Genomic DNA, 115,343 nt, shown 5'->3' with positions numbered 1-115,343 from the left:
TTCTAAAATAGATATCGAATTACATTTTCCTGAAGAATATTCGGAAGAAATAAAGACAAAATTAGAGCGTGTTGCTAAAACTTGTCCGGTACTTTACAGTTTGCATCCAGATATTGAGAAGAATATTCAGTTTTTTTATAACAAGTAGGATAGTAGGTAACTAAAATTAGAGTATTCAGGTTTGGGTGATTTAATAATTTTTTAAGTTGTTATTCAGTATTTTTAAAAATAATTTTATTTTTAAAAAATTAACAAACCAACTTAAAATTATGGAAGTTCAAAACACATTTAATCCAGGAACTAATCAAATATCACCAAAAAAATGGTGCCTTTATATTTTTGTATCTGGCTTACCAATAATTGGTCTAATTCTTTTATTAGTATGGGCATTTAGTGATGATAATAATCCAAATAGAAAGAACTGGGCACAAGGCATGCTATTAGTTTATTTAATAGGAATTGTGTTAAGTTTCTTTTTCTTTATTTTATTTGGAGCTGCAATTTTTTCAAGTTTAAATATGAGTTATTAGTTAATAATATAAATGGCTAATAATTTATATTCAATTAACAATCAAGATTATAGGTCTCTAGCCTATAATCTTGATTGTTTTATCTAATAAATCTTGCGAATTCTGTTTTATAAGAATATGTATTGGAAGTAATTGTAATCTTAAAATTTAAGAGCAGCAACTTCAGAAGAAGTGTCATTAAATTCTTCAATTATTTCATTTATAATTTCAGCTGCAGGCTTAATTTCTGAAATTAATGCTGAAATTTGTCCAATTTCAAGTTTGCCTTCTTTTAAATCACCTTCAAAAATACCTTTCCGAAGTCTTCCTTTTCCAAGGAAATTTTCTACTTCTGCTAACGATGCTTTTTCGGAATATAGTTTTTGAATTTGATGATAAAAGTCGTTTTTTAAAAGGCGAACACAACCTAATTCTTTTAATGTAAGCATTGTATCTCCTTCTTCAGAAGAAACTACCATTTCTTTAAAATTATGATGCGAAGAGGCTTCATTTGAAGTAACAAATCGACTACCAATTTGTACCCCATCGGCACCTAATGTCATTGCGGCTAACATTCCTCTTCCTGTAGCTATGCCTCCGGCAGCAATTAGTGGAACTGAAATTTTTTGTTTTACTACAGGAATTAAAGTAAGTGTAGTACTTTCAGTACTTCCATTATGGCCACCAGCTTCAAAACCTTCTGTAACAATAGCATCTACACCTGCTTTTTCTGCTTTTAATGCGAATTTTACACTACTTACCACATGAGCTACTTTTATGCCATGCTGCTGTAATGATGATGTCCAAACTTTAGGATTTCCTGCCGAAGAAAAAACAATAGGTACTTTTTCTTCGATTATTACTTCCATTATAGCTTCAGAATGCGGATATAGTAATGGAACATTTACCCCAAATGATTTTTTAGATGTTTTTCTGAACTTTTGAATATGTTCTCGTAAAAGTTCAGGGTACATAGAACCGGCACCAATTACCCCCAGACCACCAGCATTACTAACAGCAGCAGCCAATCTCCATCCACTTGTCCAGACCATTCCGCCTTGAACTATTGGGTAATTAATATTGAATAATTCTGTAATTTTATTAGCAGCCATTATTTTTTCTAATCTTAATTAAGAAATTACACCAGAGCCAACCAACTCATCTTCTAAATACCAAGCTACAAATTGGCCTTCGGTTATAGAAGCTTGTGGTTTTTCGAATACCACATACATTCCATTTTCGGTTTGATGTAATGTAGCATCCTGTAAAGGTTGCCGATATCGAATACGAGCTTTTACTGATAAAGTTTTATTATTTGAAATGGATAAATCTTTACGAACCCAGTGTATTTCATCTGGATTAATAAAAAGGGCTTTTCGATAAATTCCGGGGTGATTTTTACCTTGTCCGGTGTAAATAACATTTTCTTTTACATCGGTATCTATTACAAATAGCGGTTCCGGAGTACCACCAACGGCTAAACCTTTACGTTGGCCTTTTGTAAAGAAATGTGCACCTTGATGTTTGCCAACAACTTTGCCTTGATTGCTGGTATAGCTGTATTTTTTAGCTAAGTATTGAAGTTTGTTTTCTTTATTCTCAAATTCCGGAACAGTTTCTTCAAACATGCTATGATTTGCATCTATCTCTATAATTTTTCCTTCTTTAGGTTTTAGTTTTTGTTGAAGGAATTCTGGTAAACGTACTTTACCGATAAAACATAGGCCCTGCGAATCTTTTTTGTCGGCGGTGACTAACTCTTGTTCAGTTGCTATTTTTCGAACTTCAGGCTTTTGTAATTCGCCAATAGGGAAAAGTGTTTTTGATAGTTGTTCTTGCGTTAATTGACACAGAAAATATGATTGATCTTTATTAGTATCTTTACCTGATAGAAGTTTGTAAATAGTTTCTCCATCTTTTTCTAGTGTTGCTTTTCTGCAATAGTGTCCTGTTGCAACATAATCTGCCCCTAAAGAGAGCGCAATTTTCATAAAAACATCGAACTTTATTTCCCGATTGCAAAGTACATCTGGATTTGGGGTACGTCCCCGCTCATATTCGTTAAACATATAGTCTACAATACGAGTTTTATATTCTTTACTTAAATCTACTGTTTGAAATGGAATGCCTAATTTTTCTGCAACTAACATGGCATCATTACTATCTTCTAACCAAGGGCATTCATCCGAAATAGTTACTGAGTCGTCATGCCAGTTCTTCATAAATAAGCCAATAACCTCATAACCTTGTTGTTGCAATAAATATGCAGAAACACTACTATCTACGCCTCCCGATAATCCAACTACTACTTTTTTCATAAAAATTTAATTACTAACCCCTTTATGAATAGAGGGGATTTTACAGTCGTAAAAAGAAGTCCAAAATTACAAAATATTGCTGGTGTAACAAGTTTAGATTGTTCAACCAAATACCAATTAGTTATTTTTAGGCTGATTTTTTGAATCTCTATCTTTAATGCGTTCTCCATTTGCATAATCACCTTCAGCGACAAAATCTCCATCTGCATTATAGAAGGTAACATGGCCATGTATTTGCCCATCTTTATAATTCAATTTTTGTAGTAATTGGCCTTCAGTAGAAAATATTTGGCTTTTGCCATTTTTTAATCCATTTCTATATTCGGTAACTTCTGCTTTTTTGCCATCTCTATAATATGTAGTTTGTGTGCCTTCTAACTTGTCATTTTTATAGAATTCTTTTTGCATAACTTGATCAGTACCGTTGTGATAAGTAATCCATTTGCCAGCTCTTTTTTTATTGAGCATCATACCCTCACTAATAATTTCTGATTTTTGACTATAGTAAGTAATTTTAACAGAGTCGCTTCCTGTTTCAAAATTCATTATAGCACTTGGATTTTCAGTAATTCCTTTTTTATAGAATTTGAATTTGCCTACTTCTTTACCGTGTTTAAAGGTTCCTTCGAATTTAATTTGATTTGTGTTGGGGTAGTTCACAATCCATAAACCATCTCTTTTACCTTCATTATCTTTTTGATTGATGTTTTGTGCACATACTTTTGTGAAGCTTATACATATAAAAAGTAATATGATGAGTTTTTTCATAATTGTTAATTTTTGGATGAAATTTTAAATAATAATTGTAACAATTTCATTTTTTCTGCGTCTATATAGTAAGAAGATTATTATTAGATTTTTAAAAAAAGATGTCTTTTTTTAGAATTTAAAATTTATTTGAGTGTAAATATAATAATTGAAAGATTATAAAGTTTATAGGTATAGCAAATGAATTTAAGAAAATACTATTCTATAAAATAATCATTCGTATTTGTTTGAATTAGCCTTTAAACAATGAAAAATGTAATTACAGAATAGCAAAAGCCTCTTTGAAATTTTTCAAAGAGGCTTTCTTTTTCATGTATTAGTAGGATAAGCGTCACTTAGTAAAGTGATCTTACTTTTTTAAGCTTTTCTTGCCACACTTTTAATTGTGCTTTGTGGTCGTTTATATTTTTATGAACTTCTTGTACAAGTGGGTTATCATCTTCTACATTAGAGAAAAACTGAAGGTTATTTTCAAGTTGTCTAATTTCAGCTTTAGTTTCTTCAACTTTTTTAGTTAGGAAGAAGTGTTCATTTCTAATTTTCCGATCGTCATCAGAATCGTTTAAAGATTGTATTTTATTCTCATACTTAAGCATTTCAGCTTTTGTACGATTTACGTCTAATTTATTGAATAATTGATCTAAAGCTTTATTAAATTTCCCTTCAATAAATCGTTTATTATACGGAACACGACCGATGTTTTTCCATTCAGAAATAAAGCCTTTAATAGTTTTTAAATCTTCCTCTTTTTCTCCGGTAAGTTTATAAGAACGCACTTTATCTAGTAAATCTTTTTTAGCACCGTAAGCATCTAGCTCTACTTTTTCAGATTCGCTACGTTCTTGATTTAATTTGTTAAAATAGAAATTACAAGCTTCTTTAAACTGTTTCCAAATTTTATCACTGTCTTTTCTTGGTACGTGACCGATACTTTTCCAGTCAGCTTGTATTTTTTTCATTAAAGGAGTAACGGTTTTAAAGTCGTCACTTTCTTTATTATCTTCTGCAATTTGAATTAATTCTTTTTTCTTTTCCAGATTTTTATACTGGTCTTTTTTCAAATTCTTATAGAAGGTGTTTTTATTTCGGTTGAATTGTCTTACAACTGCTTTAAAATCACTCCAAGTATCTTCATTTTTAGTTCTAGGAACTTTACCGGCTTTAAAGAATGCTTCACGTAAGCTTTCAACTTCCTTAATTTTTTGTTGCCATTTGTTGTGACTGGTGAAAGTTTGATCGGCAATTTCTCGAATTTTTTCGATGATTTGCTGTTTCTTTTCCCAGTTTTTTTCAAATTCTTGTTCAAGGTTATTAAAATAATCTTGACGACGATCGTGAATTAATTTAGTGGCTTTACTGAAGCGATCCCAAATTTCATCTCGATATTCTTTAGCTACCGGACCTAATTCTTCTTTCCAGATTTTATGAAGCATTTGCAATTCTCGGAAAGACCTATTTACATCGGTTTCTTGAGTAAGCTCTTCAGCACGATTAATCAGTTTTATTTTCTGGTCTAGATTATGTTTGAAATCCATATCTCTAAACTCACGGTTTAAATGTAGAAAATCATAAAAATTCTCTACATGGTGATGATAGGTGTTCCAAACAGTGCTGTATTTATCTCTAGGGATTGGCCCTGCCGTACGCCATTGATCTTGAATTTCTTTGAAGTGATTGTAAGTAGTATTAATATTCTCTTCTACATTAATCAGTCCTTTTAACTCTTCAATAAGTTCAAAACGTCGATTTAAATTGGCGTTTAAATCTTTATTTAATTGTTGGTAATAATTGTTTCGCTTTTCGCGATAATCAAAATACAACGAATTAAATTGCTTTTTTAAAGGAGTGGTATACTGAAAATCGATAATATTTCCGCCTTCGGCTAAAAATTCTTCTTTTTTTTCTTCGACTTCCTCATCAAATTTAGCATTGAATTCTGTTCGAATTTCAATAACATGTTCTTTAATGGCTTGTACTTTCTCGTTTTTAAGCAATTTTTCCAGTTCTGCTACCAAATCTTCCTTACTCATGGAATGGTAGTCTTTTTTTGGAATATTATATCGCTCGCTAGTAGTTTCGTCTTCGCTGTCTTCAGCTAGAGAATCATCTACTCCTTTTTTATGTTCATCTATAACCTCGTCATCCTCATCTTCAGTTTCTTCTGAATCTTGAGAAGCATCAGTATTAGCTGGTTCTTCGTTTTCGTGTACAAAAGTAGATTCGGCAACAGTTTCTTCTTTCAGCTCAGTCTCTTCGTTCTGATTTGCCGTGGGATTCTCAACAGATTCCGAAAATGATTCTTCTGCTGCATTTTCTTCTTTTTGGCTTTCTACTTTAGCATTTTCTTGCTCTCCAGCATTTTTTTCTGGAGTAGTATTGTTAGAAAGCATTTCTTTTTGGTTTTCATTTTCTGGTTGAGACATATTTTTCAATGTTAAAGTTCTATTCTAGAATTATTAAAGCTGAAAGATAACAACTCCACTAAAATTGGGCAAACATTCCTATTTGTTTATGAGTTAGAAAAGCATAAAAAAACAATATTTATGAATTCCAAATACGCCAAGCTGCTTCTGCCTGTAATTCTAACATATTTTGACCATTTACAGCAGTAGCTCCATTATCTTTCGATTTTTGCATAAAGCTTGTTACCGAAGGATTATAAATAAGATCGTACACCAAATGATTGTTTGTGATAAATTGATAGGGAATATCCGGACAATTTTTTATATCAGGATATGTTCCTAATGGTGTGGTGTTTATTAGTAAAGAATATTTTAGTAAAATTTCCTTAGTAAGTTCTGTATAACTAAATTGATTTTTTTTCGGGGTTCTAGATACAAATTTATAACTAATACCTAATGTTTTTAAGGCATACGCTATTGCTTTAGAAGCACCGCCTGTGCCCAATATTAGTGCATGTGTGTGTTGTGGCTGTAAATAAGGCCGAATTGAATCACGAAAACCTATAAAATCGGTATTATAGCCAATTAATTTACCTCCTAACTCAAACTTAATAACATTTACGGCTTGAATTGCTTTTGCCTCTTCCGCTAGATCATCTAAAAAGTCTATTATTGCAACCTTATAAGGTATAGTAACGTTTAGACCGGCAAAATTAGTACTTTTTTCAAGTAATAACGGAAATTCTGAAATATCAGCTATATCGAAATTCGAATAATCAGCATTTATATTTTCTTTCTGAAATTTTTCTGAAAAGTAACCTCGTGAAAAGGAATAATCGATGTTTTTACCAAGTAATCCGAAATGTTTCATTTTATATTTTTATTTTTTTCGTAGAAGGCGAGGCCTAAAACTATAAAAATTCCAACTAAAATAAAGAAAATTGCCATATAGGTTTGTACTATTGATAAATCTGGGAAATATCGGTTATAGTTATCTATAATTTTGTTTCCATGGCTATCTAATAAAAAATTAGATTGTAAATCTAACTTGTATATTTTTGTTTTCCATGGCCAAACTACACCTAGCGATCCTGTTATAAAGCCTATAATAACCGCAAAAGTATCTTTTTTATAGTGTTTTAATACATATCCTAATATATGAGATAAAGAGATTAAACCTGCCAGTGATCCTAACGCAAAAACTAACATTACTTTTAAAAGATGAATGCGTAATGTATTTTCTAAAAAACTAAAGTCGAAACTAATAATATCGGCCATAGTATCATAAAGAGCGTTAACAGAGTCTACAAGTAATAATACATAATTACCTAAAAGAATAAGAATGAAAGAGCCAGAAAGCCCCGGTAACGTCATTCCGGAAACACCAATAATTCCGCAGAAAAAAACAAACCATAAATTATCATTTTCTTTTGCGGGTTCTAGCATGCTGATAAAAACTCCTGCCAAAATCCCTAATATAGCAAACGTAATACTTCTGCGGTCCCAATTACTAAAATCTTTACTGATATAATAAATAGAACCAATTATTAATCCAAAGAAACCAGACCAAACATAAAGCTCATAATTTACCATGAGGTAATCTAGTATTTTAGATACACTAAAATAGCTGATTAACATGCCTAGTATAAGTAATATTAAAAATTTACCGTTTATATAATGATAAAAGCTTCTAAATCTACCGTTAATAATTAATTTTAAGGCTTTTAAGTTTAGTTTTTGTAATGAGTATATAAACTCCTCGTAAAAACCAGCTACAAAAGCTACAACACCACCAGAAACACCAGGTACTTTATTGGCAGCACCCATTGCTAAACCTTTCAGAATAAGAAAAATTTTATCGGTAAATGTTCTAGTTTGTTGCATTGCTTTTTTCAGGTTTAGTATCGGCTAAACTTTCCAGAAGAAAAATAAGTCCAAAACCAGCAACCATTAGTATAATGGAAAATAATAATTGCGAATCTCCTTCAAAGTTCCATGGAAGAACAGAGGTTTCTTTCAAAACAACTTCTTTATCTCCATATTGTGCTGTTTCTAATATTTTTTTCCATGGCCAAATTTTGTTTAAAGAACCCGCAATAAAACCAGTAAGAACCGCTAAAGTAAGATTTGTATAATGAGCAAATAACCATTTTAAAACTTTAGAGAAGCTAAGTAAGCCTATTACTGCACCTACAGCAACAATACCTATTGTTTTAAAATCGAAATTATGTGCCGCTTGAGTAACGGTTTTATAAGCACCTAATAAAACCAATATAAATGCGCCTGAGATTCCAGGTAAAATCATAGCACAAACAGCTAAAGCACCTGCCAAAAGCATATATAATAAACTATCAGTACTACCCATAGGAGGTAAAGATGTTACGTATAATGCTGCACCTGCACCTGCAATTAGTGCAATGACTATTTTAAAATTCCACTTTGGTATTTGTTTCCCAACATACCATATACTTGCTAATACTAACCCGAAAAAGAAAGACCAAATTAAGACTGGATAAGTTTCTAGTAAATAGTTGGTAAGGCGCATTAACGTAAATACACTAATTAAAATTCCGGTAAAAAGAGCTACAATAAAATTACCATTTAATTGTGTCCAAAAGGCACTTAATCCTTTGTTTTTCCAAGTTTTAATAAGTGATAAATCTACACCGCTTATAGTGTCAATTAATTCTTCATAAATACCGGAAATAAATGCGATGGTTCCACCGGAAACACCCGGGACAACATCTGCTGCTCCCATCGCCATTCCTTTTAAAGTAATGGTAAGATAATCTAAAAAGCTTCTTTGCATGGCTAAAAATTAGTTCCGTCAAATTTAGGAAAAATTAATCTGAAGCTTTCTGATAAGATTTTATTAATTTTTGAACACTTTTTCTAGAAAAAATTTCAGGGAATAATTCTTCAATAATGATAATAAACTCTGAATCTAACTCTAAACCATTGATCAAATGTTCGTAAGCTTCTTCAGATTTATTGATTTTAAAATATAATCCGCTTAATCGATATTCTATTTCTGGAGAATCCGGATAAAATTCTACAGCTTGTTTTAAATTTTTAATTGCAGTATCGAACTCTTCCAATATAATTAGTGTATCGCATCGTTTAAGCCAAGTATCTAATTCATAATTACCAAGATCAAGTGTTTTTTTAAAGCCTTGTTCTGCCTCAAGATAAAACTCTAATCTAGTGTTTATTTTTGCGTATCGCTTCCAGTACAATACGTTTTCTTCATCAATATTTATGGCTTTATTGATGTAATACAATGCCTTTTTATAATTTTTATTCTTAAAATAATAATCAGTAATTGCAATCCAACCTTTATCTAATAATGGATCTTCGTGAACTGTTTTTCTGTAATATTTTAATGCCGATTTTTGGATGCCTAATTTGTCGTAGCATTTACCAATCCGTAAATATGCAAAAGAAGTAGGATCGTCTAGTTGAAGGGTGATTTCATAATTTTCAATTGCTTCAGCATAACGCTCCATTTTTTCTAATACTTTCCCTTTTTCCATATAAGCACCGATGAAAAGTTCATCGCTGATAATTGCAAAATCGAAAGCAGTATAGGCTTTTTTGTATTCTTTTAAATCGAAATATTGTTTACCTAGTTGATGCCAAGCAACTTCACAATATGGATTTTTATTAAGATAGCTATTCAAATATTCGATTGCTTTTTCTTTTTCATCTAAAAAATCGAAACAATACATTACATTATATAATGCAGAATAATCTTCTTCGTCTGTTTCCAGACATTTCATGAAATTTAATTTGGCATTTTTGAAATCTTCCATAAAAAGATACTCCATGCCAATCATCGAATAAATTTCAGCTTCCTCTTCAGTTACTTCTAGAGCCATTTTTAATACTTGAATGGCTTTTTCATGCTGATCTCTTTTGGATAAAATTTGTGCTTTTTGAATATATACCTCTTCATTAGAAGCTTCTAAAACCTGAACTTCATTCAATAACGAATCAGCTAATTCTAATTTATCTTCGAAGACTAGAATTTCTACTTTTAAAAGTTTCAAGTTTGTAGAGGTAGGGTGCTGAGAAAGCCCCAATTTAACGGCTTTTTTAGCCAAATTTATTTTTCCTATTTCTAGGTAGTGATGAATAATATTTTCAAATTCGTTAGAATCAAAAAACAACACATCGTTTGTTTTTAACATCGACTCAAACCGAGTTAATGAAAAATTATTCTCTTCGTTATGGCTTAATTGCATAAGCTAGGGGTTGCAAGATTTCTATGATTAAAGGTATAAATGTTTTTTAACTTCGATGGGACGTTCGCTAAAATTGTTATTAACAAAATAATAAACAACTTATACCTTAGTTTTTATTTCATCTAAAACATCAATAATAATGCCACATCCTTTTCTTATTTCTTCTTTAGAAATTGTGAGTGGTGGAGTAATACGTATTGCTTTTTTCTCGTATAATAGCCAAAATAAAATAAGGCCTTTTTCTTTACATTTTAAAATAACTTGATTAGTAATTTCTTCCGAATTGGTTATTGCCGCAAGCATGAGTCCTTTTCCTCGAATTTCGGTAATTAAAGGATGGGTCAATAATTCTCGAAATAATTTTTCTTTTTCTAAACTTTCCGAAATTAAGTTTCCTTCTGTGATTGTTTCTAATGTGGCTAAGCAGGAAGCAGCAATAAGCGGATTCCCCCCAAAGGTGGTAATATGGCCCATAGCGGGTTTATCGGCTAATAAATTCATTAATTCTTCTGAAGCTATAAAGGCACCAACCGGAACTCCGCCTCCCATTCCTTTGCCTACCGCTAGAATATCTGGAACCACATCATAATTTTGGAATCCAAATAATTGTCCGGTTCTTCCAAAACCAGGTTGTATTTCATCTAAAATTAATAAAGCGCCAACTTCTTGACATCTCGTTTTTACTTTTTTTAGATATTCGGTGTTGGGAAGAATGAATCCAGCTCCACCTTGTATGGTTTCTAAAATTACTGCTGCTGTTTTAGTTGTAATTTTAGATAAATCTGATTCATTATTAAATTCAATTCGATTAATATCGCCTATTAATGGTCGGAATGGTTTTTGCCGTTCCTCGTAATCCATTAAACTTAGAGAGCCCATTGTATTACCATGATAGGCTTTTTTAGCACAAATAATTTCAGTTCTAGCTGTGGCTCTTCTAGCTAATTTTAAGGAACCTTCTATTGCTTCTGTACCAGAATTTACTAAATAAACTTTATTTAAAGGGGCTGGTAGGGCGCTTGCTAATTTTTTAGATAATGAAACAGCAGGTGCTTGTGCATATTCTCCATACACCATTACATGCAAATATTTTTCGGCTTGCTCTTTTATTGCTTTTACTACTGCTGGATGGCAATGGCCAATGCTATTGGCCGAAACTCCGGCTACAAAATCAAGATGTTTTTGGCCATCTGTTGTATAGATATAGGATCCCAGTGCTCTAGAAACTTCTAATCCTAATGGATGTAATGTTGTTTGTGCCTGATATTTTAAAAAATCTGTATTCAATTTTTAGGGTTAGATTTTATTGTTTTAGAATTTTGGTCGGATATTGTATCCATAACTTTCTTAGTATCTTCTTGGACCTTTAGTGTATCTGTATCTTTTCTTGAAGCATCTTTTAAATCTTCTGCTTGAAGTCTAGAATTGGGATTTAATAGTTGCTTACTATTTTCAGGATCTCCGAAAAATTTATCTTGTTCTTCAGGAAGTTTAATTCCTTCAATTTTTTTAAGTTTTGGTTTTTCTTTACCTAAAAATAAATCTTGTTTTTTGGTAAGTTGTTCTTCGCCACGCCAATTAAAACCACTTAATTCTCTCTCTGGTTTAGGAAATTGATCTTTTGGCTTTAAATTACCATCTACATTCTGATAATAATACACATCTTCTATATCTCTATCTTTAAAGAAAATTTCAATTCTACTTGATAACGTTTTACTAATTCCTATTAATTCGCCATCTTCACTTCGGCTATAATAAAGTGTTTCCGTATTTTTATCGATATCGGTTCGATAAATTTCATTGTCTTTAAAATGCCCTATTAATTCTTGACCTTTAATCTGGTTATATCCTTCAATAGTGTCTTTATTAATTAAAAATGCATTTTTATAAACTAGTAAACTATCAATTTGTTCGGTTTCTGTATTACTGATAATTTTTATAGTATCCCCCGTCATTTGATTTAATCCTGACCAAATAACTGGTTTTCTTCCAGGTTTAGAAATCGAAGTTGGCTTTACAGGAGTATTATTAATATTGATAAGTTTAGTAATTCCCTCTTTTTGATCTACATAAATAGAATCACTTTTTCCACTCATGTCAGCCTTAAAAAGACGGACATCATAAAAACCTCGTATAACTCGGTTTTCAGGTTTGCCGGTAATTAATAACGTGTCACTACTTATAAATAAGGAATCGTTTTGTTGCAAGCTAGAGGCTAAAGGCCATTTTGTAATTATTACAGAATCTTTCTCTCGGTAAACTTCGGCATAATGCCCGCTTACCACACTTTGGTTGGCAGTATCTATTACTCGAATGTTATTAGTAGCAGAAGCAAAATTTTTAGATCGGTCGAAATATAAACTATCGCCTTTTACGGTACGATTATTATAATCTATTTTCGAATTTTTTACAAAATACCCAGTATCACCACGAGTATCGTAAAAACCTCTTTCGCAATAAATAGTAGTTGTTTCACTTTCTATGGTAGATGGCCCATACATATATGCATTTCCAGTTTCCGAATAAAAATCCATTTGATTGGAATGTACTATATATTTTGGATTGGTAATAGTTACATCGGTGTTAAAAGAATATTTATCGTCTTTTAAATAATACCGACCAATCTGGCTAGTTAATACACTTGCTGTATCAATTATTTTACCACCGCTTCGGTAATAAGCTTCATCTTTTAATCTATCGAAAAATAGGGTGTCGGTTTCTAAAGTAGTATTTGGACGTTGCATTTTTACTTGTCCACTGGCAAAGGCAAATTGTGTATCACCATTATATTCGGCGTAATTACTCTTCATACTTACCGTGTCTCCTTGTTTCATGCGGACATTCCCATAAGCCTTAAAAAAATTTTCATTCTCATAAAATACGGCATTATCGCACCATACATCAATTCCCTGATGTATAAAATGAACTTGTTTACTAACCTTACTCATTATAAGTGCACCTGGATAATCGGGATCTTTACTTGAGCGGTCTTCTTCGTGTTTAATGGTCGTATTTTCTTGAGCTTGGAGACTTGAAAATCCCAAGAAAAAGAGTACAAGAAAGAAAGTACATTTCTTCATTTAAAAAATTTGTTCAAAAATAATCAAATTGAAAACAATAGCAGTAGCTGTTTTCTGAAATTATATTCTACTCAATTTTTAACGTTTTTTAGTGATGATAAATCAATATTTATTTGTTTATTATGCGATATTTGTAATTTTAATGTTTTTTTATTTAGGGTTTTTTAACAATTTTGTTAAAACCTAAGTTTAATAACTCTCGTAAATATAAGTAGAACCCAATAAAAATCTATTATGAAAAAAAACAAAGTTAAAGTTGAATTTGGCGAAGAAAACAAAGCTAAATCGAGAAGGAGATTCATTAAGTTAAGCGGTTTAACGCTGGCAGGAAGTGCTGTTTTGTATGCATGTAGTGAAGATGACGATTTTATTAAAGGAGAAGACCCAGACCCAGATCCAAATCCAGAAGTTTTTGATCTTGGGAGTGGTGATGTAGGTATTTTAAATTATGCCTATGCGTTGGAACAACTTGAAGCAGCTTTTTATATAGAAGTTCTTAATGGTTCCTATTTTTCAGGTGCTGTTGATGCTGAAAAAGAAATTTTAACTGATTTAAGAAATCATGAGGTAATTCATAGAGAATTTTTCAAAACAGCAATAACAGCTGCTGCCGGTGAAGAAAAAACATTACCAGAATTGGAATTTGATTTTTCCGATGCTGTAGACTTCTCTGATAGACAGTCTGTTTTGGATACCGCATTATTACTAGAAGATACCGGAGTTTCAGCATACAATGGTGCTGGTAATTTAATACAGAATCCCACCTACTTGTTATTAGCTGGTAAAATTGTATCGGTAGAGGCTAGGCATGCCTCTGCGATTGCAGATTTATTAAATCCAGGATCCGCAGATTTTGCAAGGGATGGAATATTAGTAGATGTAGGAGGTTCTGGTGTAGCATATGATAAAGCCACACCACCATCAGAAGTGCTTTCTGCAGTAGTTGGTTTAAATGTTGTAAAAACACCATTTACGGCTAACAATTTACCAACCGAATAATCAAATCACCTTTAAATTTAAAATTATGAGTTTACTAAAATTTCTTGATAAATTATCAAATGAAGATATATTACACGCAAAACGATCTAGAAGAGATTCTTTTAATCAATTTAAAAATTTAGGAAAAACTGCAGCATTAATTTCTATACCTTTTGGTCTAGCAGCTTCAAGTAGCAAGACCAGAGCAGCTACAATGAATATGGGAGCAGCAATGTTTCAATCCTCACCTACTGATGTTTTAAATTTTGCATTAACTTTAGAATATTTAGAGCGTAATTTTTATAGAATGGGATTAGATTCAGATGGTTTAATACCTGATGAAGATAAAACTGTATTTGCACAAATCTCTAAGCATGAAGATTCGCATGTTGATTTTCTTGTAGCCGCTTTAGGTGATGCTGCCATTACTGAACCAAATTTTGATTTTACAGGAGGCGATCTCAATTTAGATCCTTTTGGTGATTATTCTACTTTTATGGCTTTAGCACAAGGTTTTGAAGATACCGGAGTGCGAGCCTATAAAGGACAGGCTGGCGCTTTAATCGACGATAACGATTTATTAAAATACGCATTACAAATTCATTCGATTGAAGCGCGACATGCTTCTCAGGTACGAAGAATGCGAGGCGAAAAAGGATGGATAACAAATGCTGAAAATACTTTACCCGCACCATTTGCTGGAATTTATGAAGGTGTTAACACAGAAGAAGATGATACACCAACTTCTGAAGCTAATTTAGTACAAGGTGGTGTAAATTTATCAGGTAAATTTGAAAATTTTGGTGGTAATAGTGCTATCTCAGAAGCTTTTGATGAACCTTTAACAATGGCAGAAGTAAATGCAATTGCTTCAACTTTTATAGTACCTCAAGCTAGCTAGTGTAAATAATAAACAAACAAAAAAGGCTGCTCTTTAAGCAGCCTTTTTTGTTTGTTCAATATATTATATTTGATCTCTATTTTCTAGTAATTGTTTGAGTTCTATCTGGCCCAACAGATACTACAGAAATAGGAACGTTTAGTTCTTTTTCTAAGAATTCAACATACTCATTAAATTCTTTTGGTAATTGTGAAGCTTCCGTCATTTTTGTTAAATCTGCAGCCCATCCTTTTACTTCTGTATAAATAGGGGTTACATTTTCTTCTTCTATATTATAAGGGAGGTGTTTAATCTCTGTTCCTCTATAATTATAAGCAGTACACACTTTTAAAGTATCAAAACCACTTAAAACATCACCTTTCATCATAATCAGTTGGGTAATACCATTAACTTGAACAGCATATCTAAGTGCAACAAGATCTAGCCAGCCACATCTTCTTGGTCTACCGGTAGTAGCACCAAACTCATTACCAACACGACCCATTGTTTCTCCGTCTTTATCAAAAAGTTCAGTAGGGAAGGGTCCGCTACCAACACGAGTAGTATAGGCTTTAAAAATACCAAAAGCTTCTCCGATTTGTCTTGGTGAAACTCCTAAACCTGTACAAGCTCCTGCTGCAGTTGTATTAGAAGAAGTTACATAAGGATATGTTCCAAAGTCGATATCTAAAAGCGACCCTTGTGCCCCTTCAGCTAAAATTGTTTTACCTGAATTTTGAGCTTGTTGTAAGTACTCTTCGCTATCAATAAATTCTAAACCTTTTAAAGTTTGAATAGCTTCGAAGAATTCTTTTTCTAATTCTTCTAAATCATATTGAACATCAGCATCGTAAAAATCGATCATTCTCACGTGCTTATCAACAAGTGCTTGATAACGATCTTTAAAATCATCTAATTCTAAATCACCAACACGGATTCCATTACGACCTGTTTTGTCCATATAAGTAGGACCTATTCCTTTTAAGGTAGAGCCAATTTTTGCTTTTCCTTTAGAGGCTTCAGATGCAGCATCTAGAAGTCGGTGGGTTGGTAAAATAAGGTGTGCCTTTCTTGAGATAAGCAATCTAGACTTATAATCGATGTCGTGTTTTTCTAGATTATCTAATTCTCTTTTGAAAATTACAGGGTCAATTACAACTCCATTACCAACTAAATTCACTACATTGTTATGAAAAATTCCAGAAGGTATTGTGTGTAATACATGTTTTTGACCATCAAATTCTAATGTATGTCCTGCATTTGGGCCTCCTTGAAATCGTGCTACGATATCGTACTTAGAGGTGAAAACGTCTACAACTTTTCCTTTGCCTTCGTCTCCCCATTGGAGCCCTAGTAGTAAATCTACTGCCATGAAAATATTACGTTAATTATTTTTGTTTTTTTGACCATAAAAATATAAAGAATGTTTATTGATTTTGATATCAAAAACTTCTTCTATGGTTTGTTTTATAGATTGAATTCTAGGATCACAAAACTCTATTACCTCTCCAGTGTCGGTAAGAATAATATGGTCATGCTGCCTATCGAAATAAGATTTTTCGTATTGAGCTTGATTTTGCCCAAATTGATGTTTACGTACTAGTCCACATTCTAACAACAATTCTATGGTGTTATAAAGGGTAGCGCGGCTTACTCGATATTTTTTATTTTTCATTTTGATATACAACGATTCTATATCAAAATGTTCATCGTTGTTATATATCTCTTGTAAAATAGCAAAACGCTCGGGAGTTTTTCGATGTCCCTTTTCTTCCAGATATTTGGTAAAAACGTTTTTTACTATTGCCTGATCGTTCTTATTTACTATTTTTTTACTCATAAGTATATTCTTCAGCAAAGGTATGCCATTATTCACGTGTAACCTTATCGATCCCGTTAATTTTTTTAAGGCGATTAATAACTTTAGTCAAAATGGAATTATTTTTAACGATTAAGGTAATTTTACCATTAAAAATACCATCGTCACTTTCGAAATTGATGTTCTTCATATTTACATGCATATTTCGAGAAATTTCACGAGTAATTTCGCTTACTAAACCAATATTGTCTATTCCCTTTAATTTAATAACTACTTTAAATTCTTGTTGAGTAGAATCTATCCATTTAGCGGGAAGAATTCTGTATGCATAATTACTTTGTAATTGTAATGCATTTGGACAATTAAGTTTGTGAACTTTTATTCCTTCATTTACCGTAACAAAACCAAATACATCGTCTCCAGGTATAGGGTTACAGCAATTCGCTAGTTTATATTCAAGTTCATCTTCATCTTTTCCAAATACTAATTGATCGTATTTGGATGTGATTTCATCTTTGTTGATATCTTCATTAAGCTCTGGCTTTTTGCTTATTTTTCGTTTAATATAATTTACTAAGCCATTGCCTCTAGAAGCTACAAATTCTTTTAATGCATGGTTATCTATTTTACCAATTCCTACTCGATAAAATAAATCTAGACTTGTTTTTAAGTGGAAATGAAGAACTAAATCATTAACTGTTTTTTCATTAAACGGTATTTTTTGTGTACGTAATTTACGCAACAAAATAGCTTTTCCGTCTTCTGCAATTTGTTTTTTCTCTTCTTTTAGAGAAGTCTTTATTTTAGCCCGAGCTCTACCTGTACTTGCATAATTAAGCCAGTTTATATTTGGTTTTGCATTTTCAGAAGTAATAATCTCTACTTGGTCACCACTTTTTAAAACATGGCTTAACGGAACTAATTTGTTGTTTACTTTTGCACCTCTGGTGTGTGTGCCAACCTCGGTATGTATACTAAAAGCAAAATCTAATGGTGTAGCTCCTTTAGGTAAGGATTTTAAGTCTCCGTTTGGAGTAAAAACAAATATTTCTTTTGAATATAAATTTAGCTTAAATTCTTCTACAAAATCTACAGCATTTACATCAGGATTTTCTAAAACTTCTTGAAGCCGATTAAGCCATTCTTCAATTCCTCGATCTTCTTTATCTTCTGAATTTTTATACTTGTAGTGAGCCGCATAGCCTTTTTCTGCAATTTCATGCATGCGCTCACTCCGAATTTGCACTTCTACCCAGCGACCTTTTGGGCCCATAACTGTAATGTGAAGTGCTTCGTATCCGGTAGATTTTGGAGATGAAATCCAATCTCGTAATCGAGTTGGGTTAGGCCGAAAATGATCGGTTACAACTGAATAAATTTTCCAAGCTAAAAATTTCTCGTTTGCTGTATCTCCTTTATAAATAATTCGGATGGCAAATTTGTCATAAACTTCATCGAAGCTTATGTTTTGCTTTTTCATTTTGCGCCAAATCGAATATATCGATTTTGGACGTCCTTTTATTTCGTAATTAAGATGTTCGTTATCTAATGAATCCTCTATAACTTTAGAGAACTGTTTAATATATTCGTCTTGATCTTCTTTACTTTCCTTTATTTTTATAAAAATATCGGTGTAAACTTTAGGTTCTGTATATTTTAAACCTAAATCTTCTAGCTCGGTTTTAATATTATATAAACCTATCCTATGAGCCAAAGGAGCGTATATATAAAGTGTTTCAGAAGCAATTTTAACTTGTTTATCTCTGCGCATAGCATCCATGGTTTGCATGTTGTGCAAACGGTCGGCTATTTTGATGATGATAACTCGGATATCATCATTCAGCGTAAGTAACATTTTTCGAAAATTCTCAGCTTGTAACGAAACATCTTTATCTTTTTTAAGATGTGATATTTTAGTTAATCCATCTACAATTTTTGCTACTGTACTACCAAATAATTGTTCTAAATCGTCTAATGTAAATTCGGTATCTTCTACAACGTCGTGTAATAAAGCTGCGGCAATAGAAGTCGCATCTAGTCCAATTTCAGAGGCAACAATTTTAGCCACAGCAATAGGGTGGAAAATATAGGCTTCTCCAGATTTTCTACGTTGATCTTTATGTGCATCAACAGCTGTATCAAAAGCTGTTCGGATTAGTTTTTTGTCTTCATCTGTCAGCGTTTGATAGCTAATTCTAAGCAATTCTTTATACTGCCTAGCAATCTCTTTATTTTCTTTTTCTGTAGCTGCTTCTGTCATATTTTAAAAATACATAAAGAATAGTCAATAATCAATAACCAAATAGCAATTATAAACATTCATTTTTTAATTGTATTAATCGCGCGTTAAATTATGGTATCGTTGTAATAAGCTGGGATGTGAGTAATGCCAAAAAACGTAGATTTTATGCGGTGTTAAATTGCTTAAACTATTTTTACTGAGTTTTTTTAAACTACTAATTAAGTATTTAGCATTATAAGTTTGTTTTGCATAATTATCGGCTTGATATTCGAATTTCCGGGAAAATAGATTCATAATAAGTGCGGTTATTTCGGAAATAGGGCTATACAATATTCCAAATGCAATTAAACCAATATGGAAACTTGGTGTTGCCACTCCTAGAGCTTCCGATAAAAGTGGATTACCAATAAATAAGCTTAATAACCAGAGTGTGAAACCAGTGGTTGCAATTGAAGCTATTAGATTAAAAATAATATGCTTTTTTTTGTAGTGCCCAACTTCGTGAGCTAAAACAGCTACAATTTCTTCTTCTTCTAAATCGTTAACCAGAGTATCGAAAAGTGTAATTCTTTTTTCGCTACCAAAACCTGAAAAATAGGCATTAGCTTTAGTACTTCGTTTAGAGCCATCGATAATGAAAATGTTGTCTAGTTTAAAACCGACGCTTTTCGCATAACTTTCAATTTTAATTCTTAATGAACCATCTTCTAATGGAGTTTGCTTGTTAAATAATGGAACGATAAGTTTTGCATAAAACATATTCACAAATAGTGAGAAAATAGCTACTAAAATCCAGGCATACCACCAAAAATTAGCACCAGCAAATTGGTAAAACCAAACAATTAGAGCTAAAATACCACCTCCTATTATAGCCATTAATAACCAGCCTTTAATTTTATCTATAAAAAATGTGGATTTTGAAGTTTTGTTGAATCCGTATTTTTCTTCAATAACAAATGTAGAGTAGTAGGAAAATGGTGTGGTAATAATATCGCTTCCAATCATTATAATTCCGAAGAAAATAAGCGCAATTATAATCTGATTATCAGAAAATCCTCTAGCAATAGTATCTGCCCATTCAAATCCATCGAGAAATAAAAAGCCTAGCGTTAAAATTAGCGAAAATCCAGAAGTTAATATTCCAAATTTGTAACGTTCCTTTTTATAGCGTTGGGATTTTTCGTATTCTTCTTTATTGTAAACATCATTTAATTCTGAAGGAATAGGATCGTCGAAATGTCGAGCATTTAAAGTATCTAATATTTTATCAAAAATAAAGTCTGCCAAAATAAGTGCGACAATACAATAAAACAAAGTTTCTGAATTCAAAGCGAAAAAAATTATAATAGTATTTATAAATAAAGTCCCGAATCTACAAAAATGATCGCTGTCTTTTAGCTTCAAAAATAAGAATTCCTGCAGCTACCGAAACATTCATACTATCTATAGCTCCATCCATTGGGATAATGATATTACTTTTAGCTGCATCTCGCCATTCTTGGTTTAAACCAGTAGCTTCAGTACCTACAACAATGGCAGAAGCTTCGGTGAAATCTACGTTAGTATAAATTTCTGAAGCTTGTAAAGCGGCAGCGTAAATAGCGATGTTTCTTTGTTGAAGAAATCCGATAATTTCAGTTGTTGTTCCGGTAGCAATTTGATTGGTAAATACGCAACCTACGCTAGATCGAATAATATTTGGATTGTATAAATCGGTTTTTGGATTAGCAATTAAAACAGCATCTACATTTGCCGCATCTGCAGTTCGTAAAATAGCACCGATATTTCCCGGTTTTTCAGGTGCTTCGGCCACTAAAATTAGTGGATTATTGTTTTTGAAAGTAAGAGTTTCAAGATTGTTTTCTTTGGAAGCGAATATAGAAATAACACCTTCTGTGCTGGAGCGATAGGCTAGTTTTTGATATACTTCTGAAGAAATTTCAATAATTTCAGCATCAGAATTTTCAAAATCGGGAAGGGTTTTAAATTCATTTTCCGATAAAAATTCCGAGCAAAAATAAACCTCTAATAATTTAAAATTACCGGTAAGAGCAAGTCCGGTTTCACGCAATCCTTCTACTACAAATCGATTTTCTTTTCTTCGATTTCTAGATTTTTCCTGTAGTTGTAACAGGTTTTTAATGCGTTTGTTATGCGGACTTGTAATGCTTGTATTCATAATAGCGAAAATAGTAAAAACTAGCTTGGTTTTTATTTTTGATGTTGAATAGAAATAAGATTTTTAAAATCTGAAATCTATTTTATGGAATTTCGATTATTAAATCTATTTAAAAAGCATTTTCGGTATCCTCGTAATAATTTACCAATAGAGCAACCACATAACTATAACTTTTTAATCCTTTTTTTTGATTATTTACGATTAAAAATTGATTGTAAAATGATTGAAAAATAGGTTCAAATGGATTTTGATGGTGTAACCAAAAATCTTCAACTTCTTTATAATTTTTTAAAATTCCCGGATGTATTGTTTGTATTAATTTTTCAGCTTTTTTTTGATCTCTACGTAAAAGTTCGCCTAAGCAATATCGTAAAGCAAATGTAAAGCCACAGTATCTAAAATACTTGTCGGGATGGTTTATTGTGACCAAACAGGCTATAAAATTGGCTTCGTTTTCTTTAGCAAAACCTAATTGATGGCCAATTTCATGGCTGGCTGTAGTTGGTATTTTAAACGGGACAATAGTAGTGTTAACTTGAGCTTCTCCAGTAAAGGGATTTAGATATCCGTTAAATCCCATATACGTTAACGGCCAACTAAATAGAGATCGTTTTAAACTATGCCCAGTATAAGTGAGTTCAGGAAAGTCATTTTTTATTGCTGCGTAGCCTTCTAAAGTATGCTCGAAAATTTGAGATTTTGAATATGGAATTTCAACTTTAGCAGAATCGTCTTTTGTGATTTCAAACTGTATTTTATTGGATTGCTTAATTAGCGTTTTGGTAAGTAGTACTAATTCTTCAGTAGTGTAGGTGTTATCTATCTTTAAGGATTGGTGTAGTGGAAGCCTATAATAATTGAAGCCCCAAAAAAAGTGAAAGCAAAAATAAATAACCGATAATGTAGCAAATAATTCTACAATCCAATTTTTTGGATTTTTAAATCGAGTTTTAAAACGTTTAATAACCCATCGGATAATAAAAATTCCGAAAATTATATATAAAACATCTCCAAAGGAAAAGGGTATAATCCCCAGAGACCAACGCATTATCTGCGATATATGGGGATAAATGCCGTGACTGTACCAAGTTTCTATCAACAACTCATTACCGGCTAACAAACTAATTACTAGAATTTGAACCGGTAACAATAAAGCAAGGATTAATTGGCTTTTTTTCATCTTTTTTTCAAAAATACTATAATTATAGACAGAAAAAATAAAAACTAGTATAGTAGCTAAGGATTTCAGGTAATTTAAGCATAAGCAAGGAATATATAGTATAATCTGTTTTTGTATTAAATAATTAATATTGATTGTTATTATTTAATATTTATATATGAAAAAAGTTAATACTTTAATTTATTTATCTTTTTTGTGCTTATTTGTTGTGGGGTGTTCTTCGGGAAATAATGATTTTGAAGAAGAAACTGATGCAATTAGTACAGGTGAAGATACAACGCCAGAAAACAGCTCCGAAACAAATTTAGAAATTTATAAACCTAATGAATTCTCTTCGATGGATTTTAATGATAACTCAAGTACCTGGAGTTATCAACGAAGTCAAGAATCCGAACATTTTATTGTTTTTTGGGATGCCCAATATGCTGATGAAAATCCGGGATCTGAAAATATTCCAGAAGCCTATCGTGTTGATATCGAAGATCTTCTTGAGAAGGCAGAACAATTTTATCATTTAAATATAAATGAATTAGGCTTTGCAAAGCTAGAAAGTGGAACTTCTTACTTAAATCAATATAAGTTGATGATATTTTTATATTATCAGGATGAATGGTTAGCTACTGGTTCTGGTTACGATGATGTAATAGGCGCTTTATGGGTGAGTCCAAACACAGCACAACCTGTTGGACACACAATAGCTCATGAAATTGGACATAGTTTTCAATATCAAGTTTTTGCTGATTTAAAAAACGGTCACGGATTTCGATATGGTTTTGGAGGTAATGGAGGAAATTCTTTTTGGGAGCAAACGGCTCAATGGCAGGGATTTCAATCTTATCCAGAACAGATTTTTACTACTGAAGATTTTAATGTGTATGTTCAGAATTATAATAAGCATATTCATCATGAAGATTATCGGTATGCCAGTTATTTTATAAATTATTATTGGATAGCTCTCCATGGAGAAGAATTTATAGGAAAATTATGGCGGGAAGCTAAGGAACCAGAAGACCCTGTGCAAGCCTATATGCGATTAACCAGAAGTAGCATAAGCGATTTTAATGATGAAATTTATGAAGCAGCTACAAGATTTGTTACTTGGGATTTTGATGAATTACGAGATTTAGGAAAAGATTATATAGGTCAGCAAAAATATGAGTATACTACGTTAAACGATGGTAGCCATAAAGTAACACCCAAATTTGCTCCGCAAACTACCGGTTATAACGTTATCCCTTTAAATGTTCCTCAAGAGAATACAACCATAAGTGTTGGTTTTACAGGTTTACCAAATGAAGCAGGTTTTAATACAGTAGATGTTTCAATAGCTGGCTGGCGTTATGGGTTTGTAGCCTTACAAAAAGATGGAAGTCGTGTTTATGGGGAAATGAATCAAGGTTTATCAAATATGGTAGACTTTGTTATTCCTGCTAATTGCGAGAAATTATGGTTAGTGGTTACCGGTGCACCAACAGAGTACTCTCCTCATGCTTGGGATGATGATAACTCTAACGATGAAGAATGGCCGTATAAAGTTAATTTTTCAGGAACAGATATTTTAGGGATTGTTACAATACCTGAGGATGGTGAGCATACTAGCGTAAATTTAGAATATGAGGTTTCTTTTCCCGCAGATAGCCAAGAATACTCTGGAATTACTAAAACAATAGCTGTAAATGCTATCGCAGAAGCATTTCTACTTCAACCTATAGAGATTACTCAAAAAGTAGGAAATGAAATTGCATTTTATGCAGTAGAAAATTCTAATGAATTAATTTCAGAAACTACCGCAAATGGATATGGACATTGGTTTACTGCAAATGGTCAAGTTATTAATTGGGGGGAAGGTGCTGTGCTGTTTTCTGAATTTGACCCTACAGATTTCAGTTTTAAAATAGGTCAGTATCCCGGTAAAGTTAAAGCAGGAGAATCATATAGCTTTACACAGGCTTTAGTGTATGATTATCAGTTAAATAAAAGTGTGCAGGCGACTATAACTTTTCACGTTACCATCGAATAAGCACTGATTTTTTAACTAAAAAGGTATTTTCACTAAAGCGGCAACCTTTTTTATAATGAAGATTAAGATAGAATTATCATTCTATTCTTTAATTCTCACTTGAATACCTTTAATTTTGCTGATACATCAAAAATAACAGAAATGAACGAAGCAATAAAGGAGTTGCAACCCAAAGAAGTCTGGAATAATTTTGCAAATTTAAATGAAGTGCCTCGAGGTTCTAAAAAAGAAGAACAGGTAATTTCATTTATCAAGGACTTTGGTGATAAATTAGGTCTGGAAACTACTGTAGATAAAACAGGAAATGTAATTATCAAGAAAGAAGCTACCAAAGGGTTAACAGATCGAAAAACAGTAGTATTACAATCGCACCTTGATATGGTTCATCAAAAAAATAATAGCACAAATTTTGATTTTGATACAGAAGGAATCAAAATGTATGTAGATGGTGACTGGGTAAAAGCTGATGGTACTACATTAGGAGCTGATAATGGTTTAGGTGTAGCTACTATTATGGCTATTTTAGAAAGCAAAGATATAGCGCATCCACCAATTGAGGCTTTATTTACTATAGATGAAGAAACCGGTATGACCGGGGCAAAAGGATTAGATCCTAATATTTTAAAAGGAGATATACTTTTAAACCTAGACACCGAAGAAGATAATGAAATAGGTATAGGTTGTGCAGGAGGAGTAGATATTACTGCATTACGTGAATACGAAGAAGAAGAAAATCCAGAGAATACAGTAGGCTATAAGATAGAAATTATAGGTCTGCAAGGGGGACATTCCGGAATGGATATTATAAAAGGTCTAGCCAATGCAAATAAATTATTGGCAAGACTTTTATATACAGCGTATAGAGATTTTGGATTACGAATTTCTACCATGCGAGGTGGTGGTCTTCGAAATGCAATACCTAGAGAAAGTGAAGCATTAGTTGTTATTGATCGTGAAGATACAAATGTATTTTTACAACAAATGTTGGTATGGATTGATGAGATTAAAAAAGAATATGCCAGTTTAGAGCCGAATATGGATATTAGCATCCAAGAAGCAGAGGTTGAAGGCAAGGTAATGAAAGTAGAAGATCAGATGGAAATTTTAAAAGCTATCGCTTCTGCACATAATGGCGTTTACCGAATGAGTCCGGATATTGAAGGTTTAGTGGAAGCGTCTAATAATATTGCTAATATTGAGGTTGCCGATGGAAAAGCAAAAATTAAATGTTTAACCCGATCTTCTGTAAATTCTACAAAAAGTGATTTAGCTCATAGTTTACAAGCAAGTTTTGAATTGGCTAAATTTAAAGTAAAACAATCGGGAGATTATCCAGGATGGGCACCAAATCCACAATCTGAAATTTTAAAAATATTAGATGAAATTTATCAAAAGCAAACTGGAGAACAAGCTGATATAGCAGCTTGCCATGCTGGGTTAGAATGTGGTATAATCGGGAATCACTACCCTGAAATGGATATGGTTTCTTTTGGGCCAACCATTCGTGGAGCTCACTCTCCAGATGAGAGAGCAAGTATATCTTCAACCCAAAAATTTTGGAAATTTCTTTTACAAATATTACAAGAAATACCTTCAAAATAAAAATTAGTATTTTTATAAACCGCCTAACTAATTTTAGGCGGTTTTTTTATGTTTAGATTGATTTAAATTGTAAGGTTTAGTTTTTTTGAATAAATGAATGTATTTTTAAGGATATAATGTACTTTTAACGAGATTTAAAAAAGATGTAAAATTGGCTAATATTGATACTTATACTGATGAATTAGTAGCCAGCGCTCAGCAATTTGTATTCGATTTTTTCAAGAATAATTATACTGCTGATATTTTTTTTCATAATTATTCATATACCGTTGAAATAATTTCTGAAGCTAAAAAAATAGTAAAAGCAGAAGGTATGTCATCTGCCGATTCTCAGCAGATATTTTTAGCATGTTGGTTTCTAAATACCGGTTATATTAAAAAAGGAGAAAATCCGCTTCAAGATTCGGTAACTATCGCCACCGAATTTTTAGAACAGCATAATATTCCCAATTCCCAAATAAATACAGTTACTCATGCCATTTTGGTTTCAGAGACTATTGAGAAATTACAATCAATAATCGATAAAGCGGTTTATGATTTAGCGAATGTATATATTACCTTTTCTGATTATCGAGATCGGTTAGCATTATTAGAAGAAGAAAATAAACGTATTTTTGAAATTCCTGAAGAAACAGATAATACTGAAAATACAATAAATTTTCTTGAAAACAAGCATCGTTTTCAAACAGAATATGCAGTTACTAATTGGGAAATCCAGAAACAAAAAAACTTACTGAAATTATTAAAAAAAAGGAATAAAAAATCGGATAATAAACTAGAGGCTAAATTAAAAAAACAACTTGCCAAAGAAACCGATAAAGGGGTCAATAATTTATACCGAATTACATTGCGTAATCACATATCGTTAAGTGAAAATGCAGATCGTAAAGCACATATTTTACTTTCAGTAAATTCTATTATTGTGTCTCTAGTGCTTTCTCGTTTATTTCCAAAGCTCGACAGTCCATCCAATCAATACTTGTATATTCCAACTGTTATATTTCTAACTTTTGCAGTAATAGGAATTATTCTTTCTATTGTGGCAACACGGCCGCGAGTTACAGCAGGTAAATTCAGTAAAGAAGATGTGTCAGAACGGAAAACGAATATTTTGTTCTTCGGAAATTTTCATGAAATGAAGTTTGAAGATTTTGAATGGGGAATGAATGAAGTGATGAAAGATAAAAATATGATTTATCATTCCTTAACTAAGGATTTATATTATTTAGGAAAAGTAGTAGCTAAGAAATATCAGGTATTACGAGTTTCATACACTGTTTTTGTTATTGGGATTGTTATATCAGTAATAGCTTTTGCTATTGCTTATAATATGAACTATTAAAAAAGCCGAAACATACAGGATGATCGGCTTTCTTTATTATTTAAAACCTTCTGATTTATTCTTGAATCTCGGTTATTTCAACGATAAATACAAGATCGGTGTTTGGTTTAATTGGACCACGACCTCTTTCTCCATATGCTAAATGGCTTGGTATAAAAAGTATCGCTTTATCACCTACTTTCATTTCTTGTAAGCCTTCAGTAAATCCGGCAATCATAGGAGCTTCCGGGCCATATTCAATAGAAAGTGGTGCATAGCCAGCTTGTTGATCTCTATGTTCATTATAGATATTAAATTCTTTGGATAAACTTTTTACGTTAGTATCGAAAATACTACCATCGGTAAAATACCCTTCGTAATTAACACCAATTTTTTGCCCTACTTTAGGTTTTGGGCCATCACCTTGTTTTATTAAGTAGATGGCTAGTCCACTTTCTAAAGTATCAGCTTTTGCACCTAATTCTTTAAACTGATTTCTTTTTTCTTCTTTAAGAGATTCAAGTTTTTTTTCTGCTTCTTCTTTAGCTTTTTTTATTTTTTGTAGTTCGTCTTCGAATACTTTTGGAGCGTCAAATTTTCTAGCAGCTTTTCCTTTACGGATAATTTCAACATGGTTAATAACCACATCTTTTTTAGGGCGATCCATCCCAACGGTTTCAACTTTACCAATTGCATCAACAACATCTTGCCCTTTTACAACTTTACCAAAAACAGTATGGCGTCCATCAAGATTAGGAGTAGGAGCAAGAGTTATAAAAAATTGACTACCATTGGTTCCTGGGCCGGCGTTCGCCATAGATAATACTCCTTTAGAATCGTGATGTAGACTATCTACAAATTCGTCTGGAAATTTATAACCCGGGCCACCACGGCCTGTACCTTCAGGGTCTCCTCCCTGAATTACAAATCCGTCAATAACACGGTGAAAAATAAGCCCGTCGTAAAATTCTTTTCCTTTATAAGTACTATCTACCATATTGTTTTCCCCTTCTGCAAGAGAAACAAAACTAGCTACAGTAATGGGAGTTTGTTCAAAATAAAGTTCAGCTATAATTGGCCCCATTGATGTATCGAATTTGGCATACATGCCATCTTCTAAATCTGGATACTCGTCTTTACAGCTAATGGCAAGTGTGCTGATTATTGCCAAAAGCAAAATACTTAGTTTTTTCATTTATTACTATTTATTGATTTTAAAAAGGGAATTAATTTTTATTTGAATTAGATTTTGTTTCTATTGGTGTTATTTTACGTAAAGATACTTTTGTTTTTATAGGAGTATTACTTCGTATCTTTTTGTGATCTCCGTAATAGCCATAGGCTTTGTAAGATGGGAATAGGAATGTAACGGTTTCTCCTTCTTTCATTAATTTTAATCCTTCTCGTAATCCACTAAAAAGTTTCTCTTTATCTATCGCATATTGCTTAGTAGAAAGTTCTTTTTCGCTGTAAATACTTTTGTCATCTAAAGTTTTAATACTATAATTAAAAGTGACAATATCTCCAAAAACAGGTGTTTTAGTAGTTATTGAATCGGCTATTTTATTGTTATAATAATACCAGAAACCAGTATTGCTGGTAAGATATTTTTGGGTGGAATCTTTTGCTATAAGTTCTTTTATTATTTTTTCTTCTTTAGCAACTAATTTTTTGTTTCTAGCAACCGATTCGTTATAAGAACTACCTGTTTTTTGTAACACAGGGTATCGAGCTTGCTGATGTTTGCAACTACTAAAAACGATAATGAGAAGTAAGCAACTTACAAATCTATTCATGTTTTTGTAATTCATCTTTATAATCTAATAAAATTTGATTAAATAAAACAACAGTATCATTCATAGAAAGGTCACTTCTTCCGCCTGCAGCATTGTTGTGACCACCACCATTAAAATGTGCTCTAGCAAATTTATTTACAGAAAAATCGCCTTTAGAACGGAAAGAAATTTTTATGATATTCTCTTGTTTATTTTCTATAAAAATTGCTGCAAAAATAATTCCTTGGATTGAGAGGCCGTAATTAACAAAACCTTCGGTATCTCCTTTTTTAAAATGGTGCGTATTTAATTCTTCTTGAGTTAAAGTAATGTAAGCAGTTTGAAACTCTTTATTTACTTTCAAGTTTTGTAATGCAACACCTAATAATTGCAAGCCATTTTCAGAATTAGTATCTAATACATTTTGATGAATTAAGCTGTTGTTAGCGCCTTTTTCAATTAAATCGGCAGCAACTAAATGAGTTGAAGGTTTGGTGCTGCTAAATCGGAAAGAACCGGTATCCGTCATAATACCTGTATATAAACAAGTAGCAATTTCAGGAGTTATTTTAGATTTTGCTCTAAGTTTCTCGATAAAATGATACACCATTTCACAGGTAGAACTCATTTCGGGATCGCTATACATATAATCAGCATAATCATTAGGTTGCTGATGATGATCGATCATTATAAAAACAGCTTTGGCTGTTTCTAGTTTTTCTTGAATATTTCCGCAGCGAGAGAGATCATTAAAATCTAAAGTGAATATTATTTCAGCATTATCGATTAAATTATCTGCCTCCGATTTTTTTTCCTCATAATTTATTACCTCGTCATTACCTGGTAACCATTTTAAAAAATGTGGATAATCGTTAGGAACAATTACAGTAGCATGGTGTCCCTTATTTTTTAAAAAGTGCATAAGCCCTAAAGTACTACCCATTGCATCTCCATCTGGGCCTTTGTGAGGTATCAATACTATATTGGTAGCCTTTGCTAATTCTGCTGTTATTTCTAAAATATATTGTTCAATCATAATAATCGTAAATATACAATTTAAAAATTCTTAGGAAATAGCTCTTTATTTAAATTGCAATTATTCCCTTTTATTTTGTGCCATAAATAGGATTGTAACCAAATTTATTTAAATTTATTGTAGGTTTTGTAAACCTTTTAGGATTGCAGATTCTTAACCTTGCTTTTGGGTGAGAATTGGTTATTTTTGCTGAAAATTAAAAAATTATATAATGGCAGGAAACAGAACTTTCACCATGATTAAGCCTGATGCTGTAGAGAATGGGCATATTGGGGCAATTTTAGAACAAATTTCCGCTTCAGGCTTTAGAATCGTAGCTATGAAGTTGACGCAAATGACGAAGCCTGACGCTGAAACTTTTTATGCGGTTCACAAAGAACGTCCGTTCTTTGGAGAATTGGTAGAATTTATGACTAGAGGGCCAATTGTTGCAGCTATCTTAGAAAAAGAAAATGCAGTTCAAGATTTTAGAACATTAATTGGAGCGACAAATCCTGAGGATGCAGCTGAAGGAACTATCCGTAAAAAATATGCAGCTTCTGTTGGAGAAAATGCAGTTCACGGTAGTGATAGTGATGAGAATGCCGCTATAGAAGGTGCTTTTCACTTCTCTGGTCGCGAAATGTTTTAAGAAAAAACATACGTAAGAAATTAAAAAAAGCTATCCAATTTGGATAGTTTTTTCTTTTTGAAGCAATATACTATTTTAGCAAAGAACAAGTTTCTTTATAAGGTCTTCTCCTAATTCTTTATTAAGCATATTTATTATTTTTTCTTTACCATAACTTAGTTCTTGCCGTAATACAGAAGAACTTAATTGTACATAGAGAGTGGTGTTTTTTAATTGAATATTGGTTGTGTATTTTTTTATGGCAGGTCCCATTTGGTTCCCCCAAGCATCCCGAACATGAACTTTATTTAGTCCTTTTTCTAATTTGTTTTCATGAACAAACTCTTTTAGTACATCACTTAAACTTAAATTCTCGTTATTCCGCTTCATTTTTTTCAATAATCAAAGGTTTAAATTTCTTGTAATAATAGATATTGCCGTTTTTAGCTCGTATACTAAACGATTCTTTAGACGCATTTAGTACCGTTTCTTTCCAGCTATCGTAAGGTGTTTTATAATATAGGCGTAGGCTATCGTTTTCTATTTTTAATGTTAATTTTTCAGAAACTTTACTGCTTTTAAAACCACCATCTAATTGAGGTCTTACTTTAGTTCGAGTCCCTTTATCTCCTTTTAATTCAATATAATCAATATTCTGATTCACTTTATAAGTTATAGTTGAATCTGGACTAACTGTTACTTTTTCTATTTCCCAGTAGCCATTTAAATATTTTTTTTGTTCTTCTGGGTTTTGATGAGAACAACTTACTAGAAATATATTGAGAATAAGAAATAAAGCACCTAATTTTTTCACAATTCGAATATTTTATAAGATTGATTACTTTTTTTTACTACTTCTTCAGTACGTTTTGGGTGGGTGTCACTAATAAAAATTTGTCCCAAGTTTTTAGTAGCAACTAATTTTACAATATGGGCAACTCGCTCTTCATCTAACTTGTCAAAAACATCATCTAACAATAAAATGGGATGAACACCACTTATTTCTTTTATAAAATCAAATTGTGCTAATTTCAGCGCTACCAAAAATGATTTTTGCTGTCCTTGAGAACCAAATTTTTTAATGGGGTGATCTTCTATTTCAAAGCTTAAATCATCTTTATGGGTACCCACACTTGTATATTGTAACATCATGTCTTTCTGTAAAAAATCTTCTAAAAGAACATTTAGTGGATTTTCGGATAGCTGACTTTTATACTTAATGCTAACGTTCTCTTTATTATTAGTGATTTCAGTGTACCTAGAATTAAAAATAGGGATGAATTCTTCTAAAAATTCTATTCTTTTTTTGTGCAATTTGTGTCCTAAATCAGTTAATTGCGCATTATAAACTTCTAGTGTATCTCTTTCGAAAGTGTGGTTAGCAGCAAAATATTTTAATAACGAATTACGTTGAGAGACAACTTTATTATACTTAATTAAAGAGTTTAAGTAAGCTTGGTCACTTTGTGAAATTACACCATCTATAAATTTACGTCTAGTATCGCTGCCTTCTATAATTAGATCCCTATCTGCCGGAGATATAATTACAGCTGGTATAAAACCAATATGGTCGCTTACTTTTTCGTATTGTTTTTGGTTACGCTTTATTACTTTTTTCTGGCCGCGTTTAGCACTTACAAGTATTTGTTCTTGTTTACTGTTCTTTTCGAATTGGCCGTCAATTACAAAAAAATCAGAATCGTGATTTATGTTTTGGCTAGTTACAGGATTAAAATAGCTTTTCCCAAATGCTAGATGATAAATACTATCTAATATATTTGTTTTTCCCACACCATTAGATCCTACAATACAATTGATTTTAGGGTCAAAATTAAAAGAAGCTGATTCCAAATTTTTATAATGAAGTAAGGAAAGATGTTCTAAATACATAAATTTTTGAAGTTGTTTTTTAAAGCTTCTTGACAGAAATGCTATTAAAAGGCGAAGCACACCAAAATATTAAAAAAATACAAATATTTTCTCTTTTAATTTTCACAAAATATTATATTTTTGCGACGCAATAAAAATAGCTTATGGCAACTTATAAGAAAAAAGGATATAAAGCACCAAAATCTCATAAACCAGAACAAGAGGAAGAAACTTCTCATGCTGGAGATCATTCAACAACTGCTGAAGTTTTTGAAACTTTAGATCATGGTGCAAGTAAAACAGAAACTTGGGTAGCCGAAAACCAAAAACCAATATATATTGTTATTGGTATTTTGGTAGTAGCTGTATTAGGATACTTAGGATATCAGCAATTTATACAAGAGCCCAATGAGGCTGAAGCTGCTAACGAGATGGCTCAAGCTCAAAATTATATGCAAGCTGCAATGAGTGCAAGCGGTGCTCAGAGTGATTCATTGTATAACCTTGCTTTACAAGGAGGTGAAGGTAAGTATGGATTTTTAGATATTATAGATAACTATGGGAGTACAAAAAGTGCTAACTTAGCTGCGTATAATGCTGGTTTTGCTTATTTAAATACAGGTAAATACCAAAAAGCTATTGAATATTTAGAAGATTTTAATAGTGATGATGAAATTTTAGGACCATTAGCGGTTGGTGGTATAGGAGATGCTTTTATGCAATTAGAGCAACCAGAAGAAGCTTTAGATTATTACAAAAAAGCTGCTAATATGCAATCTAACTCTTTTACTACTCCTAAATTTTTATTGAAAGCAGCAATTACAGCTTTAAAAGTTGGTAATGGTAAAGATGCTTTAGAATACTTAAACAGTTTAGAAAATGAATATCCAGAGTCTCCAGAAGCTGAAAAAGCTCCTGTATTTAAAGGACAGGCTCAGGCTATGAAATAGAAGAGAAAAACAATATATGGCAACTGAAGGAAATAATCTATCAGAATACGATAAAACAACAATCCCAAACGCAGAAGAATTTCGGTTTGGGATTGTTGTTTCTGAATGGAACGATCAAATCACAGAAGGATTGTATGAAGGAGCTCATAAAGCACTTGTAGAAAATGGCGTATTAGACCGTAAAATTGTTCGATGGAATGTACCAGGTAGTTTCGAGCTTACGTATGGCTGCAAAAAAATGCAAGAAACTTACGATATGTTAGATGCCATTATTGCTATAGGAAGTGTAATTAAAGGAGAAACAAAACATTTTGATTTTGTTTGTCATGGCGTTTCTAACGGAATTACTCAGCTTAATGTAACTAGTGACGTTCCTGTTATTTTTTGTGTACTAACAGATGATAACATTCAACAATCTATAGACCGATCTGGTGGTAAGCACGGTAACAAAGGTACCGAAGCTGCTATCGCAGCAATTAAAATGGCTCAATTACGAAAAGACGCTAGATTTTAATTAGTAACCAAAAGATAGGCTGTCAAAAAAGCCGTTTATTAGAAAGCGGCATTATTATTGATTTCTAAATTTAGCATAAAGCCCTTATAATTTTTAAGGCTTTTAATTAACTTTGTTAGACCATCTAAAGCAATAATTTTGAAAGTCAATATCTTAAAATCAAAAAAGAACGCCCGGTATAATTATACCCCTAGGTATTATAAAGGAAAAGATACGGGCAATATCTACAGTTTTGATTCTAAATTCAATAAATATAGAGAGACTCCAAATGCAATAGATTTTGGAGCACATTGGGCGAACGATCGTAAAGCTAGTCGAAATCGTGGAAACCGTGAGATTAACAGAAGGGTAATTTATGTTGCCATAATATTGATCTTTATATTTTTATGGATTATAGATTTTGATTTGTCTATCTTTACGAATCCTCGTTAAATGAGTGATAAAATTTTACTTTTACCAGATCATGTTGCCAATCAAATAGCAGCCGGGGAGGTAGTGCAACGTCCGGCTTCTGTAATTAAAGAATTGTTAGAGAATGCCATAGATGCACAAGCACAAAACATTCAAGTTGTAATTAAAGATGCCGGGAAAACACTAATTCAAGTTGTTGATGATGGTGTAGGAATGAGTGTTACTGATGCCCGAATGTGTTTTGAAAGGCATGCTACTTCAAAAATAAAATCAGCAGAAGATTTATTTCAATTAAATACTAAAGGCTTTCGTGGAGAAGCTCTAGCATCTATAGCCGCTATTGCTCATGTAGAGCTAAAAACCAAACAAGAATCGGATGACGTTGGTACTTGTTTAAAAATTGAAGGGAGTAAAGTAATTGCTCAAGATCCCTGTGTTACTCAAAAAGGAAGTTCCCTTTGTGTTAAAAATTTGTTTTATAATATACCGGCAAGGAGAAACTTTTTGAAGTCAGATTCGGTTGAATTACGGCATATTATCGATGAATTTCAGCGTGTGGCGATGGCACATCCATCAATTTCATTTCTATTGATGAATAACGGTAACGAATTATTCCAGCTACCCTCTGCAAATTACAGGCAACGTATTGCTAATATTTTTGGAAACCGAATTAATGAAAAATTAGTTCCTGTAAATGAAGATACTGAGATTCTAAAAATTTCCGGATTTGTCGGTAAACCTGAATTTGCCAAGCGAAGTAGAGGAGAGCAATTTTTCTTTGTTAATAACCGATTTATAAAAAGTCCTTATTTAAACCATGCTGTGAATGCAGCTTACGAAGGTTTATTAAAAGATAAAACATACCCAAGTTATTTTTTGTATTTAGAAGTAAACCCGAAAAGTATAGATATAAACATTCATCCTACAAAAACTGAAATAAAGTTTGATGATGAGCATGCGCTTTATATGATGCTTCGTAGTGCCATAAAACATAGTTTAGGCCAATTTAATGTAGCACCAGTATTAGATTTTGAACGTGATGCAAGTTTAGATACACCATACAATTTTAAAGATAAAGAAGTAAAGGTTCCGAAAATTGAAGTAGATAATAACTTTAATCCTTTTGAAAACGAATGGAACACCGCTTCAATAAGAAGTGGTAACAAAACTAATTTTAAGAAAGAAAATCGCGGATCCTGGGAAAGTTTATATTCCGGTTTACAATCTGATTCTGAAAATGTATCTAGAAATCAGAATAATCATATAGAATATGAGAGTGAAGAAGTAACCGGTAAATTATTCGATACCGAATCTACTAAACAAGAAACAGGCACTTTTCAACTTCAAAAGAAATACATCGTTTCTACATTAAAAAGCGGAATTTTAGTAATCGATCAAAATAAAGCACATACTCGTATTTTATACGAAGAATTATTAAAGAATATAACGATCTCTGCCGCAGTAAGTCAACAACTTTTATTTCCGCTTCAATTGCAATTCAATTCTCATGAAATTGCATTGCTTGAAGAAATTAAGGAATCTTTAGAACAAACTGGTTTTATTTTTTCTAATATTGAAGTCGATAATATTGAGATTACTGGTATTCCTACTTTAATTGTAGAAAGTGAAGTAGGAATGTTATTAGAACAATTATTATCAGATCTAGAAAATGAAGTACCTGATAATGGTTTTTCACAAACCGATTTATTAGCTAAATCTATGGCTAAAAGTATGGCAGTGAAATCTGGAACCTTATTAAGTATTACTGAACAGCAACATATCGTTAATAGGTTGTTTGCTTGTAAACAGCCAGATGTAAGTCCTTTTAATAAATCGGTATTTATTACGTTAACGGTAGAAGAGCTAGATAAAAAATTTACATAAATGGGAAGAATTTCAGAATCTGTAAAAGTAATATTAATAGTAAACGTCTTATTTTTTATAGGAAGCCAGCTCATCGGTAATCAAGCTTATGAGCTTTTTGCTTTATGGTTTCCTAAGAATGAGCATTTTCAGTTATGGCAAATTCTTACTCACATGTTTATGCATGGTGGTTTTTCTCATATTCTGTTTAATATGTTTGCCTTGTTTATATTTGGAAGTTTATTAGAACAGACTATAGGGCAAAATCGTTTTTTGTTTTTATATTTTTCAGCAGGATTAGGAGCTGCAGGATTGCAAATTTTATTCAGCTATTGGAGTTATAATAGTGCCTATACAGCATTTTTAGATGCTAATTATAACCCTGCGCAAATACAACAATTTTTAGATAGTGTAATAAGGACCGGGCAAGCAAGTTATAATTCTCAATTAATTCCGCAGGAAACCGCTCAGCAATTGATCGATGCATATGTAACACCAATGGTAGGAGCTTCCGGTGCCATATTCGGAGTAATGGCAGCAGTTGCTTTAATTTATCCTAATTTGCCGTTATATATTATGTTTATTCCTATTCCTATAAAGGCAAAATACCTAATTGGTGGATATTTTCTTTTGAATTTATACTCAGCAATTACTGGAGCAACTATATTAGGTCCTTCAAATACAGCTTATTGGGCACATATAGGTGGAGCTGTAATTGGATTTATAACAATGTGGTATTGGAAAAAAAATCAGTTTAATCAAAATAGGTGGAATTGATGAATACTTCAGATAGGCTTCGATATAAATTGAATACAGCAAGCGTAACTGAAAAGTTAATTGCTGTAAATGTAGCAGTATTTTTGTTATTTTATATTTTCAGAACAGTTGCTTATTTATTCAATTTGGCACCTGATTTCTTAATGGAGTGGTTTGTTTTTCCTTCTAATCCTTCAGAATTTATAATCAAACCTTGGAGTATTGTAACCTATTCATTTCTACATGGAGGGATTTGGCATATCCTTTCAAATATGTTGATTCTTTATTTTTCAGGAATTTATTTTTTAAATTATTTTTCTCCGCGACGTTTATTAAATTATTACTTTTTAGGAGTAATATGCGGAGCATTGATTTATATGTTAAGCTATAATCTTTTTCCTGCTTTTTCTCAAATAGGTAAATCGTATCTTATAGGTGCATCAGCAGGTGTCATGGCCGTTTTAATAGGAATAGCAACGCAAATACCTAATATGCGAGTTCGTTTATTTCTTTTCGGGAGTGTTAAGTTTTGGATTATAGCAGTTATTCTAGTAGCAATAGATGTTATACAAATTCCTTCAGGAAACGCAGGAGGACACTTAGCACACTTAGGAGGGGCAGCTTTAGGGTATGTTTATACGAAACAGCTACAAAAGGGAAATGATATTGGTGCTTGGTGGGAGCAATTAATGGATACTATTTCTGATTTATTTAAAAAGAAAAAGAATAAATCCAACATGAAAACTGTTTACAAAAATCAGAAAAAATCTAACAATACTAAAAGCAATAAACGATCCAGTGGAAAGAGTAAATCTGAAGAACAGCAAAAAGTAGATGTAATTTTAGATAAAATTAGTAAGAGTGGTTACGATAGTTTAACAAAGGCTGAAAAAGATTTTTTATTTCGAGCTGGAAAAGATAATTAGATGAAAAAACTTTCATGGTTTGATAAATTAGTATTTATAGTAAACACTTTAGCAGCAGTTGGGCTTATTATAGTTTATTTTTTACCGTACATACCTCCAAAAAAGTTTGCACTTATATCGGTATTAACTTTAGGAGTTCCTCTTTTAATTTTAACCAATTTGGCCTTTGCCGCATATTGGATTATACGTTTAAAAAAGCAATTTTTACTCTCATTTATATTACTCTTGTTAGGATATAATACAATCGGTAAATTTTATCAATTACCTTTTAAAGACGAGAATAAAAAAGGAGAATATTCACTTATGAATTATAACGTGAGAATGTTTAATCATAGTAAGTGGACAGAAGAAGATAGTATTCCTGAAAAAATTAATGCGGTTGTTCGTGAGGTAAATCCTGATATTCTTACTGTAGAGGAGTATTATGAAAATAAAGAATTAGTTGCTTATTATCCATATCATTATATAAACTATAGACAAGAAAAATCAGGTTTTGGTCAAGCGATATTTTCTAAATATGAGATTTTAAAAAAAGAGTCTATAGATTTTAAAGGAATTAAAAATGCAACTGAAAATAATAATTCAATTTTTGTAGATATCTTAATTGATAAAGATACCGTAAGGGTCTATAATATACATTTTCAATCACTAAATGTTACTGAAGATATTCAGGAAGTTGATAATTTTAAAAATAAATCCGAATCTAAGAAGATAGTAAAAAACATTTCTAAAGGATTTGTTCGCCAAAATTATCAATCTGAGAAATTTTTAAAATCTCTACAAGCGTGTAAATATCCAGTGATTATTAGCGGAGATTTCAATAATACAGCTTTTTCGTATACTTACCAACAAGTAAGAGACGATCGATTTACCGATGCTTATGTAGAAAAAGGAATGGGTTTTGGAAGTACCTATAATTTAAATTACTTCCCTCTTCGTATTGATTTTCATTTATTAGATACTATTTATAAAGTTGATTCTTATGATCGAATAAAAGTAAATTATTCAGATCATTATCCTATTTATACTACGTTTTCTAAGAAAAAAAGCACCAATTAATTTAAGAGATTAACTTTATACAAGCCTATCTCATTTATACTTAAATAGAGTAAAGAGTCTATGCTTAGTATTTTGATAGTTAGATTCGTATTATACTAGAATTTTATAGCTAAAAATTAATAGATATTAAATTTTAGATAATTGGATAAACTTAACATTGGACTTAATTTTTTGTTAAGTTAAAGTTATATTTTTGCTTTAACTATAAGTTTATAATGGAAGTATTAGCGAACGTTTCTAAAAATTTTTACATAGAAAAAAGGCGTACATTAGGTCTATATCATATTGTTCATAAGTCGAGTTGTGATTTGGTTCCTTATTCAGCTAAACATATTAAAATAAATGAAATTACCGATACTAAGGATATTGTAACTAAAATATCTGATAAATTTGGTAGAGTTGAAAAATGTCAAGTTTGTTTTAAGAACTAAGTGATTTTTTAATTATCTATCTAAAAAATAAATGTCTTCTAATAAAAAGAAAGATCCTTACGCAGCACTTCGTTATAAAGAATTCAATATATTTTTAGTAATGCGTTTTGCATTTGTATTTGCCAGGACTATGCAATTTATTGTTATAGAATGGGAAGTATATAAAATCACTAAAGATCCACTTTCTTTAGGAATTATCGGATTAATGGAGGTTATTCCTGCGGTAACATTAGCTCTTTATGCAGGGCATGTTGTAGATCAAAAGGAAAAGCAAGGTCTTTTGATGAAGTGTATTTTAGGTTTCTCCATAATTAGTGTGGGGCTATTTTTATTTACGTGGCCAAAAGTAGTTGTAGACATACCAGAGAATTGGGTGTTATACGGAATTTATTCATTGGTGTTTTTAGGTGGTATTGTACGAGCTTTTTTAGGACCCTCTTTATTTTCTATGTTTTCATTAATCGTTCCAAAGAAAATTTATCCAAATGCTGCTACTTGGAATAGTTCTGTGTTTCAGTTAGCTGCAGTTCTAGGTCCTGCTTTAGCAGGATTTAGTATTCATTGGATAGGTGTGCATTGGTCCATGTTATTAATTTTCGGCTTCTCTTTAATTGCCATTATAGCATTAATGCAAATTCCAAAAAAGCCTATTTTGAACCCAAAAATAGGAGAACCAGTATTAAAAAGTTTAAAAGAAGGAATTAAGTTCGTTATAAATACAAAAATTATTTTAGGAGCAATAACCTTAGATATGATTGCGGTTTTATTTGGAGGTGCCGTAGCATTATTACCAGTATTTGCTCAAGATATTTTAAAAGTCGGACCCGAAGGTTTTGGCTTTTTACGAGCTGCGCCGGCTATAGGTTCGGTTTTAATTATGTTTACATCTGCTTATTTTCCGTTAAATAAAAAAGCAGGAATTAAATTATTGGTTGCTATTTTTGGGTTTGGAGTATCAATTATACTTTTCGGAATATCTACATACTTTTGGCTATCTGTTTTTGCATTATTTTTAAGTGGAATGACAGATGGAATTTCGATGATTATTCGTCAGACAATATTACAGCTCCGAACACCAGACCATATGAGAGGAAGAGTATCCTCAGTTAATTCTATGTTTATAAGCTCTTCTAATGAACTTGGCGCCTTCGAGAGTGGATTAACCGCAAAACTTATGGGAACAGTAACCGCTGTTGTCTTTGGTGGAAGTATGACGGTGCTTACGGTTTTATTTACAGGATTTATATCCCCTACATTTAGAAAATTAGATTTACGAAAAGATATTGAAGATCATGAATCTGAGAATTAGTTAATTTAGAGATTTCATCTAAGTTTCTTTATTTATTATTACTTTTACTTATAATGTTCGATTTCAAATTACAGGTTTTTCAAAGTGTAGCTTCACGGCTTAGTTTTTCGAAAGCTGCTGAAGATTTGCATATCACCCAACCGGCTATTACTAAACATATTCGGCAAATAGAAGCACATTTTAATCAGAAATTATTTATTCGAAAAGGAAACAGTATTGCCTTAACCGATGCCGGAAAATTATTACTTTCCCATACCAAAATTTTGTTCCAGCAATACGAGCAATTAGAATTCGATATGAACTCTTTAATCGACAATAATGAAGGAATATTAAGAATTGCTGCCAGTACAACTATAGCTCAATACGTTTTGCCGGAAGTATTAGCTAAATTTCATCAAAAATTCCCAAAAATCAGAATTCATTTACTGAATTTGAATACCGAAAAGGTAGAAAAGTCAGTTATGGATAATAGTGTGGAGCTTGGTTTTATTGAAGGACAATCAAAAAATCGAGAACTTTCTTACGAAGCTTTTTTAAAAGATGAAATTGTATTAGTAGTTGATAAATCACATCCGTTGGCAAAGAGAAATCAAATTTCAATTTCGGAATTAAAAGATATTCCTTTAGTTTTAAGAGAAAAAGGGTCAGGAACCCGTGAAGTTATTTTAAAGGTATTTCAAAAGAATAACCTAAAAATCGAGGATTTAAATATCGAATTAGAATTAGGAAGCTCCGAAAGTATAAAATCGTATTTATCTAATGGACATAGTGGGAGTTTATTAAGTGTTAATACGGTTTTAAAAGAATTAAAGCATGGTGAATTCTATATTTTAGATATTGAAAATTTAGAATTTAAGCGTAATTTTTTCTTTATTCAGCAGCAAGGGCATCATTCTAAACTGAATACTGTATTTCTGAAATTTTTAGAACATCATTATAACTTATAGTTATAGAGTATAACTATTGGGTATTTGATTTCTGTTTAGGCTGATAGTACTTTTGAGTTACAAAATCATAATTAATGAAAACTCAAATTACTACGATACTTTTTTTAGCATTATGTTTAGCGTGCTTTTTTCCATTTATAAATCCGCCAATTGCTTTGGCAGTCGGGATAGTTTTTGCTCAAATTTTTAAAAATCCATTTCAGCATAAAACACAACTTACCATTAATTGGTTATTAAAAATATCGGTAGTTGGTTTAGGTTTTGGAATGAATATTCATAAAGCTTTAGCAGCTGGTAAAGATGGATTTGCTTTTACTATTGTTTCTATTTCGTTAACTATAGGATTAGGGCTTTTTCTTGGGAAACTCTTTAAAGTAGATCAAAAAATAGCAAAACTCATTAGCTCGGGTACTGCAATTTGTGGTGGTAGTGCAATTGCAGCAGTATCTCCTATAATTAAAGCCGATGCCAAACAAATATCAATTGCTATTGGTAGTGTTTTTTTACTAAATAGTATTGCATTGTTTCTTTTTCCGGTGCTTGGTCATTATTTTCATATGAGTCAGCATCAATTTGGTATTTGGAGTGCTATTGCTATTCACGACACTAGTTCTGTTGTTGGTGCAGCTCAAGTTTATGGTAACGAGGCGCTAGAAATTGCCACTACCGTAAAATTAGCAAGAGCATTATGGGTGTTGCCAGTTTCTGTTTTATTTGCGGTTACCAACCATACCTCTCTAAAAAATATCAAGATTCCTTATTTTATAGGTCTTTTTATAGTAGCCATCTTGGCTAATACTTATATTCCTAATATATCATTAGTAGCACCTTCAATTGTATCGTTATCTAAAACTGGTTTAACATTAGTATTATTTTTAATTGGTAGTGGGTTAAATTATCAGAGTTTTAAAGCGGTAGGAATAAAACCAATATTTTTAGCTATAATTATTTGGGTGTTTATTAGTATTATTTCCTTTTTCGGTGTAACGCAACTAATTAATTAATGCTGTAAAACTTAAAATTGAAATTTTAAGTGGTATAATTTTCTAAAATGCTGGTATAACTTCACCATTTTAAATGTTTTAGTATTTTTATAAGACTAAGGCTTAACTAAAAACAGAATTAATTAGTTAATTTTATCATCTTGAAACGACCAACCTGAAAAGATTTTACTTCATGAAAATTGGAATAGCAGCAGATCATGCCGGTCTAGAACAAAAAGAAAAATTACTGGAACTATTGAAAAATGATTTCGAAATCGAGGATTTTGGCGCTTTTCAGTATGATGCAGAAGATGATTATCCAGATGTAGTTACTCCTTTAGCAAAAGCAATAAGCAAGCAGGAAATACATAAAGGTATTGCTGTTTGTGGTAGCGGAGTAGGAGTGTCTATAGCTGCGAATAAATTTCCGGGAGTACGGGCTGCATTAGTTTCAGAAACTTATTCGGCACATCAAGGGGTAGAGCACGATGATATGAATATGCTTTGTGTTGGTGGCCGTGTACTGGGAACATCTTTAATTTTAGAAATTATTCAAGCTTTTTTAAAGGCTGAATTTCAGGATCAAGATCGTTTCCAAAGAAGACTTGATAAAGTTATTGCGATAGAGAAAGAAAATTTTAATTAAATACATAGAAATTTAAAACAGAATCATGAAAGAATTCGATTTTGGAATTGTTGGACTAGGAGTAATGGGAAGAAACCTGTTACTAAACATGGCCGACCATAAATTCTCCGTAGCTGGCCTCGATTTAGATGCCGAAAAAGCTGCATCTCTAGAAAAAGAAGCCTCAGAAGAGCATATTATAAAAGGAACAACATCGGCAGAAGAGTTTTGTGGACTTATTCGTAAACCACGAGCAATTATGTTGTTAGTGCCTGCAGGAAAACCTGTAGATGCTGCCATTGCTTCTTTGTTACCGTATCTTGAAGAAGGTGATGTTTTAGTAGATGGAGGTAATTCGTATTTCCCCGATACGAATCGTCGTGTTGATGAACTTGCAAAAAAAGGAATTCACTTCTTCGGAATGGGAATTTCCGGAGGAGAAAGCGGAGCGCGTTTCGGGCCTAGTATGATGCCTGGTGGAAATGCAGAAGCTTACGAAAGACTTCGTCCTATTTTTGAAGCTGTAGCTGCTAAAGTAGATGGAGATCCTTGTGTTACTTATTTAGGAAAAGGTTCTGCCGGAAACTATGTGAAAATGGTTCATAATGGGATAGAATATGCCATTATGCAATTAATTGCAGAAGTATACGATTTATTGAAAAGAGGTTATGGTGTAGAAGATAACAAAATTCAGCAATTATTCGAGAAATGGAATAATTCAGAATTGTCTTCTTTCTTAGTTGAAATTACTTCAGAAATTCTTAAAAAAGAAGATGAGGTTACTGGTAAAGGTTTATTACTGAATTATATCTCAGATGCAGCCAAAGCCAAAGGAACCGGAAAATGGACTTCTCAAAATGCAATGGATATTCAAGCGCCAGTACCAGCTATAGATGCTGCTGTACAAATGCGAGATATCTCTAAATATAAAGAAGAGCGAGTAGAAGCTTCAAAAAAATTACAGTGGAAAGATGCTTCTGAAACTTCAGAAGAGCAAATTTTTGCGGAACTTACCGATGCTTTCTATTTTGCGATGATTAATATTTATGCGCAAGGAATGGCGCAATTAACTATTGCTTCTCAAGAATATAATTATGGTTTAAATTTAGAAGAAGTAGCTAAAATTTGGAGAGGCGGTTGTATTATTAGAGCCGTTTGTTTAGAAGATTTTAGACAAGCTTATGATAAATCTCCTGAGCTGCCTAATTTATTATTAGACGAGAAGTTAGGAAAATCCCTAGAAAAAACACAAACTGCCGCACGTAATGTGGTAAAAACATTTATAGATAAAGGAATTCCGGCATCAGTATTTACCTCTACCGTATCGTATTTCGATTCTTATAGAAGTGAAACCCTACCTACAAATCTTATTCAAGCACAAAGAGATTTCTTTGGAGCGCACAAATACGAGCGTAAAGATAAAGAAGGGATTTTTCATACTGAATGGATATAATCTATTTGAAAATCTAACATTAAAATGAAGACAGAAAAAAAAGCTGAGCCAACAATAATTGTTATTTTTGGTGGTACTGGTGATCTTGCGAGTCGAAAATTAATTCCGGCTTTTTATAATCTATTCATAGATAACCGAATGGCGGATAACTTCGCCATTATCGGTTTAGGAAGATCCGAATTTGATAATGATTCCTACCGTAAAGATCTATATAAAAAGCTGAAACAATTTTCACGTCGCGACCCCGACGATAAGGTTTGGAAAGAATTTCAAGAATCAATCCACTATTTTAAATCAGATATCACTAACGAGAAATCGTATAAAGAGTTACACGATAAATTAGCTGGTTTAGATAAAGATTGGGGAGAGCGAGCGAATCGATTATTCTATTTATCGGTATCTCCAAAATTTATTGATGATATTACGACTAACCTTAAGAATCAGAAACTTGTACAGAGACTTGAAAAAGACCGTCTAGTTATCGAAAAACCTTTTGGTTACGATTTAGAATCGGCTATAGAGTTAAATAAGCTACTTCAAAAAACTTTTGACGAGCGTCAAATTTTTAGAATAGATCATTATTTAGGAAAAGAGACGGTACAGAATATACTAGCATTCCGTTTTGGAAATGCATTGTTTGAGCCATTATGGAACCGAAATTATATAGATTACGTTCAAATTACTGTAGCTGAAAAAGTTGGGGTTGAAGCACGAGGGGGATACTACGAAAGTTCTGGAGCTCTTCGAGATATGATTCAAAATCACTTGTTGCAGATATTTTGTATGGTAGCTATGGAAGCTCCTATATCTTCAGATGCGGAAGAAATTAGAAACCGAAAGGTTGAGGTGTTACGTGCTACTCGACGTATTAAGCCAGAAGAAGTAAACCGAAATGCAGTGCGCGGTCAATACAGCGAAGGTTGGGTGCAAGGAGAAAAAGTTCCTGGCTACCGACAAGAAGATGATGTTAGTGAGACTTCTAACACCGAAACGTTTGCCGCTATTAAATTTTATATTGATAACTGGCGTTGGCAAAATGTGCCGTTTTATTTACGAACTGGTAAACGTATGCAAGAGAAAAGCTCTTCAATTACCATTCAATTTAAACCGGTACCGCATGCAACTTTCCCAGGAGAGCAATCCAATAATATCATGCCAAATAGGCTAACTATCAACCTACAACCACAAATGGACATTAGGTTGCGGTTTATGACAAAAAAACCAGGCTTGGAAATGAATTTAACACCTTCAGAAATGGTGTTTGATTATGATAGTTGTTCTACGCATACGCCTGAAGCTTACGAAACCTTATTGCTAGATGCAATGTTAGGTGATACTACTTTGTTTATGCGTTCCGATCAGGTAGAGGAAGCTTGGGATGTTATAAAAACCGTTCAAGAAAACTGGGAGAGTAGAGAATCCATAAATTTTCCGAATTATCAAGCCGGTAGTTATGGTCCTGAAAATGCAGAAGCTTTAATTGCTCAAGAAGGTCATGTATGGTCTATTAACGTTCGAGGAAAAGAAGAAAAGAAAGATAAAGAATGCTAAACATTTATAAAGATAAAGAAGAAGCAAGTAGAGCAGCAGCGCAACATTTTGTAGAGAAAGCTCGTATTGCTGTAGAAGAATCCGATAAATTTACAGTGGCACTTACAGGTGGTTCTTCACCTGCTGGAATGTATAAATTACTTATATCTGAATTTAAAGATCAGGTGGCTTGGGAAAAATTATATATTTTTTGGTGCGATGAGCGTTGGGTTCCTATAAGTGACGAACGCAGTAATGCCGGAAATGCTTTTGATGATTTTTTAAATGAAGTTCCGGTACCAAAAGATCAAATTTTCCCAATGTGGAAAGAAGGAGTTTCAGCTGAGGCTTATGCTAAAGAATATGAAGCTGTTTTAGAAGAAGTGCTGAAAGATGGAAATACGTTCGATCTTATTTTTCTAGGAATGGGAGACGATGGACATACGGCCTCTTTATTTCCGGGAGAAAAAGTGATTTATGAACAAGATAAAAAAGTAGCTGCTTATTTTTTACAAGCGCAAGACATGCAGCGTATCACTTTAACAGCACCATTAATTAATGCCGCTAAAAGTGTGGCTTTTATTGCTTTTGGAAGCAAAAAAGCGGATGCACTTTTTGAAGTGATAAAAGGCGAAAAGAATATTGAAAAATATCCGTCGCAAATTATCGATCCGAAAGGAGAATTAATGTGGTTTGTAGATAAAGATGCGGCAAGCCGTATTTAGCAGAATAAAAATTACACTAAAAAATCCGGATTATTAAATACTAGTCCGGATTTTTTGGTTTTAAATCTCAACCTAAACTTTATTGTTTGTTGAATTCTGATTTTTGCCGATTAGAACTTAAATTGATTTTCTATAGATTTAGTAACGATTTTTAGCATTTTCTGTACTAGCAATTTAGCTTGCCTAATTTTATTTTTTTGTGCTCATGAATCGCCTCAATTCTATTTTTAGTTAATTATGAATTTTCCACAATAGCTATTTATCTCGCTTCATTCTATTTTTTAAGTGCTCGTGAATAAAAATCATAAGCTTTTATAGAAAAGATTAAGATTGTTCAACGATTTTTATTTCTTCTTCGGTTAGGCCATATAGTTCATACACCATTTGGTCTATTTGGTGGTCGAGCTGATTGATTTGTGTTTGTAGCTCAACGGCTTTTTTCTTGTTATCTTCAAAAAGCTCCATCCACTCAAATTCATCTTTTTTGGTGAGTATTGGTATTTCCAGTTGCTCGTTTTTACGACGCTCACGGTTTTCTTTGTTAATCGCTTTATTGAGTTCTTTAATAAACTCACCAAAATCTAACTCGTGCCAGTTTTGGAGTTTTTTAGGGAGTTTTTCTATGGAAAATTTATGAGAAATATAATTAGTAAGTTTTTTAATAATAGTATACAATTTGCCACTCATAGCCTCCATATTTTTTGTTACTAGAATGAATTTATTTTGATCAGTTGTACTAAGAATCTTCAAAGGAAGCTCTTCAATATTCCCTGATTTCATAATTGGAAAAGTCGATCTAGAATCACTGAAGATTTGTTGAAAATAAAAGTTTAATAACTTTGAATTCAATACTCCCAAAAGAAAAAAGGGATTGATTTCATCATTTAATATTTCAGTAATACATCCTGTATTGACTACATAATTTTTTAAACCATCATAGCAAAATGTCAATCTATTACCTACAAACTTGGATAACAATTTGTTTTCTAATAAGAATATCCTTTCATCCCTAGCTCTATCTAAAAGTTCTGGAATATATTGAACGTATTTTTTGTTTGGTTGAAGATTATATCTTTCTATATCACTTCCAGTTATTAACGGTTTGTGATTAATAGTTGATTTTTCATCAGAAATATATTTTTTGTCATTTCCGGTTGTTAAACCTCTCCAAACTTTAGCGACATTTTTTATTTTCTCGAATTTATTTAATTTCTTTAAAATTTTAAGAGTTTTTGAGCTTGTATTGATTAAGAATTTAGAATCTTGAGTTAGGGAAACAATATCGTTTAGTTCAACGACATCTGGAACTTGATTTATTGAAAGTTTAATGCCTACATAAGAGCTTTTATTTATTTCTTTCTTATAGGATATTATTGCTGTTTCCACACTAGCTTCTTCAAAAACAATTCCTGAATTAAATATTTCGTATATGTTAGAATTTTTGATTAAATATTCGCGTAATTTCTGAGAGTATTCGTTAGCTAAAAAAGTATTCGGTGTAATTTGAGAAATCAAACCATTTTTTTTAGTTATACTTAGAGCCAATTCTAAAAATAAATTATAAGTATTTATTTGTTGAGAAGCAGTATTAAACTTTTTCTTTATTAGATTAATTGAATTTTTATCGTACTGAAAACCTCCAATCCATCTTCCTCCTTTTATTACTAGATACGGCGGATTCCCAATCACCACATCAAAACCATCTTTAGCAAAAACTGTGGGGAATTCTTCTTCCCATTTAAAAGCCTTATCGCCGGCAACACTTTTAGCGTCGATCAAAGAATTACCACATTTAATATTGCTGCTTAGATCGTTTAATTTTCTACGCGGCTGCGCAGTACGTAACCAAAGGGAAAGTTTGGCAATTTCTACACTTTCTTCATTAATATCGACGCCGTAAATATTGTTCTCTAAAATGGTATTTTCAATATCGCTAAACACAATAGCACCGCCCAATACTTTCGCTTTTAGCTCGTCGATATAGGCGTGTTCTTTAATTAAAAATTCTAGCGCTTGGTTTAAAAATGCACCCGAGCCACAAGCCGGATCGCAAATGGTTAGCTGCAACAACCAATCTCGGTACGTATCTAGCGTGGCGAGTAATTTTTTTTTGGTGGCAACGTGGGTTCCTTTTTTAACCTCAAAATACTCTTCTTCCCGAAACTCGAGTTCGGTTTTCTTTTCTTCACACAGCTTGCCTATGGTATTTTCAACAATATATTTGGTAATGTATTTAGGCGTGTAAAAAACACCGTCTTTTTTACGTTTACTCTTTTGTTTATCAAAATTACCACCTTCAATTTCGGCATTTACACTTTCAATTTCGTTAAGCGAATTTTCAAAAATATGCCCGAGAATATTCACATCAACCTGACTTTCAAAATCGTATTTCGATAATTTTGCGGTGTATTTTGCTAATAATTCATCAGAAATTTCTAGCATATCGAGTAGCGCGTCCGGTTTAAAAAGTCCGCCATTGTAAGCAAAAATCTCAGCTTTTTTATCGGTGCCTTTTCGGCCGGTATCTAGGTAACTAAAATAAAGTTTAAAACGCTCGTACAGCGGTTGGTTAACATCCAGATCTTTTAATTGATGCCAATCGTCAATAATTTGTAAAATGGCATTGGGTGGTAACAAGCCACGATCTTCCGCAAAAAAGATAAATAGAAACCGATCGATTAATTTTTGCGATTTTTTAAAAAGAGCACGTTTTACATTTTTTTCTAACCGATCAAATTCCGTTTGTAAAGCTTCATTTTCGCTTTGCTGAATTTCTGAAATCAATTCAGAATGCCGCAAATTTTTTAACTTTTTTGCATTATTCCGCACCAAATCGCGGTATAATTCCCGTTTAAAAATGGAATAATCTTTATAAAAACCTTTGGTAATTTGTTCTTCTTCAACTAAAGAAGCTTCTTTAATTTCTAAAGGTAAACCATTAATTAAATTATCGTGCTGAAGGCATACATACAGCAGCGCAAACTGATCTTGTGTTAACTGAAATAAATTGAATTCTAAAAACTCAGTAGCATCGTTAATATAAAATCGAAGCTTTTCAAAATTAGAGGTAATTACATACACACAGCCTTTTTGGTTGGCTTTATAATCGAAGGCTTGTTGCCGAATTCCTTCTAAATGTTTAGTGTTGGTCCCTTTTAGCTCGATAACGCCTAGGGCTACTTCATCTTTTAAAATAGCACCATCTGCTTTACGCGAATTGGTTTGGTTTTTATATTCGGCTACCAAATTGTAATTGGTATTGGGCTTCATGGTATAACCCAGAATATTTACAAACAGTTCCGTTAAAAAAATACCCTGATATTCTTCTTCTTTAGAGCTTTTAATATTTTCCTGAATTTTAGGATTTAAAAAATAGCTGCTAAACTTTTTATAAGCCTTGCTAATTACAGAATTATCTTGAGCTTTTAAGTATTTTTTTAATACTGAGGTTTGAAATAATGCCATTCTTTATACTGAAGGGTTTCTTAGGTGTTTATGTTGATTTATTTTTTATTCGATACTCAAAATTTGAAGCTTTTGCGTTCTGTTTTTACAATAAGTAGTTACTCCTACCATTCTGCTCGAATTTATACCGAATAAAACTACTAAGTTAGTTTTTTTGAGGAGCAAATTACCAACTATTTTGTGCTTTTGTTGAAATTAGCTTCTATTTTACAACTCAACTTTAAGGCATAAAATAAGATTTTTTTAATTATTTCAACTTCTATTTATATAGAAAAAAACAACCCAAAATCTTTAGATTTTGGGTTGTTTTTTAAAATTATTAGTAAGCTGATATATTGAATAATATAGGATTAATAATCCAGTGTTTTTAACTTCAATACAGCTGTAATTTTTTCAGAATAAAGCATCGCGAATATGCTAAGTTTTATTTTTCTATTTTTAATTTTAGCGCATCAAAAGCATACGTATAAATGCCAATTAATCCGTATTTTGTTTCTCCTTTTTTAATTACCGTACCATTAATATCGTATTGTAATAGTTCGTTTTTAAATTTTTTATTGGCAGAACTTGCTGCAATTAAGTTTCCTCCGGCTAAGCCTGGGCCAACAATTAATCCTACCGGGAAAGCAGAGCTTGAGCTTTCCTCGTAATATCCGTTGTTAGAGGTTTCTGTTTTACTAGTGTAAACATTTAAAGGCGTTAGTAAAAGATACCACAAATACGATGCAGGGCTTTGTTTTAGTGTTTTAAAAGCTTCTTGATTTTCCATAATGTAAACTTGGTCCCCACTTTCGTAAGTTAGTTTAGCATCTCTACCAAATTTTAAATCTCTGTTAGAGTTGTTCGTTATTTTTATAGCAACAAGTTTTACCCCTTTTTTTAATTCTTTTTTAGCATATTTTTTTCTGAGTAAGCCATATTTATAATCTAGCCGAACACTATCTGATAGGTTAGTAGAAAGATAGTTGATGTTTTTTGGAGAAATAGGTTTATAACCCGATGCACAATTTGTTAATGTAGCTACTAAAAGTAGCAACATAATAATTCTAAAAATTCTCATTTTTTGATTGATTAGTTAACTTAATATAGGTTATTGTTGTAATTATTTGTTAATGCTTAGTGTTAAGTTTAATATTGGTTTTATTGTAAGTTGTTTATTATTAAATAACTATGTTTTGTAAAACGGTTTGAGATGTTAAAATTTTTAACAAAAGTATAAAAAAAGAGGAAAAATCATTGATTTTTCCTCTAATTATAAGGGTTCAGCCGTTGTGAAACTTAGAGTTATTCTGCCATAGAAAGATCGGCAGCACCTTTTATTTCAGTAGAAATTTCACCTAACGAACCTGCATTTCCTTGTGCTCCAGTATACACTTTTATAAAGTCTATACCTTTTAGAGAAACGTTATTCATATCAGCATCTACAGCCCAATCTAATTCCATTGCGTTCCCTCCGTAAGTGGCGTAATCTTCATCATAATTATCAACGTAGCCCCATTCTAACGCATCTATAGTCACAAACCTATTGTAGTTTATAGTAGGATAAACTCTTGTTCCCGTAAATGTTACTTTTTCTTGTTCCTCGATAAACAGCGGATAATAGTTTTGAGTATGGTTACTATTAACCATTACGCTATCTTTGTTTTCTTGATTATCTACCCAAGGTACGTTTGCATATTCTCCAGGATTGGTGTAAGTAACTTCGTAATTAGATAATGTTTCTTCAGCAGTATGTGCGCTTCCGGCTAGTTCGTACCAAGTATCGTCGGGTAATCCGTTTCCATTAGTATCGAAAGAAACTTGTACAATTCCCGGTTCCGATGAGCCATTAAAGGCATTTCCGTACACAACAAAATCTTTCTCGTTTTCTCGATTTTCAATAGTATGATCAAAACTAAAAATTACATAGCCTCCCCAAGCTCCTAATGATACCATACCTGATTTTCCGCCTACTAATTTTTGAGCATCTTCTAACGTACCATAACTAGCATTTATGTATTGACTGGGAGCCGGCTTATATTCTATGATTTCAGAAATATAAGCGCTACTACTTTCGGTTTTTGGCCGAACGTATAAATTGTAAGGATCGTTTACGATTACCTGATAGTTTCTCGAAAGCGTATCGTATTCGGCTATGGCTATAAAATTAAGCGAAAAAGTGCCGGACTCAGCTGGTGTATAATTTAATTCGTGTTTTTTGGCAATAGTTTCATCATCAAGTTTCCAGCTAAAGCTAGTTTGTGACGGAAGGTTAAGAATTTCAGGCTGTAAATTGATAGTTTCGCCTAATAGTATTTCCTGATTTTCTGGGTAAGTGGGAGTAGCAAATTCCATAGGGATATTAATTTCATCTTCGTCGCTACACGAAGAGAAAAAGCTTACGATTGCAAGCGAAGCTAATAAATAAAAAGATAATTTTTGTTGCATTTGCTTAGTATTAAGGTTTGAAATTAATTAATAGTTACCAAACAAAACAATAGGAGGGAATAGGGTAGAATACCATTAAACATATACACCCAAAACCTTAACTCCCGAAAGTTTTGTTTTTTGTGATTTTAGGCAGGTATTCTGACTTATCTCTCTTTTTTACACCTTCCCATCTTAAAATAGACAGTGGTTTTACTAGTAAAAAGATTATTTCCGAATATAGCGGAAGAGACTTACAGCAGCGGGAACTGTTCCGGATTTACACCGGATTCCCTTTTAATACAATTTCAAAAAAATTGTAACCAAAAATCTAGGCAATATTAGGTAAAATTAATAGGAAAACGAATAACTACTATTAAAATAAAAAATGATTCGTTTTAAAGGGATTTCGTTATAAAAAAAATCCTAAAAATTAGGTTCTAAATTTTAGATACCTAGTTTTTAGGATTAATACAATAAGTAGATTAACTTATTATTTGTTTGGTAAAGAGCCTATTGTTTTACCTGAAGGAGCTTCATCAAAATCAGCCGCATCTTCAATAGTCATTTCAGTAATAAAGTCTTCTTTTGGGGTTCTAACTTTTTTCATATTTACTAACCAATCTTCACTTTCTTCTCGGTATCCTAGTGGTAAAAGTAAGGTGCTTTTATATCCGCTTCCTTCTAGTTTTAGGAGTTTGTCTAGTTTTTCAGGAACAAAGCCTTCAACTGGGGTAGCATCTACTTTTTGCTCGGCAGCTGCAGCAATAGCCATTGCAAACGAAATATAACTTTGTTTAGAAGCATGGTGGGCTTGCCATTCTTCACCTAAAGGTTCGTATAAGCTTAAAATATTCGCTTTATAATCATCCATGGTGCTATGTGGCAATCCGCGTTCATCCATTGTGTAATTAAATACGTCGCTTACACGCTTATTGGTATACTTATCCCAAGCAACAAAAACTAGTAAATGGGAGCAATCTGTTATTTGGCTTTGGTTCCAAGAAATTCCTTTTATTTTTTCTAATAAAGCTTTATCAGAAATTACTATAATTTTATAAGGTTGTAATCCAGAAGAAGAAGGGGACATACGTGCCGCTTCTAGTATATAATCTAATTTTTCTTGAGGTACTTTTGTACCGTTCATTTTTTTTGTGGCATAACGCCAATTTAAATTATCCAGTAAACTCATTAGTTTCAATTTTTTTACAAATTTACAATATATACTTTAATTTGGTAACTTTGTGACAAAAAGTAACAGTGACATTTAAGTAACCACTTATTATGGAAGATGTAAAAGAAATTAAAATACCAACAATTCAGAATTGTTCCCAAAAAATAAGAGCTATTCACGATACAATGGATGCCTTAAGTGGCAAGTGGAAAGTCTCGATTATAGCTTGCTTATGTTTTCGGCCTATGCGATATTCGGAATTATTGAAAGAGGTAAAAGGAATTTCCGGAAAGATGTTAAGTAGGGAGTTGAAGGATTTAGAGCTAAACGATTTAATTTTTCGGCATGTTTCAGAAAATAAACCAATAACCGTTACTTATGAAATTTCGGAATACGGGAAATCTCTAAAAAAGGTGATTGATGTGATTGCAGAATGGGGATTAAACCATAGAAAGAATACTATCAATAAATTTTGAATTTCTTATTTTGAAAATTCAAATCTAATTTAAATACAATAATTTATTATAAATTTTGTTGAAAATAGTATTCAGTAGAAATCATTTATGTTTAGTAAACCAAGATTAGCTATGTTCAATTTAATTAAGAATAGTAAAATTTATTCTGTTTTTTTATTCATTTTCAGTGTCACTTTTTTAGTGAGTTGTAACTCTTCTCACCAAAAAGATTTTAAATGGGATAACGATATAAAACAATTAACAGGAGGCGATTTAGACGAGTGGTTACATAAAGCTTCATTCGAAAATGAATTGAAAAGTGATAATCCTGATGAGAATATGATAACTAATGCCGATGTCGTATTTCCGTTTATCGGTAATTATTATAATGCTGTTGAAAAATTAAACGATTATTACGTTTCAGAAAAAAATGATGCTTCGATATTTAAAAATAAGACGGTTTTATATAAAGATCCAAAATGGGGCGATTTGTGTTTAAATAGTGTATTGTTGTTTGAGCCAGAAGAAGTGTATTTAAAAGATTTTTATACCACAACCGGAAATCCTGCTTTTAGCGGTACTAATGCTATACATCAGTCGTATTCGGCACATTTAGCAGAAACCTCAGTATTTACCAATACCTATCCAACAATTAAAACCGGAATTTATGAGGTAAGTATTCAAAACAAAATGTATTTACTAGGATTTTATCAAAAAGGAAAATTAGTTTTCGAAATAGCTATTGCATATACTCCAGATAATTTACCTGAGGTTTTAAATAAATTGAAATCTGTAAATACCGAATTAGGCTTAAATGTTAAGGAATGGGAAGCTGCAAAACCGGAAGATGTAAAACCATTGCCTACTAAAAACACCTTTTGGAAAAATCCGTATGTAGGCTTATATCCTGATCGATATATGTTGAATATGGTAGAACTAAAATTAAAGGATACACCATTTCAGTCGGTTAGAAATCCAGAAGAAGGAGAGTATGCCTATCAATATCAGTCAGAATACGGAACCGTTTCTTTGTTTACTTTTTTAAAGAAAGCCACAAAGAGCAAGACCGAATTTAATGCTGATAAAGATGGTTTTAAAGAATATAAAAATGATAACCAGCGGATTTTTTATAAAGAAGAAAATGACGGTAAACAAATTAAAGGGCGAGCATTAATTTATGCTAAAGACAGTAATTATGTAGAATTACATTATTTAGTTCCGGTAAAAGATACTGATTCTCAAGCTATGATTCACAAGATGTTGCAAACATTAAAAGTGCGTAGTTTTTAATTAAATTTATTAGGCTATACAAACAAAAAAGATTGAGCATTTTGCTCAATCTTTTTTAAATTATAGTTACTAGTGATCGAAAGAAAATAGCAACTACAGAATTTAAACAGGGATTATGCAGTTAAGGCTTCTTTTAAAGCTTTAGCAGCAGCAGCAGGATCTTCTGCTCCGTAAATAGCTCCACCAGCTACAGCTACAACAGCACCAGATTCTTTAACGGCTTTAATGCTAGTTGCATTAACACCACCAGCAATAGATACCGGTACGCCAGCTTTAGCAGCTTCATCGATTAATACTTGAATCGAGTAACCTTCTTTTGCTTGCTCATCTAAACCAGCATGTAATTCTACAAATGCTACTCCTAATTTAGTAACTTCTTGAGCACGTTGTACACGATCTTTAACACCAATAGTATCTACAACAACAGCTCTATCATATTTTTTGGCAGCTTCTACAGCTCCAATTACTGTAGCATCATCTACAGAACCTAAAATAGTAATATAATCAGCTCCTGCTTTAAAAGCCATTTCAGCTTCTAAACCACCGGCATCTGCAGTTTTAAAATCAGCAAAAACCATTTTATCAGGAAATGCTTCTTTCATAGCAGTAATAGCGCTAACACCTTCACTTTTAATAAGTGGAGTACCTAATTCTATAATGTCGATATATGGAGCTACTTTTGTTGCTAATGCAATAGCGTCTTCTGTTGTAAGTAAATCTATTGCTACTTGTAATTTAGTCATATTTGAAATTTGTTAAATTTTTATTCTATTATTTATACTCTTACTAATTTGTTATTCTATGTTGGTATGGCGTTTCCAAAGTTCTTCTGCACTGCTTGTAGAACTTTCCCATAAAAATTGAATAAGGGAGTCGAAAAGTAGTAAGAATGCTTGCTCAAAAAGGCTACCTGCATATTGTTTAGAAACTTCTGAATCGTGATCTTGTTTCCCAGCTGCAGGAATAGTAATGGTGTAATTAGCAAAATCTACTAAAGTTGAAGTATTATCTGTAGTAAAAGCGATTACTTTTGTTTTATTTTTATACGCAGTTTTAGCAGCATTTACAATAGAGCTTGTAGTTCCCGATCCGGAAACAGTAATTAAAATATCGTCTTTTTCAATAGCTGGAGTAATTGTTTCTCCCACTACGTACACCGAATATCCTAAATGCATTAAACGCATTGCAGCAGCTTTTACCATAAATCCAGTTCTACCTGCACCAATCAAAAAAATATTCTTCGCTTCCTCAAGCGGTTCTACGATATAAAGTAATGATGAAAAATCTAGCGATTTGTATAGGTTAATATGCTCATCAATTATCATTTTATAAGCATTTTTTATATCGGGTTGTTTTTCAATTTTATCTAAATATTCCATAACTCCTTCTATTTAAAATAACACCTGTTGTAGGGGAGGGCAAAGCTACATCTAGTTTTTAGCTAAATTTGTACACTATTTGGTACATGTTTGGTACAATTTGCTAAGAGTTGATTATTGTTTGGTGTTATTAGCTATTTTTGTGGCATAATATGGAAAAACAGTTTTTTCCTTTTAATTTATGTTGAAAATATGCTAAGTGATAAAGTGATGTATATTCGGGATCTTGCCGATTGTCCCCCTTCGTATTTAGATGATCCCGGAAGAAGAGAATTTTTTGAAATTGTATGGCTAAAAGATGAAGAAGCTTTACACACCCCACAACATTCTTTCCAGACACTTCGAGGAGATTGGATTTATTTAATACCACCTTACCGAGTTCATCAATTAAATAAAGCGGGAAAAAAAGGAAGTTTACTTTCTTTTAAACGAGAATTACTTGAAGACGATTTAAAGACTTTTTTATTAGATGTATTCCGAATGTTTAATATACAAGGAGAATTTTCTTGTTTGCAGGTAAACGAAGATAACTCGAAAGGATTAAAAGCTATTTACGATTTATTATTGATAGAATACTCAAAAGAAGAAAAGAACCTTATTATGTTGAAGGCACTTCTAAAAGTATTTTTATTACAATTAATACAAATAAAAGAACAGCATTTTACCTTACAAGATATTAATGAGAAGCGTGTTTATAAATTTATGTTACTGCTTGAAGTTAATTATTTAGAAGAACGAGATACTAATTTTTACGCTAAAGAATTAGGAATAAGCTCGAAACGATTAAACCAAATTTTAAAAGAAAAACTCGATAAAACCGGACTTCAATTAATACACGATCGGATTATATTAGAAGCAAAACGGCAAATAATACATAGTGAAAATACCATTAAAGAAATTTCGTTTTATTTGAAGTTTAAAGATCGCTCGTATTTTAGTCGGTTTTTTAAACAACATACCGGTTTAACACCGCAAGAATTTAAAGTAAGTGTGAAAGATCCTATGTTAAAACAATAAAATGTACTTTACAATATACACCCAAAAAAAGCAACCTAGGGGTTGCTTTTTTTATGGGGTTGGTACTTGTTTTTACTGGAAAGTATATTCTGTAACTTTTGCTTCTGATAATCTAAAATAGCCAAATGCAAAATGATTGGCGTTGGTTTGGTTTATAATATTTCCACGTATATTAGCCGGAGGAGTACCAAATGGATTGTCAGAAGAAGATTCGTTAATTAAGGTTATATAATTATAAAATTGTTCTGAAATACATCGAAATGTAATATCTATACGTTCTCCTACTTCAAGATCTTCATCAGAAAAGCTATCTTCAATTTCATTTCCATCATAAAAATCACCATCGGTTAAGCTATAATATGGATATTGAAGAAAATTAGTATCGTAGCGTGTCAGGTAATAATTATCCTCATTAGCTGGATCATCATAAAATATGCTTATTTGATTATCTTTCCCAAGAAATCCACCATCACTTTTTTGCTCTATTCGTTTAATTTCCGGTGAGCCGATCATGGTTTCTGTAGCCGTATACACTTCACCGTCAACAGTTATTTCTAATTGATATTGCGCTCCGATAGCCGGAATAAAATTAGTACAAGCGTAAGTTCCGGGAGTCTCGGTTTCAGAAAAAATAAATTCATCCCCAGCTTCATTTTTAATAATTACATTTGCATCAGAAACTTTTGTAGTTTCTTCATTATAATACTCGGTAAGTCGAGATAAATATATTTCTTGATTGCTACCTGTAGTTTCATTACGCCATAAAATTTCAGCGTCTACAACTAATCGTGGTTCACCGGTATCTAAATCTACATGGATAACATCTTCGCAAGCGCAAAGAATAGAGATTAACAGGAGTAAACCAGTTATTTTAAAATATCGGGATATTGTATAAAAAGGCATTTTATTAAAATTTAAAGTTATAAGAAACACTTGGTAATAAACCGAAAATCGATAATCTTCTAGCTTCGTTTACGCCGGTATCGTCGTTAGTTGTAAACCTAATAGATGCCGCATTTCTACGGTTATATACGTTATAGATACTGAATACCCAGTGGCTTTGCCATCCTTTCTTTTTTTTAGGTTTAGGGGTATAGGTTGCCGCTAAATCTAAATGATGGTAAAGTGGTAATCTATTTTCGTTTCTAGCAGTGTAATTAGGAACCCGAATACCTCCAATTTCATAATATCCGTTAGGGTAGGTAACAGGCTGGCCAGATTGTAACGAGAAATTAGCGCTATAAGACCATTTTTTTGAATACTCGTAATTCCCGATGACACTTAAATTATGCAGTTTGTCGTAGGGAGATAGATACCAATTGCCATTAGCAATACCGGGTTCCGAAGGTGTATTTCCGGTTGTTTTTTGTTCAGCGCGAGAAAGCGTGTACGAAATCCATCCGGTTAAATCTCCTTTATTTTTTTTAAATAAAAATTCAAGTCCGTATGCTCTTGCCTTTCCGTTAAGCAATACTTGTTCAATGTCGTTATTTGCTACGAGGTCAGCACCATCTACATAATCAATTCTATTTTTTATATTCTTATAAAAAACTTCTGTTTCTAAAGAATAGGTTTTATCATTAAAATTTCTAAAATATCCCAATGCATACTGATCTAGCAATTGTGGCTTAATAAAAGGGCCGCTTGGCGTCCAGATATTAACAGGGCTAGGGGATTGGCTGTTAGAAATAATATGTAAATATTGCGCCATCCGGTTATAACTAGCTTTAAAAGACGTTTTATCATTTAAAATATAAGATACTGCTAATCTAGGTTCCAGATTACTGAAATGAGAGATCACTTCTCCGGAACTGTAACTAGTAGTTCCGGTAGGAGTGGCCTTTTCATAAATATTGAAAGTAGGGTTAAATATTTGTGGATTTTCAGCATAATTATTTACATCTTGGGGGCCGAACCTGTAAAATAGGCTGTAACGCAAACCATACCGAAGCTGAATTTTATCAGAAATTTTTTGACTTACATCTAGATAAGCTGAAGGCTCCAATGCATATTTTTTATCCAATTGTCTAAAATTAATAGGCGAATCTTCATTATCGGGCTTTAGTGTTCCTGGATTAAAGCTATAATAAAGGGCATCGACACCGTAATTAAGCTGAATTTTATCGGAAATAAAATGTTGCCAATCGTATTTTAAACCGATATTTTTAATATTGCTTTCCCAATTAAGATCTTGGCTGCTAAGCGTTAATTTAAATGTATAATCGCTATAAAATACTGATAAATTAGTATTTATATCTTGATTAAACCGATGTTTCCAATCTAATTTCCCCATTTTGTTTCCATAAGTACTTACAAAACTATCGTTTAAATCGAATACATCACTCCCTAGGTATCCTGAAAATTCTAAGCTATTAGTATTGTTTATACGATAGTTTAATTTAGAATTTAAATCATAGAATTTAGCAGAATTCTCATCATCAGCTAAAAGCAAATGTGCATAAGAGGAACGCCCAGCTAGCATAAAAGAGGCTTTGTCTTTCTTGATGGGACCTTCTACTTTTAGTCGACTTGAGATGAGTCCAATTCCACCGTCAACTTTAAATTTTTTATAATCGCCATTATTCTGATAAACATCTAATACAGAAGAAACTCGCCCACCGTATTTAGAAGGAATACCGCCTTTGTATAAATCTAAACTCTTAATAGCATCTGCATTAAAAACAGAGAAAAAACCAAACATGTGAGAATCGCTATAAATAGGTACATCATCTAATAAAATTAAATTTTGGTCGGCTGCTCCACCACGAACATTAAAACCTGAAGCTCCTTCTCCTGCATTGGTAACTCCGGGAAGTGTAAGTAAGGATTTTAACGGATCGGCTTCTCCCATGGCTACTGGAATTTGTTTAATTTCTTGAGTACTTAAACTATTGATACTCATTTGGGGTTTTTTGATATTGGTAGCATTATTTTTTTGATCAATTACTACTTCTTGTAATATTTCTCCACTTTCTTTAAGTTGAAAATTTTTGGTGGTATTTTTAGTAATTGCAATAGGTTCTTTAATACTAGTATAACCAATAAAGCTAATATCTATAGTATATTTTCCTTCAGGAATTTTTAAAGAAAAATAGCCATTAGTGTTAGAGGTTGTACCTATCTTTAATTTTGGAATATAAATAGTAGCACCAAATAAAGGTTGGTTTTCACTATCTGTTATTTGTCCCGAAAGCGAATAGGTTGCTTGAGAAATTTCTTTTGTTTTTTGCTTTACAGTAATATTATTTCCAACAATTTTAAATTCATACGGCAAACTAGTATTTAATTGGCTTACCAGTTCCGGTACCGGAATGTTATTATAAGTAATGGGACTTTCTAGCTTGCTTTTAGGGTTTATACCATCACTAAAAGCCATTTTATAATTGGTCTGGCTTTCTATTTGAGCAATTAAGTTGTCTAAACTGCTTTTTTGAGGAAGTGTAATGGATAAGTTTTGGCAAAAAACACTCGAGCTTAGTATTATATAGCAAGAGAATAAAAAATACTTCATTTAATTCTGATTTTGGGTAGTTAGGATATTATTGCTTAGAATAGAATATGATTTTTCTAGATGACTGATCAATAATAAATTCTAAATCGTAAATTTCTGCTATTGTTTTGCATATAGTTTTAGGCATTTCTTTTTTGCGAATTCTGAGTGTTATTTTTTGATTGATATATTTTTCTGGTATTTCTATTTTATAAGAATATTGTTGGTTTATATAACTAATTAAATCTTTTAGAGTAGTATTGTTGAAATCTTTAAACCGTTCGAAATTAGATACTAATACGTTGTTTTTGGAATACGTAATTTCTTCACCGGGAGCTAACAGCCAACTCTTATAATCTCCTTTTACATTCATTTTAATACTGCCTTCGTATAATTTAATGTGTACCGATTTTTGTGGATTTTGTTTAATTGAAAAAGAAGTCCCTAAAACTGTAGTAATTGTTTTTAAACAAGTAACACTAAATGGATGTTTTTTGTCTTTCGAGACATCAAAAAAAGCTTCTCCCGAAAGTTCAACTTTTCGGTTTGCTCTAAAATTGGTAGTATAAGTTAATTTTGAGTTTGGATATAACTGAACCGAACTACTATCAGGTAGTTTAACTCTTTTAATTTTTTCACCTAGGTTGCTAACAATAGTAACTTCAGCATCAGGGAAAGCAACAGATTTTGTAAAGTATATAAAACTTACCGATGCTATTACCAACACAAAAATCGCTGCAGCATATCTCCAATATTTAAATTGAAAAGAGGTGTTTTTGTTTCGTAATTTTTTTGAAGCAAAAGTCTCCCATTCCGCTTCTTTCTTTTTAGTAGAGCATTTAGGAGCTTCTTCATTCCAAAAATCATTAAAATCTTTATCGAAATTAGTGTCTTTATTCATTTAAAAATATAGTAAACTATCAGTTAATAGTATAAATTCTCTTCGTGTAAATTATAAAGAGACTTCTATTCCTATAACAATCGAGAATCGAAAAGTTCCTAAGCTTTTTTTATTTTTTTTTGAATAAAGTTGTTGGCTAAGTAAATATGGTTGGCAATAGTTTTGGTAGAAAGCTGTGTTTGCTCAGCAATTTCGCGGTACGAATAATTTTCTAGTTTATGAAGGCGGAAAATTTTTTGTTGCTGTGTAGGTAGCTGATTAATGATGTTTAAAAACTCCTTTTGTCTTTCTATAAATAATGAAGAATCTTCAGGATTTTCCTCTATTTTTAATTGAGAAGTGTCTAGTGGAATTACCTTTTTTTCTCTTTGAATATGGTTTAAAATGATGTTTTTACAAATTACATATAATTGCTTCTCAAAAAGCACATCTTCTTTTAATTTATCGCTATTAGCATGAATTTTCAAAAAAGTTTCCTGTATAAAATCTTCCGGCGTTAGGAAATTGAATCGAAATTTTCGAGCTAGATGAAATAACTTATCATAATATAAAAAGTATATATCCTTATAAGCAGATTCTTTTCCACTTTTTAAATTTTTAATAAGTTTTTGGTTCGATTTCATTAATTCAGTAACTGAAAATCCATACTAAATAAACTTATTTTTTTTTGATTTAGTATAAACTAGAAGTTATTGACTTCAATAATTTTACTTAAAATTTTGATGATATTTTTTGAATTTTAGGTTTTTGATGTAAAACTTACAAAAATAATGGTTTTATTATGCTTTATAACTGAAAATAAAAAAAGGATTATCGGAATTAGTATTAAATTCAATTAGTTTATTATCTTTCAGATTGAAATACGGCATTTTGAATCTAAAAATATTGATACGTATAGATTGTTATCGGTACCTGAAAAATACTTTCAGTATAACAAATAGTCAAAGTTTACTCTATACTCTACAGTAAATCCTATAAGAGCTAGTATTAGTTTAAAAATGAATTTTTCTTATTAGTTTTAAGGAAAAGTAAAACTAATTACATCTGAGATTTAATAAAAAGCTGAATTTAATAGTAAAATAGAGGAGTTCTATAACTTTGGATGAGTTTGATACATTATCCTAAAAATTAATAATTGAACTTGCAACAAAAAATCTGCGACTTTCTGTTGCAAGTTCAAACCTAACAACCAATTTCTATATAAACAGGAATACTCTCATAGATTCTTTCTTTTAGAAATTGATTATAAGTAAGTACTAGGTTTTTTCAGTTATCGATTTCTTTGGATTTAAATTGCTTAAGAATCCAATTTTCAATGTCTTGTAAAACCTCGGGAGCAAATACCTCATCTAGCGTACTTATTTCTCTTGAAGTACAAGTTTTACAATGTTGATACATATGATTTAGACCTGGGTATATTTTAGTTGTCACCACTGGAGCATTTACAAGATTTTCCTTGAAAGAAGCTACATTTTCGTAAGCCGGTACAAAAATGTCAGTATCGCCATTAAGGATGAGAACCGGAACTTCTATTTTATAAAGATACTGTCTAGGATCATATAAAATCATTTCTTTATATGCCTTGGTTTTTGCACTTTTATAAAAGCGGTAGATCAACGTCTGGTCTCTACCGTCAGCTAATTGCAGGGCTTTAAGCGTCTCAGGGCTTTTATCTTTTATCCAGTTTTTTACACTGTTTTCCAATTCTGCTTTAAGGCTATACGGCTTCTGATTATGATAAACAATACTAAAAAGTTCTCGGTATAAAGCCATATGCAAGTTTACCAAACTATCAGGCATCTTGGACGTCTTTAAAATAGCAGTGTTTTGTAAATCAAGGATCTCTAGCCCTGAAACCCCCACGCCCGAGAGGCTTACCATAAACCGAACATCTTTGTCTACTGCAGTGAGCCTTGAAGCTACTACGCCACCTTCACTATGACCTATTAAACCCATAAAACGACTATCTATATCCTTACGGTTTTTCAAGTACTCCAGCGCTTCACGGGCATCATTCGTAAAGTCACTAATTGCTGAGGTTTTAAAATTTCCGGTAGTTTTTCCGATTCCTCGGTCATCCACTCTAAATGATGCAATCCCTTTACGTGCCAAAGCATCGGCCAATACTGTGAAAAACTGATGTCCACTGTAGGTATAATTTCGGTCTTGTTGGCCGGTACCATTAAGTAGTAATGCCAGTGGATATTTTTCTTTTCCATTTGGGATAACCAACGTTCCCCCATAATCAATGCCGGTTTTCTTGCCTTTAAATACAAGCTCTGTGCTTACATAGGGCAGGTCTCCTTTAGGATGCTGAGGATAACTGTGTGGTTGCAAATTACTTACCTGACGGAATTTAACCAGGTTAATTTCTTCATGATTGGTGAATAATGCAGTAAACGAGCTATCTAAATCAGATTTGATTATAAATTCTAAATTAAACTCTCTGTTTTTTAAAATCAGACTATCATACAAATAATTTTGCTGAAGCGGAATCCGTTTATAATAGTACTCTGGACTGCTTAAAAAGAAAGAATCTCTGTCATTCGCCATCTGACTTTTCTCAATGAGCAAACGCTTAGCGTGATAACGTCCCTGCCATTTCTTCTGTCCCAAAGAAACTCCTGTTCCTAAGCCAAAAAGTAAGAAAATTATATAGATTCTGACTAAATTCATTAGGATTTAGATTCAGTTTTTAAATATTCAATTATGGTTTTGATTTCGTCTGCCAGAGCACTGGGACTGCCCTCATACCCTGTAGAACGCCATCTTAAAAAACCATTTTGATCAATAATCAATTTTTGCGGAATTCCTGAAAACTGAAAAGCTTTTGCATACTTAGCATAAATTGCATCCGGTTTACCGGTTTCTGGATTAACTGCATCGTAAAGCACTTCAAAAGGATATCCTTTTTCTTTGATAAATGCAGCTGTTTTGCTCTTATAATCCTTTACATATTCCTGAGTATCCAGAAAGTAGAACTTTACGTCCGAGTCTTCAGTATAATGATTTACAGCCATTTTCATCCCAGGCATCGCCTTTTTGCAAGGTGCACACCAGGTAGCCCACATATCGATCACGACAATTTTACCAAGCTGATCTTTGAGATTAACCATGCCTCCATGCGAACTTTCCAAAGAAAAATCTTCGATTGGCTTTTTTATTAATTCGGTCAATAGTGTCTCTTTCTCTTTCTGATTTTCTTTTCCTTCTTTAAGTAATTCTACATACTCATCAAAATCAGCTTCTGGATGTCCTGCCTTTAGATATTGATTTTTCAAAACCTGAAGCATTGCAGGAGAAGTGTTATTTTGCCTTAGACAAAGGGTTATAAACTTGACTGCTTTATCCGTTTTATTTTGGCGTACAAGTCGTTGTGTATACAGTTCATTGTATTCAGTATTCTTATACTTCAGCAGCTCCTCAATTTTGTCTAAATAATAAGCCTCACGCTTATAATTATGCTGATTATTTAAAATTTTAGCATAGGTTAGATATTCCGAACTTGCTATTTTCAAGGCCATAGCCTTCCATTGATTTTTGGAAATTTTTCCATGATAAGCTTTAGGGATTTCATTTTCTCTAAGCTCCATTTCTGGAAAAATACGATTTGCAAATAATTGCAAACTATCTAAGGACATACTCTCGTTGTTGTACGGAATACTCACTAAATGCCAAGCATAATCTACTAGATTAGTGTATGAAGCATTTTTTAAATTATCAAAAACAAAACTGTAATCTTTATTATTTACTATATACGTGTAAGCAATGCTACGGTACAATTTATCATAGTAAAGTTCCTCCACAGTCGAGCTGATTTCTTTAAATTTTTCTTTTGGAAATTGCTTTAGAAATCTGTTGTAATCTTCTACGCGTTCCTTAAAATCAGCTTCACGAAATAATTTCTTTAATGCACGATCTCTAGCCAGAACACCATTTGGGTATTTGGAAAGCAAAACTTCCTGAATAGAATCTACATAATCCTCATTTCCCGTGATCAAATCTAGACTACGCTGTACGTCATATTGCTGACTAATATTAAGCGAAGGAAGACTTAAAATATAATTGAGCTCTTCTTTTATTCGCCCAGTCTGGTCTTCAGCTTTGGTACGCTTTAGCAAACGCAGACCTGGATAAAAAATATGTGATCTACTAGAAGGATTATCCCTCATCTCATTATTAAGCCACATTAAAGTCACCGAATCTTCAATAAAAGACAGGGAATCCAGCTGTTGTGGAAAATCTTCGTTTATGTGTGGATTACGGATAATCCCCCAGCCTGAATATGATCCAGGGGCTTTATTAATCATCCAAGTATATGTATTAGCACCACCACGGTCAATCATATCTTTTGCGTAGAAAACACAGTTTATAAGTGCAATTCCTGGTTCTAATTTTAGTTGACCCTGCCAAATATTTTTATCGGTACGCTCGAGATTTAAGTCTTTAACGTTCCATTGAAAATCAGCATAGGTATAAACGATAGCTGTAAGGCTATCAGCATCTTTAAGAGGTGTTTGCGAAGCATCGTAGCTCAAGGTAACCCGATCTCCACCTTTGGGATATCTGGGTTCTACATTAAAAATTTCGTCTTGATTTTGCCCCCAAAGCTTACCTGTAAAGGTGTTACTAAATAGGAGCAGGGTAAAAACTGGTATAATCTTTAATATACTAAATAATTTCATAGGTGTGTTATGGGTTTTGTTGCAGATTAGGTGCATATTGAAATAAACCGGAAGCAAAAGGAAATTGGTAACGGTCCCCTCCGGGTTCAAGTGTATAAACCTCATCTATATAACTATGGGAAATGGTTTTAGCAAAACGCGGATCTTTATTGAGTCGCTTAAGGTCAAACCATCGAAAACCTCCTTTTCCCATAAGTTCCTTACGTCGTTCCTCAAGTACTTTAATCAACGCTTCATCTGCATTTGCAGCAGTAAGAGGTTTGTAATCTTCTGCCTTAAATCGTGCTTGACGAAGTATATTGATACTAGCTATAGCTGCGTCAGCATCGCCGGAACGTGCCTCTGCTTCTGCTTTAATTAGTAACATTTCCGGAACGGTTGGTCCTGCATTACGTTTCTCTCCAGTAAGAAGCCCTTCGCAATAAGCCCTTCCTCTAGTAACCTGATCATTAGTCATTTCACTTATAGGTCTTGTATATAACTGATAGCGTAAATCTTCTTCTTCAAAACTGTTTAGCAATTCATCATTTAAAGTAAGTAAGGTGGGGGCATCTTTATAGTAACTGATGCTCATTTTAGATAAAATCAATTCCGGGTTTTCAATACGTCTTGGCCAGCCAGAATCTGGGGTATCTATATAGTCCTCCATGTTTAGCAAACTGCTTTGTAAACTCAAAGCACTTTCAGCCTCAGCCTGAGCTTCGGCATAACGCCCCATATACAAATACGTACGGGCAAGTAACGCGTGTGCACTGGCTAACGATGGGAATCCTACCTCAATCCCGGTACGTTTGGGTGAAAGCCCACCATCAATAGCTTGTTGCAGATCACTAACAATCTGATCGTAAACTTCTTTAACACTGGCACGGGTTATATCTTCGGTTACCGTAGGCTCAGTAAACATGGGGATTCCCAAATCTGTTTCAGAGGTTTCGGCATCATAGGCTTTTCCAAAAATGTTTACCAAATCCAGAAAGATATATGCCCTATGCACCAAAGCTTCAGCCTGTAGGGAGGCCTTTTCTGCTTCGGTGCCGTTATTGCTGGTCAGCACTTCTGAAATTACTACATTGGCGGTATAAAGCCCTTGGTACATTAAGCCAAGATCATTATCCGTATCGCCCATATAATAAACGGAATCTGCCCATTTATAGGTTTCTTTAAAAGGACGGTAATAATCTGAAGTCCCATAATTATTCTCAAAAAAGGTCGCATAGTTTACGCTCATCTCAATATCATCAGAGGCTACATCTACTAAACTGTAAGAGACATCAAAAATTGAAGTCTGATTTAAAAGATATCGGTAATTCTCAGTCTCTTCAGGATAGAGACGGCCTTCGGTCTTGATGTCTACGTAATCATCACAGCTTACAAAAGCTACATTTATTAAGATAAAAAGGATATATAAAGAATATTTTTTCATAATCATCGAATTAAAAATTAAGGTTTACACCTACTGAATACATTGCTGTGGGTGGTATACGTATAAGGTTACCATTGGTATACGGCAAGAAATCCGGATCTATATCATCATCATTTGCTCTCCAGATTAAGCCTAAATTACGAGCACTAAGAGATAAAGAAGCATTCCGTAAAAAGGTGTTGGCAACTAAATCAGAAAAATCATAACTCAATGAAATTTCACGCAAGCGTATATAATCTCCATCGATAATTCGATCAGTGCTATACAGATACCGACCTAAACTATATCCACCAAGCCCCTGAGCTCCGGGAACATTGGTACTTGCTTCATCCCCAGGTACTCTCCATCGATCTGCAATATCGCTGTTCAAATCGTATTTCTCAAAAGATCCGTATCGTGAGACGTAATTTCCAAAACTGGGTTTAAATAACACATAATCCAGTTTATAGGTCGCCAAAGCATAAAGTGACAATTTCTTATAGGTGAATGTCGTGGCAAAGCTTCCGTAATATTTAGGCGTGCTTGTGCCCATATATTGCATGTCCTCGATTTCGGTTAAAGGGGTGAAGGCATCAACGATTTCTCCATTACGGTCGTATACAATGGTAGAGCCGTTCTCATCCAGGCCTGCAGACCTAAAAGCAAAAACACTGTTAAGCGGGTAGTCCACAATTGGTGGTGCACTTGCGGTACCATTTAGGAAAGTGGAATAATTCTCGTAACGCGAATCTGTGACCTCATTTTTATTATACGATAAAATAAAGGTTGAATTGATACTAAAATCGGGAGTTCTTAACCACTCGCCGTTTAGGTTAATATCTACCCCTTCTCCGCGTAAGGTTGCTGTATTCCGGGTTAGGGTATTATTATTAGGTAGTCCATAAAATTCAGAGACCGGAAAGTCCTGAATCAGATCATCACTATTTTTTACATAGTATTCTACACTTCCGCCCAGCCTCTTATCAAACAGATTAAAATCGAGGCCAAAGTTCAGCACGCCTGTTTTTTCCCAACGTAAGGCAGGGTTTGCAGGGGCTGCAATGAACGCATAGGGAAGTCTGGATAAATTATAGTCTGTACCGCCAATAGAGATGTTTGTAAAAGGAAAAGTAGTAAGGCTGATGTTTCCGTTAAAACCATAGGTAGCTCTAAAACTCAGGTTATTAATTATCTCCACATCTTTTAAGAAGTCTTCGCGGTTCATATTCCATTTTAAACCCGTGGACCATAAAGGCGTACGTCTATAACTTTTGTCTACACCAAAATTGTTGTAATCATCTAGGCGAACACTACCTGATAACACATATTTGGTATCAAAGGTATATGCAGCGTTTGCATAATAGGATAAAAAACGACGTCTTTGATCGGTTGCTGTTTGATTATAGCTAATGTTCTTATTATACCCGTAAACACTGGTGTAAGTGGTAGATGGCAAATCTGTAGACCGCTGAGTACGTTCATTATAACCAAAAAGATCTCCTCCTGATACTTGGGTACGTACTTGGCGTAGCTCCATACCTGCGATTGCATCTATCGTATGCTTCCCAAATGTGTTGTTATAATTAAGTTGGCCACGCATGGTTTGACTACTTTCAGTATAGTTATTTTTCTTATAAATAGCTCCCAAAGGAATGCCTCTTGTTAGCTGCTGTGTTGTAGGATTAAGGTAGGTAGCCTGATTAATTTGGTCTCGGGTGTAATAGGTATTTTCACCATAAATTTGATCTTGCTTTGTATTGGAACGCTCAATAAAATAAGTCCCCATGGCCGATAAACCATCAAAAAGAGGTAGGGTTACACTAATATTAGCAGAATAATTTTGTTCTTTAATACCATTATTAGCATTGGCTAATTCATCCATGTAATTGTAGGTCCAAGGCAAATAACCGGCCTGCTCAAAATTTTGTATATCTGCACTGTAAAAAGCCCGGTAATAATCTACCGAATTACCTGCTCCATCTACTATTTGATCATAAGGTAAAAAAGTAGTTGGCGATGCTTGTAAAGGACTTATACCTAAGCCATTTTTATTAAAGTCGAAAAATGATCCTTTAAGACTGGTTGACACTTTAGCAAAATCGAATAACTCAAAGTTCTGATTAGCCGTTAACGTAAGGCGTTTACCATCTACCCCTTTACTTTGTGTTTCTTCTTTAGCATAAGAAGCCGAAGTGAAAAAAGAATACTTATCCTGTCCCCCGCTTACTGAAAGATTATAATTTGTTGAAGAAGCAGCTTGAAGCATGTAATCTTCAATTTGGCTGTAGTTGTTGCGACCGCGTAATACTGAGAGTTTATCTGCAAGATCGGCATCGCTTAATGTACCACGCTTGTTTTGCAATAAAAATTCTACCCCAGCACTTACCGGCACTGAACTGTATAAACCTCCTGCAGTCAGCGGGTCAATAATAATATTTTTTTCAACAAACTCTTGCTCAAGATCAAGTATCTCACTGGAGTTCATAAGAGGTAGACTAGAGAGCGAAGGTTTACTGGAAAAGGTATAGTTTTGAGAAAAGTTGATACGGGTTGCTCCTTTTTTTCCTTTTTTAGTATCGATGACAATTACCCCGTTAGCAGCTCTCGCACCATAAATAGAAGCCGAAGCTGCATCTTTTAAAAAAGTGATTTTCTCGATATCATTAGAATTCAGGTTTTTGATATCTAGTTCTGAAGGAACCCCGTCAATAACTAAAAGCGGTTTATCATTGGCCTTATACGTTGACTGCCCACGAATTCTATATTTGTAACTAGTATTTCCTTCCGTTTCACCAAATTGGTTACCGTATACAAACGTATTATCAGACGCAAGAAGGTCTATCTGTAAACCCGCAACCCTTCCTTCTAACTGATTCATCACATTATTTGAATTAATTTTTTTCAAATTTTCAGATTTAATTACCGAAAAGGAACCAGTAGCTCGTTCTTTTTTAATATTTTGATAACCAGTAGATAGAACCTTTACCTCTCCAAGACTATTTATATCTTCTTGCATCATTATATCTAAGGTCTTATCTCCTTCTACTAGCTTCTCTATCTTTTTGAAACCTAGAAAACTAAATACTAAGGTATCTCCTTTAGTAGCCTGTATACGGTAGTTTCCCTTTTCATTAGTTACCGTCCCAGTACGTGTACCTTTGCGCCATACGGTGACCCCCATCAGTGGGTAACCATTTTGATCACTAACGTTTCCGTAAATCTCTTGTTGATCTAAAGTCCATGTGTTATTCGATGGTTGATCATTTTTATTAAGAGTAGTTTTGGATTTAAGAATTACCTGTTTCTTTTTGATTACGTAATCTATCGGTAAATTAGTAAAAAGCTGTTTTAATACATCTTTAATAGATGTGCTGTTTGTTTTTATGGTTACCTTCCAGGCGTCTTGAAGTAAATCTTCACGGTAGAAGAATTTATAATCGCTTTGCTTTTTGATTTGATCGATCACTGTAGCGATTTTAGCATCTTCCAGATTAATATTGAATTTTTGGGCGCTACCCTTTATTGCAAACATCTGTAGGGCACAAAACAAGGTTAAAATGACTGAAACCTTCATCTTTAAATGTTTAATTTTCATAATTTTGTAAACTATTAATTGTTGTAGTAAATAATTAATTGTGAGTTAGAGAGGATGTTGGTGCATCCTCTTTTTGTGAGTTAAAATTTAATTCATAAGCTGTTAATTAATGGTTATTATGTTGTTTTTGTAAGAGTATTCAAAAAAATCTATTGTTGTAAAAGCATCTAGTACATCTTTAACACTTTCTGTATTCAAGTCAAAATCTCCATTAAAGTGAATCTTTTTAAGTGCGGGGTTGTTATTGATGATTTTTACGCCATAACTACGCTCTATTTTTTCAATAATTGACTCAAAGGGTTCATCAATAAATAACAAGCGATTTTCTACCCAGGCTGTATTGTTCGCTACCTTTACTTTAGCTACTGTTATGGATTGTTTTGCTTTACTCCAGGTTCCGGCTTCTCCCGGTACCAGTGTAGTTTGTTGTTTCCCTTGTTTTAGTTTCACAGATCCTTCAGCAAGAGTTGTTGTAATCTTTTTTGACCCCTTATAAGCATTTACATTAAAGCGTGTACCCAATACTTCAACCTGTAGTTTTTCAGTATTTACAAGAAAAGGATGTTCGGTATCTTTTGAGATATCAAAAAAACCTTCTCCGGTAAGATAAACTTCCCTATTTCCGGTATTAGGAAAATTTTCTGGAAAACGCAACGTGCTTTCTGAATTCAGATAAACCCGGCTACCATCTGCCAGTAAAAGACTAAGATGCTTTCCAGGAGGTACTTTTATAGTATTATAGGTAGTAGACGTTCTGCTTGAAGTAGTAAAATCTAGCTCACCTTGCTTCTGAACTCCAAGGGTATTCCCAGATTTATCGGTTAAGGTACCTTGTTTATTCTCATTAAGATTAATGGTTTCTCCATTATCATAGGTAAAGGTGATCTGGCCTGGATTGTATACTTCCTCAACTTGATTATTTAAATAGAAATATCCTAAACCCGTCACAAAAAAACTTAGTATTAAAATAGCGGCATATTTAAGTCGCTTGGCTGGTATAATTCTTCGAGAGGAAGGTTTTCGCTGCTGGAAAATATCTTCAAGTTCTGGAAGTTTTTCATCTCTACGGCTGTAAACAGTTAACAGATAATCCTGTTCAATCGCACTTTTGAAATAATATGTATTTCGTTTACTGCTTTTTACCCACTTTTCAAGCTGTATCAATTCCTCATCACTTATGCAATGATTCTGAAATTTTAATATTAAATTATCAACGTTTTCCATTGTTTTCAATCATAAATCACCCTAGTGACGAAAAAAAAGTTTATATCCCTTAAAAAAAATTAATTTTTTTTTAACCTTTACTTCATAATGTGTGATTCCTATGAACAACAAGGCCCTAAACGAATTGCTTAAAAAAGGTGATGAGCACTCGTTTACCCTCATTTATGACGTATTATACCAGCCCTTAATAGCTTATTTAATGCAGTATGTAGATAAAGCAGCTGATGCTGAAGATATTGCACAGAGTACATTTATTAAACTTTGGGAGAAAAAAGATACGCTAAACTTAAATATATCGGTTAAAAGCTATACTTACAGTACTGCTTATAACTTATTTATAGATAATTATCGAAAAAATAAGAAACAGCAAACCTATCTAGATCAACTTAAAAGTGAAACCCTGATAAATCTTGTAGAAGAATCAGACGATTTGCTTGAGCATAAACTTAAACTTATTGATAAAGCTGTTGAGAGTTTACCAGAGCGATGTAGACTTATTTTGATAATGCACAAAAAACAAGGTTATTCACATAAAGAAATAGCTAAAAAACTGCAAATTTCAACTAAAACAGTTGAGGCTCAATTGCGTATTGCGTATACACGACTCCGGAAAGATTTTAAAGATAGGCCTGATATTTATCTTACATTAATTTCAGTAAAGAAATGGATTTAGATATCTATAAAATTATTATCATTTTTTAGTCTTTCTTGTTTTAAGTCAGGAATTTATAAGTAATTTTAGTAATTTTTATAAGATTTTATATCTCAAAGCTCTTTTATTAAAATAAAACTAAAAAATTTTTTACTAAATCTGTAAATAATGTTTATATCCAAACTAAAATTTTTCACTTTATCAATTCTTACCATACCTGCTTTATTGCTAGGATGTAAAAATTATACGGCTATTTCAGAAGAACATTTAGCAGAAGAAATGGTTTATGAATTACCTCCTATACCTGATACTCATACACTTCCAGAAAATTCGGTTTCTTTGGGGAGTTCAGATACTTTTGGGCAAGTAGCGATTGATATACCTATTACCGCTGGCCCGTATAAACCTACATGGGCTTCTATTGAACAAAATTATCCGGGTACACCTGATTGGTTACGAGAGGCAAAACTAGGTTTATGGGTGCATTTTGGGCCACAATCTTCAGGTAATAGTGGTGATTGGTATGCAAGAAGACTATACACCCCAGGAACAAGAGCGTATAAAAATCATTTAGAAAATTTTGGACATCCTTCTAAAATAGGGTATAAAGAAGTTTTGCGGGAATGGAACCCAGAACAACTGAATCCCGAAAAACTTGTAAATATTTATAAAAATGCAGGATTTCAATTTTTGATTATTCAAGGGGTCCATCATGATCAATTTGATCTTTGGGATTCTAAGTATCAACCATGGAATGCTAAAAATTTGGGCCCGAAGCGCGATTTATTAAAAGAATGGGCGAATGCGGCTCGTAAAACAAATATACGTTTTGGGATTACTTTTCATCATGAATACTCTTGGTGGTGGTGGCAAACTGCATTTCAGGCTGATGAAGAAGGTCCACTTGCCGGCGTACCTTACGATGGAAATCTAAGTCTTGAGGATGGGAAAGGTACTTGGTGGGAAGGTTATGATCCCAGATTGCTTTATGGTGTAAATCTCAGGGAATATCAAGGCGTGGGTACTGCTGCTAATTCTGCCTGGAGTCCACCACCTGCCGGAATTTTTAAAAATCATCTTAAATTTGCTAATTGGTACAGTAAATGGTGGGCAGCTCGTATGATGGATGCTGTAGATAAATACCAACCTGATTTTATATATACAGATGGAACTGATCAACAACCTTTTAGTGGTCATGGTACAGGTACGGGATATAAATCAAACGCTATGCAAAATGTTATTGCGGATTATTACAATAAGACGCTTAAACGAAGAGGAAAAGTTGATGTTTTCAGCATAGTGAAATTTAGAAAAAAGACTAACGGTACTGTAAATACCGAAGAGGGCAGTATACCAAAACATGTCAAAACAGATCAGGCTTGGATTGCTGAAACACCAGTAGGAGATTGGTTTTATGCTCCTGGCTTTACCTATAGTTCTGAAGCTGTTATCCGATATTTACTGGAAGAAGTTGCACGTGATGGTAATGTTGGTATTTGTGTATCTCTTCTCCCTGATGGTTCCTTAGATAACGGTAGCAAGCAAATGCTTAAAGAAATGGGAGAGTGGATGAAAATAAATGGAGAAGGAATCTATGGCAGCTATGCCTGGGAAATCATTGGAGAAGGAGAAAATGATAAACTTAATGTATTGCCTGGCGGTAAAATAGGAGCTAGACAAGCAAACCATAAGTTTAGCACCGCTGACATTAGGTTTACCAAAGGCAAAGATGGTAAATTATATGTATGGGTAATGACTGTTCCTAAAGTAGGAGAAATTTTGAAAATCAAATCCTTAGGGCTTAAGGATAGTTTTCTATCTAATAAAATAAAAAAAGTCAGGTTATTAGGATATAACAATAAACTTGACTGGAAACAGGAAGATCAAGATCTTATTATTAATTGTCCTGCTGAAATGCCTTTTAATATAGCTGTAGGCTTTCAAATTGAGACCGAATGATTATTATATTTTCCATTTTTTAGAGCTCATCACTTTTTCAATTATGATAATTAAATTTATAAAATTACCCTTTCAAAAAGCTCTGAAAGGGTAATTATGGATAAAAACAACAGTAATATAGCTTTATAAAACTTCAAGCTTTGGATTTGCTCCATATTCATTTTCTTCTGGTTCACTTTCTGTTATTAATAAATAAAGTAACCAAAAACTTCCAATAACTGGTATAAAACTAACAAGCATAGTCCATCCACTTTTACCAATATCATGTAAGCGTCTAATTGTTAAAGCGATAGATGGTAATATAGTGGCGAAAAGATAGAGTACATATAATAATATAAATACCTCACTGTTTAATAATTTCGCTAAAATAGCTGAAATTATCATTAGGAGAATGCCAAACAAGCTATTGAATAGGTTAAACATAAAGAATTCCTTTCTTCGGGATCTTCCTTGGAAATCGGTGTACTGTTTTAGTCCTTTTAAAAACCACTTCATAATAATTGCGTTTTAGAGTATATATTTTTCTTCTTAAAAGAAATTGATTTGATGCAAATATATATGCAATAATAAACACAAAAACTACGGAAAATAGGTAAAAAATATACCCTGAAAACAGGGTGTCTTAAAAATAGTCAACTAATCTAATAGGATAAATTAAGTAGCGATAACCCAATATTCGTAAAATATTTAAATTTTAAGGTTTAATCCGGATATAAATTCAATAAAAATTATTTAGAAAGAAACTCGTTTGTAGAAATCACATTCGCATAAAACATTTTTAATGCTCCTAGAAAGGCATGATGAACATCTTCTGCTTTAACGAGGCTTTCATTAAAACTGACATCTCTAGTTGCGCAGGCATCGTTTATTACGGTACATTTAAAACCAAAATCTTTTGCAGCTCTGGTAGTTGCATCAATACAAACATGTGTCATCATTCCGGTAATTACAAGTTCTGTGATATTTAATGATTGTAAATACTCTAGTAGTTCAGTTTCTAAAAATGAATTAGGATAATTCTTTACAATAATCTTTTCATCCGGTAGTGGTTTTACATTTTTATGTATTTCTTGTCCTTTGGTATTTGGTAAGAAAAAGCTTGCTTCTGCAGATTTTGATAGGTGCTGAATGTGAACAATTGGCATTGATGCTTCTCTAAATTTTTCTACTATTTTTTTAGCATGTAAGCTTGCAGGAATGGGATTTTTAAGTTCCATGGCTCCGTTTTTAAAATAGTCATTTTGGATGTCTATAATTAATAATGCTTTGCTCATAGTTTTTATTTTGGATAGTGTAAATCCAGCATGTTTTTAAAATTTATAAATTGAAAATGCTTGATTTTATAGTTCTTTTTATTCGGTATAAAATTTTTTCTTTAACCAAAAAGAAACACGAACTAGTAAAATTAAAGCAGGAACTTCTATTAGTGGTCCTACAATTCCGGTGAAAGCTTGTCCGGAGTTCAAACCAAATACAGCAATAGCAACTGCTATTGCTAACTCAAAATTATTGCCTGCAGCTGTAAAAGCAACTGCAGCATTTTTGCCGTAATCTGCACCTAAAAATTTTGTTATAAAGAAACCAATAACAAACATTACTCCGAAGTAAATTACCATTGGTAAAGCAATTAGTAAAATATCTGTGGGAATTTCTAATAACATATTTCCTTTTAATGAAAACATAATTACAATTGTCGCTAATAAAGCAATAAGAGTGAGGGGTGATATTTTTGGTAAAAATTTTTCTTTATACCATTGTTCTCCTTTGAATTTTACAGCTATAAGTCTACTTAAAATTCCAAAAATAAATGGTATTCCTAAATAAATAGCTACACTTTTTGCTATTGTAAGAATTGAAATATTTACAATAGCTCCTTCGAATCCAAAAAAAGGAGGGAGTTTTGTTATAAATAACCAGGCATAAAAGCTATAGCCAAAAATTTGAAATATACTATTTAAGGCAACCAAACCTGCTCCATATTCTGTATTGCCATCGGCTAAATCATTCCATACAAGAACCATGGCTATACATCTAGCTAAACCAATAAGAATAAGCCCTATCATATATTCAGGATGGTTCGGAAGAAAAATAATAGCTAAAAAGAACATTAAAAACGGACCAATTATCCAATTTAATAATAAAGAGATGCTTAGAATTTTTACATCTTTAAATACTTTAGGAAGTAGTTTGAAATTTACTTTAGCTAGAGGAGGGTACATCATTACAATTAAACCTATTGCAATAGGGATATTGGTAGAACCACTGCTTAATGCATTAATACTTTCACCTATACTAGGGAAGGTTGCTCCTAGAGCTACGCCAATAATCATGGCTATAAAAATCCAAAACGTTAAAAAACGATCTAAAAAGTTAAGTTTTTTAGTGCTATTCATGATCGGTTTATTAATATAAAAATTTTATTGCTTTATTGTAATATTACGATTAATGAAGAGAATTTTTTTTAACAACAATCATTTTTTGTAGGTATTTGATTGTAGAAATCACTCATAATTTCACCAATTTCTTTCCACTTCTTTTCATCAATACAATAACACATTTTGGTACCATCAATAGATCCTTTTATGATTCCGAAATTTTTAAGTTCTTTTAAATGCTGAGATATAGTAGGTTGAGCGAGTCCTATTTCATCTACTAATTCACCACAAGCACAAGTCTTTAATTCAAATAAATATTTAAGAATGGCCACTCTTGCAGGATGCCCAATAACTTTAGAAATAGCAGCTATCTTATTCTCTTCATCTTTATAAAATTCGGTTTTCGTAATCCCCATAGCAAATAATATATTGCAATATTACGATAATTAATTATAAGAATAGTTTTATTCTTAAAAATATCAATTTATAGATCTAATTTTCTAAATATTTATACTGCAAAAAACTATAAAAGCCACTAACTTTATGGTTTTAAAAACTGTTATTGCAAATCTTTAATGTTCAAAAATCACTTATGAATATGTCTATTTATCGTTTACCAGCTGGAGAATTGGTAGATCGATATTATATTTTTTTCTCGATTATTTTTTTATCAATAGTTAATAAATCCCTTGCACAATCCGATCATATCCTTTGGTATGATAAACCAGCTACATATTTCGAGGAAACATTACCGCTAGGAAATGGAACTATGGGAGCAACAGTATTTGGAGGAGTTCAGGTAGATAGCATTTATTTAAATGATGCAACTTTATGGTCTGGTGAACCTATAACTCCAAATAATAATCCTAGTGCGTATAAATATGTTCCTAAAATAAGAGAGGCTCTAAAGAATGAAAATTATCAGTTAGCCGATAAATTACAACACAAACTTCAGGGAAAATTTTCAGAGTCTTATTTGCCATTAGGAACATTTACCCTACAATTTAAAGATCAAGAAAATTATAAAAATTATAAGCGAAAATTAGATATAAGCAAAGCTGTAGCAAATATTTCTTACCAAAGTAATGGTGTAAATTATAAGCGAGAATATTTTGTATCGCATTCTGATGAGGTAATGGTAATCAAATTAACTGCTGATAAAAAAAATGCACTAAATCTAAAACTGAAATTTGATAGCCCATTAAAATATAAAGTAATTCCTTCTGAAAATAATCAGATTTTTGAAGTAAACGGGTATGCTCCTTATCATGTAGAACCAAATTATCGTGGCGATATGCCTGATGCAATTCAATTTGATGCTGAAAGAGGAACTCGATTTTCGTTACGTTATAAAATAGCACATACAGATGGTAAAGTGAAAATCACAAAGAATTATATAGCTATTTCAAATAGTTCTGAAGCTACTATTTATATTACTGAAGCAACAAGTTTTAATGGATTTGATAAAAATCCGGCAACTGAAGGGAAGCCTTATAAAAAAATTGCAGACCAAAAGTTAGAACGTGCTTTAGAACAATCTTTTCAGCAATTAAAAGCGAAACACATTAAAGATTATCAGCATTATTTTAATCGTGTTTCACTAACGTTGGGTGAAACAACCGCTCCAAAACTTCCAACTGACAAACGTTTGTTGCGGTATGGAGAAGGAAAAGAAGATAAAAATCTGGAAGCTCTGTATTTCCAATATGGACGATATTTATTGATTTCTTCATCAAGAACACCGGAAGTTCCTGCTAATTTACAAGGAATTTGGAATCCGTATATGCGTCCGCCATGGAGTAGTAATTATACGTTAAATATCAATTTAGAAGAAAATTATTGGTTGGCAGAAACAGGAAATTTATCTGAACTGCATCAACCTTTATTAGGATTTATCGAAAATCTATCAAAAACCGGAGCAATTACAGCTAAAACGTATTATGGAACAGAAGGATGGTCGGCATCTCAAAATTCAGATATTTGGGCATTAACCAATCCTGTAGGAGATTTTGGACAAGGTGATCCGAATTGGGCGAATTGGAATATGGGTGGTGTTTGGTTAACAAGTCATTTGTGGGAACATTATGCTTTTACTAAAGATTCTGAATATTTAAAAGAAAAAGCCTATCCTTTAATGAAGGGCGCTGTGAAGTTTTGTCTTGATTGGATGGTGAAAGATGAGAATGGATATTATATTACATCTCCAGCTACTTCTCCAGAGAATAAATATGTAACACCAGATGGTTATATAGGTGCTACTTTATACGGAGCAACAGCAGATGTTGCAATGATTCGAGAATTGTTCTCTGAATTTTTAGCAGCTTCAGAAGTATTACATATAGCTAACGATTTAACCAAAGAAGTAGCTAAAGCTAAAGAAGAGTTATTGCCTTATAAAATAGGGGAAAAAGGAAATTTACAAGAATGGTATTACGATTGGGAAGATGAAAATCCAAAGCATAGGCATCAATCACATTTGTATGGATTGTATCCGGGACAACAAATAAATATCGACAAATCTCCTGCTTTAGCATTGGCTAGTGTTAAAACTTTAGAAATTAAAGGAGATGAGACAACCGGTTGGTCTAAAGGTTGGCGAATAAATTTATGGGCTAGGTTATGGGACGGAGACCATGCGTATAAAATGTACCGAGAATTATTGAGTTATGTAGATCCTGATAATTTTAATGGAGAACATAGTGGACATGGAGGAACATATCCTAATTTATTTGATGCGCATCCACCATTTCAGATAGATGGAAATTTTGGAGGAGCAGCTGCAGTTGTAGAAATGTTGATGCAATCTAATAGTCATGAGATCTATTTATTACCTGCTTTACCAGATGCTTGGAACGAAGGTAATGTATCAGGTATTTGTGCTCGAGGTGGGTTTATTGTAGATTTAAATTGGGAAAAAGGAAAATTAAAATATTCAACCATTACTGCTAGAAAATCAGGTGAAACAGTACTGAAATATGAAGATACCGAAAAGAAAATTCAGTTAGAAAAAGGAGAGAGTTGTACCATTAATTGGTAATAAGTTATATATTATATAGAGCTATGAAATAGTGCTTATAAAAACGTATTATAGTCAAAAATCCCCAAAATTCTGGGGATTTTTAATTCTATATAACTTTTTGCTGTTAGTCATCTGTTTTTTTGTTTTGAACAGAACCTTCCGGAGGATAAGGTATGCTGCCTTTTAAATCATCTATGTGTTTATGATCGAACTGTGGAATTTGAAGATCGTTATTTTCTTTCCATTTTTTTACAGCCTGTGCTGCTTTTTCACTTTTTTCTTCGGAAACACCTTCATCTCTAGATAAGTAAAGTGTTTGTGAAGGGAAAGCAAAACCGGAACCACTTTCCTCAACCACATCCATCATTCTGAGCAATAAATCTTCTTGAACTTCTAGGTATTCATCATAGTTTTGTACGGTGATGTATGCGAATATTTCTAAATTTATAGAATGTGAGTCTAATTCTAAAAAGCGAACTCGAGCTGGATTTTCAGAAACTAAAGGATGCGCGTATAATATATTTCGAAGTTCTACCAATAAATAACGAATTTGATCGGGAGTAGTTTCATAGCGTAGCCCAAAGGTATGATGAAACCAAAATTGATCTCGGTGAGTATAATTTTCAATTTCAGCAGAAGAAAAATTACCGTTTGGGATAGTAACAATAGTTCGGTTTAAGGTTCTTATTCTGGTAGAACGCATTCCTATTTTTTCAATAGTTCCTAAAACGTCTCCTACTTTACAAAAGTCGCCAACTCGGATAGGTTGATCGGCAATTAAAGTAACACTACCTACAAAATTCTCTACTGTTTTTTGAGCCCCTAACGCAATAGCAATACCACCTAAACCAAGTGCAGCGATACCTGCTGTAACATCTATTCCAAAAACTCCTAAAACTATAATTATACCAATAACTACAATGGCTATTTTAGTAGCTCTTTTCAAAAATAAAACAACCGATACTCCAGATATGTTTCCTTTGCTATATAATTTCCGTTCGGTATAAGAGGATAAGAAAATGGTTAAACGCCAGAACAAGATAAGTATAGCAATGACCCCTATAATTATACTTATCCAACTAAATTTTTGTCGGATTAAAATAGATATACCAATTAGTTGAGCCGTATATCCCCATAACCAGATGGAAATGGTTAAACGCACAGGTAAACCCAATGCATGTATAATTATAGAGAAAGGTTCTTCACCAGTCTTCTTCCATATTTTTGGTAAAATATTTTCAACGAAATAAGTGATTCCCCATGAAAATATATAGGCTAGGCCACCTATTATTAGCATAATAATCCAATCTATTAATGGTGCTCCACTTAATTTCCATTTGTTAAATTTTTTCGGAATTATTTTTTGAATCAAAGGAGTAGATAAAGAATCGATATCTACCTTTTTTAAATCAGAAACTGTTTCTTTAGAGAAAACCCAGATTGGTCCACCATCTGGAGCTTTAATCTGTTCTAGAATAATATCAATTTCATCTCCATCTACTGTAACAGATCCAACTTTTTCTTTTTTAGGGGGCAAATTATCTTCTAAATTCCCTTTTGGATCGTTACTAATCCAAGAATAAGGAAACAAATAGCCACTATAATCGAGTAAATTTTCTAATTTTTTAATTACATCAGTATTCTGGATATTGGATTTGGTGTTAAAATAAAATTTAGCTTTAGAATAATTATTTTCAGCTAAAGCTTCCAAAAAACCAGAAGCAGTTCCTCTGGGAGTTCTTCTACCTAAAGGATCTTTTGCATAGGTTTCTTCTTCTTGTTTATTGTCTTCTTTATTATTTTTATTTTGAGTAAGTTGAAATTGAGAGAATGCTTGAAGGTTTACAAACAATAACACAAGCGTAGCAATAAGCTGTAAATTTTTATAAAAACTTTTAATTTTCATAATTGGGTTTCTTGGAACTAATTAAATGAACAATTTAAAGTGCTAAAGATATTTAATTCCAATTTATTAGCGATTTTAAGTTTTAAATTTCTATTGTAACGATACAAAGTCTATCTTATTTTTCTACAAAAAATTACTTTATAAATTATAATTCTTAAAAAAGGAAGACTTTTAATGAAGTATATAAATCAAAAAAGTCGGTTATTAACCGACTTTTTTGATTTTAAATATAAGTTATAATCCTTATTATTTATTTTTTTGTTGCTCTGCTTGCTCCATCATTTGTTGCATTTTCTTAGCAAATTTGCCTTGCTTTTTAGGCTTGGCTTTATTTGCCTGAATTTTAGCATGAATTTTATTTTCATCTACTATAACATATTTTATAACAAGCATAATACCAATAGTAATTAGGTTTGAGATGAAATAATAAAGCGATAATCCACTTGCATAGTTATTAAAGAAGAAAAGCATCATTAATGGGGATAAGTACATTAAAAATTTCATATTAGGCATTCCTGGTTGCTGTTGTGCCTGCATGTTTTGTCCCGTCGTCATTTGCATATAAATAAATATAGCGACCGACGCTAGAATTGGGAACAAACTCACGTGTTCTCCATAAAATGGAATATGAAAAGGTAGCTCAGCAATTACATCGTAACTTGATAAATCGTCTGCCCATAAAAAGCTTTTGTGGCGTAACTGAAAAGCACTTGGGAAAAATTGAAATAGAGCATAGAAAACTGGAATCTGCATTAAAGCCGGTAAACAACCACTCATTGGGCTGGCGCCTGCTTTACTATACAGCTTCATGGTTTCTTGCTGCTTTTTCATTGCATTATCTTTATACTTCTCGTTAATCTCGTTAATTTCAGGACGTAAAATTTTCATTTTAGCCTGCGATAAGTATGATTTATAAGTAACGGGAGAAAGTAAAATTCGAACTGTTATAGTAAGTACAATAATTGCAAAACCATAAGGTAAAAAGCTACTTAAAAATCCGAAGAATGGAATAAAAACATAACGGTTAATCCAACCGAAAATTCCCCAACCTAAAGGTACAATTTCATCTAAATTTCGATTATAATCGCTTAATATTTTATAATCTGTAGGGCCATAATACCAGTTCATATTATAGCTTAATTCACCTCCTTTAAGTTCTAGTGGAACAGAAGCTTCAAAAGATTTGGTGAATACAGTATCGATTTCTTCATCTTTAACTAAATTTTTAGAATATAATTTAGCCGATTTAAAAGGTGTACCTGTTAATAAAATAGAGCTAAAGAAATGTTGTTTAAATGCAACATAAGTAACATCATCGGCAGTTTCATCATCATCACCGTTTCCTAAACTACTATCTTTTCCATTCTCGTATTCATAAACAAGTTTAGTATATCTATTTTCATAAGAAATACTTTTAGCATGTCTGTAACCTTTCAATTTCCAATCTAAATCAATTGGGTTACTTGAATTTAGCACGTTGTTTAAGCCTTGAGAACTGATAGAGAAATCCATCATATAATCTCCTGGTTTTACAGCGTAACGATATTCTAAATACTTGTCATCAGAAACCTTAAGCTTCATAGATAACACGTTTTCCGAACCATTTTTAGAAAGTGAAGGTTCAAAATAAAGATTTTCTGTATTTAAAGTTCTACCATCGGTAGTCGTTAAATTCAAATTAAAACTAGCATTTCCATCTTTTATAAGATAAACAGGAATAGAATCATAGGTTTTATAATTCTTTAATACAGCTTCTTTAATATATCCTCCTTTGTTGGCTACTTCTAAACGTAACACGTCGTTTTCCAAAACGGTAGTATTTTCTGTTGCTGAAGGTAGGGTTGAAGAATATCCAAAAACTCCTAATTGGTTTTGAGCTTGTGCTATTGCAGCAGAATCTGAAGTAGGAGTGTTAGTTGGAGTTTCGTTATTACCAAAGTTATTGTTTTGATTCTGTTCGGGAGCAGCTTCAACTTGTTCTGTAGAGGTAGGGGTAGCTTCTTTTTGAGGCTCCTCCATACTATTGCTATACAGCATCCAAATTAAAATTCCTCCTATTAATAAAAATCCAATTATGGATTGGATATCAATTTTCTTTTCTTCCATTATAAAATTTTACTAAAATCTTTAAAAAATTAGTCAAAAAAGTGACCAATATTACTTAACGTGCCAAACTGGCACTATGATTTACCTTTTTTATAGTCGTGAGCAGCTTTTACAAAAGCAACAAATAGTGGATGAGGGCTTGCTACCGTACTTTTATATTCCGGATGATATTGAACCCCAACAAACCATGGGTGCTCTTGTAATTCTATAACTTCGACTAATCCGGTATCTGGGTTTAATCCCGTACTTCTCATCCCGGCATTTTCTAATTGCTCTTTATATTTATTATTATATTCATATCTATGGCGATGTCTCTCTTTAATATCTGCAGTGCCATACACATCATGAATTATAGATTTATTACTTAAATGGCAATCCCAAGCTCCTAAACGCATGGTACCTCCCATTTGAGTAATATTTTTCTGAGCTTCCATTATATCGATTACCGGATGTTTGGTGTTTTTATCCATTTCGGTAGAATTGGCACCTTTTAATTTAAGTACATTTCTAGCAAATTCTATAACTGCCATTTGCATACCTAGACAAATTCCTAAAAATGGTAATTTATTTTCTCTGGCAAATTGTACGGCATCAATTTTTCCTTCAATACCACGTTCTCCAAAACCGGGAGCAACTAAAATTGCATCTAAATGAGAAATTTTGTTTTTAATAGTATTCTCGTTAATAAATTCAGAATGAATACTTTCTATATTGACTTTTACTTCATTCTCTGCACCAGCATGAATAAATGATTCTAATATTGATTTGTAAGAATCTTGAAGTTCTACATATTTACCAATAAGACCTATTGTAACTTCCCCTTTTGGGTTTTTATGGCGATCTAAAAACTTATTCCAATTATCTAAATTAGGAGTAGTTTCATCAGGTAAATTTAACTTCTTAAGTGTAACTGTATCTAGACCTTCAGCAAGCATTAAATTTGGTACGTCGTAAATAGTAGGTGCATCTATAGACTGTATAACAGCTTCTTGACGCACATTACAGAAAATAGCTAATTTTCTACGAATATCGTCAGATAAGTCATGCTCAGTTCGGCACACTAAAATATCGGCTGTTAAACCACTTTCCATAAGTGTTTTTACACTATGTTGGGTAGGTTTTGTTTTAAGTTCTCCTGCAGCGGATAAAAACGGAACTAAAGTTAAATGGATAACTAAAGCATTATTTTCCCCGAGTTCCCATTTTAATTGTCTAACCGATTCGATGTAAGGTAGTGACTCAATATCGCCTACAGTTCCACCAATTTCAGTAATCACAATATCGTATTCATGATTTTTACCTAAAATTTGAATACGATTTTTAATCTCATTGGTAATATGGGGAACAACTTGTACTGTTTTTCCTAAAAACTCACCACGGCGTTCTTTTTCAATTACACTTTGGTAAATTCTACCTGTGGTAACATTGTTCGCCTGAGATGTATTTACGTTTAAAAATCTTTCGTAATGTCCTAAATCCAGATCGGTTTCAGCACCATCATTAGTTACATAACATTCCCCGTGTTCGTACGGATTTAAAGTTCCGGGATCTACATTAATGTAGGGGTCCAGTTTTTGTATAGTGGTTTTAAATCCACGAGCTTGTAATAATTTCGCTAAAGAAGCAGCAATAATTCCTTTCCCTAAAGAAGAGGAAACGCCACCGGTAACAAAAATATATTTGGTTTCGGCCATTTTAAAAAGAGTTTGAAGCGTTCCAATTATTTAGGGCGCTAAATTACAAAGAAGAAAAGAAATTCTAGCTACTTTTAAATTTATATTTAAGTTTTAATTATGATATGGAATTACTGAAAATTTTGAAAAAAATTAAGAAATTTTAGGATATCTTCTTCGTATTTGTTTTAAAAGATGTTCTAAACTATTTACTTTAAGTTCGTAAACTTCTTCAAGTTGCTCTCCTAATTTCCCTTGAGGGAAGCCCTTTTGTTTAAACCATACATAATAAGGTTCTGGAATATCAGATAGGAAATAATCTTTATATTTTCCAAAAGGCATTTTAGTATAAGCCAGTTTTATAAGTTTTTCTTGAGGAGTTTCCATTATTCTTTTTTCTATTTTTTATAGAAAGTGTATTTTAATTAATCATTATAATCCGATAGTTAGATTGCCTTTTTGTGCTAATACTAATTACATAAGATATTGAATTTCTATTTTAAAGCTTCAAAATTACAATATCTAAAAAGAATAATTTAAAGAAATATGTTATTCTTCCTGATTTAGAAATGTTGTTATATCCAATTTTATTTAAACATCTTCAATAATCGTATAGCTTTTTTAAGCGTTAAAGTATTGATAAATAGTATAGCATATAAGTACATTCGAAGGCTTTTAATTATCTTCAATTTTTGAAAAAAGAAATAAAAAATGGCCATAAAAGGATCTATAATAAAAAGTCTAATTGATTTACGAGATACTATTGTATCGGAACCTAATGCTGAAAAAGCACAGTTCGACGTATTAAAAAATCTTTTAGAAAAAGCAAAAGATACTGCATTCGGTAAATTTTACAATTTTATTGAAATTTTAGAATCAGATAACATGCAAGCGCTTTTTGCTGAACGTGTTCCTTATTTTGATTATAATAAATTGAATGAGCGATGGTGGTCTCAAATTCATAATGGAGGTACAGATATTACATGGCCGGGTAAACCACATTATTTTGCATTAAGTTCAGGTACAACCGGAAAATCAAGTAAAAGAATTCCCGTAACTGATGATATGATAGAATCTATCCGAAATGCCGGAATCAAACAAGTCGGTGCTTTAACAAATTATAATTTACCACCCGATTTTTTTGAAAAAGAAATTATGATGTTAGGTAGCTCAACCGATTTGCAAAAAGCAGGAGAGCATGAAGAAGGAGAAATTAGCGGGATAAGCGCTAGTAACATTCCTTTTTGGTTTCGAGATTACTATAAACCGGGAGAAGAAATAGCCAAAATAGAAGATTGGGATGAGAGAGTTCAAAAAATTGCCGAAAATGCTAAAAACTGGGATATTGGAGCTTTAAGCGGAATTCCAAGTTGGATGGAATTAATGATGCAGAAGGTAATAGATTATCATAATGTAAAAAACATTCATGAAATTTGGCCTAATTTAAGAGTTTATACAAGTGGAGGAGTGGCATTCGAGCCTTACGAAAAAAGTTTTAAAGCCTTATTAAGTAAACCGGTTCAGGTAATAGACACTTATTTAGCTTCAGAAGGATTTTTAGCCATCCAAGACCGGCCGGATACTACTAGTATGAAGCTTATTTTAGATAACGGTATTTATTTTGAATTTGTTCCATTTAAGCCAGAGTATATAAATCAAGATGGTTCTTTAGATGATAAAGCACCTGTAATTCCACTTTCTGAAGTTGAAGCTGAAAAAGAGTATGTATTGCTTATTAGTACAGTTTCCGGAACTTGGCGTTATATAATTGGAGATACTATAAAATTCACTGATACGGAAAGGCATGAAATACGAATTACTGGAAGAACCAAGTTTTTCTTAAATGTAGTTGGTTCTCAATTATCGGTAAATAAAATGAACGATGCCATACAAGAGTTAGAAAATCAATTTGATACTAAAATACCAGAGTTTACAATTGCTGCTAAACGAATTGATGATGAATTCTACCATTGTTGGTATTTAGGTACCAATTCAGATAAGAGTAATGAAGAGCTTGCTTCTGCATTAGATGAAAATCTTAAAAATGCTAATAAAAATTACGGAGTTGCTAGAAGTAAAGCACTAAAAGGAGTAAAAGTAACTAAAGTTTCTCCAGAAATATTTCCAGAATGGAGCGCCGCTAACAAAAAGAAAGGCGGGCAAGTGAAAATGGAGAAAGTGATGGATGAAGAGAAATTTGCAGAGTTTGAAAAATTTGTAGAAAAACAATCAAAAAACGGTGATTCTTAATCATCGTTTTTTTCTTCTTTTATTTCATTAACTATTTCCATAATTTCTTCTTGAGATAGGTATAACTTCTTAATCCGATTTTTGTAGGTGTCAGGTAAGGATGAATTTTGTAGAATAAAATCTTTGGTAGCAATAATATATTCTCCCAACCCGTGGGTTACGGCATACGTATCCGCAGCTCGTTCAGCTTTTCTTATGTAATTATTTGAAGTTAAATAGCGAATACCAAACCATAAAAGGTTAATTCCACTTCTATTTCTATAATCCATAATGTGTCCCAATTCGTGAGAAATCCATCCAATTATTACATCTGATGGAGCTTCGGTTATATCAAACGTTTCATCTCCAATAGTTACTTTTTCACTTATAAAGATAAAATAGCTTCGTTTTTTTCGATTTTTGAATATACCTGAAAACTTAGGTTGTGCCTGCATAAAGGATTTTTTTATATCCTTTTTAAATTTGAAATTAATGGGTGTGTCTTTTAGCTCTGGATAGTGTGAGAGCGCAATATATGTTTCTTTCCAAATAGATTGTGGTACAGTTTTATGGTTTTGTTTTAGAGTATCTTTTGGTTTCATTTGCTGCGCTATTGTGGATTGGGTTATTATTATTGAGAGTAATAAAATTGATGTTATTAAGGAGGTTTTCAACACATTAAAATTTGGGTTGAATTTACATAATGAGTGGGTATAGCTGAAAGAAAGAGCTGTTAAATTGCCACTAAAATTTGGAATAATATTATAATAATATCAAAAAAAAAGCAACAGTTTATAAACTGTTGCTTTTTTCAAATTATTTAAAGGTTTCTATCCTTTAGTAAGCATCTTTTGAAGTCTACTTTGTAATTCTTGATCGGTTTGTAAAGCCATTGCAAGTTTTTCGTAACGTTGCATGGTTAATCCCTTATCTTTAATTACGTTTTCCATTTTAGTTTCAACTTCTTTTTGCATTCCTTCAATATCAGCCAATATTGCTTTATGTTTTTGAAGTTCTTCCTCGGTAGCTTCTACTTCTTTATCTGGATTTGAACTAGCTTGATGGATTTCATTAAAACGTTGTACATCTAATCCTCCGTCTTGAACTACTTTCATCATTTGCTGATTAATTTCTTGATTCATCATCCGTAAACCTTGATAAGCTTCAGCAAATTTTGCTAATTCTGCATCACTAACATCTACATCAACTTGTTTTTGCGGTGTAGTTGGTTGCTGAGCCGTAGCCACAGAACCAGTAAAGATTGTTAAGATGAACAGTAAGCCTGCAAATTTTTTAAATTTAATCATAAGTTTTTTCTTGTTTAGTCTGTAAACCTATTGTAACTCATTTGGGTTTCCAAACCACTCACGTTAAGATTAAACTTTTTTAAAATAGTTTTAACATTTTAAGATTTTAACTCGTAATAGCTAGTTAATATTTACATTATTATACAATAAATAAAATACTAACTATAGTTAGTAGTGATTTTAAAATTTAAAGCTATGAATTTGAATTTTTTCTAAAGAAAGGAACAAAAAATAAGGTAGTACCTAATCCTAAAAAAATACCGCATACGATTACTAATTTTCCCTCTAAATCAATTTCAAATACTAATACTGAAAATATAAGTAAGATGGTGGCTACAATTCGTTGCTTTTTCATTAATGGCATATGTATACATATTTAAATCCATAAAAATGAGGGTAGGGCATCAAAAAGGATAGTTATAGTGCTAATTTACATGATAAATCGTATTTATTGCTATAAAAATTGAAAAAATAACATTTTAACTAAGTTTTTTATAGGGGTATTCCATAATTTTTTGAATTTTCATATGCTGTAATATCAATATAGTTTTTGCATCAGTAATTTCACCTGAAGCAATCATTCCATAAGCTTTATCAAATTCTACTTCTAAAATTTCAATTTCTTCTCCTTCTTCTTCAAGGCCTCCTCCTTTTTGAATTTTCATTTTATCAGAATAGGGAGCAATGAAACAGTGAATCACTTCAGTTACCGCACCCGCAATCATGAATGATTGAAATAATTTTTTCGGATTTTCAATTTTATAACCTGTTTCTTCTAATGTTTCTTTAACGATACACGCTTCTGGGCTTAAATCATCTAAAAGTCCTGCGCAAGCTTCAATCATATACCCCGAATTTCCTCCCTTAAGGTATGCGGGCATTCTAAATTGTTTAGTAAGTATAATAGTTTTTTTCTCCAGATTATATAAAATTATGGCTGAACCATCTCCTTTATCATAAACTTCTCTGTTGAGAATTTGAGTTTCTCCGTTTTTTTTTGGGTATTTATAGGTTACTTCATGTAAAGTAGCCCAACGTTTAGAAAGAATTTTATTTTCTAAAATTTCAATATTCTTTTTCAAAAATTTAATTTTTTTAGTTGTTACTTTTAGTAAAGTAAATTTACAATAAGTTATCTTTTTTAATAATCTATGTGTAGTTGTTTATTTATAAATATAGAAAAATAGCTACATATTATTTTATTGCTCTTTATTCTTTATTTTTGGAAAGTTAATTTGATTGATAAAAATAAAAGATTGATTTATGCGAATAGAACAAGATTTAAAACTTGGTTTTAAAGATGTAATGATTAGGCCAAAACGATCTACATTAAAAAGTAGGGCTGAAGTTGGATTAGATAGAGATTATAAGTTTTTACATAGTTCCTATAAATGGAAAGGTATACCAATTATTGCTGCGAATATGGATACAGTAGGAACTTTTGAAATGGCAAAAGTATTATCTGCAAAAAAAGTAGTTACCGCTATACATAAACATTATTCACTAACAGAGTGGAAAACTTTTTTAGATAACATGCCTGAAGCTCATTTAGATTATGTTGCCGTAAGTACCGGGACTGGTCTGGAAGATTCTGAAAAGCTTGAAAATATTTTAAAACTAAATTCGAAACTAAAATTTATTTGTATTGATGTGGCTAATGGTTACTCAGAGCATTTTGTGAATTTTGTAGAGAATGTACGGGAGAAGTTTCCAAATAAAATTATAATAGCAGGTAATGTAGTTACCGGCGAAATGGTAGAAGAATTATTAATATCTGGAGCAGATATTGTAAAAGTAGGAATAGGTCCAGGTTCAGTATGTACCACACGTGTTAAAACAGGAGTAGGTTATCCGCAGCTTTCAGCAATTATAGAGTGTGCAGATGCAGCACATGGTTTAGGCGGGCAGATTATAAGTGATGGTGGTTGTACTACTCCCGGTGATATTGCTAAAGCTTTTGGAGCAGGTGCCGATTTTGTAATGCTAGGAGGAATGTTAGCAGGACATGACGAAAGTGGAGGAGATATTGTTGAAAAAAACGGTGAAAAATTTAAGCATTTCTATGGAATGAGCTCGGCTACAGCAATGGAAAAGCATGTAGGTGGGGTTGCAGAATATCGTGCTAGTGAAGGTAAAACCGTAGAAGTTCCATACCGAGGAGCGGTTCAAGATACCTTACAAGATATTTTAGGAGGTTTGCGAAGTACATGTACTTATGTAGGGGCATCTCGACTTAAAGAATTAACAAAAAGGACTACTTTTATACGGGTTGCCGAGCAAGAGAATAAAGTATATAATTAATAAAAAATCCGTAGCATATTTAAATAATGCTGCGGATTTTTTATTTTGTTTTGAACCGTTTTTTAGAAATCAGATTGAATTCTCGCTCTTAAAACATTTTCTCTTCCAATTGATAGGTATAGCAATGATCCGATTATAGGGAGTAAGATCACTATTGAGGTCCAGATCCATTTGGAATTTTTACTAAATGAATTAGAATTCTTTAAGATACTCAATACACAAAATACTGGAAATATGATTGCCAGTAATCCAAGAGATTGAATAAGAAAGAATTGTAATTCTTGATTCATAAAACTCATAATACAAGGTTAAAGTGTTTGGTTTTACGAATATAAAAAAAATATATAGATAAATTAAATTAACGTTAATAATATTACGTTGTAGTTTAATTAATCATAACCGTTTTAGCTTTATTTATTGTTTTAGATTAAAAGTTAATTATAATTTGATTTTTTAACAAATCTTCAAAATTTTCTCGTTCTCTTATTAAAATAGCTTTCTCATTATGCCAAAGTACTTCAGCAGGACGATATCTTGAATTAAAATTACTAGCCATTGAAAAACAATATGCTCCTGCATTTTTAAAAGCAATAATATCACCTTCTGTTATTTCATTAATTCGACGATTGTTCGCAAAAGTATCTGTCTCGCAGATATATCCCACTACCGAGTAAAAACGTTGTTTTCCTTCTGGATTTGAAATATTTATAATTTCGTGATGAGAACCATAAAACATGGGTCTTATTAAATGATTAAAACCAGTATCTATTCCAGCAAATACAGTAGAGGTAGTTTGTTTTATTACATTTACTTTGCTTAAAAAATATCCTGCTTCACTTACTAAATATTTACCTGGTTCAAAAGCAAGTGTTAATTCTTTACCATATTCTTGGCAAAATGTATTAAAACGGTCTGATAATTTTTCTCCTAATTCTTCAATATCTGTTTCAATATCATTTTCCTTGTAGGGAACTTTAAAACCACTTCCAAAATCGATAAATTCAAGATTTTCGAAATGTTTAGCGGCTTCAAATAAAATTTCAGAGGCTTGTATAAAAACCTGAATATCTAAAATGTCACTTCCAGTATGCATATGAATACCATTAATATTCATATCTGTATTGTCTACAATCCTTTTAAGCAAAGGCATTTGGTGGATAGAAATTCCAAATTTAGAATCAATATGACCAACAGAGATATTAGCATTCCCGCCTGCCATTACATGAGGATTAATTCGAATACAAACAGGAACAGTTGGGTGCTTACTGCCGAATTGCTCTAAAATAGAAAGATTGTCGATATTAATTTGCACACCTAATTCCGCGACTGCTTCAATTTCTTCTAAAGAAACCCCATTTGGTGTAAAAATAATTTTAGCAGGATCTACACCGGCTTTAATACCTAACTGTACTTCTTGTAAGCTCACTGTATCTAGACCAGAACCTAAGCTATTCATTAATTTCAGAATAGAAATATTCGATAATGCTTTAACCGCATAATGAATTCGAAGATTTTTTACTTCACTAAATGCATTTAATAATCGTTGATATTGCGAAGTAATTTTTTCACTATCGTATACATAAACTGGTGTTCCGAATTGATCGGCAATGGCTAGTAAATCGTTATTATTCATTATATATTGGCAATTTTGAGACTACAAATTAGGCTGCTTATTTTTATTCCTACAAAAGAATGTTTTAAAAATAACCAATTTAAATAATTTGTTATTTTATACTATTGCTTTTTGTTTCCGGTTACGAATAACGATAACTGCAATAGTTAATAGTATACCACCGCCTGCTAATCCAGCACCTACATAACCTGCAGAAGTATATCCATATCCCATAGCAATTGGTAAACCTGCTAAATAAGCTCCAATAGCATTTCCCATATTAAAAGCACTCTGATTAAAAGAGGAGCCTAACATCTCAGAACCTTTAGCGGCATTTATTACTGCCATTTGTACAGGCGTAGAAAGACAGAATGCAATAGTTCCGATTAAATAGGTCATAACCAAAACACCAGTTTTATCATGAGCTAAGTAAGTATTCGCTAATAATGCAATAACCATTAGTATTAATGCAACAAGAACAGCATAAATTGGAGAAAATAACTCAGCAAACTTGGCACCGATAAAATTCCCGGTAACCATTCCTAATCCCGCCAATATAGTAGCATAGCTTACTACAGCCTCTGGATGGCCAGCTACATCTGTAATTAATGGCGCTATATAACTATACCATGCAAAAAAACCACCAGTACCAATTGTTGTTAGTAAAATAACCATCCATAACTCCAATCGTTTTAAAACTTTAAAGTCTTTACCAATTCCATTAGGAGAACTTTTAGGTAAAACAGGCATCCAAATTTTAATACCTATAACAGCTAAAATTCCTACTATTCCTACAATTAAAAATGTAATTTTCCAGCTAAATGTATGGCCAATATAGGTTCCGAAAGGTACACCTAAAACATTAGCAATGGTTAAACCTGTAAACATGGTTGCAATAGCTCTAGCCTCTTTTCCTGGTTTTGCTAATTTTCCAGCAACAACAGCACCAATACCAAAAAAAGCACCGTGTGGTAATCCTGATAAAAATCTAGAAATTAATAATAGCGGATAGCTATTTGCAAAAGCAGATAAACTATTAAAAACAGTAAACCATAACATTAAAAATAGTAATGTTTTATGGGCTGCCCATTTTCCACCAATACTTGTAAATAAAGGAGCACCAACCACTACACCTAATGCGTATGCAGAAATAAAATGACCGGCTTTTGGGATACTAATACTTAAGTCTTTTGCAACATCAGGTAAAATACCCATCATTACAAACTCTGTCATCCCGATACCAAAACCTCCTAAAGCTAAAGCAATTAAGCCTTTTTTCATTGAGAAATATTTAAAACGGCAAAAATACGGCAGAATAGTGAACTTGAATAAAAAGCTTGCAAAAAACTACGATAACCTTTTAGTGTTAGTGAATTTTTTGTTTGGTTTTAATGGGAATTCCCTAAAATAAAGTGAATACAACAAATGTTTAACCAAAAAGCTTGCTTTAGTTTTTTTACATTTATTATTTTTGAATTCATAAATAAAATTGAAGAAATACCTGATTATGAACATACACGAATATCAAGCAAAAGAAATACTTAGTGGTTTTGGCGTACGTACCCAGAGAGGTATTGTAGCGCAGAATCCGGAAGAAGCTGTTAAAGCAGCAAAAGAGTTAACAGAACAAACCGGAACTGGGTGGCATGTTATTAAAGCTCAGGTACATGCAGGTGGACGCGGAAAAGGTGGTGGTGTGAAATTAGCCAAAAATCTAAAAGAGGTAGAACAAATTTCAGGCGAAATTATCGGAATGAATTTGGTAACTCCTCAAACTTCTGCAGAAGGAAAAAAAGTACATCAAGTATTAATTGCTGAAGATGTTTATTATCCTGGAGATAATGAGCCAGAAGAATATTATATGTCTGTATTATTAAATCGTGCTACTGGTCGTAATATGATTATGTATTCTACTGAAGGTGGTATGGATATCGAAACAGTTGCAGAAAAAACGCCAGAACTTATTTTTACTGAAGAAATAGATCCTTCTGTTGGTATTTTACCTTTTCAAGCAAGAAAAGTTGCTTTTAATCTAGGTTTAAGTGGAACTGCTTTTAAAGAAATGACAAAGTTTGTAATGTCGCTTTATAAAGCTTTTGAAAAATCAGATTCTTCTTTATTCGAAATCAATCCGGTCCTTAAGACTAGTGATGATAAAATACTAGCGGTAGATGCTAAGGTAAGTTTAGATGATAATGCACTTTACCGTCATAAAGATTACGTTGAAATGCGTGATAAACGTGAAGAAAATTCAACTGAAGTAGAAGCTAAAGAAGTTGGACTTAATTACGTAGATTTAGATGGAAATGTAGGGTGTATGGTAAATGGAGCCGGACTTGCAATGGCTACTATGGATCTTATTAAACAAGCTGGTGGAGAACCTGCTAATTTCTTAGATGTAGGAGGTACTGCAGATGCTAAACGAGTAGAAGAAGCTTTCCGTCTTATTTTAAAAGATGAAAAAGTAGAAGCTATTTTAGTGAATATTTTTGGAGGTATTGTTCGTTGTGATCGTGTGGCGCAAGGAATTGTAGATGCTTACAAAAATTTAGGTGATGCCATTAATGTTCCTATTATTGTACGTTTGCAGGGAACTAATGCTGATGTTGCTAAAAAATTAATAGATGAAAGTGGATTGGCTGTATATAGCGCTGTACAGTTTAAAGAAGCCGCAGATAAAGTACAAGAAGTACTTTCATAATACGTCTTACAAAAAATTATTCTAAAAGCCCGCTTATTTATTTTAGCGGGCTTTTTTATGTTTTTAAATTATTTTTCAGGATACCAATCTAAAAGAATAACATCAATATTTTTATTTTCTTGATTTACTAAGGATTTAAATTTTTCGATATCTGCAAAACCATCTTTTCCCCGATAATGATAAGGATATACTTTTTTTGGAGCAAAGGCTAAAACTCCTTTAACTGCTTGATCTACCGGCATAGTATAAGGTAAATTCATACAAACTAAAGCAACATCAATATTTTTAAGATTTCTCATTTCCGGAGTGTCTTCAGTATCACCTGAAATATATAAGCGCTTTCCTTCTTTTTCAAGTACGTAACCATTTCCGCGACCTTTTACGTGCATAGCATCATCAGATTCTGGTAGGTTATACATAGGAATAGCCTTTATAGAAAAACCTTCAAAATTTATGGAATCTCCATTATTAATTACAATCAAGTTAGTTTCTAAAGATTCAGGAAGTTGTTCTTTTACAGCTTGTGGAACAATAATTTTAGTATCACCTAAATTTAAGCCTTCCAAAGTTTCTGCATTTAAATGATCGCCATGGATATCTGTTATTAGAATAAAGTTAGGGTCTTCTTTACCTTTAAAAGCTTCTGCTCCTCCAACCGGATCGGTATAAAATACAGCATCGCCCCAATTAATAACAGCGGTTGCATGAGAAATAGGAATAATATCTATACTAGAAGAATCTATAGTCTCTGCAATATCTTCTGTTGAAATTATACTTTCTTCAGCAGGTATCATAGAACCTGCCTGTGTTTCTTGTTCTTTATTTTTGCAAGCTAGAAAACCGCATGCAGTAAATATTGTAATTACAATATATTTTTTCATAAGTATTGGATTGGTTAATTATAAAAGTAAGTAAGGAATATTAAAAAAAAGATTTTTTAAGGATAATTAACGGATAACCAATTCCAATTTTATATCGGCTCGTTGATAAGGGTTTCCGTTTTCTAAAGGAATTTCTACAAACCCATATTTTTTATAAATATGAATTGCATTAGGAAGTTTGCTGCTACTATAAATTATTAGTTTAGCCCAGTTTTCTTGTTTAGCATATTCTAAAGTATAGGACATTAATTTTTGTCCGATTTGTTGGCCACGGTAGTTTGTTGATATTGCCATTTTGGTTAATTCGTAACAATTTTCTGTAATTTTTATTAAAGCAACACAGCCTATTATTTCTTTTTGTTTCTTTACAAGAAAAATTTTTCCACCGGGATTAATAATAAATTTTTCAGGATTACTTAAAACCTTTTCATCATGTGTTTCAACTTTAAATAATTGGGTAAGCCACTCAGTATTTAAACGTTTAAAATCTTGTAAGTACTTGGATGTAAATTGTATAATTTCCATTGCTGTTTTTTTTACAAAGGTATAAGCTTATTAAAAATATACCCTAGTGTGGGTATAGATTTCGAGGTTTTATTTAGGCAACTTACAAGTCCAAAAATTAAATAGAGATGAATCTTTTTAAATTTTTTTTATTGCTAATCACGCTGTCTCTTGTTTTAAATGAGAATATAAATTCTCAAGATGAAAATAATACTATAGAAAAATCGAATATTGATAATCAAAAACCCAAAAAGAAATTAAAAAAAGCTTCTTTTTCAAACCATAAAAGAATAAGTCGTCCTTATTAAAACTAGCTAAGTTTCGTATCTTTAGATATTTCCAAATATATACTAAAGATGAATTTTATTAAAAGTCGATACTTTTTATATACTTTTTTTATTCTTTTTTTCTCATGTAAAGAAGCAGAAAAAAAACCAACACTTCTTGTTAAAATAGCTTCTCCCGAAGAATTATATGGCACACTTTTTTATGATGTCCAGCAAAACGAAAAGTTATTTAGCGATAGTAAAACATTTGTAGATGCTATTCCTAAAAAGCCATTGAGTACTATAAAATCAAATTATACTAAAATAAAAGATACTTCAAGTGCAGTTATTCGGCAATTTATAAGAGATAATTTTGAACTTCCCGGAGAAAATGCTTCTCAAAATTATCAAACTGATTCATTAGCTATTAATACTCATATCAAAAAATTATGGTCTGTTTTAAAACGTCCGGCAGATACTAAAGCTACCGGAACCTTAATTCCATTACCTAATCCGTATATTATTCCGGGTGGACGATTTCGTGAAATTTATTATTGGGATAGTTATTTTACGATGCTTGGTTTAGAAGTAGATGGGGAATTAGAAACTATTCAGAATATGGTTGATAATTTTTCATTCTTAATCAATAAATATGGATTTATCCCTAATGGTAATCGTACGTATTATCTGAGCCGCTCTCAACCACCATTTTATTCGTTAATGATCGATTTATTAGCAGAAGAGAAAGGAGATTCTATTTATACTACATATTTACCTGAATTAGAAGAAGAATATCAATTTTGGATGAAAGGAACTAATACTTTTTCTGAAAGTAATCTAGTAAGTAAACGAGTGGTAAAAATGCCAGATGGGAGTGTGTTAAATCGCTATTTTGATGATAAAAACACTCCACGGCCTGAAAGTTATCGAGAAGATGTAAAAACAGCAAAAGAAGCAGTAGCTACCAATGAAAAGTTAACAAAAGAATATGTTTATAGAAATTTGAGAGCTGCAGCTGAATCGGGTTGGGATTTTTCAAGTAGATGGATTAAGCCTAATAAAAAAGGTGAATTTAATTTATCAGCAATTCATACTACCGATATTTTACCGGTAGATTTAAATACATTACTCTTTCATTTGGAAAAAACACTAGCAAAAGCTTACTTAATTGATGGAGAACAAGAAAAATATAAAAATTATAAAGCGCTAGCAAATAAAAGAGCTGCTGCTATTGAAAAGTATTTTTGGAGTCCTAAAAATTCATTTTATATGGATTACGATTTTACAAAGCAACAACATACTTCAGTAATTTCAATGGCAGGGGTTTACCCTTTATTTTTTCAAATTTCTTCTGAAGAAAAAGCAAAAAAAGTTGCAGCAATTGTAGAATCTCAGTTATTAAAAAAAGGCGGTGTCGTTACCACTTCTAATTATTCAGGGCAGCAATGGGATGCACCAAATGGTTGGGCACCCTTGCAATGGATTTGTTATAAAGGATTTCAAAATTATGGAATATCAAAATTGGCTTCTACTATAAAAAAACGCTGGACAAGCCTTAACAAGAAAGTTTACAAAGACACCTATAAAATGACCGAAAAATATAATGTAGAAGATATTTCCAAAGAAAGTGGAGGAGGTGAATACCCAACACAAGACGGATTTGGTTGGAGTAATGGTGTTTACAAGAAATTAACGTCAGAATAACATAGTATAGTTTTCAATTCGCCTAACTTTAAAATAAAAAGTTATGCAAAAACCGAACGAGCGCCTAGCGGGACAAACATGTATTGTAACCGGAGCTAATTCCGGAATAGGGGAAGCAGTTGCAATTGCTATAGGTTCAGAGGGAGCCAACGTTATTGTAAATTATATTTCTAATCCTGAAAAAGCAGAAGAAGTAGCAGATAAAATTTGTAAGGAAAGTAGTTTTGGTGATGCTATTGCGGTACGATGCGATGTAAGTAAAGAAGAAGATGTTGAAGCGATGTTTAAAAAAACTATCGATAAGTTTGGAACGGTAGATATTTGTATCCCAAATGCCGGTTTACAACAAGATTCTGAATTACATAAAATGTCACTTGCGCAATGGCAAAAAGTTATAGATGTTAATTTAACCGGACAATTTTTATGTTGCCGTGCTGCTATTACAGAGTTTATACGACGGGGAATGCGGCCAGAAGTTTCTAGTTCTTTAGGGAAAATTGTACAAATGAGTTCCGTTCACCAATTAATTCCTTGGGCTGGTCACGCCAATTACGCAGCTTCAAAAGGTGGAATAGATATGTTAATGCAAACAATTTGCCAAGAATATGCTCCTTATAAAGTACGCTGTAATAGTATTGCTCCCGGTGCAATTAAAACATCCATTAATCGGCAAGCTTGGGAAACACAAGAAGCGCTAGAAAAATTGAATGAATTAATTCCTTATAAAAGAATAGGAACTCCCGAAGATATTGGGAGTGCAGCTGTATGGTTAGCATCAGACGAGTCTGAATATATTAACGGAAGCACCATTTTTGTAGATGGCGGAATGACTTGCTATCCGGGTTTTACCGAAAATGGATAATTCTATAGGGGATTTTTTTAGTAATGAAATTTACTGATTATCGGTTTTATTCTTTTCAAGCAAAATGATAAAGAATAAAAAGGATTAGAATAAACTGTAGATTACAGAACAAATGAAGCTAATATTTTTTGAACTTCATAAATATCAACGCTGGTATTAAATTTTTTGTTGATAGATGGATTTTGCTCTCCAGAAATCCATATTTTCAATTCAGCATCTAAGTCGAAACTTCCCGCGGTTTCTACGCTAAAGCGGCTAATACTTTTATAAGTAACTGAGAAATATTCAGTTTTTTTACCGGTTAGTCCTTGTATATCTATAAGAATTAAACGTTTGTTGGTAAAAATAAAGGTATCACGAATAAGTTTAAATCCTGCTTCTATAGTTTCAGAAGGAATTAATAGTTTTTGATATTTCTCCTGAAGTTCTTCATTACTTAATGCTCCTGCGTTTCCTAATAATGATGAAAATATGCTCATAATTTGTTTTGAATTTAATGAATAAAAAAGCTGCCGTCAAGTTACAATTTGGTAGAGTATAACTTAAAAGCAGCTTTAATAAATATTTGTTATAATTTATCGAATATCAGCAAGTAACTTAAATTAATTTTTAAGCGATTGCATATCGATTACAAAGCGATACTTAACATCGTTACTAGTTACACGCTCATAGGCTTCATTAATGTTTTGCATATTAATCATTTCGATATCTGAAACAATATTATGTTCTCCACAGAAGTCTAGCATTTCTTGCGTTTCTTTTATACCACCAATTAAAGATCCAGCAAGGCTTTTTCTACCAGCTATTAATCCACCTCCATGGAATTCAAGAGGCTCAATTGCGCCCACCATTACCATAGCAGCATCTCTTTTTAATAAACCGATGTATGGGTTAAGATCGTGCTTTACAGGAACGGTATTTAAAAGAAAGTCGAAGCTTGCTTTATGATCAGCCATTTGCTCTTGGTCTTTTGAAATAAGAACTTCGTATGCTCCTAATTTTTTAGCATCTTCACTTTTTCCAGGAGATGTAGTAATCATAACCACTTTTGCACCTATTGCATGTGCAAATTTGATTCCCATGTGGCCTAAACCACCAAGTCCAATAACACCTACTTTATCACCTTTTTTAATATTCCAATTTCTTAATGGAGACCATGTAGTAATACCTGCACAAAGTAGAGGAGCTACAGCTTTAGCATCTAAATTTTCAGGAACATTCAAAACAAATTTTTGATCTACAATTACCTTTTCAGAATAGCCACCATATGTGTGTCCTCCTAAATGTTTATCTGCTCCGTTGTAAGTTCCTACCATACCATTTTCACAGTATTGCTCTAAACCATCTTTACAAGAATCACATTCTTGGCAAGAATCTACCATACAACCAACGCCAACTAATTGACCTTCTTTAAATTTAGAAACATTTTTCCCAACAGAAAGAACTCTTCCCACAATTTCGTGACCAGGAACTACCGGATATTTAGATCCGCCCCAATCGTTTCTTACTGTATGGATGTCACTATGGCAAACTCCACAATATAGTATATCTATTTCAACATCATCAGCTTTAACTTCTCTTCTATTTATAGTAAGTTGTTCTAAATCTGCATCGGAAGATTTAGCTCCAAATGCTTTAACTTCTGTAGTATTCATATTTCAAATTTTTAGCGAAATTAGCTGAAATCTATCGATTTCAATTTTCACTAATTTTGTTTAACGGATTTTTAACCAGAATTATTGATCTAAGTTACTTTTTAATTTAAAAAAGTTCTTTTAGATACTTCATGTCAGATTTTGCGGTATCTATAATTTCAGCTGTTTTTCCGTTTAGCATTAGTTTGCCCATTGTTGTTGCAAATCCTTTTACCTGATCGAATTTAATTTCCGGAGGCATCGCTAACGCATCTGGATCGGTGAAAATGTTTACTACAGCCGGTCCAGTATGAGCAAATGCTTCCGTTAATGCTTTTTGTACATTTTCTGGTTCTTTTACAACCCAAGAATGAATATTCATGGCTTTTGCAATTAACGCAAAATCTGGATTTACCATATCGGTTTGCCACTCAGGATATCCTTCTACTTGCATCTCTAATTTAACCATTCCTAAAGTTTCATTATTAAAAATAAAGATTTTAGCAGGTATATTATATTGGCTTATTGTCATTAAATCTCCTAATAGCATTGATAAACCTCCATCTCCACAAAGCGCAATAACTTGTCGATCTGGGTGTCCTAAACCTGCACCAATAGCCATAGGCATAGCATTAGCCATTGATCCATGATTAAACGATCCTGTTAAATATCGATTTCTCTTACCTTTCAAATATCGAGCAGCCCAAACGGCACTCATTCCTGTGTCTACAGTGAATATAGCATCGTCACTAGCAACTTCATCTATAATAGAAGCTACATATTCCGGATGAATTTTATTATCCTTGCCTTTTGATTGTACGTAACTATCGTATTTTTCTTCTACTTCCTTATGCACTTTTCTCATGTCTGAAAGAAAAGAATCATCCTTTTTAATTTGTAAAAGCGGTAATAAAGCTTCTAATGTATCTTTAATTTTTCCTTGATATCCAAAATCAACTTTTGCTCGACGACCAATTCGTTCGGGTTTTTCATCAATTTGAATAATGGTGTTTTTTTCAGGGAGGAAACTTGTATATGGAAAATCTGTTCCTAATAAAATTAGCGCATCTGCCTCATGCATAGCTTTAAATCCCGATTTGGTTCCTAATAATCCATTCAAACCTACAGCATAGGGATTTGTGTCTTTATCAAAGAATATTTTTCCTCGGAAGCTAAAGCCCATTGGAGATTTTAACTTGTCCGCTAATTGCATTACTTCTTCTTGTGCATATCGGCAACCATGTCCACAATACACCATTACCTTTTCATTTTCATTTAAAACCTTGGCTAAAGTTTTAAGTTCTTCATCGTTAGGTAATAATTTAGAATTTGAGTAATAATTTTGTTCTGAAGTAGTAATATGTACTGCATCTGCAGAAGCAACATCTCCTGGTAATCCTACTACACCAACACCTTTTTGATGGATTGCACTTTGTATAGCATGTTGAAATCCGTGAACTGCTTGAGCTGGGGTATTTGACATAAAGCAGTATTTACTACAATCATCAAATAGCTTAGTAACATTTGTCTCTTGGAAATTCTCGGTTCCTAATTTGTCAGTTTCAACAGTAGAGGCAATTGCAATTACAGGGTTTCCAGCTCGGTTAGCATCGTATAATCCATTTACTAAGTGGACGTGTCCGGGACCACTACTTCCCATGCAGCATCCAATGCCATCTAATTCCGCGTCCATAGAAGCCGCATAAGCGCCTGCTTCTTCATGACGAACATGTATCCATTGCAAGCGACCATCGCGTCTTACTGCATCGTTTACCGGATTTAAACTATCCCCGGTAACAGCATATACACGTTTAACACCTGCTTCAACTAACATATTTACTAAAATATCTGCAACTTTTTTTCCCATGATCTAAATTAAATTTTAACAAATTTAAAAGTAAGTCGATATCGTTGTTTTTTATGTTAAATCGCTGGTAAAGCCTGGGAGTAAAATGCTAAGACTATTATAAAGTTTTGAATTTAAAGTCACTATTACGTTATCGTTACGTACTAAAATTAGAAACAGAGAGTAAGATTCCTAAAAGTTTTTTTGAATCCGTACCTTAGAAGCCGTAAACTAAAATCTTATGGAAAAGAAATTTAATGGGACAAATACTACTTGTGTTCATGCAGGAGAATTGGAAGATAAACAGTTTAAAGGAGCCGTTTCTCCCTTGTTTATGGCTACTTCTTATGCATTTGATGAGGTAGAAGAAAAAAGATATCCTCGGAATTTTAATACTCCAAACCAAGTAGCATTAGCAAAAAAAATGGCAGCTTTAGAAAATACCGAAGCGGCTTTACTTTTTGGTAGTGGGATGGCTGCAGTAAGTACAGCTTTATTAGGTTTTTTAGAAAAAGGAGATCATGTTGTCTTTCAGAAAACACTTTATGGCGGTACCAGTAACTTTATTTTAGAAGAGTTCGAAAAATTTGGTATTTTTTATAGTTTTACAAAAGACTTAAAAATTACATCTTTTGAAGAAAAAATACAGGAAAACACTAAAGTAATATATATAGAAACACCTTCTAACCCGTTGCTTACAGTAACGGATATTGAAGCGGTTGCAAATTTGGCTAAGCATAAAGGTTTGGTAAGCATGATTGATAATACCTTTGCTACACCTATTAACCAACAACCTATTGCATTAGGTATAGATGTTGTAATCCATTCCGCTACAAAGTATATGGGAGGACATAGTGATATTTTAGCAGGAGCTGTAATGGCTTCCGAAAAAAATATTCAAAAAATATTTAGTATTGGAAGAAATTTAGGAGGTAACTTAAGCGACTATACAGTTTGGTTATTAGAGCGAAGCCTTAAAACTTTAGCATTGCGAGTAAATGCACAAAGCCAAAATGCACAAAAAATGGCTGCTTATTTATCGCAAAGCAAATATATTGATAAGGTGTATTACCCAGGTTTATCCTCCCATCCTGATCATAAAATTGCTAAAAAACAAATGACAGGATTTGGAGGAATGTTATCTTTTGAATTAGTGAAAGATTTAAATCCTAAAGAGTTCATGAAAGGATTGCAGCTAATAAAACCCTCTATGAGTTTAGCAGGAGTAGAGAGTACTATTTTGTCGCCAGCAGAGACTTCTCATGCTTTACTTACTGCTGAACAGCGTAAAGATCAAGGAATTAAAGATGGATTGCTTCGGTTTTCAGTAGGGATTGAAGAAGTAGAAGATTTAATTACAGATATAGAACAAGCAATAAATCGTATTTTATAAAATGAATAAATTAGATATTTTGGCTATTGGAGCCCATCCAGATGATGTTGAATTAGGATGTTCAGGAACTTTAGCTAAAGAAATTTCAAAAGGAAAAAAAGTAGGTATTTTAGATTTAACTCGAGGAGAAATGGGTACTCGTGGAACAGCAGAAACTCGAGCTCAAGAAGCTGCAGATGCTGCTAAAATATTGGGTGTTTCTGTACGAGAAAATCTTGGTTTTGCTGATGCTTTTTTTGAAAATAATAAAGAAAATCAGCTTGAGATTATAAAAATGATTCGAAAATACCGTCCTGAAATTGTATTGTGTAATGCAGTTGAAGATCGACATATCGATCATGGTAAAGGTTCAAAATTAACTAGCGATGCCTGTTTTTTAAGCGGTTTGCGCCGTATAGAAACTGTTGTAGATGGCGAGAATTTAAAAGAATGGCGCCCCAAATTAGTTTTACATTATATTCAGTGGAAAAACATAGAGCCGGATGTAGTTTTAGATATTTCAGGATTTATCACAAAAAAAATGGATGCTGTTAAAGCATATAGTACTCAATTTTACGATCCGGATAGTAAAGAACCTAAAACGCCTATATCTAGCAGTAATTTTTTAGACAGTGTACAATACCGCGCACAAGATTTAGGGCGTATAATTAATAAAAATTATGCTGAAGGTTTTACTGTAGAGCGCTATGTAGCAGTAGATTCGGTATTCGACTTAATTTAATTGTAAATTTTTCTTTGTGGTAAGGTAAAAAACACTTACATTTGCAACCGAAATTTGAAATGGTGGATGTAGCTCAGTTGGTTAGAGCGCTGGATTGTGGTTCCAGAGGTCGCCGGTTCGAACCCGGTCTTCCACCCTTTTACGAAACCCCGCTAATAGCGGGGTTTTTCATTTAATAAAGGTTTTTATTTAAATATACATTCTTCAAAAATCGTCCATTTTCGCAGACAAAAAGTACTTTTGTTTACGTAAAGTTTGCGATTGATATGAAAGGTAAGATTCAACTTTATAAAAGCGACAAAGAAACCGATCAGGTTTTTCCAGTAAAATTAATTCTTTCTCATCAAAGAAAAACCAAAGTTAGTTTTTGAGTCTAGTTACATTTGAATCAGTTATTTATTACTGATGTCTAGCTCCAAAATCAAAGAATATTTAGCTGGTGGATCAATTGACCAACGCCACCTTGTAAAGAATATACCAAAAAATGCATTGGATTATTTGAATGCCAATGCTGACAAGATCAACAACTGGAAGTCAAAACCATATTTCCTGAAAGATAATTTTACAATCACTAAATCCGGGATCATCACACCGAATGAAAATATACAAAGTTAAATATGACGTATCGCAAGGGGAAAAGAAATTCCCTTGGAAGAAAACCGACTTGGTAGAAGCATCTAGACCGCCAAAGGTTGGAAGCTCTCAAATTTATCATGCTACCCCGGCAATTACTGAAACGGTTATTTCAGTAGAGGAGGTTACGCCTAATATTGAAACCAAGATTAGCTTATCTACCATTGTATTAGATGTTATTGAGAAAACACGTTTAAAATTTATTAAGATATATGGCCAGCATCCAGAGAACAACCGAAAGTTATTTATCGACTGGTACATCAAAACCCATGATGGCACATTCGATAGTTTAATCAACGACCTATCCAGCTTCTACCTTCATATTGATGAGGATAGGATTAATCGCTATATCAATGAATAGGAACATGGATTTAGTTCGTAAGCGTGAGAATTTAATCGGTGTATTTATCGGCAATAAAAAAAGGCGATATAAGTACACGACTAAAAAAGCAGTGGAGGAAGCGGCATTTATATTTTCCGTTTCCGAGAAAACCGCGTACATGGATTATACCCGTTACCGAAATCGCAAAATAGCAACTACGCACTTGCAATTAGAATTAAGTTTCTAAAAGAAAGGTCTTAAGATATCTTAGCAATCAATCAAATAACGAACAAAACAATCGTACGATGAAATTTGAAGAATTTATCAAGAAACTTGGTTTAGCACTCGAAGACGAGGACACAGCTAAGGCGCTTGAATCATTCGGGATCAAACCCGATCAAATTGAGGGATTTAAAGACCTCGCAATACCAACAAATCTTGACGAAGCTCTAAGGATTAAAGGGGTTCAGAGTGATTATGATAAGCGACTTGGAAAAGCCGTTCAAACTCGTGAGGACAACTTGAAAAAGAAATTCAATTTCGTTGAGAAAGAAGAACCGGACGAAGAGGAGGAAATCGAAACTAAAGATCCTGCTATGAAAGCATTACTTGAGGAAATCAAAGAAATGAAGAAGTGGCGTAAGGAACAGGAAGAAGCTAAACAGACTGAAACCCTGGAACAAAAGCAGCAAAAAGCGAAGGACTTCTTAAAATCCAAAGGCATTCTACCCGCATACGTGCATGAAATGGATTTAGACAAAGATTTTGAGGAGCAATTTGAAACCGTTAAAACGAAATTCGTTGAAGATGGTGGAACTATCGCGACTGATCCAAACCCTAATCCAAGACAACAAAGAATGCCGGCACCTCGAAATCAAGATGGGGCTAAAAAACCATCAAAAGAGGACATTGCAAAAATCGTAGGCTAATAATCTAAAACCTATACTATGGCAATATTAGATTTAAGCGTTGAAGATCAAAAGGAGTATTCCGAAGGCATCGACGGCGTAGCTATCAAGAAATACATTCACGGTTTAGAAGGTGGAGCTGTACTTAATACTACAGGATTCACTGATCGATTCATTTATGAAGGCCATGGGGTAATTCGTGAAGATGGCGAATTCAAGCCGCAACCTGTTGACGGCTCAAAACACACTTTACTCGTTGGGGTTGTGCGTTCTACTACTAGGACTGCTAAACCTTCTACCGGTGTTATGACTGGTGGGTACATCAACAACGAAGTGGTAAAGTATAAGTTTAATCAGAATTCCTTAGATGCTTTGAAAGCATTAGGAATCTATAATCAACCAGACTACTAATGGCAGTATCAATATTTAAAGATCTGATTGATGAGTATATGGAAGGTGTTGTTCTTGCTCAATACGAGAAAGTGAACGGTTCCAAAGATGCTCCAAGTTACGATCACGAGCGTTATTTAACGCCTGAGTATAGTGCTGATATGACCTATAGCTCTGTTAGTGGAAATTACACTCGTATCACAGCTGATTTTGTAGCTTATGATTCTCCGTTACCTGTGAAGTCAAGATCAACCATTAAAAGCGCTTCAGGTGAAGTACCAAAAATGGGGATGAAGTTTATTCTGAATGAAAAGCAAATGAATACGCTTCGTATTCTTAGACGTGATCCGGGAAGAAAAATGGAACTTGCTCGTAAAGTTTTCAATGATTCCGAGAATGGTATTTTCGGTATTAAAGAGCTTATTGAGGAAGCTATGTATGTTGGTTTTTCGGGAGGAACTATGCTAATACCTGAAGAAAACAACACAGGAACAGCTGTAAGAGCCAGCTATGATATTCCTAAGAGTAATCAGTTTGGAGTTACTGGGAAATGGAGTGATCCATCTTCAAAGCCAATCACTGATTTAAGAAGGATTAAAAAAGCAGCGAGAGCTAAAGGCGAGTATCCAAACACCATTTGGATGGGTGCCGATACTTTGGATAATCTTTTGGATAATAACCAGATTAAATCTCAGTTTGCTTGGAACAACAATTTCTCAGGCGATAATCCTAATATCCCTACGTTGGATGAAGATCAAATTAGAGGTTTGTTGTCAAGAACCTTAGGATTAAATCTAATTGTTGTTGAGCGAAACTTTGTGCATCAAAAGAACGGTAAAAGAATCGTTGTAGAGGCTTGGGAGCAAAACATGGTAGTACTTACTACCGGAACTAATATTGGTTCTTTGGTTTATTCTACTCTTGCTGAAGAAGAATTCCCGGTTGAAGATGTACAGTACTCTAAAGCCAATGATTATATCTTGGTTAAAAACTGGGGTACTACTGATCCTGTGAGCCACGCTACAGGAGTAGAGGCAATTGTATTTCCTGTACTTCAGAATGTAGAATCTTTCTTCTACATCAATGCAGAGGAGGCAACCGCTAGCGAAGATGCTCAAACCGAAGGTGATGCTGTTTATTCCTACAAAGGGACAAAAACTACACCTTAGCTTCAGTAGTAGCCGGTATTAATGCTGCAAATGAAACTCCTAAAGCAACAGAGAGCCAGAAAGATGAAACCTTAGCTGGTAAGATCGATAGCTTATCTGCTGAAGGTGTGAAACTGTTCGAAGCTGAACTAGAAGAACCAGCATAAGCATGACAAATACCGATTGGCTTAACGAAATCGTACCTGAAGTTAGTCAGGGCATAAAAAACGCTATAATGACAGCCCGGGGAGTAGATCCCCAGGCTGCTTATAGTAGTAATCAAAGCATTGAATTAGTAGAAGCTGATATTTATATGCGAATGACGATTATGCCTGAATTTTCGGAAGGTTCGCTTTCTATTAAGTACGATCGAAGTTCTTTGAGAGAGCAAGCCAATACTATTTATGAGAAATGGGGTGATGATAAGTATACTAGCGGAAAGCCAACAATCAAAAGGGTGAAGTTATGATACAACGTTATCCACATACGGCCGTAATTGAGATTGAAACCCTTAGCGATGATCCATTACCAACCAAAACGACTCAAGATATTGAAGTAAAAGGAAGGTATGAGTCGGCACCAGGGAATAAGAATATTGATTATAAAGCTAAATTCTTTTGTGATAAAACACCTGATATATTGAAAGCTGATCCGAACGCATTGGACGGAAAAAAACTTTTAATTTTTGGTAGAAGTATCACTATTAGACAAGCTTGGCCTTATCAAACACATTGTGAGTTATGGCTGGATTAAAAGCAATGTTTTCACTTAATCAGGTTCGTGATTACATGCAGGACCAGATTGATAATGCAAAAGCGAAGACAATCGAGGCGTTGAAATATGCTGGTGAAGAGTTTGTAAATAAAGCTAGAGCTACAAAAACCTATGTAGACGATACAGGTAATTTACGTGCTTCTATTGGCTATGTGATTCTTGACGATGGGCATATTATTGACAGGAATTTTAAAGCTGCTAACCAAGGCGACGAAGATGGAAAAGACGGTGTAACAGCCGGATTAAACTTTGTTGATGAGGTTTCAAGTCAATACCCAAAAGGTTTAGTACTGATTGGAGTGGCTGGAATGAGTTATGCGGCAGCTGTAGAAAGCTTAGGTTACGATGTAATTACGGGTTCTGCCCCAAATGATAACGATATCAAAGATTTATTAGGTGCAATCAAGTTATAACATATTACTGGCCTTGTATGAGGTTCTGAATAGTCCAGAGCTTGATAAGGTGTATCTTAATAAAGCTTCGGTAAAGTTACAAGGATGGTTCATTGTTATTAATACGATCAACAATCCAAACCAGTACTTACAAAACGGCTTTGGCAACGTAAATATTTATGGTCCTAACATTGGTGAGCAATTAACTGATGGCGCAGGATTCAAAGAACGACTAGACATTATACTTCCACTTCTGGACGATGTAACAAAAGTTACAGCAAACGGAACTTTTCATTTTCAGGTAGATGATGAGAAAGGGCCTTTTGACGATCAGGACAGAGACGGAATGAGTTATCAAAACATTCGATTTGAATATCAAACATTATAGCGATGGCTAAATTTAATAACGTATTAGGTGTAAAGAAAGTTTATTTTGGCCCTGCCGGAGACGGAGTTATGGGTACGGAATTAACAGAATTCACCGACATAGAACTTGGTTCCTTAACCATTGAAGGTGCTAATGCTACAGAAGAGAATATCGGAACAGAAGATAATGATAATTATCTTACTGTAGATGGTACTGTAGATCCTACTACGGTAACCGTTCGTTTCTATGGATTGACACCTGAACAGCGTGTTGAACTTATGGGCGGTAAAGTGGGAACCGTAGATGATGGCGAAGATGAAGGAAATTATATGGCACCAGCGGCCAAACCTTCAATTTATGGATCATTTAAATTCGAGAGCAAGGAAATAAACGGCAAAAGAGCTGTTTTTAAAATGCCTTACGCAAAAGCGAATACCAGAGATCAAGGAACAGCCACTAAAAACGGACTTCCAGCAGTAGAAGTAGTATTTACTGCAAATACTCCTGAAAGTGTAGCAGGCGACAAAGGACACCCTTACATCTTAGGGTTTGAAGATGTGGTTTAATTGCTCATGATTAAATTAATTGTTGAAAAGCCGTTATCGTGATGAATAACGGCTTTTTTTAAATTTTACCTATGAACGATCAGCAAAAATTGATACAGTCAATGATTGAGAAGCCTTCTATCTTTCACGTAGAAGTTGAAGACAATTCGATGCTTCCAGAAAAATTAAAAGATAAAAAGGAAATTGATTTTGTGGTGAAGCCCCCTTGTTTGGGTGCGCTGGCGATGTGTTCAGAATTGCTTCAAGAAGTGCCAGAAGATATTTTGAACGAGCAAAAGGAGTTAACTTTAAATGATGTATTGCCGTATGCTGAAGTGATGGTGAAGGTTATTTGTAGGATTTCTTGGAATAAACAAAGTGATTACCCGAAGTGGTATGAAAAGTTTCTGTTAGCCAATGCGACTACCAAAGAGATCTTTATGATCTTCAAAGAAACGGCCATCAAAAGCCAGTCGGATTTTTTTTTGCACTCTTTCCAGATTGCAAGCCAGACCAATCCAATGATGATGAGGAAGATAAACCGGAACGATTCAACCCCTACCGATTCATAGGATCAATTTCTCACTATTATAATTATAGTTGGGATGAAATACTTTGGCACCGATCCTACCAGAATTTGATCTTTTTAAATGCTTCTATTCCACAGACAAAAACGGATAAGAAAAAGGAAGAAAAGCAAGATCCCTATAAGCCCGTTGATTTCTTTGATTTGGTTAGTAAGCATTCGGGAGGGAAGAGGTAATTAAAAAAAATCCGAATGTTCTAAATATCCCTTCTCCATCATTTGTTCAACAGCTCTATCATATTCGGAGTGTTCTATGGTGAAATTACTTGGTAGTTCACCATTTAACCATAAGCTGTAAAGTTCATTTTTCAGATTCTTCTTTCGTCATTTTACCTTTCATGCTTGGTTTTCTAAAATTAAAGTTTTTTGACAAAACCCGATAATTGTTATATAAATTGTTACCAGCTGGCTTTTTCATCAATGGGTTCAAAATTTCCATTTTCAATTTTATAAAACATCATTTTTTCATTTCCTTTTTCAATATATGGTAATCCAAAAATTATTGGTTCTTTCTGTGAATTTGTTTTTGATGATATAAATTGAAATTTAGGTTCTAATAAAATATTACGTTTTTCGTTTGCAACTCCATAAGCATAATAATCGTTAGTCACTGAATTTCCTCCACCAAATCCAATTAATAACTTATCTTCAGAGTACTTATATTTTTTTATTAGATAGAGTTTGTTTTCTAATTGCTCATTGGCATAAATTAATTCATCAGCATTCTCTATATATTCTGTTCCAATTAAGCTAATTCGATAATAGGGTTTTCCTAAAAAACGCCAAATAAATATTGAAACAAACACAATTACTATAAGAGTTATTATCAAACCTATTTTTAATACTTTGTTCATTTTAGAATTTGACTGTTATGGGTTCTGCTTGCTACCAACGTTGTTGTATAAGATTAGTGGCGTGTTTAAGCACTAAAGTTAGCAAATAAATCACAGATAGAAAGTCCGCGAGGATTTTCAGAAGTAGGCGAGAACAAGCAATTACTTATAGCCATTGTTACCTACAGTTATCTTAAAATAGGGACTTATCAACTTCTGCAAAAGAATTGATAATATCATAATTCCATTCTTTATATTCCTCATCTGTAGATTTTATAATAATAACTTTGCCTGCATTTGAGTTTTCCGCAGCTTTTATTCCAGAAGTGGAATCCTCAAAGATTAAGGTTTCATTTGGCTCAATTCGAAGTATTTCCATTGCCTTTAAAAAGATTTCGGGATTTGGTTTGCTTTTTATCTCCCCGTTGCTATAAACTATTTTTGATAGCTCAAAATATCTTCCTAAGTCCAAATGTTTAAAGTAGAATTCTAAATTGTACAAATCAGAAGCTGTGGCTATTGTATATGGAATATTCTTTAAGCATAAGAAATTTATAAACTCTTCTGATTCAGGTGCTAATACCATTTCGTTTTCTAAACATAGTCTTTGATAAATATTCTCTTTTTCAATACTTAATTTTACAATTTCATCTTTAGTAAGATTATCTGAGAATAAATTTTTTAGTATTTCTTCATTATTTTTTCCGTGAATTTTTTGATTCTTTTCTTTATTGTTTAATCCTAGGGAATGCTTTTTTAAAAAAATATCCCATGCTTGATTGTGTAAATGGGTATCAAAAAAAAGGGTTCCATTAAAATCAAATATTACTCCTTTTATTTTCATTGACTTTTTTTGTTTTAATTGTAGGTAACGGTTTGTGTATGAATAGTAGCGGATTTATTTCGTATACTTTTCGGTTTATAACTTTACTTTAAAGGTAAAAACTAACTTTGATAAAGCACTAAAACCGCAATTATTTATACACTGTGTTAGCCA

The 115,343-nt window shown here is 32.8% G+C and carries 106 protein-coding genes, 1 tRNA gene and 1 riboswitch (1 of these 108 running past the window's edge); of the genes, 49 read left to right on the top strand and 58 right to left on the bottom strand.

The window, feature by feature from the left end:
- Positions 1-148, top strand: the final stretch of a protein-coding gene (locus ACN0WI_RS05355; RefSeq protein WP_417885617.1) for an OsmC family protein. Its footprint begins 257 nt before the window's first position; the window shows 148 of its 405 coding nt (coding positions 258-405); its start codon lies off the left edge, out of view; it ends in the stop codon at positions 146-148.
- A gap of 121 nt (positions 149-269) precedes the next feature.
- Positions 270-530, top strand: coding sequence for a hypothetical protein (locus ACN0WI_RS05350; RefSeq protein ID WP_417885616.1), 261 nt, complete (start codon positions 270-272; stop codon positions 528-530).
- 140 nt (positions 531-670) lie between these two features.
- On the opposite strand, the gene ACN0WI_RS05345 is transcribed toward ACN0WI_RS05350, so the two are convergent.
- The 10 genes from ACN0WI_RS05345 to ACN0WI_RS05300 form a co-directional block, all read right to left on the bottom strand.
- Positions 671-1,621, bottom strand: a complete 951-nt coding sequence (locus ACN0WI_RS05345) for an NAD(P)H-dependent flavin oxidoreductase (protein WP_417885615.1) — start codon at positions 1,619-1,621, stop codon at positions 671-673.
- 18 nt (positions 1,622-1,639) lie between these two features.
- Complete coding sequence (gene mnmA / locus ACN0WI_RS05340) at positions 1,640-2,827, bottom strand: tRNA 2-thiouridine(34) synthase MnmA (RefSeq protein ID WP_417885614.1); 1,188 nt, start codon at positions 2,825-2,827, stop codon at positions 1,640-1,642.
- 117 nt (positions 2,828-2,944) lie between these two features.
- The gene (locus ACN0WI_RS05335; protein ID WP_417885613.1) at positions 2,945-3,595 is read right to left on the bottom strand and encodes a toxin-antitoxin system YwqK family antitoxin; all 651 of its coding nucleotides are present in this window, start codon (positions 3,593-3,595) and stop codon (positions 2,945-2,947) included.
- Between the two features lie 335 nt (positions 3,596-3,930).
- Positions 3,931-6,018, bottom strand: coding sequence for a DUF349 domain-containing protein (locus tag ACN0WI_RS05330; RefSeq protein ID WP_417885612.1), 2,088 nt, complete (start codon positions 6,016-6,018; stop codon positions 3,931-3,933).
- Between the two features lie 118 nt (positions 6,019-6,136).
- Positions 6,137-6,868 carry a shikimate dehydrogenase family protein gene (locus ACN0WI_RS05325; RefSeq protein ID WP_417885611.1) on the bottom strand — a complete coding sequence of 244 codons (732 nt, stop codon included), beginning with the start codon at positions 6,866-6,868 and terminating at the stop codon, positions 6,137-6,139.
- Positions 6,865-7,881, bottom strand: coding sequence for a DUF368 domain-containing protein (locus ACN0WI_RS05320; RefSeq protein ID WP_417885610.1), 1,017 nt, complete (start codon positions 7,879-7,881; stop codon positions 6,865-6,867). Before ACN0WI_RS05320 ends, ACN0WI_RS05325 begins: the two co-directional genes overlap by 4 nt.
- The gene (locus ACN0WI_RS05315) at positions 7,868-8,806 is read right to left on the bottom strand and encodes a DUF368 domain-containing protein (protein WP_417885609.1); all 939 of its coding nucleotides are present in this window, start codon (positions 8,804-8,806) and stop codon (positions 7,868-7,870) included. Before ACN0WI_RS05315 ends, ACN0WI_RS05320 begins: the two co-directional genes overlap by 14 nt.
- Before the next feature lie 34 nt (positions 8,807-8,840).
- On the bottom strand, positions 8,841-10,241 hold the full coding sequence (locus tag ACN0WI_RS05310) for a tetratricopeptide repeat protein (protein WP_417885608.1): 1,401 nt from the start codon (positions 10,239-10,241) through the stop codon (positions 8,841-8,843).
- A gap of 99 nt (positions 10,242-10,340) precedes the next feature.
- Positions 10,341-11,528 (bottom strand): aspartate aminotransferase family protein, encoded by a 1,188-nt coding sequence (locus tag ACN0WI_RS05305; RefSeq protein ID WP_417885607.1) that lies wholly within the window; start codon positions 11,526-11,528, stop codon positions 10,341-10,343.
- The gene (locus ACN0WI_RS05300) at positions 11,525-13,321 is read right to left on the bottom strand and encodes an OstA-like protein (RefSeq protein ID WP_417885606.1); all 1,797 of its coding nucleotides are present in this window, start codon (positions 13,319-13,321) and stop codon (positions 11,525-11,527) included. The genes ACN0WI_RS05305 and ACN0WI_RS05300 overlap by 4 nt, the downstream gene beginning before the upstream one ends.
- A 234-nt stretch (positions 13,322-13,555) precedes the next feature.
- Here ACN0WI_RS05300 and ACN0WI_RS05295 point away from each other — a divergent pair, with 234 nt between their 5' ends.
- On the top strand, positions 13,556-14,320 hold the full coding sequence (locus tag ACN0WI_RS05295) for a ferritin-like domain-containing protein (protein WP_417885605.1): 765 nt from the start codon (positions 13,556-13,558) through the stop codon (positions 14,318-14,320).
- A 25-nt stretch (positions 14,321-14,345) separates the two neighbouring features.
- Positions 14,346-15,200: a ferritin-like domain-containing protein gene (locus ACN0WI_RS05290; protein WP_417885604.1), complete on the top strand. Its 855-nt coding sequence runs from the start codon at positions 14,346-14,348 to the stop codon at positions 15,198-15,200.
- A 76-nt stretch (positions 15,201-15,276) separates the two neighbouring features.
- Here the strand turns inward: ACN0WI_RS05290 and ACN0WI_RS05285 are convergent, their stop codons facing one another.
- The 6 genes from ACN0WI_RS05285 to ACN0WI_RS05260 all read right to left on the bottom strand — a co-directional run bounded on the left by ACN0WI_RS05285 (position 15,277) and on the right by ACN0WI_RS05260 (position 22,599).
- Complete coding sequence (locus ACN0WI_RS05285) at positions 15,277-16,551, bottom strand: adenylosuccinate synthase (protein WP_417885603.1); 1,275 nt, start codon at positions 16,549-16,551, stop codon at positions 15,277-15,279.
- A gap of 12 nt (positions 16,552-16,563) precedes the next feature.
- Positions 16,564-17,019, bottom strand: coding sequence for a Fur family transcriptional regulator (locus ACN0WI_RS05280; protein WP_417885602.1), 456 nt, complete (start codon positions 17,017-17,019; stop codon positions 16,564-16,566).
- Between the two features lie 28 nt (positions 17,020-17,047).
- The gene (locus tag ACN0WI_RS05275; protein WP_417885601.1) at positions 17,048-19,258 is read right to left on the bottom strand and encodes a RelA/SpoT family protein; all 2,211 of its coding nucleotides are present in this window, start codon (positions 19,256-19,258) and stop codon (positions 17,048-17,050) included.
- A 75-nt stretch (positions 19,259-19,333) separates the two neighbouring features.
- Positions 19,334-20,569 (bottom strand): M48 family metallopeptidase, encoded by a 1,236-nt coding sequence (locus ACN0WI_RS05270; RefSeq protein WP_417885599.1) that lies wholly within the window; start codon positions 20,567-20,569, stop codon positions 19,334-19,336.
- 43 nt (positions 20,570-20,612) lie between these two features.
- Positions 20,613-21,419, bottom strand: coding sequence for a TrmH family RNA methyltransferase (locus ACN0WI_RS05265; RefSeq protein WP_417885598.1), 807 nt, complete (start codon positions 21,417-21,419; stop codon positions 20,613-20,615).
- A gap of 109 nt (positions 21,420-21,528) precedes the next feature.
- Positions 21,529-22,599 (bottom strand): DUF3810 domain-containing protein, encoded by a 1,071-nt coding sequence (locus ACN0WI_RS05260; protein WP_417885597.1) that lies wholly within the window; start codon positions 22,597-22,599, stop codon positions 21,529-21,531.
- 157 nt (positions 22,600-22,756) lie between these two features.
- On the opposite strand from ACN0WI_RS05260, the gene ACN0WI_RS05255 reads away from it, so the two are divergent.
- From ACN0WI_RS05255 to ACN0WI_RS05245, 3 genes are all read left to right on the top strand, one after another.
- The gene (locus ACN0WI_RS05255; protein ID WP_417885596.1) at positions 22,757-24,619 is read left to right on the top strand and encodes a DUF4859 domain-containing protein; all 1,863 of its coding nucleotides are present in this window, start codon (positions 22,757-22,759) and stop codon (positions 24,617-24,619) included.
- Between the two features lie 141 nt (positions 24,620-24,760).
- Positions 24,761-26,221: an aminoacyl-histidine dipeptidase gene (locus ACN0WI_RS05250; protein ID WP_417885595.1), complete on the top strand. Its 1,461-nt coding sequence runs from the start codon at positions 24,761-24,763 to the stop codon at positions 26,219-26,221.
- A 151-nt stretch (positions 26,222-26,372) separates the two neighbouring features.
- Positions 26,373-27,563, top strand: a complete 1,191-nt coding sequence (locus ACN0WI_RS05245; protein ID WP_417885594.1) for a Pycsar system effector family protein — start codon at positions 26,373-26,375, stop codon at positions 27,561-27,563.
- A 55-nt stretch (positions 27,564-27,618) separates the two neighbouring features.
- On the opposite strand, the gene ACN0WI_RS05240 is transcribed toward ACN0WI_RS05245, so the two are convergent.
- Genes ACN0WI_RS05240 through ACN0WI_RS05230 form a run of 3 tightly spaced genes read right to left on the bottom strand, consistent with a single transcriptional unit; the run spans position 27,619 to position 30,353 of the window.
- Complete coding sequence (locus tag ACN0WI_RS05240; RefSeq protein WP_417885593.1) at positions 27,619-28,737, bottom strand: peptidylprolyl isomerase; 1,119 nt, start codon at positions 28,735-28,737, stop codon at positions 27,619-27,621.
- 31 nt (positions 28,738-28,768) lie between these two features.
- On the bottom strand, positions 28,769-29,338 hold the full coding sequence (gene gldI / locus ACN0WI_RS05235) for a gliding motility-associated peptidyl-prolyl isomerase GldI (protein ID WP_417885592.1): 570 nt from the start codon (positions 29,336-29,338) through the stop codon (positions 28,769-28,771).
- Positions 29,331-30,353, bottom strand: coding sequence for a DHH family phosphoesterase (locus ACN0WI_RS05230; RefSeq protein ID WP_417885591.1), 1,023 nt, complete (start codon positions 30,351-30,353; stop codon positions 29,331-29,333). Before ACN0WI_RS05230 ends, gldI begins: the two co-directional genes overlap by 8 nt.
- Positions 30,354-30,564: 211 nt before the next feature.
- Between ACN0WI_RS05230 and ACN0WI_RS05225 the strand changes: the two genes are divergently transcribed.
- Positions 30,565-30,984 carry a nucleoside-diphosphate kinase gene (locus tag ACN0WI_RS05225; RefSeq protein WP_417885590.1) on the top strand — a complete coding sequence of 140 codons (420 nt, stop codon included), beginning with the start codon at positions 30,565-30,567 and terminating at the stop codon, positions 30,982-30,984.
- Between the two features lie 75 nt (positions 30,985-31,059).
- Here the strand turns inward: ACN0WI_RS05225 and ACN0WI_RS05220 are convergent, their stop codons facing one another.
- From ACN0WI_RS05220 to recF, 3 genes are read right to left on the bottom strand one after another with little or no spacing between them, the layout of a single operon-like run.
- Positions 31,060-31,353, bottom strand: a complete 294-nt coding sequence (locus ACN0WI_RS05220) for a DUF721 domain-containing protein (protein WP_417885589.1) — start codon at positions 31,351-31,353, stop codon at positions 31,060-31,062.
- Positions 31,340-31,777 carry a lipocalin family protein gene (locus ACN0WI_RS05215; RefSeq protein ID WP_417885588.1) on the bottom strand — a complete coding sequence of 146 codons (438 nt, stop codon included), beginning with the start codon at positions 31,775-31,777 and terminating at the stop codon, positions 31,340-31,342. Before ACN0WI_RS05215 ends, ACN0WI_RS05220 begins: the two co-directional genes overlap by 14 nt.
- Entirely contained in the window at positions 31,774-32,853 is a 1,080-nt protein-coding gene (gene recF, locus ACN0WI_RS05210) for a DNA replication/repair protein RecF (protein WP_417885587.1), read from the bottom strand. Before recF ends, ACN0WI_RS05215 begins: the two co-directional genes overlap by 4 nt.
- 143 nt (positions 32,854-32,996) lie before the next feature.
- On the opposite strand from recF, the gene ACN0WI_RS05205 reads away from it, so the two are divergent.
- The 15 genes from ACN0WI_RS05205 to pgl all read left to right on the top strand — a co-directional run bounded on the left by ACN0WI_RS05205 (position 32,997) and on the right by pgl (position 47,314).
- On the top strand, positions 32,997-33,782 hold the full coding sequence (locus ACN0WI_RS05205) for a hypothetical protein (protein WP_417885586.1): 786 nt from the start codon (positions 32,997-32,999) through the stop codon (positions 33,780-33,782).
- Positions 33,783-33,798: 16 nt separating this feature from the next.
- Positions 33,799-34,296, top strand: coding sequence for a 6,7-dimethyl-8-ribityllumazine synthase (ribH, locus tag ACN0WI_RS05200; protein WP_417885585.1), 498 nt, complete (start codon positions 33,799-33,801; stop codon positions 34,294-34,296).
- A 138-nt stretch (positions 34,297-34,434) separates the two neighbouring features.
- A complete protein-coding gene (locus ACN0WI_RS05195; RefSeq protein ID WP_417885584.1) occupies positions 34,435-34,728 on the top strand; it encodes a hypothetical protein in 294 nt (97 codons plus the stop codon).
- Complete coding sequence (gene mutL, locus ACN0WI_RS05190) at positions 34,729-36,591, top strand: DNA mismatch repair endonuclease MutL (protein ID WP_417885583.1); 1,863 nt, start codon at positions 34,729-34,731, stop codon at positions 36,589-36,591.
- The gene (locus ACN0WI_RS05185) at positions 36,592-37,347 is read left to right on the top strand and encodes a rhomboid family intramembrane serine protease (protein ID WP_417885582.1); all 756 of its coding nucleotides are present in this window, start codon (positions 36,592-36,594) and stop codon (positions 37,345-37,347) included. It begins immediately after the preceding gene.
- Positions 37,347-38,252, top strand: coding sequence for a rhomboid family intramembrane serine protease (locus tag ACN0WI_RS05180; protein ID WP_417885581.1), 906 nt, complete (start codon positions 37,347-37,349; stop codon positions 38,250-38,252). The genes ACN0WI_RS05185 and ACN0WI_RS05180 overlap by 1 nt, the downstream gene beginning before the upstream one ends.
- Positions 38,253-39,311 carry an endonuclease/exonuclease/phosphatase family protein gene (locus ACN0WI_RS05175; RefSeq protein WP_417885580.1) on the top strand — a complete coding sequence of 353 codons (1,059 nt, stop codon included), beginning with the start codon at positions 38,253-38,255 and terminating at the stop codon, positions 39,309-39,311.
- Between the two features lie 215 nt (positions 39,312-39,526).
- Positions 39,527-39,742 carry a hypothetical protein gene (locus ACN0WI_RS05170; RefSeq protein WP_417885579.1) on the top strand — a complete coding sequence of 72 codons (216 nt, stop codon included), beginning with the start codon at positions 39,527-39,529 and terminating at the stop codon, positions 39,740-39,742.
- Between the two features lie 31 nt (positions 39,743-39,773).
- Positions 39,774-41,051, top strand: a complete 1,278-nt coding sequence (locus ACN0WI_RS05165; protein WP_417885578.1) for an MFS transporter — start codon at positions 39,774-39,776, stop codon at positions 41,049-41,051.
- A gap of 53 nt (positions 41,052-41,104) precedes the next feature.
- Entirely contained in the window at positions 41,105-41,998 is an 894-nt protein-coding gene (locus tag ACN0WI_RS05160; RefSeq protein ID WP_417885577.1) for a LysR substrate-binding domain-containing protein, read from the top strand.
- A gap of 74 nt (positions 41,999-42,072) precedes the next feature.
- A complete protein-coding gene (locus ACN0WI_RS05155; protein WP_417885576.1) occupies positions 42,073-43,002 on the top strand; it encodes a YeiH family protein in 930 nt (309 codons plus the stop codon).
- A gap of 172 nt (positions 43,003-43,174) precedes the next feature.
- Positions 43,175-43,627 (top strand): RpiB/LacA/LacB family sugar-phosphate isomerase, encoded by a 453-nt coding sequence (locus ACN0WI_RS05150; RefSeq protein ID WP_417885575.1) that lies wholly within the window; start codon positions 43,175-43,177, stop codon positions 43,625-43,627.
- 25 nt (positions 43,628-43,652) lie between these two features.
- Positions 43,653-45,059, top strand: a complete 1,407-nt coding sequence (gndA, locus tag ACN0WI_RS05145; protein ID WP_417885574.1) for an NADP-dependent phosphogluconate dehydrogenase — start codon at positions 43,653-43,655, stop codon at positions 45,057-45,059.
- Between the two features lie 24 nt (positions 45,060-45,083).
- A complete protein-coding gene (gene zwf, locus ACN0WI_RS05140; protein ID WP_417885573.1) occupies positions 45,084-46,610 on the top strand; it encodes a glucose-6-phosphate dehydrogenase in 1,527 nt (508 codons plus the stop codon).
- Positions 46,604-47,314 carry a 6-phosphogluconolactonase gene (gene pgl, locus ACN0WI_RS05135; RefSeq protein ID WP_417885572.1) on the top strand — a complete coding sequence of 237 codons (711 nt, stop codon included), beginning with the start codon at positions 46,604-46,606 and terminating at the stop codon, positions 47,312-47,314. Before zwf ends, pgl begins: the two co-directional genes overlap by 7 nt.
- 324 nt (positions 47,315-47,638) lie before the next feature.
- On the opposite strand, the gene ACN0WI_RS05130 is transcribed toward pgl, so the two are convergent.
- The 4 genes from ACN0WI_RS05130 to ACN0WI_RS05115 form a co-directional block, all read right to left on the bottom strand.
- The gene (locus ACN0WI_RS05130) at positions 47,639-50,779 is read right to left on the bottom strand and encodes an Eco57I restriction-modification methylase domain-containing protein (protein WP_417885571.1); all 3,141 of its coding nucleotides are present in this window, start codon (positions 50,777-50,779) and stop codon (positions 47,639-47,641) included.
- 424 nt (positions 50,780-51,203) lie between these two features.
- On the bottom strand, positions 51,204-51,839 hold the full coding sequence (locus tag ACN0WI_RS05125) for a hypothetical protein (protein ID WP_417885570.1): 636 nt from the start codon (positions 51,837-51,839) through the stop codon (positions 51,204-51,206).
- A gap of 224 nt (positions 51,840-52,063) precedes the next feature.
- Complete coding sequence (locus tag ACN0WI_RS05120) at positions 52,064-53,206, bottom strand: hypothetical protein (RefSeq protein WP_417885569.1); 1,143 nt, start codon at positions 53,204-53,206, stop codon at positions 52,064-52,066.
- Between the two features lie 113 nt (positions 53,207-53,319).
- Positions 53,320-53,528: riboswitch (cobalamin riboswitch) on the bottom strand.
- Between the two features lie 150 nt (positions 53,529-53,678).
- Positions 53,679-54,377: a nitroreductase family protein gene (locus ACN0WI_RS05115; RefSeq protein WP_417885568.1), complete on the bottom strand. Its 699-nt coding sequence runs from the start codon at positions 54,375-54,377 to the stop codon at positions 53,679-53,681.
- A 92-nt stretch (positions 54,378-54,469) separates the two neighbouring features.
- Between ACN0WI_RS05115 and ACN0WI_RS05110 the strand changes: the two genes are divergently transcribed.
- A complete protein-coding gene (locus tag ACN0WI_RS05110) occupies positions 54,470-54,835 on the top strand; it encodes a winged helix-turn-helix transcriptional regulator (protein WP_417885567.1) in 366 nt (121 codons plus the stop codon).
- Positions 54,836-54,946: 111 nt separating this feature from the next.
- Complete coding sequence (locus ACN0WI_RS05105) at positions 54,947-56,104, top strand: hypothetical protein (RefSeq protein WP_417885566.1); 1,158 nt, start codon at positions 54,947-54,949, stop codon at positions 56,102-56,104.
- A 113-nt stretch (positions 56,105-56,217) separates the two neighbouring features.
- On the opposite strand, the gene hxlA is transcribed toward ACN0WI_RS05105, so the two are convergent.
- Together hxlA and hxlB are read right to left on the bottom strand one after the other, a co-directional pair.
- Positions 56,218-56,847, bottom strand: coding sequence for a 3-hexulose-6-phosphate synthase (gene hxlA / locus ACN0WI_RS05100; RefSeq protein ID WP_417885565.1), 630 nt, complete (start codon positions 56,845-56,847; stop codon positions 56,218-56,220).
- 51 nt (positions 56,848-56,898) lie between these two features.
- Positions 56,899-57,483 (bottom strand): 6-phospho-3-hexuloisomerase, encoded by a 585-nt coding sequence (gene hxlB / locus ACN0WI_RS05095; RefSeq protein WP_417885564.1) that lies wholly within the window; start codon positions 57,481-57,483, stop codon positions 56,899-56,901.
- Between the two features lie 192 nt (positions 57,484-57,675).
- On the opposite strand from hxlB, the gene ACN0WI_RS05090 reads away from it, so the two are divergent.
- The gene (locus ACN0WI_RS05090; RefSeq protein ID WP_417885563.1) at positions 57,676-58,500 is read left to right on the top strand and encodes a helix-turn-helix domain-containing protein; all 825 of its coding nucleotides are present in this window, start codon (positions 57,676-57,678) and stop codon (positions 58,498-58,500) included.
- Positions 58,501-58,572: 72 nt separating this feature from the next.
- Here the strand turns inward: ACN0WI_RS05090 and ACN0WI_RS05085 are convergent, their stop codons facing one another.
- The 9 genes from ACN0WI_RS05085 to ACN0WI_RS05045 form a co-directional block, all read right to left on the bottom strand.
- A complete protein-coding gene (locus tag ACN0WI_RS05085) occupies positions 58,573-59,403 on the bottom strand; it encodes a DUF4249 domain-containing protein (RefSeq protein WP_417885562.1) in 831 nt (276 codons plus the stop codon).
- 4 nt (positions 59,404-59,407) lie between these two features.
- Complete coding sequence (locus ACN0WI_RS05080) at positions 59,408-62,011, bottom strand: TonB-dependent receptor (RefSeq protein WP_417885561.1); 2,604 nt, start codon at positions 62,009-62,011, stop codon at positions 59,408-59,410.
- 28 nt (positions 62,012-62,039) lie between these two features.
- The gene (locus tag ACN0WI_RS05075) at positions 62,040-62,891 is read right to left on the bottom strand and encodes a FecR family protein (protein ID WP_417885559.1); all 852 of its coding nucleotides are present in this window, start codon (positions 62,889-62,891) and stop codon (positions 62,040-62,042) included.
- Positions 62,892-62,989: 98 nt separating this feature from the next.
- Entirely contained in the window at positions 62,990-63,514 is a 525-nt protein-coding gene (locus ACN0WI_RS05070) for an RNA polymerase sigma factor (RefSeq protein ID WP_417885557.1), read from the bottom strand.
- Between the two features lie 643 nt (positions 63,515-64,157).
- Entirely contained in the window at positions 64,158-65,567 is a 1,410-nt protein-coding gene (locus tag ACN0WI_RS05065; RefSeq protein WP_417885556.1) for an alpha/beta hydrolase family protein, read from the bottom strand.
- Positions 65,567-67,576: a TlpA family protein disulfide reductase gene (locus ACN0WI_RS05060; RefSeq protein ID WP_417885554.1), complete on the bottom strand. Its 2,010-nt coding sequence runs from the start codon at positions 67,574-67,576 to the stop codon at positions 65,567-65,569. The genes ACN0WI_RS05065 and ACN0WI_RS05060 overlap by 1 nt, the downstream gene beginning before the upstream one ends.
- Positions 67,577-67,583: 7 nt before the next feature.
- Entirely contained in the window at positions 67,584-68,999 is a 1,416-nt protein-coding gene (locus ACN0WI_RS05055) for a RagB/SusD family nutrient uptake outer membrane protein (RefSeq protein ID WP_417885553.1), read from the bottom strand.
- Between the two features lie 10 nt (positions 69,000-69,009).
- Positions 69,010-72,573: a SusC/RagA family TonB-linked outer membrane protein gene (locus ACN0WI_RS05050; protein ID WP_417885552.1), complete on the bottom strand. Its 3,564-nt coding sequence runs from the start codon at positions 72,571-72,573 to the stop codon at positions 69,010-69,012.
- A gap of 102 nt (positions 72,574-72,675) precedes the next feature.
- On the bottom strand, positions 72,676-73,797 hold the full coding sequence (locus ACN0WI_RS05045) for a FecR family protein (RefSeq protein ID WP_417885551.1): 1,122 nt from the start codon (positions 73,795-73,797) through the stop codon (positions 72,676-72,678).
- A 100-nt stretch (positions 73,798-73,897) separates the two neighbouring features.
- Between ACN0WI_RS05045 and ACN0WI_RS05040 the strand changes: the two genes are divergently transcribed.
- Positions 73,898-74,470 carry an RNA polymerase sigma factor gene (locus ACN0WI_RS05040; RefSeq protein WP_417885550.1) on the top strand — a complete coding sequence of 191 codons (573 nt, stop codon included), beginning with the start codon at positions 73,898-73,900 and terminating at the stop codon, positions 74,468-74,470.
- A gap of 147 nt (positions 74,471-74,617) precedes the next feature.
- Complete coding sequence (locus tag ACN0WI_RS05035) at positions 74,618-76,408, top strand: alpha-L-fucosidase (RefSeq protein ID WP_417885549.1); 1,791 nt, start codon at positions 74,618-74,620, stop codon at positions 76,406-76,408.
- A gap of 123 nt (positions 76,409-76,531) precedes the next feature.
- On the opposite strand, the gene ACN0WI_RS05030 is transcribed toward ACN0WI_RS05035, so the two are convergent.
- The 4 genes from ACN0WI_RS05030 to ACN0WI_RS05015 all read right to left on the bottom strand — a co-directional run bounded on the left by ACN0WI_RS05030 (position 76,532) and on the right by ACN0WI_RS05015 (position 79,199).
- A complete protein-coding gene (locus ACN0WI_RS05030; protein ID WP_417885548.1) occupies positions 76,532-76,903 on the bottom strand; it encodes a DUF805 domain-containing protein in 372 nt (123 codons plus the stop codon).
- Positions 76,904-77,136: 233 nt separating this feature from the next.
- The gene (locus tag ACN0WI_RS05025; RefSeq protein ID WP_417885547.1) at positions 77,137-77,682 is read right to left on the bottom strand and encodes a cysteine hydrolase family protein; all 546 of its coding nucleotides are present in this window, start codon (positions 77,680-77,682) and stop codon (positions 77,137-77,139) included.
- Positions 77,683-77,760: 78 nt separating this feature from the next.
- Positions 77,761-78,801, bottom strand: coding sequence for an ACR3 family arsenite efflux transporter (gene arsB, locus ACN0WI_RS05020; RefSeq protein ID WP_417885546.1), 1,041 nt, complete (start codon positions 78,799-78,801; stop codon positions 77,761-77,763).
- A 68-nt stretch (positions 78,802-78,869) separates the two neighbouring features.
- Positions 78,870-79,199, bottom strand: a complete 330-nt coding sequence (locus tag ACN0WI_RS05015) for an ArsR/SmtB family transcription factor (RefSeq protein ID WP_417885545.1) — start codon at positions 79,197-79,199, stop codon at positions 78,870-78,872.
- 176 nt (positions 79,200-79,375) lie between these two features.
- On the opposite strand from ACN0WI_RS05015, the gene ACN0WI_RS05010 reads away from it, so the two are divergent.
- On the top strand, positions 79,376-81,820 hold the full coding sequence (locus tag ACN0WI_RS05010; protein WP_417885544.1) for a glycosyl hydrolase family 95 catalytic domain-containing protein: 2,445 nt from the start codon (positions 79,376-79,378) through the stop codon (positions 81,818-81,820).
- Between the two features lie 106 nt (positions 81,821-81,926).
- On the opposite strand, the gene ACN0WI_RS05005 is transcribed toward ACN0WI_RS05010, so the two are convergent.
- The 4 genes from ACN0WI_RS05005 to ACN0WI_RS04990 all read right to left on the bottom strand — a co-directional run bounded on the left by ACN0WI_RS05005 (position 81,927) and on the right by ACN0WI_RS04990 (position 87,874).
- Positions 81,927-83,708 carry a mechanosensitive ion channel family protein gene (locus tag ACN0WI_RS05005; protein ID WP_417885543.1) on the bottom strand — a complete coding sequence of 594 codons (1,782 nt, stop codon included), beginning with the start codon at positions 83,706-83,708 and terminating at the stop codon, positions 81,927-81,929.
- Positions 83,709-83,954: 246 nt separating this feature from the next.
- On the bottom strand, positions 83,955-85,814 hold the full coding sequence (yidC, locus tag ACN0WI_RS05000; protein WP_417885542.1) for a membrane protein insertase YidC: 1,860 nt from the start codon (positions 85,812-85,814) through the stop codon (positions 83,955-83,957).
- Between the two features lie 74 nt (positions 85,815-85,888).
- On the bottom strand, positions 85,889-87,508 hold the full coding sequence (locus ACN0WI_RS04995; protein WP_417885541.1) for a CTP synthase: 1,620 nt from the start codon (positions 87,506-87,508) through the stop codon (positions 85,889-85,891).
- Positions 87,509-87,640: 132 nt separating this feature from the next.
- Positions 87,641-87,874: a DUF3820 family protein gene (locus ACN0WI_RS04990; protein WP_417885540.1), complete on the bottom strand. Its 234-nt coding sequence runs from the start codon at positions 87,872-87,874 to the stop codon at positions 87,641-87,643.
- Positions 87,875-88,198: 324 nt separating this feature from the next.
- On the opposite strand from ACN0WI_RS04990, the gene ACN0WI_RS04985 reads away from it, so the two are divergent.
- Positions 88,199-89,737 carry a GH3 family domain-containing protein gene (locus tag ACN0WI_RS04985; RefSeq protein ID WP_417885539.1) on the top strand — a complete coding sequence of 513 codons (1,539 nt, stop codon included), beginning with the start codon at positions 88,199-88,201 and terminating at the stop codon, positions 89,735-89,737.
- On the opposite strand, the gene ACN0WI_RS04980 is transcribed toward ACN0WI_RS04985, so the two are convergent.
- From ACN0WI_RS04980 to ACN0WI_RS04970, 3 genes are all read right to left on the bottom strand, one after another.
- Positions 89,734-90,318, bottom strand: coding sequence for a hypothetical protein (locus ACN0WI_RS04980; protein WP_417885538.1), 585 nt, complete (start codon positions 90,316-90,318; stop codon positions 89,734-89,736). The two genes, ACN0WI_RS04985 and ACN0WI_RS04980, sit on opposite strands and share 4 nt — an antisense overlap.
- A 228-nt stretch (positions 90,319-90,546) precedes the next feature.
- Positions 90,547-91,023, bottom strand: coding sequence for a DUF4168 domain-containing protein (locus ACN0WI_RS04975; protein ID WP_417885537.1), 477 nt, complete (start codon positions 91,021-91,023; stop codon positions 90,547-90,549).
- 479 nt (positions 91,024-91,502) lie between these two features.
- Positions 91,503-92,105 (bottom strand): NUDIX domain-containing protein, encoded by a 603-nt coding sequence (locus tag ACN0WI_RS04970; RefSeq protein ID WP_417885536.1) that lies wholly within the window; start codon positions 92,103-92,105, stop codon positions 91,503-91,505.
- 181 nt (positions 92,106-92,286) lie between these two features.
- On the opposite strand from ACN0WI_RS04970, the gene ACN0WI_RS04965 reads away from it, so the two are divergent.
- Positions 92,287-93,324 carry a GMP reductase gene (locus tag ACN0WI_RS04965; RefSeq protein WP_417885535.1) on the top strand — a complete coding sequence of 346 codons (1,038 nt, stop codon included), beginning with the start codon at positions 92,287-92,289 and terminating at the stop codon, positions 93,322-93,324.
- Between the two features lie 62 nt (positions 93,325-93,386).
- Here the strand turns inward: ACN0WI_RS04965 and ACN0WI_RS04960 are convergent, their stop codons facing one another.
- From ACN0WI_RS04960 to ACN0WI_RS04950, 3 genes are all read right to left on the bottom strand, one after another.
- Positions 93,387-93,614 (bottom strand): PLDc N-terminal domain-containing protein, encoded by a 228-nt coding sequence (locus ACN0WI_RS04960; protein ID WP_417885534.1) that lies wholly within the window; start codon positions 93,612-93,614, stop codon positions 93,387-93,389.
- Between the two features lie 137 nt (positions 93,615-93,751).
- On the bottom strand, positions 93,752-94,960 hold the full coding sequence (lysA, locus tag ACN0WI_RS04955; protein ID WP_417885782.1) for a diaminopimelate decarboxylase: 1,209 nt from the start codon (positions 94,958-94,960) through the stop codon (positions 93,752-93,754).
- A gap of 93 nt (positions 94,961-95,053) precedes the next feature.
- Positions 95,054-96,217, bottom strand: a complete 1,164-nt coding sequence (locus tag ACN0WI_RS04950) for an MFS transporter (RefSeq protein ID WP_417885533.1) — start codon at positions 96,215-96,217, stop codon at positions 95,054-95,056.
- Positions 96,218-96,443: 226 nt separating this feature from the next.
- Between ACN0WI_RS04950 and sucC the strand changes: the two genes are divergently transcribed.
- Positions 96,444-97,637: an ADP-forming succinate--CoA ligase subunit beta gene (gene sucC / locus ACN0WI_RS04945; protein WP_417885532.1), complete on the top strand. Its 1,194-nt coding sequence runs from the start codon at positions 96,444-96,446 to the stop codon at positions 97,635-97,637.
- A 68-nt stretch (positions 97,638-97,705) separates the two neighbouring features.
- On the opposite strand, the gene ACN0WI_RS04940 is transcribed toward sucC, so the two are convergent.
- Both ACN0WI_RS04940 and ACN0WI_RS04935 read right to left on the bottom strand, forming a co-directional pair.
- On the bottom strand, positions 97,706-98,518 hold the full coding sequence (locus ACN0WI_RS04940; RefSeq protein ID WP_417885530.1) for an MBL fold metallo-hydrolase: 813 nt from the start codon (positions 98,516-98,518) through the stop codon (positions 97,706-97,708).
- A gap of 66 nt (positions 98,519-98,584) precedes the next feature.
- Positions 98,585-99,043 carry a GNAT family N-acetyltransferase gene (locus ACN0WI_RS04935; protein ID WP_417885529.1) on the bottom strand — a complete coding sequence of 153 codons (459 nt, stop codon included), beginning with the start codon at positions 99,041-99,043 and terminating at the stop codon, positions 98,585-98,587.
- 107 nt (positions 99,044-99,150) lie between these two features.
- Between ACN0WI_RS04935 and ACN0WI_RS04930 the strand changes: the two genes are divergently transcribed.
- From ACN0WI_RS04930 to ACN0WI_RS04920, 3 genes are read left to right on the top strand one after another with little or no spacing between them, the layout of a single operon-like run.
- Positions 99,151-99,330, top strand: a complete 180-nt coding sequence (locus tag ACN0WI_RS04930) for a hypothetical protein (protein WP_417885528.1) — start codon at positions 99,151-99,153, stop codon at positions 99,328-99,330.
- Between the two features lie 48 nt (positions 99,331-99,378).
- Positions 99,379-100,992: an alpha,alpha-trehalase TreA gene (treA, locus tag ACN0WI_RS04925; protein WP_417885527.1), complete on the top strand. Its 1,614-nt coding sequence runs from the start codon at positions 99,379-99,381 to the stop codon at positions 100,990-100,992.
- Positions 100,993-101,035: 43 nt separating this feature from the next.
- Positions 101,036-101,854 carry a glucose 1-dehydrogenase gene (locus ACN0WI_RS04920; protein ID WP_417885526.1) on the top strand — a complete coding sequence of 273 codons (819 nt, stop codon included), beginning with the start codon at positions 101,036-101,038 and terminating at the stop codon, positions 101,852-101,854.
- Positions 101,855-101,955: 101 nt separating this feature from the next.
- Here ACN0WI_RS04920 and ACN0WI_RS04915 read toward each other — a convergent pair whose 3' ends face one another.
- The 3 genes from ACN0WI_RS04915 to ACN0WI_RS04905 all read right to left on the bottom strand — a co-directional run bounded on the left by ACN0WI_RS04915 (position 101,956) and on the right by ACN0WI_RS04905 (position 105,355).
- The gene (locus ACN0WI_RS04915; RefSeq protein WP_417885525.1) at positions 101,956-102,333 is read right to left on the bottom strand and encodes a PH domain-containing protein; all 378 of its coding nucleotides are present in this window, start codon (positions 102,331-102,333) and stop codon (positions 101,956-101,958) included.
- Positions 102,334-102,456: 123 nt separating this feature from the next.
- Complete coding sequence (locus ACN0WI_RS04910) at positions 102,457-103,509, bottom strand: NAD(P)-dependent alcohol dehydrogenase (protein WP_417885524.1); 1,053 nt, start codon at positions 103,507-103,509, stop codon at positions 102,457-102,459.
- Between the two features lie 106 nt (positions 103,510-103,615).
- On the bottom strand, positions 103,616-105,355 hold the full coding sequence (locus ACN0WI_RS04905; protein ID WP_417885523.1) for a thiamine pyrophosphate-dependent enzyme: 1,740 nt from the start codon (positions 105,353-105,355) through the stop codon (positions 103,616-103,618).
- Between the two features lie 220 nt (positions 105,356-105,575).
- On the opposite strand from ACN0WI_RS04905, the gene ACN0WI_RS04900 reads away from it, so the two are divergent.
- The 14 genes from ACN0WI_RS04900 to ACN0WI_RS04835 all read left to right on the top strand — a co-directional run bounded on the left by ACN0WI_RS04900 (position 105,576) and on the right by ACN0WI_RS04835 (position 113,499).
- Positions 105,576-106,727, top strand: coding sequence for a trans-sulfuration enzyme family protein (locus ACN0WI_RS04900; RefSeq protein WP_417885521.1), 1,152 nt, complete (start codon positions 105,576-105,578; stop codon positions 106,725-106,727).
- Position 106,728: 1 nt separating this feature from the next.
- The gene (gene bshB1 / locus ACN0WI_RS04895) at positions 106,729-107,448 is read left to right on the top strand and encodes a bacillithiol biosynthesis deacetylase BshB1 (RefSeq protein WP_417885520.1); all 720 of its coding nucleotides are present in this window, start codon (positions 106,729-106,731) and stop codon (positions 107,446-107,448) included.
- Between the two features lie 61 nt (positions 107,449-107,509).
- Positions 107,510-107,585 (top strand) — tRNA-His (locus tag ACN0WI_RS04890).
- Positions 107,586-108,043: 458 nt separating this feature from the next.
- A complete protein-coding gene (locus ACN0WI_RS04885) occupies positions 108,044-108,442 on the top strand; it encodes a hypothetical protein (protein WP_417885519.1) in 399 nt (132 codons plus the stop codon).
- Entirely contained in the window at positions 108,435-108,650 is a 216-nt protein-coding gene (locus ACN0WI_RS04880; protein ID WP_417885518.1) for a hypothetical protein, read from the top strand. Before ACN0WI_RS04885 ends, ACN0WI_RS04880 begins: the two co-directional genes overlap by 8 nt.
- Before the next feature lie 58 nt (positions 108,651-108,708).
- Positions 108,709-109,332 carry a hypothetical protein gene (locus tag ACN0WI_RS04875; RefSeq protein WP_417885517.1) on the top strand — a complete coding sequence of 208 codons (624 nt, stop codon included), beginning with the start codon at positions 108,709-108,711 and terminating at the stop codon, positions 109,330-109,332.
- A gap of 18 nt (positions 109,333-109,350) precedes the next feature.
- Complete coding sequence (locus ACN0WI_RS04870; protein WP_417885516.1) at positions 109,351-109,722, top strand: hypothetical protein; 372 nt, start codon at positions 109,351-109,353, stop codon at positions 109,720-109,722.
- The gene (locus tag ACN0WI_RS04865; protein ID WP_417885514.1) at positions 109,722-110,870 is read left to right on the top strand and encodes a major capsid protein; all 1,149 of its coding nucleotides are present in this window, start codon (positions 109,722-109,724) and stop codon (positions 110,868-110,870) included. The genes ACN0WI_RS04870 and ACN0WI_RS04865 overlap by 1 nt, the downstream gene beginning before the upstream one ends.
- Positions 110,871-111,018: 148 nt before the next feature.
- Positions 111,019-111,318: a DUF6706 family protein gene (locus ACN0WI_RS04860; RefSeq protein WP_417885513.1), complete on the top strand. Its 300-nt coding sequence runs from the start codon at positions 111,019-111,021 to the stop codon at positions 111,316-111,318.
- The gene (locus ACN0WI_RS04855) at positions 111,315-111,602 is read left to right on the top strand and encodes a hypothetical protein (protein WP_417885512.1); all 288 of its coding nucleotides are present in this window, start codon (positions 111,315-111,317) and stop codon (positions 111,600-111,602) included. The genes ACN0WI_RS04860 and ACN0WI_RS04855 overlap by 4 nt, the downstream gene beginning before the upstream one ends.
- 5 nt (positions 111,603-111,607) lie before the next feature.
- The gene (locus tag ACN0WI_RS04850; protein WP_417885511.1) at positions 111,608-112,036 is read left to right on the top strand and encodes an HK97 gp10 family phage protein; all 429 of its coding nucleotides are present in this window, start codon (positions 111,608-111,610) and stop codon (positions 112,034-112,036) included.
- Positions 112,020-112,403 carry a hypothetical protein gene (locus tag ACN0WI_RS04845; protein ID WP_417885510.1) on the top strand — a complete coding sequence of 128 codons (384 nt, stop codon included), beginning with the start codon at positions 112,020-112,022 and terminating at the stop codon, positions 112,401-112,403. Before ACN0WI_RS04850 ends, ACN0WI_RS04845 begins: the two co-directional genes overlap by 17 nt.
- A 2-nt stretch (positions 112,404-112,405) precedes the next feature.
- The gene (locus ACN0WI_RS04840) at positions 112,406-112,948 is read left to right on the top strand and encodes a hypothetical protein (protein WP_417885509.1); all 543 of its coding nucleotides are present in this window, start codon (positions 112,406-112,408) and stop codon (positions 112,946-112,948) included.
- Between the two features lie 71 nt (positions 112,949-113,019).
- The gene (locus ACN0WI_RS04835; RefSeq protein WP_417885508.1) at positions 113,020-113,499 is read left to right on the top strand and encodes a hypothetical protein; all 480 of its coding nucleotides are present in this window, start codon (positions 113,020-113,022) and stop codon (positions 113,497-113,499) included.
- Between the two features lie 412 nt (positions 113,500-113,911).
- On the opposite strand, the gene ACN0WI_RS04830 is transcribed toward ACN0WI_RS04835, so the two are convergent.
- Both ACN0WI_RS04830 and ACN0WI_RS04825 read right to left on the bottom strand, forming a co-directional pair.
- Positions 113,912-114,367, bottom strand: a complete 456-nt coding sequence (locus tag ACN0WI_RS04830) for a hypothetical protein (RefSeq protein WP_417885507.1) — start codon at positions 114,365-114,367, stop codon at positions 113,912-113,914.
- Between the two features lie 172 nt (positions 114,368-114,539).
- Positions 114,540-115,190, bottom strand: a complete 651-nt coding sequence (locus ACN0WI_RS04825) for an HAD family hydrolase (protein WP_417885506.1) — start codon at positions 115,188-115,190, stop codon at positions 114,540-114,542.
- Positions 115,191-115,343 lie beyond the last annotated feature (153 nt).

This window comes from Zunongwangia sp. (assembly GCF_048269745.1).
Lineage (GTDB): Bacteria > Bacteroidota > Bacteroidia > Flavobacteriales > Flavobacteriaceae > Zunongwangia.
The sequence above is the reverse complement of the archived record's forward strand: the minus strand, read 5'-3'. Positions and strand labels throughout refer to the sequence as shown.

Coding starts and splice junctions, on each gene's coding strand:
- ACN0WI_RS05315 (WP_417885609.1), bottom strand. CDS start 8,806: ATGCAAAGAAGCTTTTTAGATTATCTTACCATTACTTTAAAAGGAATG.
- hxlA (WP_417885565.1), bottom strand. CDS start 56,847: ATGACTAAATTACAAGTAGCAATAGATTTACTTACAACAGAAGACGCT.
- ACN0WI_RS05225 (WP_417885590.1), top strand. CDS start 30,565: ATGGCAGGAAACAGAACTTTCACCATGATTAAGCCTGATGCTGTAGAG.
- ACN0WI_RS04940 (WP_417885530.1), bottom strand. CDS start 98,518: ATGAAAAAATATATTGTAATTACAATATTTACTGCATGCGGTTTTCTA.
- ACN0WI_RS05170 (WP_417885579.1), top strand. CDS start 39,527: ATGGAAGTATTAGCGAACGTTTCTAAAAATTTTTACATAGAAAAAAGG.
- mutL (WP_417885583.1), top strand. CDS start 34,729: ATGAGTGATAAAATTTTACTTTTACCAGATCATGTTGCCAATCAAATA.
- ACN0WI_RS04960 (WP_417885534.1), bottom strand. CDS start 93,614: ATGAATCAAGAATTACAATTCTTTCTTATTCAATCTCTTGGATTACTG.
- ACN0WI_RS05015 (WP_417885545.1), bottom strand. CDS start 79,199: ATGGGGATTACGAAAACCGAATTTTATAAAGATGAAGAGAATAAGATA.
- ACN0WI_RS04910 (WP_417885524.1), bottom strand. CDS start 103,509: ATGAATACTACAGAAGTTAAAGCATTTGGAGCTAAATCTTCCGATGCA.
- ACN0WI_RS05295 (WP_417885605.1), top strand. CDS start 13,556: ATGAAAAAAAACAAAGTTAAAGTTGAATTTGGCGAAGAAAACAAAGCT.
- ACN0WI_RS05285 (WP_417885603.1), bottom strand. CDS start 16,551: ATGGCAGTAGATTTACTACTAGGGCTCCAATGGGGAGACGAAGGCAAA.
- ACN0WI_RS05070 (WP_417885557.1), bottom strand. CDS start 63,514: ATGAAATCGAACCAAAAACTTATTAAAAATTTAAAAAGTGGAAAAGAA.
- ACN0WI_RS04870 (WP_417885516.1), top strand. CDS start 109,351: ATGGCAATATTAGATTTAAGCGTTGAAGATCAAAAGGAGTATTCCGAA.
- sucC (WP_417885532.1), top strand. CDS start 96,444: ATGAACATACACGAATATCAAGCAAAAGAAATACTTAGTGGTTTTGGC.
- ACN0WI_RS05345 (WP_417885615.1), bottom strand. CDS start 1,621: ATGGCTGCTAATAAAATTACAGAATTATTCAATATTAATTACCCAATA.
- ACN0WI_RS04875 (WP_417885517.1), top strand. CDS start 108,709: ATGAAATTTGAAGAATTTATCAAGAAACTTGGTTTAGCACTCGAAGAC.
- ACN0WI_RS05220 (WP_417885589.1), bottom strand. CDS start 31,353: ATGAAGCGGAATAACGAGAATTTAAGTTTAAGTGATGTACTAAAAGAG.
- ACN0WI_RS05110 (WP_417885567.1), top strand. CDS start 54,470: ATGGAAGATGTAAAAGAAATTAAAATACCAACAATTCAGAATTGTTCC.
- ACN0WI_RS05240 (WP_417885593.1), bottom strand. CDS start 28,737: ATGAAAAAACTAAGTATTTTGCTTTTGGCAATAATCAGCACACTTGCC.
- ACN0WI_RS04995 (WP_417885541.1), bottom strand. CDS start 87,508: ATGGCCGAAACCAAATATATTTTTGTTACCGGTGGCGTTTCCTCTTCT.
- ACN0WI_RS05275 (WP_417885601.1), bottom strand. CDS start 19,258: ATGACAGAAGCAGCTACAGAAAAAGAAAATAAAGAGATTGCTAGGCAG.
- ACN0WI_RS05150 (WP_417885575.1), top strand. CDS start 43,175: ATGAAAATTGGAATAGCAGCAGATCATGCCGGTCTAGAACAAAAAGAA.
- ACN0WI_RS04850 (WP_417885511.1), top strand. CDS start 111,608: ATGTTTTCACTTAATCAGGTTCGTGATTACATGCAGGACCAGATTGAT.
- ACN0WI_RS05325 (WP_417885611.1), bottom strand. CDS start 6,868: ATGAAACATTTCGGATTACTTGGTAAAAACATCGATTATTCCTTTTCA.
- ACN0WI_RS05045 (WP_417885551.1), bottom strand. CDS start 73,797: ATGGAAAACGTTGATAATTTAATATTAAAATTTCAGAATCATTGCATA.
- ACN0WI_RS04830 (WP_417885507.1), bottom strand. CDS start 114,367: ATGAACAAAGTATTAAAAATAGGTTTGATAATAACTCTTATAGTAATT.
- bshB1 (WP_417885520.1), top strand. CDS start 106,729: ATGAATAAATTAGATATTTTGGCTATTGGAGCCCATCCAGATGATGTT.
- mnmA (WP_417885614.1), bottom strand. CDS start 2,827: ATGAAAAAAGTAGTAGTTGGATTATCGGGAGGCGTAGATAGTAGTGTT.
- ACN0WI_RS05280 (WP_417885602.1), bottom strand. CDS start 17,019: ATGAGTAAAAAAATAGTAAATAAGAACGATCAGGCAATAGTAAAAAAC.
- ACN0WI_RS05030 (WP_417885548.1), bottom strand. CDS start 76,903: ATGAAGTGGTTTTTAAAAGGACTAAAACAGTACACCGATTTCCAAGGA.
- ACN0WI_RS05035 (WP_417885549.1), top strand. CDS start 74,618: ATGTTTATATCCAAACTAAAATTTTTCACTTTATCAATTCTTACCATA.
- ACN0WI_RS04930 (WP_417885528.1), top strand. CDS start 99,151: ATGAATCTTTTTAAATTTTTTTTATTGCTAATCACGCTGTCTCTTGTT.
- arsB (WP_417885546.1), bottom strand. CDS start 78,801: ATGAATAGCACTAAAAAACTTAACTTTTTAGATCGTTTTTTAACGTTT.
- ACN0WI_RS04950 (WP_417885533.1), bottom strand. CDS start 96,217: ATGAAAAAAGGCTTAATTGCTTTAGCTTTAGGAGGTTTTGGTATCGGG.
- ACN0WI_RS05025 (WP_417885547.1), bottom strand. CDS start 77,682: ATGAGCAAAGCATTATTAATTATAGACATCCAAAATGACTATTTTAAA.
- recF (WP_417885587.1), bottom strand. CDS start 32,853: ATGTATTTAGAACATCTTTCCTTACTTCATTATAAAAATTTGGAATCA.
- ACN0WI_RS05075 (WP_417885559.1), bottom strand. CDS start 62,891: ATGAATAAAGACACTAATTTCGATAAAGATTTTAATGATTTTTGGAAT.
- ACN0WI_RS05040 (WP_417885550.1), top strand. CDS start 73,898: ATGAACAACAAGGCCCTAAACGAATTGCTTAAAAAAGGTGATGAGCAC.
- ACN0WI_RS05125 (WP_417885570.1), bottom strand. CDS start 51,839: ATGAGAATTTTTAGAATTATTATGTTGCTACTTTTAGTAGCTACATTA.
- ACN0WI_RS05005 (WP_417885543.1), bottom strand. CDS start 83,708: ATGAAAATTAAAAGTTTTTATAAAAATTTACAGCTTATTGCTACGCTT.
- ACN0WI_RS04965 (WP_417885535.1), top strand. CDS start 92,287: ATGCGAATAGAACAAGATTTAAAACTTGGTTTTAAAGATGTAATGATT.
- ACN0WI_RS04860 (WP_417885513.1), top strand. CDS start 111,019: ATGACAAATACCGATTGGCTTAACGAAATCGTACCTGAAGTTAGTCAG.
- ACN0WI_RS04980 (WP_417885538.1), bottom strand. CDS start 90,318: ATGAAACCAAAAGATACTCTAAAACAAAACCATAAAACTGTACCACAA.
- hxlB (WP_417885564.1), bottom strand. CDS start 57,483: ATGGAATATTTAGATAAAATTGAAAAACAACCCGATATAAAAAATGCT.
- ACN0WI_RS05180 (WP_417885581.1), top strand. CDS start 37,347: ATGAATACTTCAGATAGGCTTCGATATAAATTGAATACAGCAAGCGTA.
- ACN0WI_RS05290 (WP_417885604.1), top strand. CDS start 14,346: ATGAGTTTACTAAAATTTCTTGATAAATTATCAAATGAAGATATATTA.
- ACN0WI_RS05265 (WP_417885598.1), bottom strand. CDS start 21,419: ATGAATACAAGCATTACAAGTCCGCATAACAAACGCATTAAAAACCTG.
- ACN0WI_RS05165 (WP_417885578.1), top strand. CDS start 39,774: ATGTCTTCTAATAAAAAGAAAGATCCTTACGCAGCACTTCGTTATAAA.
- ACN0WI_RS05050 (WP_417885552.1), bottom strand. CDS start 72,573: ATGAAAATTAAACATTTAAAGATGAAGGTTTCAGTCATTTTAACCTTG.
- ACN0WI_RS05320 (WP_417885610.1), bottom strand. CDS start 7,881: ATGCAACAAACTAGAACATTTACCGATAAAATTTTTCTTATTCTGAAA.
- ACN0WI_RS04975 (WP_417885537.1), bottom strand. CDS start 91,023: ATGATTAAATTTAAAAAATTTGCAGGCTTACTGTTCATCTTAACAATC.
- ACN0WI_RS05255 (WP_417885596.1), top strand. CDS start 22,757: ATGAAAAAAGTTAATACTTTAATTTATTTATCTTTTTTGTGCTTATTT.
- ACN0WI_RS05250 (WP_417885595.1), top strand. CDS start 24,761: ATGAACGAAGCAATAAAGGAGTTGCAACCCAAAGAAGTCTGGAATAAT.
- gldI (WP_417885592.1), bottom strand. CDS start 29,338: ATGAATAGATTTGTAAGTTGCTTACTTCTCATTATCGTTTTTAGTAGT.
- ACN0WI_RS04900 (WP_417885521.1), top strand. CDS start 105,576: ATGGAAAAGAAATTTAATGGGACAAATACTACTTGTGTTCATGCAGGA.
- ACN0WI_RS05300 (WP_417885606.1), bottom strand. CDS start 13,321: ATGAAGAAATGTACTTTCTTTCTTGTACTCTTTTTCTTGGGATTTTCA.
- ACN0WI_RS05115 (WP_417885568.1), bottom strand. CDS start 54,377: ATGAGTTTACTGGATAATTTAAATTGGCGTTATGCCACAAAAAAAATG.
- ACN0WI_RS05310 (WP_417885608.1), bottom strand. CDS start 10,241: ATGCAATTAAGCCATAACGAAGAGAATAATTTTTCATTAACTCGGTTT.
- ACN0WI_RS04885 (WP_417885519.1), top strand. CDS start 108,044: ATGAAAATATACAAAGTTAAATATGACGTATCGCAAGGGGAAAAGAAA.
- pgl (WP_417885572.1), top strand. CDS start 46,604: ATGCTAAACATTTATAAAGATAAAGAAGAAGCAAGTAGAGCAGCAGCG.
- ribH (WP_417885585.1), top strand. CDS start 33,799: ATGGCAACTGAAGGAAATAATCTATCAGAATACGATAAAACAACAATC.
- yidC (WP_417885542.1), bottom strand. CDS start 85,814: ATGGAAGAAAAGAAAATTGATATCCAATCCATAATTGGATTTTTATTA.
- ACN0WI_RS04865 (WP_417885514.1), top strand. CDS start 109,722: ATGGCAGTATCAATATTTAAAGATCTGATTGATGAGTATATGGAAGGT.
- ACN0WI_RS05105 (WP_417885566.1), top strand. CDS start 54,947: ATGTTCAATTTAATTAAGAATAGTAAAATTTATTCTGTTTTTTTATTC.
- ACN0WI_RS05090 (WP_417885563.1), top strand. CDS start 57,676: ATGCTAAGTGATAAAGTGATGTATATTCGGGATCTTGCCGATTGTCCC.
- ACN0WI_RS05330 (WP_417885612.1), bottom strand. CDS start 6,018: ATGTCTCAACCAGAAAATGAAAACCAAAAAGAAATGCTTTCTAACAAT.
- ACN0WI_RS04990 (WP_417885540.1), bottom strand. CDS start 87,874: ATGGAAACTCCTCAAGAAAAACTTATAAAACTGGCTTATACTAAAATG.
- ACN0WI_RS05335 (WP_417885613.1), bottom strand. CDS start 3,595: ATGAAAAAACTCATCATATTACTTTTTATATGTATAAGCTTCACAAAA.
- ACN0WI_RS05185 (WP_417885582.1), top strand. CDS start 36,592: ATGGGAAGAATTTCAGAATCTGTAAAAGTAATATTAATAGTAAACGTC.
- ACN0WI_RS05055 (WP_417885553.1), bottom strand. CDS start 68,999: ATGAAAAAATATTCTTTATATATCCTTTTTATCTTAATAAATGTAGCT.
- ACN0WI_RS04835 (WP_417885508.1), top strand. CDS start 113,020: ATGAACGATCAGCAAAAATTGATACAGTCAATGATTGAGAAGCCTTCT.
- ACN0WI_RS05065 (WP_417885556.1), bottom strand. CDS start 65,567: ATGAATTTAGTCAGAATCTATATAATTTTCTTACTTTTTGGCTTAGGA.
- ACN0WI_RS05085 (WP_417885562.1), bottom strand. CDS start 59,403: ATGCCTTTTTATACAATATCCCGATATTTTAAAATAACTGGTTTACTC.
- ACN0WI_RS05160 (WP_417885577.1), top strand. CDS start 41,105: ATGTTCGATTTCAAATTACAGGTTTTTCAAAGTGTAGCTTCACGGCTT.
- ACN0WI_RS05230 (WP_417885591.1), bottom strand. CDS start 30,353: ATGATTGAACAATATATTTTAGAAATAACAGCAGAATTAGCAAAGGCT.
- ACN0WI_RS05260 (WP_417885597.1), bottom strand. CDS start 22,599: ATGAAAAAAAGCCAATTAATCCTTGCTTTATTGTTACCGGTTCAAATT.
- ACN0WI_RS04915 (WP_417885525.1), bottom strand. CDS start 102,333: ATGAGCATATTTTCATCATTATTAGGAAACGCAGGAGCATTAAGTAAT.
- ACN0WI_RS05060 (WP_417885554.1), bottom strand. CDS start 67,576: ATGAAATTATTTAGTATATTAAAGATTATACCAGTTTTTACCCTGCTC.
- ACN0WI_RS05155 (WP_417885576.1), top strand. CDS start 42,073: ATGAAAACTCAAATTACTACGATACTTTTTTTAGCATTATGTTTAGCG.
- ACN0WI_RS04920 (WP_417885526.1), top strand. CDS start 101,036: ATGCAAAAACCGAACGAGCGCCTAGCGGGACAAACATGTATTGTAACC.
- treA (WP_417885527.1), top strand. CDS start 99,379: ATGAATTTTATTAAAAGTCGATACTTTTTATATACTTTTTTTATTCTT.
- ACN0WI_RS05175 (WP_417885580.1), top strand. CDS start 38,253: ATGAAAAAACTTTCATGGTTTGATAAATTAGTATTTATAGTAAACACT.
- ACN0WI_RS04840 (WP_417885509.1), top strand. CDS start 112,406: ATGGCTAAATTTAATAACGTATTAGGTGTAAAGAAAGTTTATTTTGGC.
- ACN0WI_RS04825 (WP_417885506.1), bottom strand. CDS start 115,190: ATGAAAATAAAAGGAGTAATATTTGATTTTAATGGAACCCTTTTTTTT.
- ACN0WI_RS05120 (WP_417885569.1), bottom strand. CDS start 53,206: ATGCAACAAAAATTATCTTTTTATTTATTAGCTTCGCTTGCAATCGTA.
- ACN0WI_RS05350 (WP_417885616.1), top strand. CDS start 270: ATGGAAGTTCAAAACACATTTAATCCAGGAACTAATCAAATATCACCA.
- ACN0WI_RS04985 (WP_417885539.1), top strand. CDS start 88,199: ATGGCCATAAAAGGATCTATAATAAAAAGTCTAATTGATTTACGAGAT.
- ACN0WI_RS04905 (WP_417885523.1), bottom strand. CDS start 105,355: ATGGGAAAAAAAGTTGCAGATATTTTAGTAAATATGTTAGTTGAAGCA.
- ACN0WI_RS05010 (WP_417885544.1), top strand. CDS start 79,376: ATGAATATGTCTATTTATCGTTTACCAGCTGGAGAATTGGTAGATCGA.
- zwf (WP_417885573.1), top strand. CDS start 45,084: ATGAAGACAGAAAAAAAAGCTGAGCCAACAATAATTGTTATTTTTGGT.
- ACN0WI_RS04855 (WP_417885512.1), top strand. CDS start 111,315: ATGATACAACGTTATCCACATACGGCCGTAATTGAGATTGAAACCCTT.
- ACN0WI_RS04880 (WP_417885518.1), top strand. CDS start 108,435: ATGAATAGGAACATGGATTTAGTTCGTAAGCGTGAGAATTTAATCGGT.
- ACN0WI_RS05130 (WP_417885571.1), bottom strand. CDS start 50,779: ATGGCATTATTTCAAACCTCAGTATTAAAAAAATACTTAAAAGCTCAA.
- ACN0WI_RS04935 (WP_417885529.1), bottom strand. CDS start 99,043: ATGGAAATTATACAATTTACATCCAAGTACTTACAAGATTTTAAACGT.
- gndA (WP_417885574.1), top strand. CDS start 43,653: ATGAAAGAATTCGATTTTGGAATTGTTGGACTAGGAGTAATGGGAAGA.
- ACN0WI_RS05080 (WP_417885561.1), bottom strand. CDS start 62,011: ATGAAGTATTTTTTATTCTCTTGCTATATAATACTAAGCTCGAGTGTT.
- ACN0WI_RS05205 (WP_417885586.1), top strand. CDS start 32,997: ATGGCAACTTATAAGAAAAAAGGATATAAAGCACCAAAATCTCATAAA.